Source organism: uncultured Roseibium sp. (assembly GCF_947499295.1).
Classification (GTDB): Bacteria; Pseudomonadota; Alphaproteobacteria; order Rhizobiales; family Stappiaceae; genus Roseibium.
The window spans coordinates 55,661-169,229 of the sequence record NZ_CANMNP010000014.1; the positions used below are offsets into that span (position 1 = coordinate 55,661).

Genomic DNA, 113,569 nt, shown 5'->3' on the forward strand with positions numbered 1-113,569 from the left:
AGCAGGGCGGGCCTGACGGGTCTGGATGTCGTAATCGCGTGTTGCGATCAGATGGGCCAGAAAGACTGAATTCGGGTAATAGCGTCCATTGAAAACGTCATGATCACGCTCAAGATCCGGCTTGGGCGGCTCCGGCAGATATGAGGCAAAGCTCTTGCCCTGGCGCTCGCTTTCCGTCTCTCCCATTGAGGGACGTTTGCGCCTCACATTGGCACGTCCTGCCGATGCAACCGGGTTCACTCGCACGTATCAACGCCTCTTTGTTTCAAATTGGCACAGCCAGTGCCTTCCTGTCTGAGACCTCGCAATCACCATGCCAATATAGGAAGGCGTTAACCTTTTGTCCGCGGAAAACCGCCAAAATAGGGTCACAAAAGTTAACGAAAGTGTGCGCGACTGGACATTGCGCGGGGAAAACGGGGATATTGCGCGCAACAAGAAATAGAACTTGCCTTTGCAAAACCGGCAAATCCCGTCCCGTTTTCTGAATCTGTCCTGATTTGATCAGGCGTGAGCCATGACCCCGGCTTTGGGACTTGGCAACTCAAAGTCGGAAGCGTCCAGGCGCCCCGTTCTTAGAAGATGCTGTAGGCAGACCGTGATCGACATTGCGTCATCGAGCGCATCATGATGACGTCCGGGCGGGATTGGCAAACCGAAGTACTGTGCAAGTTCTCCGCTCGTCGTCCTGCCGATATCATCCAAGGGCATACCCGCCTTGTTTAAAAGACTTGCCGCGTTCCCAAACCGGTGGGCCGGAATTGGCGGTGCTACGCCTGCGACGTAGCAGCTAACCGCCATCAGAAACATTTCGTCCTTGCCCCAGGACCACAGCGTTGCATCGCCCGCAATTCGGGCCAGGCTCAGATGCGCATCTTCAGGTCTTACTCCTTCGGCATCGATCTGAGCCTGGGTGATACCCGTCAATTCTGTGAAGAACGGATCGGCAACAGTCGGCTTTCCATACCGGTCCGCGGTTTTGATAAATACTCGCTCTGTCTCAAGCACACGGAAGCCCGGCTCAAGAGACAGTTTCACGGCACCAATTTGGGCGACACACGGGTCGGGGTCCAAAGGCCCACACCACATGCGGCCCTTTGCGCCGGGGGCTGTCAGGAACTCGCTGTCAAAGACAATTGTATGCGACATCCGGCCTTCATCGCTTCTTTTCCGGAGAGTGTCTAGCCTAACTGGGCCGGAACAGCGTGGTCACGCAAACTAAATAAAAAGCGCGGCCCGATAAGGCCGCGCTTTAGAGAAATCTTGTTCGTGACTGCCTGGATCAAGCGGTCAGAGCGCCCTGCGCCCTGTCAACCAGAACCTTGAAGGCATCGGGCTGATTGATCGCGAGATCGGACAGAATCTTGCGGTCAACTTCAACACCAGCCTTGTTCAGACCGTCGATAAACCGGCCATAGGTCAGGCCGTGCTGACGGGTTGCCGCATTGATGCGCTGGATCCAGAGCGAACGGAAATTCCGTTTTTTGGCCTTGCGGTCGCGATAAGCGTACTGGCCAGCCTTCTCGACGGCCTGCTTGGCAACACGGATGGTGCTCTTGCGACGGCCGTAATAACCTTTGGCGGCCTTCAGAACTTTTTTATGACGAGCGTGGGCGGTTACGCCCCGTTTGACGCGTGACATTTAGGTGATCTCCTTCGGGGCTGGCGTTATGCGTAGGGCAGGAACTGCTTCACGATCCGTGCATCCTGATCGCTCAACGTGGTGGTGCCACGGGCGTTACGGATGAACTTGTTCGTGCGCTTGATCATGCCATGGCGCTTGCCGGCCTGCGCGGTTTTCACCTTGCCGGTCGCAGTCACTTTAAAGCGCTTTTTGGCGCCTGACTTTGTCTTCAGCTTGGGCATTTTGCATCCTTTCCTTGGTGCGTCCGCTCAAACGGACGCTTCTTTCTTGGTGCATTCAGAGCCGACACGGCATGCCCTTGGTTGTCGATGGAGGCCTGCAAGAGAATGCAGAAAACCAGTCCACGACGAGCCGGACGACTCTGGACCGGGCGCTTATATGGGAGGATCCGCGGAAATGCAACCGGAAACGGGCGTTTCCCGACGCCCTAAAAAGCCCGCACCCGTCGCACTAGCCTGGCGCAACGGGCGTCAAGTGTTCTGATCTTCAAAAGCTGGATAATCTAAGTCCCGGTTCGAAGTCTCTTCTCAAGACCTATACAGCGCGTTTCGCTTCGACCTTGGCCGCTTCCAGCCTGTCGGCAAATGCGTCGGCTGCCGCAATTGCCGTACCCTGCACATGAACGAATTCAACATTTTCTATGCCAAGGAAGTTCAACAGGAACTCCAGATATGGCTGCACGAAGTTTGCCGCGGAAAAAGGCTCGCCCGCCAGGTATCCTTCAGCACCATAGGTACAGACAACAACCGCGCGACGCGTTTTGACCAACCCCTTGAAACCGCCTTCTCCAATGGAAAATGTATGACCGATGCGCGAAATCTGATCGACCCAGGCCTTGAGAGCGGCTGGAATTGAGAAATTGTAGATCGGGACCGCAAGCAAAAGCGTATCTGATGCCTGAATTTCTGCGATCAGGCTGTCCGACAAGGCCGTTGCAGCTTGCAGTTCAAGAGGAAGACCATCCTGTGGGGCATAGAATCCTTCAATGGTTTTCTGGGCGATGAACGGAATAGAACCGTCAGAAACATTTCGGGTAATGACGCTGCATCCCGGATGCTGCGCTCTGAATTCAGCTTCAAAGGCATCTGCCACGGCTGCAGAATGCGACCCTTCCCGGCGGGAACTTGAATTGATGCGAAGCAACTGTGTCATGAACTGACCTCCTTGGTGAATGGCAAGTCGGATTTAATTTCATGCGCCAGTTCAAAAAATACGTCGAAACGCATCGAAGTCGTGCGTAAACTGCACGAATGGAACTTTCAACACTCAAGACAGCACTCCTCGTACGCGACCTTGGCAGCTTTGCTGCCGTTGCCAGACTTCTGGATCTCGACGCTTCAAGCGTGTCGCGCGTCATCGCGCAGCTGGAGCAGGATGTCGGATTTCGGATGTTCCAGCGAAGCACCCGCAGTCTTGCACCAACAAGCGAAGGGGAACTCTATCTGAACCGCATTGCTCCGCTGTTGGAAGAGCTTGAAGCAGCCGGAGACGAAGCCCGAACAACGGCTGTTTCTCCGCGGGGAACCTTGCGCATGACAGTCAGCATTTCCTTTGCTCAGGAATGCTTGCTCCCTGTGCTTCCCGAATTCAAGGACAGGTATCCGGAAATTGACATTGAGCTTCTGGCCTCGGACGCAAACCTCGATCTAAGGGCAGATGGAATTGACCTTGCCGTCCGGTTCGGTTCCATGCCGAAAGGAGACTGGATTGTCAGCAAACTGATGACAACGCGTTACCGGGCAGTTGCTTCGCCGGAGTACATCGAAAGAACGGGCCCAGTCCATCACCCGAACGACCTGTCGGAGCGGGAGTGTATCCGGTTCGCCATTCCGGGCTTTCGAACCTATTGGCAATTTCGGGAGCAAGACGGTGTGGAGGCCTTCGCCGTCCCGATCGGTGGCGCGACCGTCATATCTAACGCCTTGTCGATCAGGTCGGCGGCACGTCTCGGCATGGGCATCGCCCTCATGCCGATCATGCTGATCAGCCGGGACCTGCAAAAAGGCACCCTGATTGACCTTTTTCCGGACTATGCCTGCGCCGCTGCATCCTTTGAAACAGCCGCCTGGCTCGTTTACCCGAGCAGATCTTATCTGCCACAGAAAGTCAGGGTGATGATCGATTTTCTGAAAGAGCATTACGGGCGGCCAGCAGTCTGACCGCCCTGATACCGTGTCAGGCGTTCACATCGACCACAACACGACCCTTCACCTGCCCCTTGAGAATATGGGCTCCCAATTTGGGTAAATCCTCCAGTGTCGCGGGCTGGATCATTGCCTCGAGCTTATCCATGGGCAGGTCCTTGGCCAGCCTCTCCCAGGCCTTCAGACGTGCGTCATAGGGCTTCATCACGCTGTCGATGCCTAGAAGATTGACACCGCGGAGCAGGAAGGGAACGACGGTTGCCGGCAATGCAGCACCACCGGCCAGACCAACCGCAGCAACGGACGCACCGTATTTCATCTGACCCAGAACCCTTGCAAGCATCGAACCGCCAACCGCATCGATGCAGCCGGCCCAGGTTTCCGATTCCAGAGGACGTTTGACGGTCTCAGCGACATCGTCTCGAGGCACAATGCGGCTGGCACCGAGCGATTTCAGATAGTCCCAGGTGCTTTCGCGCCCTGTAACAGCGGCGACTTCGTAGCCGAGATTGGCCAAAATGGCCGTCGCGACAGATCCAACACCACCTGCGGCTCCCGTCACCAGAACAGGACCGTTTTCAGGCTTCAGGCCATGCTCTTCCAATGCCATCACCGCCAGCATGGCGGTGAAACCGGCTGTTCCGATCGCCATGGCATTCCGGGTGCTCAAACCTTCCGGTAAAGGCACCAGCCATTCGCCCTTCACGCAGGCCTTTTGCGCGTATCCGCCCCACCACGCTTCGCCGACGCGCCAACCGGTCAGCACAACCTTGTCGCCCGGCTTGTACCAATCGTCGTTGGACTCCTCGACCGTGCCTGCGAAATCAATGCCCGGAACATGCGGGTAGTTTCTGACCAGTCCGCCGCCCGGTCCCACGCACAAACCGTCCTTATAGTTCAGGGTCGAATAATCCACCGCAACGGTCACATCGCCAGCAGGCAATTGTGTCAGATCAATTTCCTGAACGGAGGCATTGGTCTTGCCGTCTTCATCCTTGTCGACAATTAGGGCTTTGAACGTCATTTCATCTGGTCCTGTTAAACTGTTGTTTCGGCAATTAACCTGGCCTGCTTGCGCAGGACAAATTTCTGGATCTTACCGGTCGCGGTCTTGGGCAGCTCGGTGAAGACAATCTTCTTGGGTCGCTTGAAGCCGGCCATGTTCTCACGGCAAAAGGCAATCAGGCTTTCCTCCGTTTCCGCGCTGCCATCCCTCAGCTCGACAAAGGCGCAAGGAACCTCGCCCCAGGTTTCATCGGGCAAGGCAACGACGGCGGCCAGCACCACGTCCGGATGCCTGTGCAACACGCCCTCGACTTCGACGGAGGAAATATTCTCTCCGCCTGAGATTATCACATCCTTCAACCTGTCCCGGATCTGGATATAGCCGTTTTGGTGGCGAATGGCAGCATCGCCGGAGTTGAACCGGCCACCGGAAAACCCATCGGCTGTTGCCTCCGGGTTCTTGTAGTAGCCTTTCATTACCGTGTTGCTTCTGATGACAATCTCGCCTTGCGTTTCCCCATCCCAGGGAACAGGCGCTCCGGTGTCGCGGTTGATCACGTCAATCTCTTCCGTCATCGGAAAACCGACACCCTGCCACGATTGCCGCTCAGCCTGTACGTCCGCAGACAATTCGTCCCATTCCTCGCGCCACAAACATTGAGCAACATGTCCATAGGTCTCTGTCAGGCCATAGACTTGCATCACTTCCAGGCCCAACTGCCTTACGCCGGCAAGAACAGATGCTGGAGGCGGTGCACCCGCGGTCATGACCTTGACCTTGTGGCTGATGGCCCTTCGTTGACCTTCTGGCGTGTTTAATAGCATGGAGAGCACAATCGGCGCTCCGCCGAGATGCGTGATCCGGTGTTCGGCAATCAGCCTGAAAACCGCCTCGCCGGTTATCTGGCGGATACAGACAATCGTCCCGGCCATCAGTGTCATGGTCCAGGCGTGACACCAGCCGTTGCAGTGAAACATCGGCACAGAATAAAGATAGACAGGATGGCGCGGCAATTCCCACGCCTGGGGCGTGCCCATGCACATGAGGTATGCGCCGCGATGATGATAGACAACACCTTTGGGTCGCCCTGAGGTTCCCGACGTATAATTGAGGGCAAGTGCGTCCCATTCGTCGTTGGGCCCTTGCCACCGAAAATTCGGATCACCTTCCCGCACCAGCTGGTCATAGGTCAACGACCCGATGCAAGCCCCGCCGGGGCCGTAAGCGTCAACGATATTGACGGCCGGAACGATAGCTTCGTTGAGTTCGAATGCTTTTGTGACGACATCAGAAAAAGCCGTATCGACAAAGACCAGCTTCGCGTCGCTGTGATCCAGGATGTAAGCGACCGTTTCGGGTTCAAGCCTCGTATTGATCGTGTTCAGCACCGCACCTGTCAAAGGCACGGCATAGTGCAGTTCGAACATTTCCGGGGTGTTCGCTGCCATGACGGAAACCGTGTCTCCCGGCCTGATTCCCAACGCGACCAGTTGGGCCGCGACCCTGCAGACACGGTCCTTGACTTCGGACCATGAGTATCGGCGCTCGTTGTAAATGATGGCGGTTCGCTCAGGGAAGATCGCCGCCGTCCTTTCGAGAAAGGAAAGCGGTGACAAGGGCACGTAGTTGGCTGCTTGCCTGGAGAAGGCGTTGTAGTGCTCCTTCATCTCAGGGCTCCTGGTGAATAAACGGCTTTTCCCAGACTGTGGCGGTTCTCATACCGTGCGGGGTGTCGACCTGTACCTTGGTTCCATCATCCCAATGCGTCATGCGCACCATGCCGAGCGCGACATTGGTCCGGTAATCCGGGGAATAGGCTGCCGAGCTCACCGTGCCGACCTGGCGGCCGCCTGCAATTATCGGCCAGAGTTCATCGCACGGCGGCACTGGATCACCGTCAATGGCTACGCTGCGGATTTGTCGGACGGGCCCTTCCACGGCAACCCGCAGCAGCGCATCCCTGCCGATGCAGCCGATTGCGTCCTTTGTCTGGCAGAACCGCCCCAACCCGCATTCATGGGGCGTGTTGTTTCGGGTCATGTCATTGCCATAGGACAGCAACTGGCCTTCGATCCGCTCAATCAGGTTCGGGCAACCAGCACGGACATCCATGTCTTCACCGGCCTCCATCAAGGCGTCCCAGACAGGTTCGCCGAGATCGAACCCTTCAACATAGAGTTCAAAGCCCCCCTGTTTTGAGTAGCCTGACCGGGCCAGAACCAGCCTCTGGCCCTCAAACTCGACATAGTCATAGTGAAAGAAACGAATGGAGCGGATCCGCTCTCCAAAGACACGCGCCACCAGGTCTTCGGCTTTCGGCCCCTGGATCGCAAGCGGAGCGACATCCGGTTCATCGACATCGACCTCCAGCCGGAAAGCATGAGCGAGGCCCTTTATCCAGAACAGAAGATCGCTATCCGCCACTGACACCCAAAACTTGTCTTCGGCAAGTTTCGTCGTCACCGGGTCATTCAGCATGCCACCGGTTTCATCGACCATCGGCGTGTAGTAGCACCGCTCTTCAGTCATGCCGGACAGATCGCGCGGCGTCAGCATCTGAGCCAAACGTGCTGCGTCAGGCCCCCAAAGTTCCACCTGCCGCTCGCATGAAACATCCCAAAGCTGAACTTTGGATTTCAGGTGACGATAGTCCGCTTCCACACTCTCAAACACCGTCGGCAAGAGCATATGGTTATAGACCGTGTATCCCTTGACACCGGCGGCCTGAACGCGGCGTGAAAACGGCGTCTTTCGGGTACGGCGGGAAACTGAAAGCGCGGGGACCTGCATTTCGATCTCCTTTATGCAGCCTGTTCGGCAGCCGGACCTGACCAGTCGATTTGGCAAATCTCAGCGCTGCGGCCGTCGAAATCCCAAACCCGACCATAGGCCCGCACGCGGCCCTGCGTTGCCGTGGCAACAGTGATATCCCGGCCCATCCAGTATTCCGTGTTGGAAATAACGATGTCTTCATCAGGATTTGCACCCGGCACCGGCACGACTTCACCTTTGATGGCCTTGCCCACGACCAAACGGCGCGTCTTGCCCTCATTTGTGTAAGACACCGGCGCGCGCTCTGCTCCGAGAAACTCACTCACGAGCACCTTGAACAATCCGGTCGTCCCCCGGGCCTGGCCGGAGAAAATCTTTACAAGACCTTCAAAGGCCGTATCACTCGCGCGTTCATCAATGAAAACCGCGGCCTTCCAGTTACCACGCGCCATCAGTCCGGGAATTTCAATCAGCAGCCCGATGTTCAGACCGGACAGATCTTCACCCTGATAGTGCCCTTCGTCGATGCGAATACCACCCCAGGTCTGACAGTACCCCTCGGTCGGCGGATGCTTTCCGAGCGACACCACGCACGGACAGAAAACCGTGCAGTTGCAGTTCAAGATCAATTCACCGCGAATGGCCCATCCGGACATCAGTTTCTCCCTAGACTGATTGCGTTGTTACGAGGGGCAGGAGGACCACAGTCAGTCCCGCCAGAATTAGAAAAACACCAAGCGGCACGCTGACCCAGGAACCGATCTGCGGCAGTTTCTCCAGCGTCATCAGCACCATCGCAAGACCCATGAAGGCAAGGTTCATCGTGCCAGCGACAAACGCCAGCAGCATCAAGGCCCAGCAACATCCAAGGCAGACAGCCCCCAGCCTCAGGCCAAGCCAAAGGGCTCCTGATACGCCTGGTCTCCAATGGCCCATGAAAAACGTCAGCGGACTTTGGCAGGCTTTAAGGCACGCCTCCTTGAGCGGGCTGAACTGATAAACGCCCGCCAGGATCAAGAGGCCACCATTGAAAAGAACCGAAGTCACCTGGCCAAAGGGATTGAGAAGACCAGCACTTGCCAGCCGCACTTGTACCAGGGCCGCCAAAACTGAAAATCCCAGCCAGACTGTTAGATAACCGCCAGCTAGAGCTGCAAAAGACCATGTGCCGGCAGCATCAGTATGGGTCAGATCGGAATAGGTACGAAGGGCCGGGAAAGCAGTCGGCGCCATCATCGCAAGTGCCATCAACGACCACATCACCACGGCCGAGCCGAGTCCGGCGTCAGCTGCAGATTGCGAACAAAGCGACAGCAATAATTCCGCAGCCGAGCCTTGCCAACTCAAAGCCGGATCAACGGCAGCCTGCATGGCGAACAGAACACTCCAGGCCAGCAGAATGCTCGCAAAAAACGTAAGCCATATTGCCTTGTGGCCGGGCAAAAGTCGGTCGATAGCCTTCACCCTGTCCTCCCAGACTTGATTGCGCTTACGCTGCTCCTCGTGAATTGAAAAGTCAAACTTTTAATTGTCTGACATTTGTTTTTTCCGTTTGACCCTCGAGTCAGAGGCCATTAGGTTGATCGCGATGAAATTGAACTGCATGGCGGGAGGGCTCATTGGCGATTGAATTTAATACGATTCAGAAGGAAGGACTCTCGGTCCAGATCGCCAATGCCATCCGAAATGCTATTCTCGAAGGACGCCTCGCCGGAGAGGAACGCCTCCCCAGCGAAGCTGAATTGTCGGAGCGCTTCGGCGTCTCACGCTCGACAGTTCGCGAAGCGCTGAAAAGGCTGGCCGCCCAAAACCTGATCCGCAGTGAACGCGGTTCTTCCGGCGGTGCTTTCGTCAACCGCATGACCTGGGACGAAGCCAAGGCCAATCTCGTGACGACCACACGCCTGCTGATCGGCATGAACGAAATTCCGTTTGAAGATGCGATTGAATCCCGGTTCGCGCTGGAAATGGCGGCGCTGCCGATGGCGGCCCTAAATCGAACCGAAGAACAGCTTGAGGCGCTCGAAACAGAGATTGCCCGCCAACGGAATCCAGAGACAAGCGACGAAGACTTCTGCGCTTCTGATGTCAGCTTTCACTCAGTTGTCGCCGATGCCACTGACAGCCCATTGCTCGCGTTTCAACTATCTTCGGCTTTTGAAGCCATGCAGCCGCTTATGAACATGCTGGTCTATCGACTGCGCGACCGCCAGCGCATCGCCGAAATTCATGAAGCGATGCTCGCCGCACTGAAAGCCGGCGACAGTGACGTGGCGTCGGCTCAGCTCGAATCTTTGTCTGCCTATACCCGCGAACTTGCCGCTCAGCGTCGCAAGCCAATCGGCAACTGACTGACGGCTTCAGACAATTCCACCACCTGCACCGGTCGCTTCCGGCCGTATCTCAGCGACCTTGTTCCGGTACCCGGAGGCGCGGTAGGCCGAAACCGGGTCGATAACCCCCCCATTTTCAAACCGAGCCATGGCAAGAATGGGTTCAACATCAGTTCGGAAGGCCCGCTTCAGCGTCGCTGAGGCCATCAGGGCATCGTTGTCCTGCTGATAATCACGCAGCGCCAGTCTGTCGACGAGCAGTGCCTGCGCATAGGCACGTTGAACTTCCATCGCGCTCACCATGAGGCTTTCGATCGGGTCGGTCACGTTGTGCGACTGGTCAAGCATATGCGCAGGATCGAAACCTTCGACACTGTGCGTCTCCGCATCGACCAGCTCGTTGAAGACCAGAAACAACCGATAAGGATCGATCGAACCGGTATCCAGATCGTCATCACCATATTTGCTGTCGTTGAAGTGGAACCCGCCCAGTTTGCCGAATTGTACAAGACGCGCGACGATCATCTCGATGTTGACGTTCGGCGCATGATGTCCGAGATCAACGAGGCAAAAGGCCTTGTCTCCAAGCTCCTTTGCAATGAGGTAATTGGTGCCCCAGTCCTGCACGACAGTCGAATAGAAAGCAGGTTCGAAAATCTTGTGCTCCGTGAAAAGTCGCCAGTTTTCGGGCAACTCCGCGTAAATTGCTTTCGCTGAGTCCAGATATCTCTCGAACTGCCGGACAAAGTGGGTCTGACCCGGGAAATTGGACCCGTCTCCAACCCAGATCGTCAGCGCCGCTGAGCCTATGGCTGTGCCGATCTCGATGCACTCCAGATTATGATCAATCGCCTGCTGCCGCGTCGCGGCGTCGGTATGCGTCAGAGACCCGTATTTATAGGAATGCGTTTGCCCCGGCTGGTCCTGAAAGGTGTTGGAATTCATCGCATCGAACCCAAGACGGAGCGAAGCCGCCTTCGCTTTCAGATCTGCCGGATCCGCCTTGTCCCAGGGAATGTGAAGAGAAACCGAGGGCGTCGCGCGGGTCAGCTGCTGGATAACCGCGCAATCCTCAAGCTTGTCGAATATGTGCCGGGGCTCACCTTTGCCGGGGAAACGCGCAAATCGTGTACCGCCAGTGCCAACCCCCCAGGAAGGGATGGCGACACCGTAATCGGAAACCCTGGCTATGATACTGTCAATCGCAATGCCGCGACGGTCCAGCTGTTCACCCAGAGTTTCATAGTCGCGTTTCAAGGCGGTCAAACCCGCTTCGTTTTCCTGCACGATCACTGATTTGTCGATCATCATCTTGAAGATCCTTTCCTGACCCATCTCGCCAATTCGTGACCAAGCGGTCCGGCGTGCTCGAAAGGGGTGAAACACTTTCTGAACGTGGGTTCAACCTTGAGGACTTCGCCCAGCTCGAAACCGTGAGCAGTGCGACATCCGGGTTAGATGCTAGCGCGTAAATGCCTGCACATTCCCGGCATCGACATTGATGATGTTGCCGGTCGATTTTGACGAAACGTCGGAAGCAAAGAAATAGCTCGCTTCAGCGATATCTTCCGGCAGAACGGATCGCTTCAGCAGGGATCGCTGACGATAGTGTTCTTCCAGCTCGGATGTGTCTTTGCCATAGGCTTCCGCCCGTTCCTTCAGCCAGTTTCCGGACCAGATCTTGGACCCGCGAAGCACTGCATCCGGGTTGACCACATTGACGCGGATACCTTCAGGCGCTCCTTCAAGTGCCAAACACCTGGCAAGATGCAGCTCTGACGCCTTCGCCGTACAATAGGCGCTGGCGCCCGGTGAAGCCGCCAGTCCGTTTTTCGATCCGATGAAAACGATGGAACCGCCAAGCCCTTGTGTCTTGAGCACCTGGAATGCCGCGCGCGACACAAGGAAATAGCCGGTCGACAGGATGGAATGGTTCCGGTTCCAGAGTTCCAGTGTCGTTTCCTCTATCGGTGCGGAAGAGGCAATGCCAGCGTTCGACACAAGGATGTCGACGCCGCCGAATTCCATCGCGGCACGCGAGAAACTTTCCGCAACCGCGTCTTCACTCGTGACGTCCATCGCGACAGCCCGGACGACATCCTTTGAGTAGCGCCCGCTCAGATTTGACGCGGCTGCCGCAAGGGCGTCCGCGTCGATATCGGCAAGGACGACACAGGCGCCTTCGCGCAAAAACCGCTCTGCGGTTGCCGACCCGATACCGCCAGCTCCGCCGGTCACCAGCGCGACCCGTCCCGCCAGGCTTTTCGGCTTTGGCATACGTTGCAGCTTCGCCTCTTCGAGCAACCAGTACTCAATGTCGAAGGCTTCCTGCTCCGGCAGTCCGCAATAGGTCGAAACGCTGGAAGCACCTCGCATGACGTTTATGGCATTGGTGTAGAATTCACCTGAAATTCGAGCGGTTGCCTTGTCCTTGGCAAAGGTGATCATTCCGACACCCGGCACCAGATAAACGACGGCGTTCGGATCCCGAAGCGCCGGACTGTTGTCATGTTTACAACGCGCATAGTAGGCAGCGTATTCGTCACGATAGGTTTCCACCGCCTGACCCAGACCGGAGAGTGTTGCCTGAATGTCTGGATCGGCTGGATCGAAATCGACAACGAGCGGCCTGATTTTCGTGCGCAGGAAATGGTCCGGGCAACTGGTCCCCAGCGCTGCCAGGGCTTCCATGTCATTGGAGTTGACGAATTCCAGGACTGCATCGCTGTCATCGAAATGTCCGACCATATGCTGATTGCCGGAGACCATGCCCCGAATTGCCGGCATGAGCCGGGCGGCAATACTCCGCCTCTCGACCGGTGACAGAGCAGTGCACCTGACACCCCCGAAGGCATCCTTGCCCGCAATTTTATCCTCGAACCAGCCTATGGCCTTGTTGATGATTTCCAACGTTGTTTCGTAGCACTCCTTGGCGGTGTCCGCCCAGGTAAACAATCCATGGCTTTCAAGCACAACGCCCCGCGCCTGCGGGTTCGCCTCGCAATATTTTTCGAGCCACAGTCCCAACTCGTATCCAGGTCGTTTCCAGGGCAGCCAACCGATATCGTCTCCAAAAATGTCCCGCGTAATTTGCTTGCTGTCAGCCGCCGCTGCGATTGCGATGACCGCATCCGGGTGCATGTGATCAACGTGCGGTTTTGGAACATAGGCATGAAGGGGCGTGTCGATAGATGCCGCACGCGGGTTGAGGTTGAATGTGCAGTGCGGCAAGTAGCCGACCATCTCATCTTCAAACTCAACTCCGCGATAGAGGCTCTTCAATGCGCGCAGCTTTTCCATGTAAAGCGTCGCAAAACCGTCCATCTTGATGGTGCCGACGTCACCTCCCGAGCCTTTCACCCAGAGGACCTCAACCTCATCGCCTGCAAGTGGATCCTTTTGAAGAACTTTCGCGGAGGTGTTGCCGCCACCATAGTTGGTAATGCGCTTGTCTGATCCAAGAAGATTGGAACGGTAAAGAAGAAGTTCAGGCTCGCTCATGCCCGACGCCCTTTGATCGTCCCACAGATTTTCCAGCCGGGACCCGGCGGCCGAATTCAACATGGTGTCCTCCCAGAATGCGCCTGACAGCGGTCGTTTGTTTGGCTAGACACTCGCTTGATCAGAATTGAATGTCAATCAAAAACAATCATCTTCAATCATATTGCACTGCAAAATGATCATTATTGATCTTTTTTGATTGACAGTGACTGATAATGATGAAAACGTTTGATTAACGGGAGGACTACATGCACGAGAAAGAACGCCACAGGATCATCTTGTCCGCTGTCCAGGATCGGCCTGTTGTCACGGTCCAGGAATTGGTGGCGTTGACGGATTCCTCCGAAGCAACCATTCGCCGCGACATTGCTCAGCTGCATGTGCAAAAGAAACTGCGCCGTGTGCGTGGCGGTGCGGAATCCATCCACCCACCACAGTTTGTCGGCTTGGCGGGACGGCCCTTCAGCGTCAATGAAACGATCAATATCGCGCAAAAACGCGCAATCGCTCAAAAAGCGGTTGAACTCTGCGAAGACGGCGACGCGATCATCATCAATGGCGGCACCACAACGTTCCAGATGGTCCATCCTCTGGCGACAAAGCGGATGCAGGTGTTCACCAACTCCTTCCCGATCGCCGAACATCTCCTCAAGAACTCCAAGAACACGATCATGCTGTCCGGAGGCGTGATCTACCGGGAGCAAAACATCATCTTGAGCCCCTTCGACAATGACGTGACGCGGAATTTCTATGCAAAGCGGATGTTCATGGGCGCGCAGGGCCTCGGCCCTCTCGGTCTGATGGAAGCCGATCCGCTTCTTATCCAGGCAGAACAGAAACTGATCGGTCAGGCGGACGAGTTGGTCGTGCTTGTGGATTCGTCGAAATTCAGCGCGCGGTCCAGCCTGATCCTGTGTGCCCTGGAAAGGATCTCAACCGTGATCACGGACGACGGCATTCCGGACAACGCGGCCAAAATGCTGGAACAGGCCGACATCAATCTGATCGTGGCATCGGTAAACGCCACACAGAGCAAGGCGACCTCAAGCGGGTAGCCGGCATTCTGCCGGAACGCTCAACGGCCCGGCAGTTCATATAGGGAGGAAGCAATGAAACTCTTCAAGTCACTACTGGCTGCAACAGCGGTTGCTGCCGTTTGCATCGCCGCTCCAGCGCAAGCCGAAGACAAGCGTATTGCGCTGGTTGTCAAGGCACTCGGGATCGGCTTCTTTGAAGCCGCCGCAAAAGGCGCGGAAGAAGCCGCCAAGGAACTGGGCGATGTGGAAATCATCTATACCGGCCCGACAGACACGACGGCGGAAGGTCAGATCGAAGTGATCAATGCCTTGATCGCGCAGAAGGTTGATGCCATCGCGATTTCCGCAAACGACCAGGATGCTCTGGTTCCAGCGCTCAAAAAGGCAATGGACCGCGGCATTACGGTGATTTCCTGGGATTCAGGCGTTGCTCCCGAAGGCCGTCAGTTGCATCTCAATCCGTCGTCAAATCCACTGATCGGTAACATGATCATCAAGCTGGCAGCTGATCATCTGCCTGACGGCGGCGATGTCGCGGTCCTTTCCGCATCTGCCACTGCGACGAACCAGAACATCTGGATCGAGGAGATGAACAAGGTCAAGGGCAACTACCCCGGCATCAATGTGGTCGCGACGGTTTATGGTGACGATCTGGCGGACAAGTCTTACCGCGAAGCCCAGGGCCTTATGCAGACTTATCCCGACCTCAAGGCGATCATCGCACCGACCTCTGTCGGTATCGTCGCCGCCGCCCAGGCCGTTTCGGACGCTGAAAAAGCCGGACAGATCAATGTCACCGGCCTCGGGTTACCCTCTGAGATGGCCGGGCATATCGAGTCAGGCGCATCCAAGTCATTCGCCATCTGGAACCCGATCGATCTCGGCTATTCAGCAACTATGCTGGCCTACAACCTTGCTACCGGCAAGGCTGAAGCTGCACCCGGCGCTGAAATTGAGATGGGCCGCATGGGCAAACTTGAGCTGAACGACAACAACGAAGGCGCAATGGCCGACCCGTTCGTTTACGACAGCTCCAACATCAACGACTTCAAAGATATTTTCTAAGCCCGCTGCTTAGATCCATCTTAGGATGTCTCAGGCCCGGTGCCTTGCACCGGGTCTCATGAACCAACAAGAACAACTGGCTCCGGGATATGATTATGCTTGCGAACACGCAGGGCATTGAAGACGCACATCCTCAGTCCGCCAAGGGATCCAAACCGGCTTTGTCTCTGACGGGCATCTCAAAGTCCTTTCCCGGGGTCAAGGCACTGTCTGAGGTTGCCCTGGAGCTTTATCCTGGCGAAGTCACAGCACTTGTCGGCGAAAACGGGGCCGGCAAATCCACCATCGTCAAGATTTTGACCGGCATCTATCAACCCGATGAGGGTGAAATCGTCATTGACGAAAACCGGGTCACTTTTCCGACTGCTCAAGATGCCGGAAAAGCCGGAGTGACCGCAATTCATCAGGAAACGGTTTTGTTTGACGACCTGTCGGTCGCGGAGAATATCTTCATAGGGCACGCTCCAAAGACCCGCCTCGGCTTGATCAACCGCGGCGAAATGCTCAACCAGGCACAAAACCTTCTGAACAGAATTGGCGCGTCGATCGATCCGCATGTCACATTGCGGGAACTCGGCATCGCCAACAAGCATCTGGTGGCAATCGCCCGCGCACTCTCGATAGATGCCAGTATCGTAATCATGGACGAGCCCACGGCATCTCTCTCGCACAAGGAAATCGAAGAGACTTACGAGCTCGTTGAACGGCTGAAAGCTGAAGGAAAAGCCATTCTCTTCATCAGTCACAAGTTCGATGAAATCTTTCGGATCGCAGATCGTTACACAGTCTTCAGGGACGGACAGATGGTCGGTGCCGGGCGCATCAAGGATGTATCCGAGCGCGAACTGGTCAAACTCATGGTCGGACGGTCGGTCGATCAGGTGTTCCCGAAACGCGCACCAGAACTCGGCAAGGAAGTGCTCAAGGTGGTCGGATATTCGCATCCGACCGAATTTGAGGATATTGGCTTTACCCTGCGATCCGGTGAAATTCTCGGATTCTATGGCCTTGTCGGCGCAGGCCGCAGTGAGTTCATGCAGGCCCTTTTCGGTGTGACCCGGCCCTCGAAGGGTGCCATTCGCATCGACGATCAAGTCGCTGTCATTCGAGATCCGAATGAAGCTATCGGTCATGGCATCGTCTATGTCCCGGAAGATCGGGGCAAGCAGGGTGCGGTCAAGGGGTTGCCCATTTTCCAGAACATTTCCCTGCCGTCTCTCAAGGAGACTTCCAGAAACGGTTTTCTGAGGCTGGTGGAGGAATTCAGGCTCGCACGCGATTACACCAAGCGCCTGGACTTGCGTGCCGCAGCACTCGACCAGGACATTGGAGAATTGTCAGGCGGCAATCAGCAGAAAGTTGTCATCGCCAAGTGGCTGGCAACGAAACCACGGGTCATCATCCTGGACGAACCAACAAAGGGCATAGACATCGGCTCCAAGGCTGCCGTTCACGAGTTCATGGCGGAACTGGCGGCAGAAGGCCTTGCGGTGATCATGGTGTCATCAGAGATTCCCGAAATCCTAGGGATGTCCGATCGCGTGATCGTCATGAGGGAGGGCCGAATCGCAGCAGAGTTTGAAGGTCCGGACCTGACCCCGGAACATCTCGTGCGTGCAGCTGCCGGCATTGTGGAGGCGCGCCCATGATCCACTCTCTGATCAAGTCCCGCGAAACGGTTTTGGCGATGGCCATCCTTGTCCTTGTCGGCGCCATCGCCTCGCGTTTCCCGGCTTTTGTCGCTCCCGCAAATCTTGTCAATGTTTTCAACGACACGGCTCCGCTGATCATTCTCGCGCTCGGTCAGATGGTTGTGATCCTCACCCGGTGTATCGACCTGTCGGTTGCTGCCAATCTGGCCCTCACCGGGATGGTGGTCGCGATGCTCAACACCCTTCTGCCAGATCTCCCCGTCCCTTTGATCATGGTGATTGCCATCGGACTGGGGTCCGTCATGGGTCTCTTCAATGGCCTCCTTGTGTGGAAACTCGACATACCGCCGATCGTTGTCACGCTCGGTACAATGACCATCTATCGCGGCATCATTTTTGTCATCTCCGGTGGCGAGTGGATCAACGCGCATGAAATGAGCGACGCCTTCAAGGCCTTTCCGCGGGATGTCGTCTTCGGCTTGCCCGTGCTCTCCTGGATCGCAATCCTGGTGTTGATCGGCTTCATCGTCCTGATCGGGCGCACAGCGCTCGGGCGGGCCTTCTTCGCTGTGGGCGGCAATCCACACGCTGCTGTTTATACCGGCATCAATGTGGGGCTGACCCAATGCGCAGCCTACATCATATCCGGTGCTCTGGCCGGTCTCACCGGCTACCTTTGGGTAGCCCGGTACGCGGTTGCCTATGTCGACATTGCGGGCGGATTCGAACTTGAAGTCGTGGCCGCCTGCGTCATCGGCGGGATTTCGATTGCGGGCGGTATAGGGTCGGTTGGCGGCGCGCTCCTGGGGGCACTTTTTCTCGGCATCGTCAAGAACGCCCTACCAGTCGTCAATATCTCACCGTTTTGGCAACTCGCCATTTCGGGCAGCGCCATCATCATCGCCGTTGCCTTCAACGCAACGTCCAACCGGACCAAAGGCCGGGTGATCCTGAAAAAAGCGGAACATGCAACATGAGCCTTGCGACACACCAGGCCTCGACCGGACGGCAGATCCCGGATCGATTGAAGACCCCGTTGCGCAGGTTTCTGGCAAGCTGGGAGCTGCTGTTGCTTTGCGTTGCCGTGGCTGTTTTCATCCTGAACAGCTTCGCCTCTCCTTATTTCCTGGATCCGTGGAATCTTTCCGACGCGACCTACAATTTCACTGAAAAGGCGATGATCGCCTTCGCCATGGCGTTGCTGATCATCTCAGGAGAGATCGACCTCTCGGTCGCCTCGATCATCGCGCTAGCGTCAACGGCGATGGGGTTCGCTCTACAACTCGGTGCGGAAACCCCGCTTCTGATCCTAACAGGGCTTGGTGTCGGTCTCCTGTGCGGGGCTTTCAATGGCTTTCTCGTCACGGGCCTGGGTTTGCCCTCCATAGTGGTCACAATCGGCACGATGAGCCTCTTTCGAGGCATTTCCTATATCGTCCTGGGAGACAAGGCCTACACCGGCTATCCTTCTGAATTCGGCTTTTTTGGTCAGGGTTATGTCTGGTGGGTCATTACCTTCGAGCTCGTCTTGTTTGCAGTTACAGCTGTCATTTTTGCCATACTCCTTCACAGAACCAATTTCGGACGGGCGGTTTTCGCGATCGGCAACAATCCGGTTGGTGCGCTCTTTTCCGGTATTCGCGTAACCCGCGTAAAGTTTGCGCTGTTTTTGCTCACCGGCCTCATGTCGGGCGTCGCAGCCATTTGCCTGACATCGCGCCTGGGTGCGACCCGGCCCTCGATCGCATTCGGCTGGGAACTTGAAGTGGTCACCATGGTCGTTCTTGGCGGTGTCAGCATCTTGGGCGGTTCAGGATCCATTCCAGGTGTCGCAATCGCTGCCTTCGTGATGGGAATGGTGACCTTCGGCTTTGGTCTCTTGAACGTTCCGGGCATCGTGATGTCGATTTTCATCGGCCTTCTGCTGATTGCGGTCATCGCGTTGCCAAGAATAGTTCGCCAGATTCTCGCCAGACGGAAAGCCTGATCCCATGGAAAAAGTCGCTTTCAAGATGATGCTCAATCCCGGTATGGAAGACGAATACAAAAAGCGGCATGACGAGATCTGGCCGGAGTTGGTCACCCTGTTGAAAGATGCCGGTATCCGGGACTATTCCATTCATCTGGACCCGGACACCAACATCCTCTTCGGGGTTTTGTGGCGCGAAGACAATCACACAATGGACGCCCTGCCCGACCACCCGGTGATGCGGAAATGGTGGGCGCATATGGCTGACATCATGGCCAGCGAACCCGACAACAAACCTGTCGTGACAGACCTCACGCCCGTCTTTCACATGGAATGACGGCAAATGGCCACCATCCACCATGTCGGCGTCATCGATATCGGCAAGACCAATGCAAAAGTTGCAGTTGTCGATCTCGAAAATCGCGCGGAAATCGGCGTTTTGACGCGGCCCAACAAGGTTCTCCCGGGGCCGCCCTATCCCCATTATGACATCGATGGGCATTGGGATTTTATCTGCAATGCGCTCAAGAAACTCAATCTCACCCACGGCATTGATGCCCTTTCGGTCACAGCGCATGGTGCAAGTGCGGTCCTACTCGACAAAAATGGTCAGCTGGCAGCTCCAGTGATTGACTACGAGTTTGACGGACCGGACGAGCTTGCGAGCGAATATGACGCCATCCGGCCTGCATTTACCGAAACCGGATCGCCACGTTTGCGCATGGGCCTGAATGTCGGCGCCCAGATTCATTGGCAACTGAGCAACGACTCGACACTGCACGACCGCATTGCCACAGTGCTGACCTATCCTCAGTACTGGACCTACCGATTGACGGGAAAACTAGCCAATGAGGTAACGTCTCTTGGCTGTCATACCGACCTCTGGTGTCCGCAGGTGGCAGGATTTTCAAGCCTCGTCACCAAACTGGGCTTAAGCGCACGGATGGCTCCGGTCAAAAGGGCTGCGGATCTCATGGGGCCACTCTTGCCGGAGGTTGCACGAAAAATCGGAATGCCTGCCGATTTGGAAGTTGCCTGCGGTATTCACGATTCCAACGCCTCACTTTACCCATATCTACTGGAGCGGCACCCTCCATTTTCAGTCATTTCCACCGGCACCTGGGTCATCACGCTCGCCATCGGCGGTGTTGGCGTCACACTCGATCCAAATCGAGACACCTTGATTAACGTGAATGCACATGGTGACCCGGTCCCTTCGGCGCGGTTCATGGGAGGGAGAGAATTCGATCTCGTTATGGGCAAACGCAAAGCATTGTGTACAGCCCAGGACGTTGAGCATGTCCTCGCTCGGCCAATCATGCTCTTTCCTGCCGTAGACCCGCGCTCAGGTCCCTTTCAGGGGAAAACACATTGTTGGAACACCGAGGAAACAAAACTCTCTGACGGAGAGCGCTATGCCGCACTGTCTTTTTACCTCGCTTTGATGACGGCGGAATGCCTGAAAATGACAGGAGCCCGCGGTCCCAGCCTGGTCGAAGGCCCGTTTGCGCGCAATTCGTTCTATCTGGACATGCTGGCGGCAGCGACGGGGCGTTTAGTGGAGACTTCATCAGGCTCCTCTACGGGAACAAGCATCGGCGCTGCACTTCTTCTGGACAAAAAGGCCACCGCACAGGCTTCCAAGTCGGAGCGTTCACACAAGGAAGAAACATCCGATAGCCGTTTGTCTGACTACGCCGGTGAATGGAAAAGCGCAGTCCGAGGCTAAGTGGAGCGACCAAAAGCCGGTTTGGTGACTTACAATCCGCGAAGATCGACATTCACAAATTTGTGACTCAGGGCACAGCAATCGGTTCGCACTTGCCGTAACGTGAGATCATCAGGGGTGCGAGCTTAAGGATTATTGAAAATGCCCGACGTTACCGCTCAACAGGCCCAGCAACTTATCTCCTTCGCAACCCAGCGCCTTGGCCGGGTGGAAGGCAATGGTGAATGCTGGACACTCGTCAACAACGGTTACCAAAGCGTGGGCTTTATCAAGCCCTCAGGCACTTATGTCTGGGGACGTGTCGTTCAACAGCTAAGCCAGGCTCAGCCTGGAGATGTCTTCCAGTTTACCCGATTTGAAGTCACGACAAGGGTCACGAACTCGGACGGCAGCTGGTCTGAAACTGTCATGAGCCGGGGTGCTCCGAGACACACCGCCATCCTGGAGAGTATTGATGCCAATGGACTGGCCTCCTTCCTGGAAAGCAACGTGACCGAAGATCAGGTCGTTGTTCGCAACAATTTTGGCACCAGGACTTACTCCTCTACCGACGACAATGGTGTCAGAACCTCTGTCACTGTCAGCGGAAGTTTCATCATCTATCGTCCGCAAGTCGCCGCCACACCCTGACGTTCGTGGCCTTTCAAGGGACGATCAGCATGTTCGTCCCCACACCAACAAGAGATAGCAGCAATCGCATATGTGCGGGCGCAACAGCGACACAGCCTTCCGTAGGACTATAGTCCGCGCGCGCAATATGGAAAAAGATGGCACTGCCGCGCCCCTTTACGGCGGGAGACATGTTGCAGTCCAGGACAACGACGACATTGTAAAGCCGGTCCTCGCGCCACATTTTTTCATGGCCGGCGTCAAACGGCAGGTCAACGGGCCTGTTGTAGCGTCTATGCGCCGGGTCATCGCACCAGCCGGAGGATGGCGACAAGGAATAGCACGGCAACTCTGTCGGTGGAGGTAAACCCCTGTCGGGACGATAGTAGACATGGAGCAGTTCGTACCGTCCCGCCGGCGTCGCGCCATCACCCTCTTTTTTCCGTGTCACAATGCCCGATCGGCCAAGCGCACACGGAACCGTGATCTGCCCAACACGCAAAATGCCCTTGGTTCGATCACGCGGGCACGCTCGAACTTCGAGCGTATCTGCCATTTTCCGGTGGGCTGTCATTTGATTTCCGTTCCGTTTAGGCTGCAGGACAGAAGAACTTGATAAACCAGCCTTAAACCCCGCGTGAAGAAGAATTGACGACGCATGGCTTGTATGGCGAGAATTTCCCACGCACATAGAGGCAGCAACACGCATGTGTAGTTTGCACAAATCAGCGTGATCAGTTTTGAAGATTTTTGGCGAGGACCTCGACAATGACCGCCCGCACGATTTTGATAGTCGACGACGATAACGAACTCCGCGAAGCGCTGGTGGAACAGCTTTCCCTTTATGATGAGTTCGAGACCATCCAGGCGGATTCAGCCACGTCCGGTATCGGCCTTGCCAAGGATGAGCATGTTGATCTGCTTCTGATGGATGTCGGGCTCCCGGATATTGATGGCCGTGAAGCTGTTAAGCTATTGCGCAAAAACGGCTTCAAGGCGCCAATCATCATGCTTACGGGCCATGACGGGGACAGCGACACGATCCTTGGGCTGGAAGCCGGCGCAAATGACTATGTCACCAAACCATTCAAATTCGCGGTGCTTCTGGCCCGTGTCCGCGCTCATCTGCGCCAGCACGAGCAGAGCGAAGATGCCACGTTCGCTATTGGCCGCTACTCGTTCCGCCCAGCTGCAAAAGTCATGCAGGATGATGCCGGCGGTAAAGTTCGGCTGACCGAGAAAGAAACCTCCATTCTCAAGTTTCTCTATCGCGCAGGTGAAAAGCCGGTGACCAGAGACGTGCTATTGCATGAAGTATGGGGTTACAATTCCGGCGTCACCACACACACGCTTGAGACCCATATTTACCGGCTGAGGCAGAAAATCGAGCGCGATCCGTCCAATGCCGAGCTTCTCGTGACAGAAGCCGGTGGATATAAGCTTGTGCCCTGAGAGCTATTCGGCGTAAATCTTGGGCATGAGCCTTGCCCAAGATATAGCGATTCTCAAACAAATCCCGATGCTGTCGGACTTCGCTGAGGACCAGTTGCGTCTGCTCGCCTTCAGCGCCGAAAGCATGGAGTATGGCAGCGGCCAGCGCTTGTTCGACCAGGACGAGCGTGCCGATGGCGGGCTCGTGATCACAAGCGGCACTGTAAGTCTGCAAATTCGGGGCGAGGATGGCTTCGACGAAGTCGACCGTGTCGGAGAGGGAACGCTGTTGGGCGAAACCGCGTTGCTGGCAGAAAACAAGCGTCCATGCCGGGCCGAGGCGGTTGAAGGCGTCCGCATCATCCGCATCCGCCGAGCGCTTTTCAAACGTATGATCCAGGAATACCCGGAACTCGCCCAACGTCTCTTCAGCCAGCGCGTCAATCAATTCCGCCACACGGTTTCTGTCCTCCGCCCACTCGGCGACAAGATGGCTGAGCTGGAACAGCTCAACGCGGAACGACGTGTGCGGAATGACGAAAAGAACTCGTGATTTAGTACGAGAGCTTTTTGGAATAGATGTTGAAGGGAATGCCGTGAATTGCCGGAGCAGCACGGACGAACTCGAACCCCATTTTTGTTATCAGCTCTAGCTCTGCACTCATGATTGGTGTTGCGTGAATGGCCACGGAGGAATTTCCATCCCGGCGTGCCCGCCAAATGCAAACTTCGAGCAACCTTCTAGTGAATTCATGCGTGTCTAGGCCCGGAGGCACAAACAAGTACCGAATGAGCGGCACTGACAGATCAAAACAGTCCGGTTTATCGTTCCAAGAAAGTATGAAGTGTACTACTGCAACCGGGCCAATTTCTGTTTCAGCAACATAAGCTTCATGCAGAAATTGATAGCTTGATAGGTTACCAACCCAACTTGAAAACGCCACGGGATCAGTGCAATGACTTTCAAGAGCACTGCAAACTGATCTAGCGATTTTGGCAATGGTCGGCTGATCGCCTATTCGACCTGGACGGATTGTCACCCGCACCTGTTTTATTTCCTGGCCAATGCCGAAACGCTCCACGGCTTCAAAGAAGCCGTGGTGTTAGTGTACGAGCAAGACTTTATAGGTCGCGTTGTTATCAAACCCAAGGGCGGCTTTCGCCCATCGATCCTTCAAAGCTGTCGATCTGCTCTGACTTGGCCATGGTCAGACCAATGTCATCCAGGCCGTTGATCAGGCAGTGCTTGCGGAACTGGTCGATCTTGAAGGCAATGTCACCGCTCTCGAGACCCTGAATTTCCTGCTTTTCCAGATCGATGGTCAAAGTGAAGTTGGACCCGCGCTCAGATGCATGCAGCAGGGTTTCCAACTCGTCTTCGGAAACTTCGATCGGCAGAATGCCGTTCTTGAAGCAGTTGTTGTAGAAGATGTCGGCGAAGGATGTTGAAATCACACAGCGGATGCCGAAGTCGAGAAGAGCCCAGGGAGCGTGCTCACGGGACGATCCGCAACCGAAATTATCACCTGCGATCAAGATCTTGGCGTCGCGATAAGCGGCCTTGTTCAGGATGAAATCAACGTTCTCAGAACCATCGTCATTGGTACGCATTTCATGGAACAATGCGGTTCCAAGGCCGGTGCGCTTGATCGTCTTCAGAAATTGCTTCGGAATGATCATGTCCGTGTCGATGTTGATGATTGGCATCGGTGCCGCAACACCGGTCAGGGTTTCGAATTTTTCCATCTTTGTCTCCTGAATGGTCAGGCCGGAAGCATCACCTCAAGCCGCAAGGCTTGTGGTCTGATCAACTCCGAGCATCAGATTGAGGTTCTGGACGGCGGCGCCTGATGCGCCTTTGCCCAAGTTGTCGTAAACGGCAATGATCGCAGCTTGCGCGCGCGCATCATTGGCAAAAACGTGAAGGCGTAACCGGTTGGTGTCGTTGAGCGCTTGCGGATTGAGCTCGTCTGAGCGCTCCAGCGCGTCCAGAGGCGCAACATCGACGAAGCCACCGGAAGCACCGGCATAATGGTCGCTCAAAGCTGCGTGGATTTCCACACCAGTCGGCACCTTGTCGAGTGCTGCCAGGTTTAGCGGCACGACCGTCAGCATACCTGTGTAATAGTTTCCGACCGTTGGCGTGAACAGGGGCGCTCTGTCGATCAGCGCATATTCGGTCATTTCCGGAAGATGCTTGTGATTGAAGCCAAGCCCATAGGGCGCAAGCACATTGGCACTGACACCCAGGCTGTCATATTCGGCGATCATGCCTTTGCCGCCGCCCGAATACCCGGAAATTCCATGGAAATTGACCGCAAAGTCGGACGGAAGCAGATCCGCTGCGACCAAGGGCCGTATGGATGCGATCAGACCTTGAGGCCAGCATCCGGGATTGGCAACACGCATGGAAGCGGCGATGGCGTCGCCTTGTGCCCGGTCCATTTCCGCAAAACCATATGCCCAGCCTTCGGCGACCCGATGAGCGCTCGAGGCATCGATCACACGCGTGGTGTCGTTTTCAATCAGCGTCACGCTTTCCTTTGCCGCCGCATCCGGCAGGCAAAGGATCGCGACATCGGCTTTGTTGAGGAAATCAGCGCGCGCCGCAGGATCCTTCCGGTTTTCTTCCGGAATGGAGAGCAGTTCCAGGTCACCGCGCATGGCTAGGCGCTCACGGATTTGCAGACCCGTTGTACCGACTTCACCATCTATGAATACGCGCGCAACCATCGCCCGATCCTCTCCTTAACTAGCGGTTTCCCGAAAATCGCCCTGCGTCATACACCCAATCGCGCGGCTTGTCACCGTTCCGGCGCACTAGAAGAGCTCAACGAGCCCTTGAGTGATACTCATCATTTGGCCGCATGTCGGTTGCCGCCGCGACGCGGTTGGTCATGTTGAAGAAGGCCGTAACCGAAGCGATGTCCCATATATCCCGATCCGAATAGCCGGCATCCCGCAACCCCTGCCGGTCCCTCTCCAGGATCTCCGCAGGCCGCTCCGTCAGTTTGACCGCAAAATCGAGCATTGCCCTTTGTTTCTCCGATAGATCGGCAACACGGTAATTCATCACCATCAATTCGCCGAGTTCCGGATCTCCCGACAATTCGCGCACAGCACAGCCATGGGCGGTCAGGCAATAAAAACAGTGATTGACGGACGATACCGCAACGGCAATCATCTCTCTATCAAGCTTGGAGAGACCGCTCTCGCTGAGCATGAGGTCGTTATACATGTCCGTGAAGGCGCGCAGTTTGGTTTCGTCAAATGCATAAGCTTTGAGAACATTGGGCACCAGACCCAGCTTCTCCTCGCATAATTCGAAATATGCCTGCGTTTTTTCACTTAATGTTTCAATTGAATCGATTCGCAAGGCCGTGACTTTACTTGACAATTTACCCCTCCCGTCATGAAAACTTTCAGGTCGCCTGAATATGAACTTAAGTCTTAGAAGCAGCGCGCGACAGAGCCAAACCAAAAGATCGCCTAAGGGGATGGAAAATGCCGGACAAACACGACGTCGAGAAACTGAAACTCATCGACGCTGTCCACACCACCTTGAACAAAGAGGACCCTGACCTCGCGGAATTTTCCAACGCGTTTTACGACCGCGCCGCGGCGGAGGATGTGGTTGCCTACTCCAGTGAAGAACTCACTGCCTTCGTCAAGGATGCCTGGCAGGACTTCCAGACCCACGAACTCGGCACGCACCGGGTCAAACTTTCAGATCCCGCCTTCAAGGCGGCCGGCAACAAGGCCAGCGAACTCACCGTCATCGAAATTGTCAATGACAACATGCCGTTTCTGGTCGATTCGGTCATGGATGAGCTGCAGGAAAGCAAGCTCGAGGTTCACCTTGTTCTCCACCCGATCTTCATCGTTGAACGCGACGATGATGGAAAACTTCTTTCCGCGGTTGCCCGCAAAAAACCGGCAAAGCGCAAGGACCGCCAGGAAAGCCTGATCCATATTCATGTTACCCGTATCGATTCCGACAAGGCGCGTCAGGCCCTGAAGGACAGACTTGATGCGGTTCTGAATTCCGTTCGTTCGGTCGTTACCGACTTCAAGCCGATGCAGGAGCGTCTTGCCGAAGCAATCGACACATACAAAACCACGCAGATCCCCGGAAGCAGCGACGAACTCTGGGAAGCCATCCATTTCCTTGAATGGATGGAGAATGACAATTTCATTTTCCTCGGGATGCGCGAATATACGTTCGAGGGTGGCGTCGAGGAAGGCGAGCTTTCGCCCCATGAAGGAACCGGCCTTGGATTGTTGACCGACCCGGATGTGCGGGTTCTGCGGCGCGGCTCTGAATTTGTGCAGATAACTCCGGAGATTCGAGAGTTCTTGAACAAACCGGAGCCGCTTATCATTGCCAAGGCCAATGTGAAGAGCAACGTGCACCGGCGCGTTCACATGGATTATGTCGGCGCCAAACTCTATGACGACGACGGCAATATGATCGGTGAGTTGCGGATTGTCGGCCTCTTCGCGTCAACCGCCTATACCGAGCCCACCAACACAATTCCCTTCCTGCGCCGCAAGGTCGCCAGCGTTCTCGCCCGCGCCGGATATGGCTCGGAAAGCCATTCAGGACGAGCGCTGCGCAACGTTCTGGAAGCTTATCCGCGCGACGAGCTCTTCCAGATCGATCGCGACCTGCTGTTCAGTTTTGCCATTTCGATCCTCCAGCTGGACGAGCGCCCGCGCATCCGCGTCCTGTCACGACCGGACAAATTCGATCGCTATGTCTCGATCCTGGTTTTTGTCCCGCGTGATCGCTACACGACCGAAGTGCGCCTGAATGTCGGCACCTATCTGGCCACTGTCTATGAAGGCCGTGTGTCCGCCTGGTACGTCACTTATCCTGAAGGACCGCTCGCGCGCGTTCATTACATTGTCGGTCGGGACAAGGGCGAGACACCGGAACCACCTCAGGAAGAACTGGAAACTGCAGTCGCCGACATGATCCGGACATGGTCCGACAGTGTCCGTGACGCGCTCAAGCAGGAGTTCGCGCCCGCAAAGGCACGTTCGCTGGCGGACCGCTACGCATTGTCGTTCCACGGCGGCTACAAGGAAGTTTACAACGCGCAGTCCGCGCTGCTCGACATCGTCAAGCTGGAAACACTGACGGATGAGCACAACACGACCATCACCTTTCACAGATTGAAGGGATCCAAGGACAACAGGTTGTCGCTGAAGGTTTATCACAGCGGTTCTCCGATCCCCTTGTCTGCCCGCGTGCCGCTTCTGGAAAACATGGGGTTCCGTGTCATCAACGAGCGAACCTACCGCGTCACGCCCGCCGACCTTGGCATGTCATATCTGCATGAGATGACCCTGGAGGCACAGGCAGGGGAGTCCTTTCAAGTCGGCGACGAACTCCAGTCGCGCCTCGAAAGCATGTTCATGGCAGTCTGGTCCGACCGGGCCGAAAACGACGGCTACAACCGATTGGTCCTGACGGCGGATCTGGCCTGGCGTGACATCGCGGTCATTCGCGCCCTGTCCAAATATCTCAGGCAGGCAGGAGTTCGTTTCTCCGAAGACTATATGTGGGGCACTTTGAACCGGTATCCGGCCATTGCCGGCAAGCTGGTCGAGCTGTTTCACTTGCGGTTCAATCCCGATGTCACTGAAAAGGATCGCACCAACGGCACCAAACGCCTCGAGGACGAGCTGACAAGCAGCCTGGAAGACGTTTCCAGCCTCGATGACGATCGTATCTTGCGCCGTTTCCAGAACGCGATTGAATCGATCCTGCGAACCAATTTCTATCAGCTGGATGAGGCCGGTCTGCCGAAATCCACTTTCGCGTTCAAGGTCGACAGCCGGTCGATCGACGATCTGCCGAAGCCGCGCCCCTACCGTGAAATCTTCGTTTACAGCCCGAGGGTCGAAGGGGTTCATCTGCGTTTCGGCATGGTCGCGCGCGGTGGTCTGCGCTGGTCCGACAGACCTCAGGATTTCCGCACCGAGGTGCTTGGCCTCGTCAAGGCACAGCAAGTGAAAAACGCGGTGATCGTTCCGGTCGGTGCAAAGGGTGGCTTCCTGCCCAAGAGACTGCCTCCTATGAGCGATCGTGAAGCCTGGTTCACTGAAGGCACCGAGAGCTACAAGATCTTCATCAATGCGCTTCTGGACGTCACCGACAACCTGGGAGAAGACAGCATTCTGCCGCCGGAACGTGTTCAGCGCTTCGATGGTGACGACCCTTATCTCGTCGTTGCCGCCGACAAGGGCACGGCGACATTTTCCGATACGGCCAACGGCATTTCCGAAGGACGGAATTTCTGGCTTGGCGATGCCTTCGCATCCGGTGGTTCTGCCGGATATGACCACAAGAAAATGGGCATTACTGCCCGCGGCGCCTGGGAGGCTGTCAAACGGCACTTCCGGGAAATGAACAGGGACATTCAGAACGAGCCCTTTACAGCTGCAGGCGTGGGAGACATGTCGGGCGACGTCTTCGGCAACGGAATGCTGCTGTCAAAGGCAACCAAACTTGTGGCCGCATTCGATCACAGGGATATTTTCATTGATCCCGATCCGGACCCGGCCAAGACCTGGGACGAACGCAAGCGTTTGTTCGACATGGGCCGCTCCTCCTGGAAGGACTACAATCAGGACCTGATATCCAAAGGCGGCGGGATCTTCTCGCGTCAGCTGAAATCCATACCTCTGTCACCGGAAATTCAGAAGCTTCTTGACCTTCAGGTTGCCAGCGCAACGCCGCAGGAAGTCATGATGGCCATCCTGAAAATGGAAGTTGACCTGCTCTGGTTCGGCGGGATCGGCACCTATATTCGCGCCACGACGGAGACCGATGCCGATGCCGGCGACCGGGCGAATGATCCGATCCGCATCACAGCACCGGAACTTCGCACCAAGGTGATCGGAGAAGGCGCGAACCTTGGACTGACCCAACTGGCTCGCATCGAATTCAACAAGAAGGGCGGACGCTGTAATTCCGACGCCATCGACAATTCCGCCGGTGTGAACTCCTCCGATATGGAGGTCAATATCAAGATTGCGTTCGGTGCCGCCGTGAAAGCCGGCAAGTTGAACATCGAACAGCGCAATGAACTCCTGGCCGAGATGACCGATGAAGTCGCGGATCTGGTCTTGCGGAACAACTATCTGCAAACCCTCGCGATCTCCATGACCCATCTCCGCGGGATGGAAGATTTCGGTTTCCAGGTCCGCATGATGCGCCAGCTTGAACAGGCCGATCTTCTGGACCGGGTTGTCGAGCAATTGCCTGATGAGGCCACGCTCGATGAAATGCGCAAGGCGGGTCAGCTGCTGACACGTGCCGAGCTAGGTGTGCTCCTGGCTTATGCCAAGCTCACGCTTTACGACGCGCTGCTGGAAAGCACGGTTCCCGACGATTCCTATCTTGCCCGCGAGCTTTTCCGTTATTTCCCGGACCAGATGGCGGAGACCTACAAAGACGAGATCAACGGACACCGTCTGCGCCGCGAGATTATCGCAACCATGCTGGCGAACTCGATGATCAATCGTGGCGGGGCGACCTTTATCACCCGCCTGCGCGACCAGACCGGCGCGACTGCAACGGAAATCGCTCAAGCCTTCGTTGCAGTCCGCAACAGCTACGACCTGACCGACCTCAATACCGAAATCGATGTTCTCGACACCAAGATCGACGGCGATTTGCAGCTTGAGCTTTATTCCGAAGTGCAGTCCCTGCTGTTGGAACGGGTGGTCTGGTTCAAGCGGAACGTTGCCTTTGACAAAGGGTTGTCCGCAGTTGTGAAGCGTTTCCGGACAGGCATCTCCGCCCTTCGCGGTCGCCTCGAGAGCCTGCTGCCAGAAGAGCCGGGTGCAATTTTGAACCAGCGCACAGCTGACTACATCAGTCGGGGCGTACCGGAAGAGCTTGCAAAACGCATAGCCTGGTTGATCGCCGAGCAAGCAATCCCCGACATCGTCATCGTTTCGGAGGAAACCGGCGCTGATCTCGAAACCGCGGCAACCGCCTATTTCCAGGTTGCACATCACTTCCGGATTGGTGCCATGCACGAACGAACCGACGAACTTGATGTGCGCGACTACTATGACGGGCTTGCTCTCGACCGGGCCAGGGCAACGCTCTTCGGCGCGCATCGCGCGCTCGCGATCCAGGCTGTCAGATCTGGCGGATTTGACGGCTGGCTGGAAGCTCACACTGCCGAAGTCGCGCGCACACAAAGGTCCGTGACCGAAATTCTGGACGGTGCGCTCAGTGTCTCCAAATTCTCGGTAGCCGCAAGCCTGCTTGCAGAGATTTGCGGCACGGCGTGACCTGGAAAGCATGCTAGGACTGAAATGGAACTTGGGCCGGCAGGACTGCTGCCGGCCTTCTTCGTACCGGCACAGGATGCTCTGATGACAACAGCTGCTGACACCGGCACCCTGAAAACCGATCGGCGCGCCGTCCTGTCCTGGGCGCTTTTTGACTGGGCCGCCCAACCATTTTTTACACTGGTCACGACCTTCGTCTTTGCTCCTTATTTTGCCGCCTCTCTCGCCTCCACACCTGCAGAGGGGCAGGCGCTATGGGGCTATGCAACAGCCGCTGCCGGTCTTGGTATTGCCCTTTCAGCGCCAGTGCTTGGGTCAATTGCGGATGCAACAGGCCGGAGAAAACGCTGGATCTTATTGTTCTCCATTCCTTTCCTGATCTGCTGCTCGGCGCTTTGGTATGCCGCTCCGGGCGGTGCCCACAGCATTACGATCGCCTTGGTCGCCTTTGCCATCGGCACGCTTTCAATTGAGGTAGCAACCGTATTCAACAACGCCATGATGCCTTCGCTGGTCCCGGCTGCCAAAATCGGGCGACTGTCGAGTTTCGGCTGGGCAATGGGGTATGTCAGCGGTTTGGTAACGCTGGTCATCGCACTCGGTTTTTTTGCAGCGAGCCCGGAAACCGGCCGGACCCTCTTGGGGTTCGAACCGGTTTTCGGTCTTGATGCGGCCACGCGAGAAGGGGACCGTGCTGTCGGTCCGTTCTCGGTTGTCTGGTTCATCGTCTTTGCGATACCGATGTTTCTGTTCGTTCCAGATGCGCCGAAACGGGCAAAAATCGGTGTCGCGGTCCGCAAGGGTCTATCGGATCTTGGCGAAAGTCTCGCTCAAGCCCGTGCCAACAGAAATATCTTTCTGTTCTTGCTCTCCAACATGATTTTCAAGGACGGGCTGGTCGCCTTGTTTGCCTTCGGCGGCATTTATTCAGCGGGGCAGCTCGGCTGGGGATCGATTGAAATCGGGACCTTTGGGATTATTCTGACAATCACGGGCACGCTGGGGCTCCTGCTTGGCGGTCCTATGGATGATCGCTTCGGGGCCAAACTTGTCATTTTGTTTTGCCTGATCGTCTTGATGATCTGCGGTCTTGGGATGATCTCTGTCGACAAGACCACTGTCTTTTTCGTGATCAAGTCAGAGCCTGCACCGGAAGGCGCACTGTTCGCTTCCCTGCCCGAACAGGTCTTCATTGTGCTGGGCGCTATCATCGGTGCCGTTTCCGGTCCGCTTCAGGCATCCTGCCGCAGCCTTTTGATCCGGTTGGCGCCGCATGAACACATGACGCAGTACTTCGGGCTTCTGGCATTGTCCGGCAAGGTCACAAGCTTTCTCGCACCTCTTGCCGTCGGCATCGTGACCGCGATCACCGCCAACCAGGCCACCGGAATGTCAGTTATTCTCGTGTTCTTTTTTGTGGGTCTGGTTCTGCTGACAATGGTCAAAGAAAAACGCGCCGGATGATCTCCGGCGCGTTTTTCTTTGTTGCTGTAATGAGCTTGCCCTAGCCAACCTGGCGGACATTTTCCAGGAAACCCACGACTTCCTGTTTCAGACGATCGGCCTCCTTCTGCAGGACGTCTGCAGAAGCTGAAACCTGCCGCGCCGCATTGCCGGTATCGTCGGCGGACGCGGCGACCTTGACGATGTTCTGTGCAACTTCCTGAGTGCCATTGGAGGCTTCCTGAATGTTGCGGGCGATCTCGTTGGTCGCAAGGCCCTGCTGCTCAACGGAGGATTCAATGCTTGAAGAAATCTCGTTTATCTTCTCGATGGTTTCCGAGATCCCCTTGATGGCTTCAACCGAACCAGCCGTCTCTGTTTGCACAGACTGGATCTGTAGCGAGATTTCTTCCGTTGCCTTGGCTGTCTGGTTGGCCAGTTCCTTGACCTCTGCCGCCACAACCGCAAAACCTTTGCCCGCTTCTCCCGCCCGCGCAGCCTCAATTGTTGCGTTAAGCGCGAGAAGGTTGGTCTGTTCTGCGATGTCGGTGATCAGCTTGACCACTTCGCTGATACGGTTGGCCGCCTGGGCAAGTCCTTCGATCTTCGCGTTGGTCACCTGTGCCTGCTCAACAGCATGTGAAGCAATCTCAGTCGATTGTCCCATTTGTCGGGTGATTTCGCCGACCGACGCCAACAGCTCTTCTGCTGCCGAGGCAACGGTTTCCACGTTGGACGATGCCTCCTCTGAGGCCGCTGCCACGGTGGTACTCTTTTCGCTGGTATCGTCCGCACCGGCCGTCAGAGTGACGGAGGCAGAATTCAGATCCTGCACCTGGCTCATCACTGTTTCGGTCAACTCGGAGATTTGACGGTCAAAATTCTGGGACAGATCGCTGATCCGTTCGGCACGCGCCAACTGTTGACGTTGTGCCTCTTCCTGTTCCGCCGTCAAGGTTTCGGCTTGCTGGGCTTTTTCACGGAAAACTTCCAGGGCCTTGCTGATTTCACCGATTTCGTCGCTGCGCTCAGTACCGTGGATCGGCTCGTCGTATCGACGGTCGATCAGAGCCTGAATGCTGCGCACGGACTGTTCGAGCGGACGGCGCACAATTGCGTTGCCGACCAGATAAATGGATAGCGCAACGACCAGAAGCAGGACGGCTCCGACGGCCAAAATCATGGTCAGAATTTGCGTTGAAGCCGCATTCAGTGTCTCAAGTGGGACACTCACGACAACAGCAAGTTTCGAACCGGTTTCTCCGATCGGAACAGGCACCACGATGCGATGAACATCCGCGCCAAGGGAATTGGAGTATCCCTGATAGTCGAACCGGTTACCGCTCTCAACGGCTGCGAGCAACTGATCCTGGTGCGCCAGATCGGTATCCGAGCGGCCCTCTGACCAGTTCTTGCCGAGCACAGCAGGATCAGGATGCGCGATCCAGACACCATTTTGCGAGAGAAGGTGAACCGACCCCGAGCCAAGCGGTTTCTGCTGAGCAAGAACGTCCGACAGCGGTGTCAGCAGGATGTCGCCTCCGGCAACACCGATCACTTTGTTTTCGTTGAAAATCGGTATGCTGAACGAAACGCCGGTGACCGTCTTGCCGTCTGCTTCCCAGCTGTAAGGCTCGGTCACGTAGTCCTTACCGGAGACATAGGCACCATTGAACCAGAGTTCGGCGGGATCGCTTGTGTCACCAACATCAATTTCCTCAATCGGGCGATAGGCAAGCGTGCCATCTGCCTTGCGGAAGAAATACGGCTGCCATTCACCACCGGCAGCCCATTTTTCGTTGCCTTTGAATTCAGCGTCTTTTCCGTCGAGCTGGTCTCCTGTGACCACACCCCAGGCGCCGGAAAGATCCTTGTTGGTGAAGGCAAGATTTTCGACCACCGAATTCCAGGCTTCACGGTCGACAGCGCCGGCGTTCTTCAAACCACCAAGGGCACTGGCCAAGGCTTGCGCAGATTTCAGCCCCTTCTCAAGGCCACGTTGAACAAACTCTGCCTGTTCACGTGCGACCGTTTCGGCTTCTGTCCGAGCCAGCTTGCCGGTCACATTTGAGGCTTGCCAACCGATGGCTGTGATACCGATAGCCAGGGCGACCGTCATGGCCACAGCGCTGGCACCGATGAGCTTCGTGGTGACCTTCGCTTTCTTAAACACCAATATTCTCCGCGAATCGAAAGGCGGCAGATAAGGTCTGCCGGGATGATCACGAAGTTACAATCCGGGAGTTAACAAGGTCTTCAGAGACTGAAGTAAATCAGAAGACCTTTTGTCAATTTTTACAGGATTTTTATTTAGTTAGACTGCGTAGCACAGTATTAGTGTCGAAAATGTCGCATGCCAGTCATCACCATGGCGAGCCCGGCTGCATCCGCCGCTGCAATGACATCGTCATCGCGCATGGATCCTCCCGGCTGGATAACCGCGGTGGCTCCGGCTTCTGCCGCGGACAGCAGTCCATCGGCAAACGGGAAAAATGCATCGGACGCGACAACGCAACCATTGGTGAGCGGTTCGGAGAGCCCGGCAGCTTCGGTCGCATCAAGCGCCTTTCGCGCTGCGATCCGCGCCGAATCCACCCGGCTCATCTGACCGGCACCGACACCGACAGTTGCGCCATCCCTGGCGTATACGATCGCGTTGGATTTGACATGCTTCGCGACTCTGAATGCGAATTTCAGATCTGCCAGTTCCTGATCGCTCGGAGCGCGTTTGGTGACGACTTTCAGATCGAGATCATCGACCACACCATTGTCACGGGATTGCACCAGCAGACCGCCTGCGACCGACTTGACGTAGAGACCTTCGGCACGCGCATCCGCAAGACCGCCCGTTGTCAGGAGACGCAGGTTCTTTTTGGCCGATATGATCTCACGCGCAGCATCGTCGGCATCCGGAGCGATAATGACTTCGGTGAAGATTTTGACAATTTCTTCCGCCGCGGCGGCATCAAGAACCTTGTTCATTGCGACAATGCCGCCAAAGGCAGAGACAGGATCGCAGCGAAGAGCCTTTTCATAGGCCTCCTTAAGGTCTGCACCCTCTGCAACACCGCACGGATTGGCATGTTTGATGATTGCAACAGCGCTTGTGCGCGCCGGATCAAACTCACTGACCAATTCGAAGGCCGCATCGGTATCGTTGATATTGTTGTAGGAAAGGGTCTTGCCCTGAAGTTGCCGCGCGGTCGCAACGCCCGGACGTTTTTCTCCGGTCTTGTAGAACCCCGCCGTCTGATGCGGGTTCTCGCCATACCTCATGACCTCGGCAAGCGAGCCGCCAACTGCCCGGTGTGCCGGTGTTGCTTCTTCCAGCTGATCAGCCATCCAGTTGGAAACCGCAGCATCGTATGCAGCCGTGCGGGCAAATGCCTTGAGGGCCAGTTTTTTGCGCAAACTTAGCGGCGACTGACCGCCATTCGTGTCCAGTTCGGTAATAACTGTTTCATAATCGGCCGGATCGGTCACGACCGTGACATAGGCATGGTTCTTGGCGGCGGCACGGGTCATTGCGGGACCGCCGATATCAATGTTTTCAATACCGGTTGCATAATCGGCGCCCGAGGCAACCACGTCTTCGAACGGATAGAGGTTACCGCAGAACAGATCAATCCCGCTAATGCCGTGCTCGCCCATGGCTAACTGATGGTCGTTGTCATCGCGAATGGCCAGCAGGCCGCCATGCACCATCGGATGAAGTGTCTTGACCCGGCCATCCATGATTTCCGGAAAACCGGTCACCTCAGATATGTCCAGCACATCCAGACCTGCGTCTTTCAACGCCTTGTAGGACCCGCCTGTGGAAACCAGTTCGACGCCGCGCTCTGCCAACGCCTTTGCGAAATCGACAAGGCCTGACTTGTCGAAGACGGAAAGGAGGGCGCGCTTAACGGAAACCAGTTCAGGAACGGGAACGGCTTTGGACACAATGGCCATGAATATGCCTCGCGATTGGGACAGTCTGGGAAAGTTGCCGTCGCCCTATCACGTCTTCGGTCAAATCGAAAGCTGCTTGCTTGGCTAATGTGCCTATTCTTCCAGTGGAAGTTCACCGACCTCATCGAAATCGCTGGTGCCTCTGCGGCTCAGCTTGGCAGTGGCCGTCTTACGGAATTGCCACCCGACGGAAGGCGGTGCCAACAGCGCACCCGCGACAACAATCTGCTCATTCTTTCGATGACCGTATACATCCGACAGATAAATGCTCTCTTCCAGGACGATTTCACTGCCCGGAGCCTCGAATTCCCAAGCTTCACCGTCCCGGCACACAAGCAGGGCGGCCGACCCTCCCCTGATGAGCGATGTACGCAACGATGGGTGAAGGTGAAACCGGATGGCAAACGCGTGTTCCGGGTCGACATTGCCGATTGCCGAGAATGTGTCCAACCCGTCCAGCACCGTGCCATCCGCAGAAAGACTGACATCGCGTTTGTGCAGAACCCGGAATTCGGCAGCGTACCCGTCATGGGATGCGGAAATCCGGCTGCCGGCCCTGTCGTCCTCCCGCTCTACGGGAACATTCACCGGGCCTGAAAGGATCGGGGCGCCAAGCAGATGGCCGAAGGGCTTTTCGGACAGGAAGCGGCTGGAGGACGTATCCTCGATCGTTGCAGTGGAGTGGGCTGCGGTCGAGCGGCTCACCTTGCGCCATAGGGGATTGGATTTCGGTGAGACGCCGCAATTGACGACGATGCGGTTGGTCGCAGAAGAAAACTCAAGCGAAAGACAACCCGCGTGGGCGTCGCCAGAAACGCTCAAGGCCGGTGCCGGACCGGTATCCAGAAGTACGACCGATGAACCGCCACTGAGCCTTTGATATCCCGAATGAGGAGCGTTGACTGGTGGCGCTCCACGCGCATCGTCATAAGCCAGGATTGTTGCCACCAGATCGCCCGGAGTTGATCCCATGCCATTGAAATGCGCCAACGCGCCATCACCGTGGCGGAAGAAACGCAACAGGGGCATCATCCGGTCGACCGATTGCAGCATGGCCGGAGGCATCTCCAACCCTTGAGCGACAAAAGCCTGCCGAACAGGGAGAAGGTCGGCCAGAATATCGATCAAGGCCCTTGGATTGCGCGATATGTGACCGCCGTCAGGCAGTATCTGCCTGTTCAGCTCATGCTCCAGGCGGCGGATACTCTGACGGGCGAAGCGTCCTTGCCCGGCCATGGAGATGCAGGCCGATGCAATGGCCAGCGCCGCATGAAGCCGTTCAACGCCATCATCGGTCTCATTGATGGTCTGGCGGAGAAATCGAACCTGACGTGCAAGCGACTTGACGAAACTGCGATAGAAATCGTGGTCACCATCCTGCAGGATGAAGGGTGAATGCGCGAGCCATGACAGAATACGGCGAGTCACAACCCGTGCCTCCCAGCCGATCTCATGCCAGCGTCCGCTGTATTTGATCCAATCCTCGACCAGGGCGCGTGCATTTTGCCGGGCAATCTGACTGTCGGCGGCCCGCAGATCCCTTAACCAGCCGAAGCTGTGCAGTTCACGCTGCCAATCTTCATGCACGGCTTTCAGTTCGAAAGGTGATTTGCCCTGAGTTTCCACCAGGTGCCCGGAGAAAAGAAACCGTCCGCCGTAGATATCGGTCGCATTGGTCGCGTCAGCGGTCCGCAAATCCTGGGGCGCAATTAGAAGCCGCGCAGGCACAGACGAAAACGGCTGCATGCGAAACAGCGGTCCGCCATGCATCCATTTCAGGGAGCGTTGCCAAACATGCAGGGCCACAAGACGCCAGATCCGGCTTCTTTCATTGAGGCTTGCGATATTCACCAAACCATCTCCAACACCGATGGTTCACGCGCGACGATGATACTCTCCGATCACAAACTGAAGAAACGGATCGTTAAGGTTAGCATTTCATTTAGGGAATCATTGCAAGTGAACAGTTTATGCCACGTTAAGACCGTCTGAATCTGGCACCGAAAAATCCATCCATTCCCAATGTTTCCGGTGTTTCACCAGCCTCGTAACACGGCAGGCAACGCAAATAGCCCTCAGCGGTGACGCATTTGGTAAGTCCACCGATTTCAACGGCGTCAATTTCGACAACCTCAATTTTCCCGGCTTGCCGCGCAAGGAACGCGCTTACCTGTGCTTCCCCTTCTGCTGGTTCAAGGGAACAGGTGCAATAGACAATCAGCCCACCAGGTTTGACCCAGTCGACCACTCGATCCAACAGCTCGGCTTGAATTTCCGATAACTTTTCAATGTCATAAGGCTTCTTGATCCAGGGAACATCCGGATGCCGCCTGATGGTGCCGGTTGCGCTGCAAGGCGCGTCGAGCAAGACAGCGTCGAATGGCTCAGACGGTTCATAACGTCGAAGGTCCGAGGCAACGGTTGAGACCGACAATCCCAACCTCTGCATATTTTCCGAAAGCCTCTTGAGCCGGCTTTTGGAGATATCGATTGCCGTGACATTGGCTCCCGCAGCTGCAAGCTGCGCTGTCTTGCCCCCAGGTGCCGCACACAGATCAGCAACATTCAAGCCAGCAACATCCCCAAGCAGCCGCACTGGAAGTGCAGCGGCGACATCTTGAACCCACCACGCACCGTCGCCGAACCCTTCCAGGGCCTCAACGGCACCTTTCTTGACAAGACGCACGCTGCCTGCACCGACAGGAACCCCCTCCAGGCGCTGCACCCATTCGGCTGAGTCACCCTTGACGGACAGATCCAGCCCAGCTTCCCTTTGATGTGCACTGGATATCTTGCGCGCCAGGTCTTCGCCATAGGCCTCCTGCCAAGTGGTCCAGAGCCAATCCGGAGTGTTGAGACGTTCGGCGTCAAGTTCGTCTGTGACATCGGCGCGTTCACGCCCAAGGCGGCGCAAGACACCGTTCACCAGCCCTTTGTAGGGCCGAGCCCGGCGATCCAGGCCCGCATGGTCGACCGCCAACGAAACTGCGGCCCTGTCCGGCACATCAAGGAAAAGCATCTGGGCGATGGCAACATGAAGGATGTCGAGAACCCGGCCTGTTTTTTCAGGAATATCCCGGTCCAGTAGCCTGGTCAGAATTTCGACGATCTCGCCCCTGTGTCTCAGGCTCGCTACGACGATGGCACGCACCAGGGACCTGTCGTTGCCGGCAAGCGCACGAAAACCGGAATGGCCTGACTGCGTGTCCAGCTCTCCATCCAGCGGGCGTTTCTTGTGAACCACGTTGCCCAGAATATCAGCGGCGACCTTGCGCGCAGCAAAGCCCGGCTTGTCCGCTGTCTGGCTTCCATCACTGGCAGCAGGTTTACGATTGTTATTCGGCTGTCTCGTCAAGTCATCTTACCATGTTCAGGAAAACCAAGCGCCGCAGGCGGGGGCTCCGGCTGCGGCGCGATATCGCAAGTTTACGGCGCTGAGGGCAGTTGGCAAAGAAGTTTTTAAGAGTTCACGCAGTGCTCAGCCCCAAGGGCCTTTTGGCCTGCGCGGAGAACCTGCCGGTTCGGATCGACCAGATCCGGACCAGGGACCGGATTGCGGAGCCGCGCTACGGCCAAACGACATCCGGCCGCCGGTTCCAAGCCCACCATCGGCAATTTTACGCAATTCGTTGATCCGGTTCTCGGTGTTCGGGTGCGTGGAAAACAAATTATCCATTCGCTCGCCGGACAACGGGTTCATTATAAACATGTGCGCCGTCGCCGGATTTGCTTCCGCATCGGGATTGTGAATCCGTTTCACACCGCCTGCTATCTTGCCAAGTGCAGATGCCAACCACATAGGTTCGCCGCAGATTTCTGCGCCCATTCGGTCAGCTGCATATTCACGCGTCCGCGAAATCGCCATCTGCACGACCATTGCGGCCATCGGAGCAACAATCATCATCAGCAACATGCCGACAATGCCAAGTGGATTGTTCCTGTTGCCGCCAAAAAAGAAAGCAAAATTTGCCAGCATGGAAATGGCGCCGGCGATGGTCGCAGTGATCGTCATGATCAGGGTGTCGTGGTTTTTCACATGGGCCAGTTCATGTGCCATGACGCCAGCAACTTCCTCTGGCGTCAGCATATTCAAAAGTCCAGTGGTTGCGGCAACGGCAGCATTTTGGGGGTTTCGGCCGGTGGCGAATGCGTTCGGCTGTGGGTTGTCGATGATATAAACCTTCGGCATTGGCAGATCCGCATTCTGCGCCAAACGCTGTACCATTCGATAAAAATCGGGTGCTGAACGCTCATCGACCTCTCGCGCATGATGCATGCGCAAGACCATTTTGTCGGCATTCCAATAGCTGAAAAGGTTCATGGCAGCAGCAATAGCCAGGGCAATGATCATGCCTGCCTGGCCGCCGATCATGAAACCGATACCCATGAACAAGGCGGTCATCGCCGCCAAAAGCATTGCTGTGCGAATTTAATTCATCGCCGCCTGTTTCCATTTCCTTGTTCGGTTCGATCCTGGCCCGTCACCGTGCTGTCGTACATCAGTTTCTTTTTCAAGATGGGAACTGCTGCCATTCTTGGCAAGATTGCCCTATAAACACATGACAAAAGCGTAATCCGGATGAACAGGAACCATGACGGACAAACCGGACACAGCGACCGCTGCCTATTCGCAAGCCGACGCCCCTTCCTTGAAGACGGAAATCGAGGCCGTCCCGAGAAAGAGATTTGAGGATCTGCCGCCTGCTGCCCAGCGCGCCCTGATGGAAGCGGAAGCACGACGCAAGAAGATCGATGACAGGCAAGAAGCGATGCCGGAAGAGGTGAACGGCCGCGGAGGATTGGAGCCGACACGCTATGACGATTGGGAGATCAAAGGCCTGACGGTCGACTTCTGATTACTCCCATGTCAGAAACACTTCGCACCATACTTTCGGCGTGGGACGGCAAGGACACCGGCGAGCTGGAGGACCTTTTCGAAGGGGAACGGTCCAATCCGGTTTTTCTCCAGGCTCTGATCGGACTGTGCGAGATCGTGGACTGCCAGCGCGGTGCCACCTGGCTTCTCAAGCACCACTTTGATCTGAAAGGTGCGCCGCTTCCTGAAGACCTCACACGACAACATCTCGGCTCGCTCTCCACAATCACGCATTGGGAAGCGAAGCTGCATATTCTTCAGTATTTCGAGAGGCTCCAGTTGGCGCTGGTGCCCCAGAAAGAACTCGAAAGATTTGTTAAAAGCGGAACGCGCAGCGACAACAAGTTTGTACGGGCATGGGCCTACTATGACCTTGCCGTTCTGGCACTTGCATATCCTGAATTGACCAGCCAAGTCCGTAATATCTTGACGGCTGCCCGCGACATTGAAACTGCCGGATCGGTCAGGGTTCGTATTCGCAAGGCGCTCGAAAAACTGGGTGAATAAGTCAGGCTGCGTCGAGAGCGCGCACTTCAGCAGCAATCGCTTTTGCCAGGCTCGCCTGCGGAGCAGCCTCAAAGTGAACGGCATCAATGTCGCTCACGGAAATCACGCTGGACGTATCAAAAAACCCAACGCCATATTCCTCTGCGATTTGTCGGTAAACGCCTGCGATCAGTTTCGATTGCTCTCCGCCGTGGGCATTTGAATAGATGCCGGCAAATTCCTTTCCAGTGAAGTCACCCAGTGCCGGTGGTGCCATCAACAGCACTTTCGGAGCTCGACCCTCGACATCATCCGTCGCACGGGTCGCAGCGAAGAGGATCCTGCCCATGGCACGTCCAATTGCATCCGCGCTCATGCAGAAACGGTCCTGCAGATCGTTCGTCCCCAGCATGATGGTCATGATGTCGATGGGCATGTGGGTTTTGCGAACGCCGTCCAGATGCGCCAGCCCGTTCTTGTCACCGCGCACAGGGTCTTCGAACACGGTCGTGCGGCCATTTATCCCTTCTTCAACCACGTAATATCGGTGACCCAGCTCTTTTTGCAGCAAACGCGTCCAGCGGATGTCGTGCCCGAAACGGGACTTGTCGGCCGGATTGAATCCCCATGTGAGCGAATCTCCGAAACAAACGACGGTCTTAGGCTGTTCAGTCACGAAAAAGGCTCCCCGGGCTCAATTATTTTCTGGCCAGATCAGAGCAAAACCTTTGCCATTAAACAAGCAATTCTTGTCCGCCAGCCCGGCACGCGAAACAAGTCAAACCACGCGCAGGCCGTCTCAATAGGAACAACGAAAAAAAAGCGATCATGTCGGCTCAATTCATGGCTGAAAATCACAAGACTGCCTGCTTGGTTAATAAGAGCTTTACCATGTGGGCGATAGGGTCATCTCAAAGTTATGCGTAACGACTGCGGATCCTTGATGACTGCCAGCCCAAATGCCTATCAGCGCGGAGCATGCCTGCCGAGCTCCAATCCGTTTCAACGCCTTGCAGAACTGCTGGAAGGCGAGTCACCTGGTCTTGACCCAATCATCATGACCATTGGTGAGCCACAGCATGCAATTCCGGATTTCACCGGCGAAGTCTTGTCCAAGAATCTCGCCGGTTTTCGAAGATATCCGCCGATCAAGGGATCGCCTGAATTCCGTCAGGCCATCGCCGCCTGGCTCGACAAGCGCTATTCGCTTGGTGGCATGGTTGACGCGGAGCACGGTGTCTTGCCGCTGAACGGTTCGCGCGAAGGCCTTTCATTTGGCGCAATCGCGGCACGAGATCAGTTGGACAAGGGTCTCGACCATCCCGCCGTTATTCTGCCCAACCCGTTTTACCAGACTTATGCTGCAGCTGCCCATGTTGCCGACGGGGAAGCCATTTTGCTTGACGCAGTTCCCGGCAACAACTTTCTGCCTGATCTCGACAGCCTGGACACGGAGTTACTCGACAGAACCGTCGCTTTTTATGTTGCCTCGCCGACCAATCCGGAAGGCTTTGTCGCTGACATTGCCTATTGGCAGCGGTTGATCGGGATGGCGCGCAAGCACCGGTTCTACATCTTCGCGGATGAGTGCTATTCAGAAATTTATCGGGAGACACCACCCCCAGGTATTCTGGAAGCCGCCAAGGCCATGGGCACCGATTTTGCAAATATCATTGTGCTGAATTCCCTGTCCAAGCGCTCTAATTTGGCAGGGCTGCGCTGCGGCTTTGCCGCTGGTGATCCCGTTTTTCTGGAAAAATGGTCGAGATTTCGGGGCCTCGCCGCTCCTCAGGTACCTCTGCCTGCGCAAGCAGTGGCTGTCAGAGCCTATCAGGACGAGGCGCATGTCGTTGAGAACCGTCGGCTCTACAACGAAAAATTCAAGGCCGCTGAGCGCCACCTTGGCCCAATCCTTGGAAAGGTCACGCCGGAAGCCGGGTTCTTCTTGTGGCTTGACGTGTCCAGGTGGGGAGATGGTGTCGCTGTCACCCGATCCTTGTGGACCGATATCGGTGTGAAAGTCGTGCCCGGCAGCTATCTCGCCTCCGATCAATCCGACGGCAGCAACCCGGGACGCCACTACATTCGGGTTGGACTGACGGCATCGCTGGAACAGACCGAAATCGCCCTTGAACGATTTGCAAACTGGTTGGGAGACAAGTCATGAGACGGGCCGGTGCAGTTCGCGGAAACGGCCGCCGGACAGCGGCAGACCTGCTGGATACGGAAAGTCCGCTCAAGCGCTTCCTTCGGCGCAATCTCGTGGGCGCGTCTGGCCTTGGCATCATTGCACTCGCAGCCATGCTGGCGGCGAGCCTTGCAACCTGGTCGGTTGCCGATCCAAGCCTGAACCACGCAACCGAAGGTCCCGTACGCAATGCCCTCGGTGCACCGGGCGCCGTCATCTCCGACATCCTGATGCAGACCATCGGCCTGGCAACGGCCGTTTTCCTGGTTCCGCTCGTCCTGTGGGGCTGGCGCTTGATGACAGGTCACACGCTCGGCATCGGCAGAAGGCGGCTCTTGTACTGGTTCATTGGTTCTGGCCTTGCCGCAGGCGCTCTAGCAGCACTTCCGGTGCCTGAAAGCTGGCCGCTCCCCACTGGGCTGGGCGGGTTCCTTGGCGACACCGTCCATAACTTTCCGGCCCTGATCACCGGGAACATGACCAGCGGCGCGGCCACTATTGTCGGCGGCCTTGGCCTTGGCGTTCCGGCCATATTGTTCCTGCTTGCTGCTGCCGGGTGGCTCGGTTCCATAGGTCAGCCAAAGGAACGCGTCGAGCCGACAGCAGCTCCGTCCGGTCACGGCCGCGCTATTGAAGACGAGCTGGGCCTCGATGATGATGAAAGTGAATCCCGCCTTGGTATGATGGCAACAGCCTTTGTCGGGCAAATGGAACATTGGCGCATGTCGGCAGGTGCGCATCTTCGCCGCCTGACAGGCCTCAAACGATCACGGCCTGAGCCGGATGACGAGGACTGGGATGAAGACGAGGACGACATCGATTATGGGCCGGAAGAAGACCATCGGGGTGGCCGTCTGAGTGTCTTCAAACGCGCCCTCAGGGGCCGTTTGATGCCACAGGATGACGACGGTCTCGATGAATTTTACGACCGCGGTCGTGGCGGCGACGATTTCGACCATGACGACGCTTATCAGGAACCGCCCTTCGAAGACGAGGGTGAGAGTTTTGCGCCTGACGATCTCCTGATCGACAAGGGACCCGTTACCGGGCGCCCTGCTGTTCCTGTTGGCATCGCTGCGCCGGAACAGCCACCGGCCCCCTCGCAGCAATCGGGTCAGCATGCGCAAGCAGCAGCTCAGGCGGGACGGGTCATTCCGGCCGCGCCACGTCCGAAACAGAGCAAGCGTGCGATTGATGAAGCACAGCCGTCCTTCCTTGGGGCACCGGAGGAGTACGAGCTGCCGCCGTTGCGCCTGCTTGAAGAACCCAAAGTCGCCGGCAAAGTGCCGGGACTTTCGGCCGATGCTTTGGAACAAAATGCGCGTATCCTTGAAGGTGTCCTGGAAGACTTCGGTGTTCGTGGGGAAATCATCGAGGTTCGCCCCGGTCCGGTCGTCACATTGTATGAGCTGGAACCGGCGCCTGGCATCAAATCGTCCCGCGTGATTGGTCTTGCCGATGACATCGCTCGCTCCATGAGCGCGATCTCGGCGCGTGTAGCCGTCATTCCCGGCAAGAACGCGATCGGTATCGAGCTTCCGAACGCGCGGCGTGAAACCGTTTATCTGCGCGAACTTCTGGCCGCGCAGGACTTCGAAAAGTCCAAGTCGAAACTTGCATTGGCGCTCGGCAAGACAATCAACGGTGAAAGTGTTGTGGCCGATCTGGCGCGCATGCCGCACTTGCTTGTGGCCGGTACGACGGGCTCCGGAAAGTCGGTCTCCATCAACACAATGATCCTGTCGCTGCTCTACCGGCTGACGCCGGACCAGTGCAAAATGATCATGATCGATCCAAAGATGCTGGAGCTGTCCATCTATGACGGCATCCCGCATTTGTTGACGCCGGTTGTCACCGATCCGAACAAAGCCGTTGTTGCTCTGAAGTGGACCGTCCGGGAAATGGAGGACCGCTACAAGAAGATGTCCAAGATGGGCGTCCGGAACATCGACGGCTATAATACCCGCATCAAGCAGGCACTGGAAAAGGGCGAAAGCTTCACGCGAACGGTTCAAACCGGTTTTGACCGTGAAACCGGGCAGCCGATCTACGAGGAAGAGGAACTTCCGCTTGAGGCCATGCCTTATATCGTCGTCGTCGTAGACGAGATGGCCGACCTCATGATGGTCGCGGGCAAAGATATCGAAGGCGCGATCCAACGCCTTGCCCAGATGGCCCGCGCCGCCGGAATCCATCTGATCATGGCGACTCAGCGACCGTCTGTCGACGTCATTACCGGGACGATCAAGGCCAACTTCCCGACCCGGATTTCCTTCCAGGTAACATCCAAGATCGACAGCCGTACGATCCTGGGTGAAATGGGTGCAGAACAGCTGCTTGGCATGGGCGATATGCTGTTCATGGCTGGCGGCGGCCGCATTCAGCGTGTCCATGGCCCGTTTGTTTCCGATGGTGAAGTTGAAGATATTGTGAAACATCTGAAAGTTCAGGGCACGCCACAATACCTGGAGGCTGTTACCGAAGAGGAAGATGCGAGCGACGGTTCTTATGATGGTGGCGGCGGCCTTGCAGGCGGCGGCGAAGGCAACGAGCTCTATGACAAGGCTGTTGCCATTGTGCTGCGGGATAAGAAAGCCTCAACGTCCTATGTCCAGAGACGTCTTTCAATCGGTTACAATCGGGCGGCATCTTTGATTGAACGCATGGAACAAGAAGGCGTGATTAGCGCGGCCAATCATGCCGGAAAACGCGAAATTCTGGTACAAAACGGCGTGGAAGACGAGTTTTGATTGCCAAACGCCAAAGCTTTGCCACACACTGACCCTAGCTACTGGTCCGAGTGTCACGGCACAAACGATTAGGATTGAAAACCATGCTGAACCGTTTCGCCCATCGCTTTGTCAAACCACTGGTCCGCGTGGCCCTGGCAGGCGTTCTCACGGTGACGGCCCTTTTGCCCGCTCAAGCCTTGAGCGAGAAAGAAAAGACAACCCTTGAGGAACTGAACACCTACTTCAATGCCGTGAAGACGATGCATGGAGACTTTATCCAGTTCGGTCCCGATGGCAGCCAGTCCGACGGCAAGTTCTATATGGCGCGACCCGGCAAGGTACGGTTTTACTACAACAAGCCGTCCGTTCTGGACATCGTTGCGGACGGCAAATCGGTCTCTGTTCGTGACCGCAAACTGAACACCCAGGACATCTGGCCACTTGGCCAGACCCCACTACGGTTCCTCTTGTCAGACAGCATCGACCTGCAACGGGACACCAATGTTACCAATGTTTTGGTGGAAGAAGACCTCGTCACCGTAACAATCTTCGACAAGACCAAGTTCAACTCCGGCACATTGACGCTGATTTTCGACGCGGAGGACTTTGCGCTGAAGCAGTGGACGGTCACCGACCAGCAAGGCTACGACACGTCTGTCGCGGTCTATAATGTTGTTTCCAACGGACCGACCAACCCTGACCTCTTCAAGATCGACTATCTGGCCAACGCCCGTCAGAACAAAAACTGACCGCAACGGCGGAAGATGCCTTGGACGAAAAATTGGCAAAATCCGCCGGCTCCTCAGATCAGGCAATCGTCTTTCAGTTACTTGAAACCTATTGCGCTGAAAAGGGACTGCGACTGACAGCCGGTGATCCTTATGGACATGCAGGACTGATCGAAGGGCCCTTGGGAGAAAAACGCTTTTTCAAAGGTTGCCGCTTCGACATTAACAGTTATGGCGCAGCCGAAATTGCAAAAGACAAGGCCTATGCCTGCCGATTCTTGGAGCGGGCGGGACTGGCCACTCCGGCAAGTCTCTTTGTTCCCGCCGAAAGTTTTGGCGCTGGCGCTGAGTTGTCAGTGGATGTCCATCGGTTCGCAGACGCGACCGGCTATCCGGTGTTCGTTAAACCGAACGAGGGTCAGGAAGGCCGCGACGTTGTAAAGGCAGCTACGAGCGGTGAACTGTTGACCGCCCTTCAAGAACTCTCGACACGGCACCCGGCTTTGCTCGTGCAAGAAGCTGTGCCGGGAACAGACTTGCGGGTTCTTGTTCTTGACGGCGAGATCCTGCTTGCGTTTAAGCGTTTCAAACCGGCCGTGACCGGAGACGGCAGCAGGAGCGTGGCGGACCTGATCAACGATCAAACGAAGCTCGACAAGTCCGACCCACGCATCCCGGTCGAATTGGCACAGCAAGGTTTGACATTGGATACGGTTCCGGAAATAGGGCAAACTGCCAGCCTTCTGCCGGTTTGCAATCTGTCATCCGGTGGGACAGCACATCTGATCACCAACAGCCTGACACCTGAACTTGTTTCAACTGCCTTGCGGGCCGCAGAAGCTCTCCACCTGCGCCATGCCGGCATCGATTTGATCGTTCCGGACGAACACAGCGGTGATAAAGCTGCCGTTGTTCTCGAGATCAACGCAGCACCTGGTCTCAGCAATCTCCATCGGCAGGGCCAAGTGGAGGCAGAAGCGGCGACCTCAACCTATCGAAAGGTTTTTGAGGCAATGCTGACGTTCTAAGAAGAAATTCGCCCGCAGCCACCCTCCACTTCTTTATGTGATGACCTATTCCGCAGCGGCTCCACAGCAGGAACATCCGCTGGAGCCATAGTGCTTTTCACGAGACGTTTTCCCGATCCCGGGATTGAAACTGTTTGTCGGATCAAGTGTCTGATAGTGCGAGGCCAAAGCAGGCTTGGCTTCGTACAGATGGCCGACATTGTGCTCGGCCGGATACTCCGCACCACGTTTGTCGAGAAGTTCAAGCATGCGTTTCTTCAACGCAGATGGGTCGCACCCCTTTTTGACCACATAGTCCTGATGAAGAACATGACAGAGGAAGTGGCCGTAGTAGAGTTTGGCTTCCAATTGGTCCTCAATCTCCGCAGGCAAGGTCTCGTACCAGTCCGGATCATTCCGCCGAAGGGCAATATCAAGCGCCAGAATGTCTTCGCAGTCTTTCGGATGCACCGCACCGTAGCGGACGGCTGCACCTGCTGCCGCGAACCGGTGCAACATCGCCTTGCCGGCCTCCTTGTCGTCGCACAGGAACCAGCCATGCAAGCCGACGGTCTCATTTAGAATTGCTTCAGTCAGAGCCGCGGTTTCACCTGACACTTTCAGGATCAGATGGTGTTCAAACCGATCACGGTACTGCAGCATTCTTTTGGGCAATGCTTCCGGCGCCAGGCGTGAAAACAGCTGCATCATTCTGTCTGTCAGGTTTTTTGGCAAAAAGGGAAACTTGTTCAACCGGGCATCCATTGCCCCCTTGAGAGCAAAGAAGAAAGGCAACCTGTCGGTTCCAAGCCAGTGGATCATCAACACCGTATCTTTGCCGTAGCGGTGCGCGACATCAAAGCACTCCCGGTGAAGATACTCACCACTGACAGGCAGTTCAGGCAATTCGGTCAGCAATCGGCGTCGCAGCTCGGAGAGTTCCGCAGTCTCGTTTGTGCCGATGTAAAAGACCTTTTCGCCTGTTTCGATGGGAAATGTGTCCAGACGTACGGCGAACACCGCCACTTTGCCCGCAGAACCTGACGCTTCGTAGAGGCCTGACGGGTCGGCGTTGTACCGTGCCGGTGTTGCCGCATCCACATCACGGACACGGCTTCCATAACTTTCGTCGGAGGCACGCCCGGCGTCCGCGTGCACACAAGCTGGGTCAATCTCGCCCGTGTCGAGGTGGCCAAGGATTTCCTCTGGTGTTCGCCCCAGATCGATGCCCAGGTGATTGACGAGCTGCAATTCCCCTGTATCGCTGATCTGCGCGAAAAGTGACAGTTCGGTGTAAACCGGACCACGGCGGACCAGAGCACCGCCGGAATTGTTACAGACACCGCCGATAATCGACGCACCGATACAGGAAGACCCAATCACGGAATGCGGTTGCCGGCCATAAGGCTTGAGCTGTTTCTCAAGATTGAACAGGGTCCCGCCCGGATGACTGATGATCTGTTGCCCATTTTGAAGAATATGCAATTTGTCGAGGCGCAGCGTCGAAATGATCACAACGTCGCGGTTATATTGGCCTTTAGGTGTCGACCCTTCGGTCAAACCGGTATTGGCGGCCTGCATGATGACGATGCAATCAGCAGCGACAGCCACCTGAAGCACCGACCACATTTCAACCAGCGTTCCGGGAACAACGACGGCAATCGCCTCGCCTTCTCCCGACCTGAAACCTTTCCGGTAACGTTCGGTCTTTTGGGGCTCTGTCAGACAATGGCGGTTGCCGACAATCTTTTTCAGTTTCTGGATCAGATCATCTTTGCTCATGTCGAGCCTCATCGAGGTAAGGAAGTGGGCCCAGTCACCGGGCCCGCTTCATTGTCAGTATGCGACTGATGGCAGCCACGTCGCGAGCGCAGGCCACATGAAGACCAGAGCCAGGCCGAAGAGCTGCAACAGCACGAAGGGTATGATGCCTTTATAGATGTCGGTCAGCTTGATCCCCTCCGGGCAGACTCCTTTAAGGTAGAAGAGAGAGAATCCGACCGGCGGTGTCAGGAACGAAGTCTGCAATGTGACCGCCACCAGGATCACGAACCAGACGAGAGCAGGCTCATCCATCGCACCGAATCCTGGAATATCCAGACCCAGTCCATTGACGATCGGGCGCATGAGCGGCAGCACGATCAATGTGATTTCGATCCAGTCGAGTACAAAACCCAGCAGGAAGACAATGCAGAGAATGAAGATCACGGTGCCGCTTGGGCCGAGACCCGTTGAAGAAACCATGCTTTCAATCAGCTCATCTCCGCCCAGCTCACGCAACACGAAGGAAAACACTGTCGCGCCAAGAAAGATCGCAAAGATATAGGCGGTGGTGTTGAAAGTCGCCTTGAGCACGTTCCAGGTTTTGGTGAAAGTCAGCTTGCGGTAGGCAAGTGCAAGAAGGGTCGCCCCGATCGCCCCGATGCCTGACGCTTCGGTTGGTGTGCAAATACCGGCGAAAATTGAACCGAGCACGGCAAAGATCAGCGCCAACGGCGGGATAAGGGCGACAAAGATATCCTTGATCGCCGCCCAGTCGGGTGAACGCGCGCCGTCAGGAGCTGGAGCAGCCTTCGGATTGAGCAGCGCAAGGCCGAAAATATAGAGCAGGTAGATCGCTCCGAGCAGCATTCCCGGAATTGCAGCCGCCATGAAGAGGTCCCCAACCGAAAGCGCCATCTGGTCCGCCATGATGACAAGCATGATCGAAGGCGGGATCAGAATACCCAGCGTGCCGGACGCGGCAACAACACCGGTTGAGAGGGTCTTTGAATAGCGATGCTGCATCATGGCCGGAAGGGACAGAACGCCGAGAAGAACCACCGAAGCGCCGACGATACCAGTTGATGCCGCGAGGATAATGCCGATCAGCGTGACGGTGATGGCGAGCCCTCCGCGCACGGTTCCGAAGAGGCGGGTCATCGACGTCATCAACCGTTCGGCTACACCACTTTCGTCTAGCATAAGGCCCATGAAAATAAACATCGGCAGCGCCACCAGAACCGCATTCGACATGACCGCGTAAACACGGTTCACGACGGCACCGAGGGTCAGGTAATCAAGACCGGTGAAAGTGTCCTCAAGACCGGTCCAGGCCATGTTGCCCATGTCGAACTGATAGGCGAGGCCGCAAAAAATCATGCCGGTTCCGGCCAGGGTCCACGCAATCGGAAATCCGGTGAACAACAACCCGACAAAGCTCATGAACATGGCTATGACGAGCATTTCTTCCGTTGTTTCAACCAGCGTCGACAAACCGGCCGTGATAAGGGTGAAAATACCGATCAGCACCAAAAGGCGCGTGAAACCGCCACCTTGCCGCTCGCTTGGGTCGGCAACGAAAATGGCGTGAACGTCGTGCAAAAGGCGCGCGGTGGCGGCAATACCCAGAAGCACGAAACTGATGGGAATGATGGCCTTGAACGCCCAGCGGTAAGCGAGGCCGGTGGCCGAGGACGACCGTTCGTTGACACGGTAACTTTCAACGAAATAATCGAACCCCTGATCGATCATCAGCCAAATGAAGGGTGCAAGCAGAAACAGGATTCCCAGAATTTCTACGACGCGTTGTGCACGCCGTGACAACTGCATATGCAGCAGGTCAACTCGAACGTGACTGTCGGTCGTCAGCGCATAAGAGACGCCGACCATGGTCACGAGACCGTAGAAGTGCCATTGCAGTTCGTCGAGCTTTGGAAAATTCAGATTGAAGGCATAACGCAGGACGACCTGGGTGACGATGGCTGCAATCAGGGCAAGGTTCGCCAACATGACGACGTGGCCGGTTACTTTCACAAAATTGTCGATCGCCACGGCAAGACCAAAACGATCCTGATCCTCGTGCTCCGTTACCGCCTCGTAGGTCTCGGCGAGATCGCCCTGGTAATTGACATTCGTGCTCATCGCACCTCTCCTCCTCAAGTCAGCCGCAGCTCACCCGTGGGCGCTCCTCGTTGCGCCAGAAACTCGATTGGCTAAAAACACTGTGGCCGCGCCCGGCAAGCCGGGCACGGCAAATGCCGGATCAGAAGCGCGGCAAGAACGCGTTCTTTTCCCAAAGGTCGTAGTTCGACCGGAACTGGCTGAGGTCGGCATAAACTTCAGCGAAGTACTCGTTGTTGGCACTTTCTTCAGCCGCAACCTCTTCCCAGGTATCCCGGAAAGTCTGCAGCATCTCCGGGCTCCACTTGCGGATTTCAACGCCGTTTTCTTCTACGTTGCGCTTCAGAGCGTCGAACTGCAGGGCTTCACCTTCAGCAAAGCTGTCGGCCATGGACGCCTTGCAGGCTTCTGCCAGAATGTGCTGGTGCTGTTCAGAGGCCTCGTTCCAGACATCCTTGTTGATGAGAAGCTCAAAAACAGTGGCCTGCTGATGCCAGCCTGGAAAGTAATTGTACTTGGCCACCTTGTGGAAGCCGAGGCGCTGGTCGATGGCTGGCATGGAGAACTCGGTCGCGTCGATTGCACCCTTCTCAAGTGCCGGGAAAATTTCACCACCAGGCAGGAGCGACGTGGCAACTCCAAGTTTCTCCATCACCTTGCCGCCAAGACCGAAGAAACGCATCTTCAGGCCCTTGAGATCCTCGGTGGAATTGATTTCCTTCGAAAACCAGCCGGATGTTTCCGGAGCGATGACGGCGCACGGCAGAACCTTCACGTTGTAACCGGCTTCGTCATACATGCGCTGATAAAGATCCAGGCCGTTGCCGTAATAGATCCAGGCCATGTATTCGCCTGCTTCAGGACCGAACGGAATGGCCGAAAAGAGCGGCGCAGCCGGGATCTTCCCAGCCCAATATCCGGCTGTGGTGTAGCCAGCGTTGATTTTACCGGAGGACACCGCGTCCAGAATTTCAAATGCCGGCACCAGTTTGCCAGGCTCGTAGACTTTCATGCGCAGCGTTCCACCGGACATGATTTCAACCTCTTCGGCAACGCGCGGGATCGGCGTGCCGAGGCTCGGAAGCTCGGTCGAAAACGCTACCGGTACTTTCAGCAGCAGTTTGTCGGCGGCAATGGCGGGCTGGGCAGCAAGGCCGGCGGCTAGAATAAGGCCGGTCAAAAATTTGGTCATCGTAACTCCTCCACAAGACCGAGACAGCGACATTCAAGCAGCTGCCCCGCAACTAAGACACAGAGGTAAATAAAATTATCCACTTAATCAGTCAACAATTTTATTTACCTCTTATCATGCATCGTGCCAATCCATTCTCAGATTGAACCCATAAGAAACTGAATCTTGTTGGGTTTTTTGGCTCTATCAGGAAAAACACTTGCTATTGAGGTAAACCAATATTACCTCTGCTAACGGAGGTGCCGCATGAATGATCTCAACAGTCTGTTCGAGCCGATAGCTGCGGAGTCAGTGGTTGACCTGGTAGCGAACCAGATCGAAAACCTGATCGTCCAGGGCATCCTTCCTGAAGGCGCTCGATTGCCGTCAGAACGGGAATTGTCGGAAAAATTCGACGTTTCGCGTCCCAAGGTTCGCGATGCACTCAAGCGGCTGGAGGAACTTGGACTGCTTCATGTCCGTCACGGTGAGGGCACTTTCGTCGCTCAGCTCTCCGGACAGGCCATGACACCCGCGCTCATCGATCTTTATGCTCGGCACGGCATGGCGTTTTACGACTATCTTGAATATCGCAAAGAGCAGGAGGCCTTTGCCACGCGCCTGGCGGCTGAGCGCAGCACTCCCTCTGACAAGGCGGCAGTCGCCGAGATCATCGAAGAGTTGAAACAAGCCCATGAAGCGGGTGACCTGGACACTTCGGAACAGGCGGATGTTCGCCTGCATACCGCGATCGTGAATGCCAGCCACAATGCCATGCTGATCCACATGATGCGGTCCATCTATGATCTCACTCAGCGCGGCGTCTTTTACAATCGCCGCTATCTACGCACTGTCGACGGCTCCGGCGACCTGCTTTTGCAACAACATATTCGCATTGCAGATGCCGTGATGTCTGGAGACCCGGGTGAAGCTGAGGCCGCCGCGCGTGATCACCTCGATTTCGTCGAAATGTCCTTCCGCATCGGCGAAGAGCGCGAGCGCCGCGAAGCCTTCGCCAAAAAGCGCAAGCTGGCATTGGAGACCACTGCGGCATCACCTGCACAGGCAAATAGCAGGCCATCCAAATAGGCGGCGCCAATGAAAAAGGCGGACACAGGATGTCCGCCTTCTCGTGATTTTTGCAAGGTCATTCAGGGCCTTAAGACGAAAAGCCGAGGCTCTTCTGTTTCGACCTCGCCTCAGGCAGCTGCCACTCTGGCAAGGAAGTCGTCGACAACGACTTTCAGCCGGCTTGCATGGTCGGCCACCTCATTTGAGGCCGCTTCCACCTGTCCTGCCGACTGAGCTGCCTCAGCAACAGCATTCATGACGCCGGAGATACTGCTCGCAACACCCTGAGTTCCCTCAGCCGCTTCGCGCACATTCTGGGAGATCATGGAAGTCGAAGCGTCCTGCTCCTCTACGGCAGCAGCAATGGCCGAGGTGGTCTCGTCCGCCTGCTCCATCGTATCCCGGATTTCCTGGATCGCGGTCACACTCTCCGTCGTTGCGCTTTGGATTGCCTCGATTTGCGTCGCGATTTCTTCCGTTGCATTCGAGGTCTGAGTGGCGAGTTCCTTGACCTCTGCGGCGACGACCGCAAAGCCTTTACCTGACTCGCCAGCCCTTGCGGCCTCGATGGTCGCATTGAGCGCCAGCAGATTGGTCTGCTCAGCGATTGCGCGGATCAAAGTTACAACTTCACCGATCCGGCTGGCGGCTTCCGCCAGTTCAGAGACTTTGCTGGTCGTGGTCCGGGCACTTGCCGAAGCACCGGTAACGATCTCTGTAGCCCGGGCAACCTGCTCGCCGATTTCTGCAATTGAACCGGCAAGTTGCTCGGTCGCAGCGGCAACCGATCCGACATTTTCAGAGGCTGCAGCAGAGCTGCTTTCCGCCTCGGAGGCCTGAGCCGTCGTCTCGCTTGAGATCTGGCTCAGGACCTGCGCAGTTGACTGCATCTGCTCCATATTACCGGTGACAGTGCTGAGCACGGTTTCGATTTCATTGCGGAAATCCGTAATCAGATGTTCGATGGTATTCTGGCGATCCTGTTGCGCATCCTGTTCGGACCTTGCCACAGCTTCCAGATTGTTGCGTTCGACGGCATTCTCCTTGAAGATCTCCATCGCCTGCGCCAGGTCGCCGATTTCATCGCGGCGGGCAGTTCCGGCAACCTCGACGTCTAGTTGACCGTCTGCGAGAGCGCGCGTGGTATCGACGAGCCCCAGTAGCGGCCGAACCATGCCCCGATCGACAACAAAGACACCGATTGCGCCGGCGATGACGAGGCTTGCCAGTCCAACAGCAATCAGGGCCATGGAACCATTTTCAAACAGTTTGTTGATGCGAGTGGCCGCAACATCGACAGCTGCGATTTCCATTTCGATGAGGGACGCAACGGAACGTCCAATACGCTCCACTGCATAGAACATCTCGTTGACTTGAGCATTCGATTCCGCTGTGCTCTTCAACTCTTCCAGATGGTCTCTCAATAATCCGTTTTCTGGATCGCCATAGGCGAGCAGTTCGGTCAACTGGGCTTTGATTTCCTCAGAGTTCAGGCCTTCAAAGCCGTCGCGCATGTGCTTGGCGTCTGCCGTGACCTTTTCCTGAATGGGAACCAGCATTGCCGGGTCGTCGGTCAAACCACCTTGAACCAGAGTTGCTACAAACTTGTTGGCAAAGGCCTGTGCTTCCAGCGTACTTTTCAGCTGACCTACCTGATTGTTCAGGAGATCGGAAATGATGGCAGAGTTTTCCTCAACCGCTGTCTCGGTGTCTATGGTCAGGGTGAAGAGCTGATCGTCAATCTGCATGATAAGCGCATCGTCGATGGCTTTCTGCAGTCCGATAGCTTCATTCAACGTGGCCTTTTGCTGACCGATGCTGAGGGAATTCGTGCCGCGTTTCTCCAGCGTCGTCGCAGCCAGGGTCCGAAGTTGATCGAGTTCGTCGTCAGCGCCGGTGCTCAAATCCAAAGCGCTCAGTTCGCCCTGATATTGATCGATCTTCGCCTTGGTTGCGATGATCTTGTCCTCAAACAAGGTCATCAATGCCTTGTCGTCGACAAACGCAACTGTTTCGGCAAGGCCGACAAGCAGGTTCACTTCAGCACGGAGTTCCAGATAAAGTCTCAGCTTGCCCATTTCGTCATTTGCAAGGCTGTTGACCAGGGATTTGCTTTGTTCTGCGGCATCTTCACCGCCCAGAACCACAGTGAAATAAGCATCGTCCACAATGGGTGTGATCGCATTATGGACACCGTCATAGGCTTTGAAAAGAGCCGCCATGCGGGCGTCTTTTGCTTCTCTTGCCGCGATCTTTTCCTTGGTCGCGAGGTCCAGAACACCCAAAGTCTGCTGGAAGGTCTGGCTTTGGGAAAACAGTTCGTCGACGATTGTCCGGTTGGCGTCGGATTTTACGAACTTCGCCTCGATGCCTTCAATGACCGATACAGACTTTTCGAGTGCCTGAAAGGACACTTCCTGGGACTGAAGCGTGACGCTGTTGGCGACGGCAGCGGCCGCCGTGGCGACTTCCGTACTTGTCAGCGCAAGTTGAGCAGCATTTTCAATGGAAGGGAGGCGCTGTTCGGAAAGTTCCGCAAAGCCGCTCTCCACCCTTTGAAACGAGAACAGACCGATCCCGATTGCGGTTGCCGTCAAGAGAACAAGCCCGGCAAATGCGGTAAAAAGCTTCCCGCGAATTCTTAAATTAAAGATCGACTTTTCATTCGACCGACTAAAACTCAATCCCCGAAACCCAAGCATGGCACCCACAGTCCCCAAAAAACACGCATCTGTCGTCACGCCCGAAACCGGAACGACACGTTAAATCCGCTGGCCTGAGCATGTCAGACCAGCGGATGTGTTTGCTTAGCTGGCAGGCTTGTCGATAGGTGCGAAGCTGCCGTCTTTCTGGATCGTTGTCAGGAACACATCATCCATGCCCTGGTTGTCATCGGCGCCGAATGTGAGCGTTACACCGCCCATGTCGAATGCACCTGTGGACCAGAAAGCATCAAGGAAACCTTCACGGGTGACGTCTTTGCCGGCTTTCTCAAGACCCATGACAGCCAAACGACCGACAATGTAGCCTTCAAGCGAAACAAAACCCGGCTCGGCGGAGGCATCCTTTGCCTTCAGAGCAGCCTGGTACTCTTTCACCAGCGGCACTGTCACATCCCACGGGAACGGAACAACCTGGGAAATGATGACACCTTCACCGGCATCGCCCAGCTCTGCGGAAAGAGCCTTGGAACCCACGAACGAAATATTGACGAATTCAGCGTCGAGCTTGACTTTCTTGGCCAGCTTGATGAATTCGGCAATCGGCTTGTACGCGCCGACCATGACAACCGCCTGCGGCTTGGCCTTGCGGATCTCCAGAAGCGCAGATTTCACGGCTGTCGTGTTGCGCTGGTATGTGCCCTCGGCAACAAGTTCCAGGCCACGCTTTTCCAGCGCTGCCTGCACGCCGGCAAGACCAACACGGCCAAAACCATCGTCCTGATAGAGGATCGCGATCTTGTCGAGGCCAAGCGCACCATTGAGATGCTCGATCCAGGCTTCTGTTTCAGCGCCGTAGGTAGCGCGCACATTTACAATGTTGCCATGCGCCGGATCACGCAGGAAGCCAGCTCCGGTGAACGGACCCACAAACGGAACCTTGGCAGCTGTGGCAATCGGCTGTGTCGCCTTGGAAGTTGGTGTACCGACCGGACCGATCAGGCTGAACACCTTGTTGTCGTTGATCAGCTTGTCGACAGCTGCAATCGAACGATCCGGCTCATAGCCGTCATCCATGCTGACAAGCTCAATCATACGGCCATGAACACCACCGGCTGCATTTGCCTCGGCAAAAGCGGCTTCGATGCCAAGTTTCATTCCGGTACCCAGCGCACCGGCCGGTCCTTCAAGAGCGGCCGCCTGGCCGAACAGAATTTTGGCGTCACTGACACCGTCTTCCGCATTCGCGGAACCAAATGCAAACATACAAGTTGCAGCCATAGCCGCAGCAAAAGACTTCCTGGATTTCGACAACATGTGTTACCCCCTAGAGTAAATAGCGTATTGCGACGCTAATTCCTTAGTCTAAGGCAAAATTCTTAAGTGACCGTTTCGCTGTTTTATGTTTTTATTGTCATAAATACCCATGAAGCAATTTTAAGTTCACGCAGTAGAGCTAATAGAATATTTGGAATGTACTGGGCGCTATAATATAAGTTGCTAAATTTAATCGAGACAGCTCGAAGGACCCGTTTCGCATGTACCGTTGTGAGCGGACCTTAAAGCGCTGAAACAGTGGCCACAACCTTCTAGCTATCTGCCGGCTAGTATCGTCCATTTCCTTAAAATCCAGCACTTCAGCTCAGGTGCAAACTCCGATCTGAGAACAAATCTCTACCCTCCGCCACTCTCCCGGTGCATAAACCCACCTCGGAGGACTTCTGCACATGCATATCTTGATAATCGGCGCTGCCGGCATGATCGGCCGGAAACTTGTGGCCCGGTTCGCAGCTGAGCCGGGTTGTTTTGGTTTTTAGGTCGATCGGCTGACGCTTGCCGATGTCGTTGAGCCTTTGGCACCTGAAACGCTGAAAGATCTCACAACCACAAGAACGCTCAGTCTGGCAGATCCGGGTGCAGCCGAAAGCCTGATCTCCGGCCGGGAGGGAACAGAAAGACCGGATGTGATCATTCACCTCGCGGCCATCGTCTCCGGAGAGGCTGAAGCTGAATTCGAAAAAGGATACAGGATCAACCTGGACGGCAGCCGCTTTCTTTTTGAGGCGATCCGCAAGGAAGGTCTGCGTCGGCCCTATTGCCCGAGACTGGTTTTCGCATCGTCACTCGCCGTATTCGGTGAACCTTTCCCGGAAAAAATCGACGACGAATTTCATCTGACACCACTCACCAGTTACGGCACACAAAAGGCGATTACCGAACTTCTGGTTTCCGACTATACGCGCAAAGGGATTTTTGACGGTATTGGACTGCGGCTGCCAACCATATGTGTGCGCCCCGGCAAACCGAACAAAGCCGCCTCCGGCTTTTTCTCCAATATTATCCGCGAGCCACTGGCAGGTCAGGAGGCCGTCTTGCCCGTTGAGGACAGCGTTCGGCATTGGTTCGCAAGCCCGCGCGCCGCCGTCGATTTTTTTGTGCACGCCGTTCGCCTTGATACCGAGACAGTTGGCCTTCACCGTAACTTGACTATGCCTGGTCTCTCCGCTCGTGTTGGCGACCAGATCGACGCCTTGAGGCGTGTGGCTGGCGACAAGGCCGTAAAGCTTATCCGCCGGGAGCCCGACGCGGGGATCGCAAGCATTGTCTCCGGGTGGCCACGGGACTTTGTGCCAAAACGCGCACTTGAATTGGGATTTAAGGCCGAGATGCGCTTTGACGAAATCATTCACATCCACATTGAAGACGAATTGGAAGGCAAGTTGACATGAACGCTAACAGGTTTGATGCAGATGGCCGGATCGCGCTCGTCACCGGTGGTGGCAGTGGTGTCGGCAAGGCGGTGGCGCGTGGCCTGGCATCTGCCGGATGGCGGGTTGTCGTTGCCGGACGCCGTATGGGCGTCCTGGAAGAAACAGCAGCTGCGTTGACTTCAGAAACCAGTGGCGACGTAACGCCCCTGTCCGCCGACATTGGTGACCCGTCGGCAGTAAAGGCCCTGTTTGAAGCGATCCGCACACGGTTTGGCCGCCTTGACCTTCTCGTCAACAATGCTGGAATTTCAAATTCTGCGGTCCCGCTTGAGGACATCTCCTTTGAGGAATGGAACAATGTGGTCAGTGCCAATTTGACCGGCGCGTTCCTGTGTACGCAGGAAGCTTTCCGATTGATGAAGGCGCAGGAACCTCAAGGAGGGCGAATTATTAACAATGGATCGATTTCGGCGTCGACACCGCGCCCGTTCTCCGCGCCCTACACGGCAACCAAACACGCCATCACCGGACTGACCAAATCGTCCGCCTTGGACGGGCGTCCGTTCGACATTGCATGCGGTCAGATAGATATCGGCAACGCGGCCAGCGAGATGACCTCAAAAATGGGTGGCGGCGTGCCTCAGGCCAACGGCGAGATTGCCCCGGAACCGACAATCAATCCTCAACATATTGCGGATGCCGTTGTCTATATGGCCGGACTGCCGCTCGATGCGAATGTGCTGAGCCTGACTGTCATGGCAACAAAGATGCCATTTGTCGGACGCGGCTGAGCACGCTCAAGCACCAGGTTGGAGATACCGATGCGCGCAATCACATACGACCGGTTCGGTTCTGCTGAAGACGTTTTGTGCCTGGAGACCTTGCCGGACCCGGCACCTTCGGTTGGCGAGGTACTGGTCCGGGTGCACATTTCCGGCGTTAATCCGTCTGACGTGAAAGCCCGGGCCGGATCGCGTCCAGGCGTCACCAAACCGCCATTTGCCAAAATAATTCCGCATAGCGACGGCGCTGGTATCATTGAAGCGGTTGGTGAAGGCGTCGACCCATCAAGGGTGGGTGAGCGTGTCTGGATATGGAACGGCCAATGGCAGCGAGCATTCGGCACTGCGGCAGAATTGATTTCGCTGCCTGAAGAGCAGGCAGTCACGTTACCCGACAACATTTCCTTTGAAGTTGGTGCAGCACTCGGCATTCCGGGCCTCACGGCGGTTCAGGCAGTGCTTGGCGGTGGGCCGGTCTCGGACCGAACTGTACTTGTCAGCGGTGGCGCAGGAACGGTGGGGCATCTGGCAATCCAGGTTGCCGCTGCGTCCGGGGCCCGGGTTCTTGCAACGGCAAGAGGTGAGGACGATCTGGCCGCGGCCCGGCAAGCAGGTGCAGAGCATGTGTTCGACTACGGCGATGCAAGGCTTGCAGACCAGATCTTGGAAGCAACAGGCGGCGCTCCGGTGGATCGCATTGTCGAAGTGGAATTCGGCCAGAATGCTGAAACAAACACCCGTATCATCGCTGAACGCGGCACTATTGCCGCCTATGGGTCAGCAAAGGACATGACCCCGGCCTTGCCGTTTTATCCGTTGATGTTCAAAGCCGTGACGCTCGACCTCCTGCTGATTTACATCCTGTCAAAGAGACAGCGGGAGACGGCAACACAACAAATGACCAGTCTGCTTGAGCGGGGCGCTCTCAAATTCCGGACTTCTGAAACACTGGACCTTTCCGACTGTGCCAAAGCCCATGATATGGTCGCGTCAGGGCAGCGTTCCGGATCCGTGTTGCTGAAGATCTGAGGACCATCGGCATCAGGCATGCTCGCCTTTTGGCCGACTGGAAGTCCTGCGCCGGGAACGGCATGATCGGAAGCGTCTATTGAAACAAGGTCGGATCGATGAAAGAGATTGTTATCGTAAGCGCAGCCCGAACGGCGGTCGGGAGTTTTGGCGGCTCGCTCAAGGACACGCCGCCGATCGACCTTGCCACCAAGGTTGCCGAAGCTGCCATTGAGCGTGCCGGGATTGAAGCGGGATCCGTGGACCAGGCATTTCTTGGCAACGTGATCCACACAGAGCCCCGCGACATGTATATCGCCAGGGTTGCGTCCCGTCAGGCAGGTGTGCCGGATCATGCACCCGCGCTGACCATGAATCGCCTCTGCGGCAGCGGTCTCCAGTCCATTGTCTCTTCTGTGCAAGCCATCACCCTCGGTGATGGTGACGTCACACTCGCAGGTGGCGCAGAGAGCATGAGCCGGGCCGGGTATTCGTTGTCGGGCGCACGTTTTGGCCAACGCATGGGAGACGCCCAGATCGTCGACATGATGACCGGTGCCCTGCACGATCCGTTCGGCATAGGTCACATGGGTGTAACGGCAGAAAATGTTGCCGAGAAATATGGCATAGATCGTGCTCGCCAGGATGCATTTGCTCTTGAAAGCCACCGCAGAGCCAGTGAAGCCATTAAGGAAGGCCGGTTCAAGGATCAGATCGTTCCGCTCAGCGTCGGACGACGCGGCCGGGAAACGGTGTTCGACACCGATGAACACGTTCGTCACGACGCCAAGCCGGAGGACATGGCCAAGCTTCGCCCGGTGTTCAAGAAAGATGGCTTGGTCACGGCTGGAAACGCATCAGGCCTCAATGACGGCGCTGCCGCGCTTATCTTGATGTCTGCGGAAAAAGCCAGGGAGCGTGGTGTGGTTCCACTTGTACGCATTCGCTCGTATGGCGTTGCAGGTGTCGATCCGGCCATCATGGGTATCGGCCCGGTACCAGCGATGCAGATTGCCATGACGCGGGCCGGCGTCGGCCCGGACGATCTTGCAGTCGTTGAATCAAATGAGGCGTTTGCAGCACAAGCATGTGCCGTCAACGATCAGCTGGGGCTGCCGTCGGAAAAGGTGAATCCGAACGGAGGCGCTGTCGCGCTCGGTCATCCAATCGGTGCAACGGGCGCGATCATCATGACCAAGTTGATCTATGAATTGCGTCGGCGCGAGGAAAGCCTTGGAGCCGCCACCATGTGCATTGGGGGGGGGGCAGGGAATTGCGGTGATCGTGGAAAATCTGATGTAGGCTGATCTGCCTTCATCTTTTCACACTCTAACATTCGGCGGCAGCGACCGGACTTGCCGCCGAACAACCGCGAGCTCAACAAGTCAGTAGTCGCCGAGCTTCATTTCGCTCGAGTAGGTCTCACCTTCAACGTCCTTGGTGACCGCCTGACCGCAGATGGTGGCACCGCGCGTCGCGTCATAGGTGAGCGACGGGGACCCTTGGAGTTCCCAACCCTTGTTCAAAGCCTGGGTAACCCGGTGACAGAACTCGCTGTCGTCGACGCCGGTGATGAACCGATACAGTTTCATGGAAATTCTCTTCGATCATGTGCAACTGATTGCTTTCCCCGCATGTAGCCCGCCGGAAGGTCATCGTCCACCCGGTACATGCGGAGAAGTAATTTTTATCAGAAGCTTGACTGGATCCTATTCGAGACAATACCGGCTGGTAAACTCAGGCCGTCGCACCCCTGTGCCGGATGGCGCAGCCAAGGCTGCCGGCCAGAACACCGACCAGAACTGCGACCGCAAGGTCGAAATAACCAATTTCAGAAGCATGGAAACCGGCGAAAACAACTGTTTCAAAAACACCGACAAGCCCGCCCATCGCTGCGGCAACCAGCCAGTTCCGTGTCATCATCCCAAGCGCAAGGCCCAGGATACCGGGCAGGCTGAGTATGTTGCCCCCAATGGTTCCGAGTAGATCGAGAATGCCAAGCATACTTAAGCCTTTTCTTTCTCTGAGCAGTTGAGAGCGCCAAACGTTGGCGTTGGCGCTCAAAGCGTTTTACTTGGACAGTTTGCCGACATAGGACTGGATCGCCGCGACATCGTCAGTCTTTGGAGACAACGGCGCATTTTCAGCCTGAATCTCATCGACGATGCGCTTGTATTCCTCCAGATGTCCCGGTGGCAGTGCGTGTGCAATGCCCTGGTGACAGTCGATGCAGGTCATATTCTCATCGATGGCCCGCTGGTGTTCGGCTGCCGCCCGGTTTTCCTGGATTGTGAAGTCCATATATTCAAACGAATGGCAATTGCGGCACTCCCGGCTGTCGGAAGCTTTCATTTTCCGCCAGACCTGCGAGGCCATTTCAAGCCGATGAGCTTCGTACTTTTCCGGCGTGCTGATTGTGCCCATGATCTCGTGATAGACGTCTTTCACGGCAATGATCTTGGCCTTGACCTTGTGCTGCCATTCGTGCGGAACGTGGCAATCCGAACAGATCGCACGTACACCGGAATGATTGTTGTAGTGGATGGTTTCGCGATATTCGCCAAGATTGGTTTCCATCGTGTGGCAGGAAACACAGAACTCCTCAGTGTTTGTCAGCTCCATGCTCCAGTTGAATGCACCCCAGAACAGGACCCCGCCGAGAAACCCGGCTATGACGATGAACCCAACGCTGAAGGCCGAAACCGGGCTCCAGAATCCGTTCCATAGCCTGCCAATCAGGCCACGCTTCGGTTTGTCGTTCGGATCTTTCATGATCTCTTGTCTCCCGTTCCCTTGTCAGCGCGACGTGTTGGATGATTGAAAGTCATTGCCGACAAGCTCAGGCGCATTGGCCTGCGGAACGTGGCACTGGTTGCAGAACCAGCGTGTTCCGGCAACGGTATCCAGCTGGTTGCCTTCCCGATCGAGATAGTGGGTCATGGACAAGGTTGGGGCTCCGCGCTCACCGGCAACCGTCCAGTCGTGACAGCTGAGGCACTGGTTGGTGCGCTTGTCCATCTGGTACTGGGAGATGGAATGCGGGATCAAAGGTGGCTGCTGGCGATAGTTGCGCGGCATGCGCCCTTCGATCTGTTTGTGAACGCCGTCGACGGCCCGGGTATCTTCCAACTCGGCACCCCGCAAACTCTGGACACTGCCAGACGACTGGGCGATCGCGAAGCCAGCCAGGACTGTCGTGATCGCGATGGCGGAAATTCCCAAAAGGACCGGCATTTTCATGTCTATTCTCCGATGCTCCGTTCAAGCGGCCTGTTCAGTTGCCGCATCCACCGCCGTGGAGACGGTTTTTTTGGCTCGATTGTCATAGCGGTGGGTAAAGGCGAAAACGTCGACCGAACAGACGTCAATGCAGCGTCCGCAATTGGTACAATCCGGTGACAAAATCAGGGGCGTTTCTCCGTCCTTGCCCTTCAGGGCCGGGGAAATCACATGGTTCTCGGGGCAGACTGCATAGCAATCCATGCAGTCATCGCAATCAACACGGTTCACGGCGCTGACACGCAAGACGCTCTTTGTTCCAACGAGGCTGTAGAATGCGCCGACAGGGCAGATATGGCTGCACCAGCCGCGCCGAGACACCACGAGGTCAAAGAGGAAAATTGCAACGACAAGCGCCCAGACGAACCCCATCCCGAATATCAGCCCGCGATGCAGCATGGTGATGGGGTTGATCAGCTCCCAGGCGACCGTGCCGGTTATCGCACTGACCAAAAGCACGGTTCCAAGGATCCAGAAGCGGGTCATGCGCTTTGGCTGCCAGCCTTTCTGCAAGCCGAGACGCTCATGCAGCCAATGGGCAGCATCGGTTATCGGATTGATCGGACAGACCCAGGAACAATAGACCCTGCCGCCGATCACAGCGTAGACTGCCAGAACAATGACGGCCCCGATGAGAGCGGTCACTTCAGGCAAATGCCCGGCTACAATGCTCTGTGCCAGAACAAGCGGATCAGTCAACGGCAACACTTCGAAGGTGCGGGATCCGGCAAGCGTGCCAACAACCCACCAAATGCCGAACCAAGGCCCAAGCAGAAAGAGCAACAGAAAAAATGCCTGTGACAGGCGTCGCAACAACAGGAAACGATGGGCGTTGATCCAGCCTTTGTGCTGAATGGCTTCCAGGCCGACAGGCAGTCTGGTCTTGGCACTCATTGACCGCCTCCCGGAAGTTTGAAGGCCGGTTCGAATGCGGGCACTTCAGAACCAACACCGGGCATTTCCGGCATTCTGTCTGGCAGATCGATAATGCCTTCAACAACGGGCGCACCTTTGCGCTCTTTCTCTTCCCAGCCCTTGAGATAATGCTCGGCAGAAGAGCCGCGAGCCAGGCGTGTTGGCAGAACCTTGATAGCGGCATCCGGCAGGACGCAGCTCCTTTCGCAAACGCCGCACCCCGTGCAATGGTCGGCATGCACGGTCGGCGAGAATATCGCGTGATGACCTGAACGGGTGTTGTGGGAAGGCTCCAGTGTGATCGCTTCGTCAATCACCGGGCAGACGCGATAACAGACATCGCAACGAAGCCCCAGAAAGTTGAGACAGTTCTCCTGATCGACAAGCACGGCCGTTCCCATGCGCGCGTCGTCGATGTTTTTCAGACCAGGATCAAGGGCTCCGGTCGGACACGCTTCGACACACGGAATGTCGTCGCACATTTCGCAAGGAACTGTCCGTGCGGTGAAATAAGGCGTGCCTGTGGCCGGTCCATCTTCACCGAGTTCAGCAAGCTTCAACGTGTCATAAGGGCAGTCGCGAACACACAGACCACAGCGGATACAGGCCGACAGAAAATCAGATTCAGGCAGGGCTCCAGGTGGCCGAAGCGCTTCAGCCGGCAAGGCACGCGCATCGCGCGCCAGATAGGCAAGCAGTGTGCCCGCCACCGCGCACCCGCCCGCCATCCGCGCCGTATCCATGAGGAAACGGCGTCGGTCGACAGATCTCGGTTTTCCGGTGGCGGACATTGCTAGCTACCTTGGCTTCGGTCAGGCGCGCTCGACTTTGCAAGCGCACTTCTTGAAGTCGGTTTCCTTGGACAATGGGCAGGTTGCGTCGAGTGTCAGCTTGTTGATGAGCTGTCCCTCGTCGAACCAGGGCACAAACACCAGGCCTTTCGGCGGCTTGTTCCGGCCTCGCGTTTCCACCCGGCTGAGCATCTCGCCCCGGCGCGTGGAGATCAGGATTTCCTGGCCGCGGCGCAGATCACGTGCCCTTGCATCATCAGGATGCATGTAGACGACTGCTGAAGGATAAGCCCTGTGAAGTTCCGGCACGCGGCGGGTCATCGACCCTGAATGCCAGTGCTCGAGCACACGGCCCGTACACAGCCAGAGATCGAACTCTTCGTCCGGGCTCTCGGCAGCTTCTTCATAAGGCGCGAAGATGATATTCGCCCTGCCGTCAGGTTTGCCGTAGAACTCGACACCTTTGCCTTCTGTCACGTAAGGGTCGTACCCCTCGCGGAAGCGGTAAAGTGTCTCCTTGCCGTCAACGACCGGCCAACGCAAACCGCGTGCCTGGTGATAAACGTCGAACGGTGCCAGATCGTGCGCATGACCCCGGCCAAACTCGGCATATTCTTCAAACAGGCCCTTCTGAACGTAGAAACCGAAATCCTTGGACTCGTCGTTCTCGAAACCTTCAGCCGTTTCGGACAATGGGAACTTGTTCACCACGCCGTTGGCAAACAGCACTTCGTAAAGTGTCTTGCCAGCCAGTTCGGGTTTCTTGGCGACCAGCTCCTCACCCCAGGCTTCCTCAACTGTGAAGCGCTTGGAGAACTCGATGATCTGCCAGACATCCGACTTGGCTTCGCCTGGAGGGCTGACCTGTTGACGCCAGAATTGCGTGCGGCGCTCGGCGTTGCCGTAGGCACCTTCCTTTTCCACCCACATGGCCGTGGGCAGGATGAGGTCGGCAGCCAGGGCCGTGACAGTCGGATAGGGATCTGAAACGACAATGAAGTTTTCGGGGTTTCTGTAACCCGGAAGCCCTTCCTCATTCATGTTGGGTGCCGCCTGCATGTTGTTGGTGCACTGGACCCAATAGGCGTTGAGATCGCCGTCCTTCAGCTTGCGATGCTGCAGAACAGCGTGGAAGCCGGGCTTCGGCGGAATGGTTCCGGCGGGAATGTTCCAGGCGGTTTCACAAATTTCGCGGTGCTTGTCGTTGGCCACAACCATGTCGGCAGGCAGCCGGTGCGCGAAAGTACCAACCTCACGCGCCGTACCGCAGGCCGAGGGCTGCCCGGTCAGCGAGAAGGGTGAGTTGCCCGGCTCTGAAATCTTGCCCGTCAGAAGGTGGACATTGTACATCAGGCCGTTGACCCAGGACCCTCTGGTGTGCTGGTTGAAGCCCATTGTCCAGAGGGACATGACCTTCCGGTTCGGATCGGCATATTGTTGTGCCATGCGCTCCAGCTGCTCAGCCGGAACTCCGGACAACTCCGACACTTTGTCGACTGTATATTCGGCAACGGACGCGGCATACTCATCGAAACTCATGTCCGAAAGCTTGCCGGAATTTGGATTGGCAGCTTCCTGCTGAAGCGGATTGCTGTCGCGCAATCCATACCCGATATCCGTATCGGTCTTTTTGATGTTGACGTGCGCGTTGACGAAGTCCCAGTTCACCGCGTCGTTCTGGATGATGTAGTTGGCGATGTAGTTCAGGATCGCCAGGTCTGTCTGCGGCGCGAACACCATGCCGTTGTCGGCCAGCTCGAAAGAGCGGTGCTCGAATGTCGACAGGACGTGGACTTCGCAGTCCGGCTTGGTAAGACGCGTATCGGTCAGACGCGACCACAAGATCGGGTGCATCTCGGCCATGTTCGAGCCCCAAAGCACGAACGTGTCGGCGTGCTCTAGGTCGTCATAGCAGCCCATCGGCTCATCGATGCCGAAGGCGCGAATAAATCCGACCACCGCGGACGCCATGCAGTGACGGGCATTTGGGTCGATATTGTTGGATCTAAGGCCTGCTTTCATGAACTTGGCGGCGGCATAGCCTTCCCAGACTGTCCACTGACCGGATCCGAACATACCGACGGAGGTCGGTCCCTTCTTGGCCAGCGCCTCTTTCCATTTTTCCGCCATGATGTCGAAAGCCTGGTCCCAGCTCACCGGCTCGAAGTCGCCATTCTTGTCAAAAACACCGTTCTTCATGCGCAGGAGCGGCGTTGTCAGTCGATCCTTGCCGTACATGATCTTCGACAGGAAATAGCCCTTGATGCAGTTGAGCCCGCGGTTCACAGGCGCATCCGGGTCGCCCTGAGTTGCAACAACCCGGCCTTCCTTTGTGCCCACCAGAACGGAACAACCGGTGCCACAGAAACGGCAAGCGGCCTTGTCCCAGCGGATATCCGGGGAACGGGGCTGCGCCACGACAGATCCGGCGGTAAGCGGAATGCCTGCGGCGGCGGCAGTGCTCGCCGCTGCAGTCGCTTTCAGGAACGTGCGGCGGGATTCCGAGATAGTCATATCAGGTCTCCGGCATTAGGGAGTGGCGCAAGCATCCGGCTGCGACAGGTCCTCGAAGTGGTGGTAGTTGAGCGTGACGGACATCACGCCAGGAATTTGGTGCATGGCCATGATTTGGTCGGAAGCAATGGAGGTCTCGGTGTCTTCAACAACGACCACAAGGCGGCCATTGTCGCTGGCAGCATGAACTTCCGTACCGGGCATCGCCTCGATGCTGGCGCGAGCGGCGTCAACCGCTCCCACGGTCACATGGACCAGGCAGCCGCAGATATTCATGTTTTCTCCCTCGCGCTCAAATCTTGAGCTCTCTTGAATTGGACAGCTTGTGCCGGGCAAGAGTGTGCGCATTCGCCGCACCCAGTGCATTGATTGAGATCAATGACCGGCTCGGCCATGCCGCCAACCGCAAGCTTGAATCGTATGGCTCTCGGCTCACAGACATCTTCGCAGGTACGGCACATAACGCCTTGCAAAGAAAAGCAGTTTTCCTGAATTTCCGCGCGCCAGATCCAGCTTTCAACCTGCCCGGCGACCAGAGCACCAGACGTGCATGCCTCTGCGCAACTATCGCAAAACGTGCATGCACCTAAAGCAAAATCCACGACTGGAAGGCGGTCTTCACCGACGCGAATGATTTTCTCGGGACAGGCCGATACGCAGTCGCCGCACTCTGTACAAAGCCTGGCGAAATCGGAAACCGACCCGGGCGGACGCATGACATTGGCGTCGGCCGCGCGGAATCGCCCCTTTAAAAAATTTCTTCGGCTGGGAGAGGGAGTCGTCAAATTGCCTATCCTTCAGGAATCGGTGGGTTTTCTGATCCTCAAAGGCCTCATTTCGTTTCTGTCGGTCCGGTTTGTTCAGGCAGCACTGACTGTGCCTCAAACATGCTGAAAACACCGGTTTTCATCCGGTTGCTCATTCAACTTGAGGATTACGGTATTGAAAAGCCGGGCTGACTGCCTTGCTAAAAGTCAAGTCGTGCAAATTAATTTTGCAACCGCTGCCCAAAAAATAAGCATCGCAAGCAGTGACCAGCTCACAATGAATGCCTGCAAGGTTAAAATACCAGAGCTCGCCTGCGAACATCGCTTCGGCGACGTAAAATCAAGCGCTTTTACGGTCCCACGCGCTTTTCAGGAGGCTCAAAAGCCTCTGCATCTGATGCTTTTGGCAGCTTTCGTGACTATCAGGTGCGAGCAGCAATACTATCTGCGATGGTGATCACCCTTTTGCCCATTTCGGCATGCAGGCGTTCAACCATCTTGCCGTCGACCTGGATTGCCCCCTTGTCAGCGTTTTCCGGTTTCTCGAACTCTGCATTGATCTTTCGGGCCCAGGCAATTTCGTCCTCGGACGGGCTAAAGGCCTTGTGGCAGGAAGCGATCTGTTTGGGATGGATCAGAGTTTTGCCGTCCATTCCCATGTCGGCTCCTTGCGCACACTCTTCGGCAAATCCTGCTTCATCCTGGAACGCATTGAAGACACCATCCAGAATATCGATGCCACCGGCGCGGGCGGCAGCAACGCAGGTCATCAGCCAGGGCATCATGGCAGCCCGCCCTGGCAGAAGCCGGGCACGCGTTTCCTTTGCCAGATCGTTGGTTCCCATCACAAAGCAGGACAGTCGAACCTGAGCGTCCCTGCCACAGGCGCCAATGGCGCCCGCATTCAACATGGCTTCCGGGGTTTCCATCATTGCCCATAGTTTCAAGTCAGCCGAACCGCCAAGCGCCGAAATCTTGTGAGCGACCCTTTGAAGATCGGCCGGGCTGTTCACCTTTGGCACGAGTACGGCATCCGGATTTGCCTTGACTGCCGCTTCCAGGTCCGCTTCTCCCCAGGGGGTATCAACGCCGTTGACCCTGATGACAACCTCCCTGGATCCATAGCCGCCTGCTGAGACAGCTTCCACGATCTGAGATCGCGCCAGCTCCTTGGCGTCCGGCGCCACCGCATCTTCCAGATCAAGAAGCAGGCAATCCACGTCAAGAGACGTCGCCTTTTCAAGAGCTCTCGCGTTTGACCCCGGCATATAGAGTGCGGAGCGACGGGGACGGAACGGTGCGGTCATCGGTTGGTCTCGACATTCAAATGGGAACGGAATTCCGGTTAATCTAGAGGATCGATTTCTCAATTGAAATCAGCCGAAGGGGGAAGACCAGTCCGGAAAAGTCACGTGGCCTTACCATCGCGATTGCGTTTCTTGAACAGCATGTCCTTTGCCGCGATCACCGCGCCAAGTGTGATCGCGACACAGGCGATGGCAACCGAAAACGTCAAGGCTCCAAAACCAAAAGCGATCAACAGAAGCGTCGAAAGCAATGGGGCGGAATAAGCGGCAGCACCCAACACCTGGATGTCCCCATGCTTGACACCGACATCCCAAGTGAAGAACGCCAAGCCCACCGGCAAGAGTGCAAGTGCTGCAACCGATGCCCATTCCAGGGAACCTTCCGGCCACACAGTTTCCTCAAGAGCGATATGACAAGCGGCCGACAGAAGCGCTGTCATCAGGCAGAACCCGGCAACAGCTTCCGTCGGCACTTTCCCCAGCCGTCGTGACAAGACGGAATAGCTTGACCAGAAAAGGGACGAAGCAACCGCCGCGCCATACCCGAGGGCCGACCCGCCCGAAAAATTCAATCCCTCGCCGCCTGTGATCAGAAGGACGGCTCCCGCAAGACCCAGAAGCGTGCCGACAACATGGTGAAAACGCAGATGCTCCCCGGGCAGGAAGGCAGAAAACACCACGATCAGCAAGGGCCAGGTATAGTTTATAAGATTGGCTTCAACCGGCGGCGCGTTGCGAATGGCGGTAAAATAAAAGAAGTGAAAGCCGAACAGCCCGATGGTCCCAAAGGCCCAGACTTTCAACGGCTGGCGCAGCTTTTCCAACTTGCCGGACACCGCAAGCCAGACAAATGCCAGGGTTCCCGAGATGCCAAAACAAAGGGCATTGAGCAAAAAGGGAGGCACATTGCCGGATCCTGCGCCGAACAAGCCCAGCGTCGCCCACATGAGGACTGCACTCAGTCCAATGAACGTTGCTTTCAGGCGTTTGCTTTCGGTCATCTGTCTTGCCCATGCCAAATCGAGGCCGCGGTGATGACATGAAATTCAAGTCGGCGAAAGTGCCGCGGCGCAAATTGACAAGGTTCTTGATCCCGATGCCCGTTTCAGGACATGTTGTGGCTCAATTCACTGACCTGTCACTTTCGGGGACTTCATGACAACACTGGAAATCAGAGCCCTTGGGCTGAATGATGCCCATCAGCTTGCACCACTCATCGCTGAAAATGCCCAGGCACTGAGACGGGGCGCGCCGCGACGCCCGGATGCGTATTACGCCGAGCGTATTCTCGCTGATAAGACCGCGGAAGCGATTGGAGCATTTGACGGTGAAACGCTGATCGGATTCGCCGTGTTTTTTGATTTGCCCGAACTGATCACAGGATTGCGCATCGGTCAGATGGACGACATTTACGTCCATCCGGATCACCGCAACAAGGGTGTCGGCCGTCGCATGATCGAAACGCTGGTTTCGGAAGGGCAGAACCGCGGCTGGCTGCATTTGCGCTGGATCGTACCGGGCAAGAACACCCCGGCGGTCGCACTTTATGAAAAACTGGCCGAACCGGACCATCGAAAAAGCTATGTGATACCCATCGATCGTGTCGCAGGAGACTGACCGAATACTGACCTGACGGATCAGAATCCGGCCTGGAACAATGGCGGGATCGGCGGCAGCGGTAATAAACCTATCCGCGCGATCCCGCGGTCAATATTGACCTTCAACGGCACTGTCTTGACGCCATCGACGTCGCTGGCCACCGGATCGAGGCTTTTCACCACTTGTTCCACCAGTGCAAGTGTCCGGTCACCGGCGGGTGCAAGCGGTCTGATTGCCTCGATAAGAGCTTCGGCATTCCCGAGCGACAGATCCAGTGTTCCGGAAAGCGTGCCATCCCCGTTGACGACGAAATCACCAACCGCCTTTACCCGGCTATCCCCCAGGCTCACATCGAACACAACAAGCTTGACCGGCAACTCACCCCCGTTGGATTGTACCAACCAGGGAAGGCTCGCTCCTGCCAAGAGAGATGCACCCCCCGGAATTTGCAGATGCGCACGTAAATCGAGTGCGTCCTGCAAGGCTGGCAATGACCGCAACTGAAGGGCATCGACAGACAGGAATCCTTCGAAAAAATCGGCATCACCCTCCGATTGCCGCACATGCAGCTCGGCCTTTTCTGCGGCAAAGCTGCCTGTGGACACCGGATTATTCAAAACCGCTTCCGGCTTTTCAACCACCGCATCGAGCTTGCCGAGCGCGCCGGACCCGAACTTCATGCTGGCCCGCGCTGTTTCCCAGGTCATGTCGCCGGACATGCCTGAAAGCGGCACATCCATTACCGCCGGCGCCCCGGCTTCGAAAATCACGTGCGTCGGATTGTAGATCAAGGCAACGGCATTGAGGCCGCCCAGTTTTGCGGCAGTTCCGGAACGGTCCGCAGAGGTCATTTGCCGGCAAGAGACTTCGTAGCGAAAGGGAAATCCATTGATTTCCAGATCGGCACAAGACACCTCCAGCCCCTGGGCCGCCATTTGGCTCATTTGGGAATTGAGCTGCTCATGCAGGAATGATCTGCCGAAAAACCAGACTGCAGACCAACCAAGCACGACAAGTGCGAGTACGGACATCAGGACAATGTACCGGCGTTTGGTTGGTTTTGAGGGCAGGTTCTCTTTGCTGGACACGTGTTCCCTTACCTTCCTGAAATTCGCTGCAGGTCAGCAGCATTGAATCGGCGGCTACAGATTGTTATCTCCGCACCTGCACAATTAGAAGACAGGGTGATATGAGCGATTTTTGGGTCTTTGGCTACGGGTCCTTGATGTGGAACCCCGGATTTGATCACCTGCGCGCTGAACAAGCGCTCTTGCGGGGGGCCCATCGCGCACTTTGCGTCTATTCCTGGGTTCATCGCGGCACTCAGGAACGACCGGGCCTGGTCTTCGGCCTCGACAATGGCGGCGCTTGCAGAGGTCTCGCCTACCAGGTCTCGGAAGAGACTTGGCCGCAGACCCTTGAATATCTGCGTGCGCGCGAGCAAACCACGATGGTCTACAAGGAGCATTGGCACCATGTGGAGTTAGGCAGTGGTGAAAAGGTCAAGGCGCTGGTCTACATGGTGGACCACGGCCATCCGCAATATGCCGGTGCGCTTCCGCTTGAGGAACAACTCGAAATCGTCGAAGGCGCCATCGGCAAGTCCGGCAAAAACCCGGAATATGTCATTAATACAGCTGCACATCTGGAAGAAATGGGCATTGACGACACGGCTCTCGCCTGGTTGGCCAACAAGTTGAGTGGCACTGGCAAACCCTGAACCGGCAGCTGCAAATCCAGAACCGGGTTCAAACGAAGAAAGGCCGCGCAATTTGCGCGGCCCTTTCTTTTCCCAAGAGCTGATGCTCTTGAAAAGACTTACTGGTGCGGGAACCCTTTTTTGGCAGTGCCGTTCCAGTCGCCGATGAAAGGCAGGATCGTCAGATTGCTATCGGTGTTGCGAGTAGCCTGAACGCGAACCGGAACCGGAGTGTTGCCGTTTGAATCACCAACCGTTTGATCAGGGAAGTCAGCAACAGCGGCGCGGTTTACGTAGCTTTTGGTGTTCAGCTTGCCAGCGTCGCGAAGTGCTTTGGCGTTAGCGATCTGCATTTGCTCGATGGAAACAGGATTGTTGCCGTTCAGGTCGCCAACGGACTGATCCGGAAATTGTGCGAAAGCACCACCGATGAGAGCACCGGAAACAAAGGTAGCTGCAACAACAGTCGACAGGATTTTCTTGGAAGTACGCATTCGAAAGCTCCTAATTTATTTACTCAGTTAAGAAATGATGCCGCCCCGAAACTTCGATACTGCATCTGTTTTGCGTCTTATCAACGCTGCACACCCGATGTAGGAATTGATTTTGAGAAAAAAACCGAAATAACCTCTATGTGAACTGATGTTTACTTAAAAAGATGAATTCACGCTTCTGTGTTTACATGTTTACCTAAGTAAATCTTAGTCTACCTGCACTTTTATCCCGAAAACAAAAAAGAAAGGCCACGCGTCGAGCGTGGCCCTTTCTTTTAGTCGGAAGGTGTTTCTGTCGTGGATTACTGACGCGGGAAACCTTCTTTGCCGCTTCCGTTCCAGTCGCCGATGAAAGGCAGGATCAGCAGGTTGCTGTCGGTCTTACGCGTTGCCTGTGCACGAACCGGAACCGGAGTGTTGCCGTTTGAATCACCAACCGTCTGATCCGGGAAGTCAGCGACTGCAGCACGGTTGACGAAACTCTTGGTGCTCAGCTTGCCTGAAGACCGCAGTGCTTTTTCATTGGCGATGCGCATCTGCTGGATAGAAACAGGGTTGTTGCCATTCAGATCACCAACGGACTGATCGGGAAACTGTGCGAAAGCACCACCGATGAGAGCACCGGAAACGAAAGTAGCTGCAACAACAGTTGACAGTGTTTTCTTGATAGTACGCATTTTAAAGCTCCGTGTTTGTTTACTCGATTAAGATTTGATGCCGCCCCGAAACTTCGATACTGCATCTTGCTAGCGCCTCTTGAACGCTGCAAACCTCATGTGGGGATTGATTTCGAGAAAAAAACACGAGTAACCGTCATGTGAAGACGTGTTTACTTATGAATACATAAATCACGCTGCCGTGTATGCCGCGTTACTTAGTGACATTAAATATAAATGGAACTAATACTGAAACGTCAAAATTGAGACGTGTGCGTGCAAAAACCGCAGGAAGAACAGGTCTTGCAGCGCCCTCTCGGCTTCGTGAGGACGCCGAAACTCGATCAGGTCGGTGCACTAGGTTTGCGGTGTCGCAATGGTTTCCAGGACCGGAGAAGGCTTTGGAACCCGCCTTGCTTCGTCAATGAGGCGATTGCTTGCAGTCTCGATTTCGCGAACCATGCGCTCGTGAAAGACGTCTGCCGGCAGTCCAGGCTGGATTGGCGGAAGAATGTCAACGACAACGGTACCTGGATAAACCTTCCAGGAAGAGCGCGGCCAATAGAGCCCGGCATTGTGAGCGATCGGCACGACAGGGCACTGCAGATCCTTATAGAGATGAGCAATGCCGTACTTGTATTTCGGCTCAGCGCCGGCCGGCCGGCGGGTTCCTTCGGGAAAGATCAGGATCTGACGCTTTTCGGCGATGGCTTCCTTGGCTGCTTCCATCATCGCCGCTAGCGCTTCGGAGCGTTTTCCCCGGTTGATGGGGATTTGTTTGAATTTGGCCGTGTACCAACCGAAGATCGGGATCCAGCGCAACTCACGTTTCAAAATAAAAGTTGGGCTGGAGAACAGCGGTATCAGTGACACGGTCTCCCAGGCAGACTGGTGTTTCATGGCGGCTATAAAGCCGCCATCTGGCAGGTTTTCGCGGCCGCGGACCTCAACCTTCAAGCCAACGGTGATGCGCATCAGAAGCAGCAGAGCCCTGGACCAGACCGGGACGACCCACCAGCCCCATTTGCGCGGCAGCAGCATAACGGGAGAAAACAGGATCATCAGAACGAAGGTGACCGAATAGAACAGAACCTGAAAAAGGCTGGAGCGCAGTAAAACCATGGAACCCGTGAATGCTGGATTGAGCGGGAGCCGCTCCGGCTATGAGCTGATCGGTTTCAGCTCACACCCCTCACGGTAATCCGCAGTCGGGCGAGGATATACTTCACATATTCGCGCATGAGAAGCCGGATCGTTGCCGGCTCCCTGTACCAGTCATTCAGATTGAGGCCTTTTGAGAACACCGGATAGGCAATCAGGTCCACTTTCGGCAGTGCACCGGAGAGTTCGACTTCAGCTCGTGGCAAGTGATAGGCGCTGGTCACGACCAGCAAGGAAGAGAAGCCGTTCTTCCGGACCCAGTTGGCCGTTTCCACGGCATTGCCGGCCGTGTTCAGCGCAACTCTATCGAGTTCAACGCTGTTTTTTTCCAGAGGCATGTCTGAGGCCGTCACCGCGGCAAGCTGTTCTCGTGTGGTGCCGGGATGCACGCCCGAAATCAGCAATCTCTTTGCCCGCCCCTCTTCCAGAAGACGGATAGCTTCATTGACCCGGGCCTGACCGCCCGTGAGCACCACAATGGCATCGGCGTTGGCACTGCTGGGGACTTTCGCGCCGGCCACCTGATGGGCAAATACAAGAAACTGCCCGAGTGCCGCGCCGAGGAATGCAGTCAAGACGGCAACCAGCGCAAACCTCAGACCGAAACGCTTCTTGCGCCTTGGCTTTGTGCCGGCTTGCCCGGACTTCAAACCTCTTGAGGCAGGTCTCGATTCGTCCGTTGACGTGCTCACATGCGCATCCGAGACGATGGGGACACCGTCTTCCAGACCAGGCTCTATGACTGTGTTGGCATGTGACATGGCGGGACTATGATAAGTGATTCGGCCAATTTCGCGGCATTTGCTCCGAAAAATCAATCCACTTTTGCAAGATGGGCCTTCACCGCAAGGCCGGATGTCAATGCAGTGAGGATCGCAACCAGGAAAACCACGCCGAAGACACCGAAATACCCCGGCAAGCTGACAGACACGGAGCCGACCAAAGCGGAGAGCTGATCGGAACTTGCCTGGCCGGAACCCTGCCGCGTCAACATATCGAGCAACAGGAAACTCATGATAGCGGCCACACCTCCCGAAATGCCGCCCTTAAGGCCTAAAAGCAGAAAGTGGCGCTGGAATTCACGCGCGATGAAACTGTCTTCTGCACCGACAAAATGCAGGACCGAAACAACGTCCTTGTTGCCGGCCATGGCTGATTGTGTCGCAAAAACCACACTGAGCACCATGGATCCGAGAACGAGGATCATAATTGCAAATCCTCCGGCAACCACGGCGCCCGCCATTGCAGACAGGCGAGACGTCCAGACCGAATGATCGTCAAGGCTTGCGCCGACGACATTTTGCGAAACGGCGGAAGACAGTTGCTCGAGATTGAGCTGGTCGGGATCGGCCACGGTTATCTGAATCAAGCGGGGTACCGGCAGTCCGTCCAACTGCAGACCTTCGCCAAGCCAGGGTTCGAGCAGCGCTTTGGTTTCGGCGTCCGACATGGCGCGAACCGATCCGATTCCCGGAAATTCCTGCGCAAGGGCAACGGCCTTGTCTATCTCCCGCAGCATATCGACGCCTTCGGTCGGGCGGATCTGGATTGTGATTTCACGAACAAGGTCGTTCTGCCAGGCGTCAGCCGCATCCCAGACAATCGACACTCCGCCGACCGTCAGACACGCCAGAAAACTCATGATAGCCACCACCAGCGTAAGTGCCCGTCCCGCAACGGATTGCGGTGGCACGATTGCGGCAGCCGGCCTCAATCTGGAGTCTTCGCTCTGTTCAGGCTTTTTCGGCTTTGACACAACTTTGCGCTTGATGCGCTTTGATCTCTTGGGACGCGCTGTCTTACGGGCCGGCTTGACCTCGGCGTCGGCGCTTTGCTGATTATCGGTGTCGTCGGACTGGGCCATTCTGCCGCCTAATCAAAGATTGAAAGGCGCCCGTCGGCAAGCACCATGCGTCGGGCGTCCACCTGTTCCAGCAATGCGATATCGTGAGTCGCGATGATGACAGATGTACCCAGTTTGTTTAATTCGATGAACAGGCGCAACAGGCGGCGGGCAAGCGGCGGATCAACGTTGCCTGTGGGTTCGTCAGCCAACAGGACCTCGGGCCGGGTGATCAAAGCGCGTGCGATCGCCGCGCGCTGTTTTTCACCGCCTGACAGGACTGGTGGCAAGGCATGCATCCGGTCGCCAAGTCCGACCCACTTCAAGAGATCAATGACGTCCGACCGGTATTCGCTTTCATCCTTGCCGATCACGCGGAGCGGCAACGCTACATTTTCATAAGTCGTCAGGTGATCCAGCAGGCGAAAGTCCTGAAACACGACACCGATCTTGCGTCGCAGCCGCGGAAGTTCCTGTTTGTCGATCACACTCAAGTCCCGATCGAAAACCTTTATCAGGCCTCTGGTCGGGCGCAAGGACATGAATAGGAGCCTGATCAAGCTTGTCTTGCCGGCACCGGAAGGTCCCGTCAGGAACTGAAACGACTGCGGCTCAATCTGAAATGTCAGATCCTGCAGTATTTCTGGTCCCATGCCATATCTTAGTCCGACATTTTCGAACCGGATCACAAAGTTGACTCCTATCGAGGGCTCAAGCGCTGCGTTGAATTTACCTTGCGGCCGCCAATCTCACCATGCCGTACACGGCATCATGGAGCCCTCTACATGTGGCTATCCACCAACAATTCAACGTAACTGTTCCCAACCCGCTCTAAAGCCTGGCCGTTAACGTTCCATTAATCATATAAAGGTCCATTAGGTAACTGAAAGCCCGTCATCGGATTTGCTGGCCCTTGTCCCATATTTCGTGCCGGATTCCGACTTTGTCGGTTACGTAAACGAAACGCGCAAGCAAGCCATGACGAAAGGTCTTCGCGCATGAAGATCAAATGTCCGGACTGCAGTACGTCCTATGAAATAAAGTCAGAAGCGCTCGGCACTGACGGCCGAAGTGTCAAATGTGCCAAATGCGGAAACCGCTGGTTTGCCAAACCAGAGGAAGAAGAAGAGGGTAACGTCGACTTCGAGGCTGCCAACGGCACGACCGGCACCACAGGTGTCAGCGTCAACAGCAGCCCGACCGAAGACAAGGACGAAGCCGACTGGGCAAAGGACGCTGAGGAAGACGCACCGTCCGAGGACAGCAGCGAAGAAGAAGCCCTGTCTGAGCCCGACATCGAAGATGAAGAAGAAACGGACAATTTTCCCGAACCTGTCTCCGATCCCAGTGGCGGGTCTGATGAGGATCGATTTGCCGCAGACCTGAACGAGGACAGCAGCGACCAGGACCCTTCAGCAAACGCGGATATCGAAAGCTCCGCGAAGCGGCCGAAAATCATCGTCAATCCCAACAAGTTTCGCCGCGATCACCTGGGTGCGCTGTTCAACCTGCTTGCCCGAATGAATTTCCGGCGCATTGGTGGCGTTTCACTCTTTGCGGCGGCTGTCGCGGTCTGCGCAACCTTTGTTCTGATGCGAGACAGCATCGTCAAACAATCGCCGGATCTGGCAAGCCTGTTTCAGGTCATCGGATTTGACGTCAATCTGCGTGGACTTGAATTCCGCAACCTCAGAACCTTTACCGAAGTTGAGGACGGCAAGCGCGTTCTTGTTGTGGAAGGGTCAATCCGGAACCTCCTGAATGAAAACAACAACGTTCCCGCAGTTCGGCTCTCCATCCGCAGTCCGGACCTTCAAGAAGTTTATGCATGGACCGTTGAACCACGCACACGCGCATTAAATGGGCTGGACGAAACCCGTTTCAGGACGATATTAGCCGATCCGCCGGAGGGCGCATCGGATATTCAGATCCGGTTTGTTGATCGCGGCAAACGACAGATAGTACTTGAGTGACCATGACCGCAAATATTCACACGTTGTTTGACGAAGACGCCATTTCCACGAGAGTTGCCGCGCTCGCGGAGGAAATAGCTGAAGGAAAACCGGAAAAACTGCTCGTCGTAGCCGTTCTGAAAGGCAGCTTCATTTTTGCTGCCGACCTGGTACGGGCCATGCACCGCGCCGGACTGGAGCCAGAGATGGAGTTCATTCATCTCTCATCTTACGGAGCGGGAACCGAAGGTTCGGAACACATCCGGATTTTGCGCGATGTTGAAAGTGACGTTGACGGCCGCGATATAATTCTGGTGGATGATATACTGGAATCCGGCCGCACTCTGGCTTTCGCCCGTGAGCGGTTGAAGAACCGGGGTGCACGCACCGTGAAGATCGTTGCTTTGCTTGACAAGCCCGAGCGCCGTAAAGCTGCCATATCTGCCGACTATGTCGGTTTTGCCTGTCCTGATAAGTTTGTCGTCGGATATGGTATGGATATGGGCCACGCCTGGCGGCAGTTGCCTTATATTGGATACGTTGCTGCGCCCGGGGAGGCTGCTGCGGACGGCAAAACAGGAGAGTGAGCATGGCTCGCATTCTTCTTACGGAAGACGATGAGGCGGTTCGCAGCTTTGTGAAGCGCGCGCTCGAATTGGACGGGCATACTGTCGAAGCTGCTGAGGACGGTGGCGAAGCGATTGAAGTTCTCACCCGTGAAAGCGGCAAGTACGACCTTTTGCTGTCTGACATCAAGATGCCTGTCATGGACGGCATCGCGCTCGCGTTGCACACAGCACGCGACTATCCGGAAATGCCGATCCTGCTGATGACAGGCTTTGCCGATCAGCGCGAACGTGCGAATGGTCTCGACAGCCTTGTGCACGACATCATCACCAAGCCTTTTTCACTTGCTGACATCCGCAAGGCCGTTCGCAATGCCATAGCAGGCGACGTGCCGCAGGACACCCGCCGTTACGCGTAAATTAGAGTTTGGAGAACGGCGCTTCACCGATTTCTAAATCTGTTTGCGACATCAGCGCGTGGAGCATTGGACATTGTTTTCGCCCTTGTTCACAGTTCGAAACCAGTTCCGTCAGTGCACTTTCCAACTGCCTCAATTCCCCGATTTTTTCCTGAATATTCGTGAGGTGCTTTCGCCCGAGCTGCTCAACGGATTGACAAGCGTCATTTGGTTTTCTGGCGATACTTTTCAGCGCAACAGCGTCGTGAACGGAGAAACCGAGATCCCGGCAACGTTTGATGAACCGAAGCTCCGCTATTTCCGCATCGGTGAACAGCCGCCGCCCGGACGACGTTCTTCCAGCTTTGGAAACAATGCCTTCGCGTTCGTAGTAGCGGATTGTCTCAATTGAAACCCCGCTGAGCCGGGAAGCCTCTCCAATCGCAACCATGTGATCGTTCTCCACTTGCTCCTGTAGTCACTACAGGATGCATGTTCGAGGGCATGATGTCGAATGACGAAACATCGAAAGTTGGCAGAAGCCTGCCGGACCGGTTCATGATCGGTGGGGTGGGACTGCTGGCTTTGCTCAGCGCTTCCTGCTGTGTGCTGCCGATTGGGCTGTCTATTCTCGGAGTAAGCAGCGCGTGGATTATTCTTCTAAGTCCTTTTATCGCTTACCGTCTCGAGCTGCTAACGATTGCCGGGCTCTTGCTGACCTGGAGCTGGTTCCGAATTTGGAAAAAACGAAAATGCACTCTTGAGAAACGTTCCCCCCTTCTCATTTTGATCCTCACGACATGCGCATTTGGACTTGCTTTGAGTTCACCTGTCTGGGAGGCAGAAGCAGCACGTGCGATGTGGGACCTTTGGCGCGGGACGAGATGATAAAGACCTCGGCTCGGATAAGCGACCTAGGTTCACTTTCCGCTCTTCGAGCGGCGTATGGTGTTTTGCCAATGGCAATGACGTTGCTCGGCCCCGGACGCAGGCGGCCCGCCATATTCGGCAAAGTCGCGGCTGCGAGTTTTTTCCGTTTGGAATTTCCGCGTCGCTTTTGCCTTGGTTTTTTCCATCCGCACATCCAAAGGTCAGCCGCCTCAAATTGTGGCGCACGACAAACGCTCTCCTCACAGCGTTTACATGGGGCATCGCCCTCAATGAAAGCCGAACAAACGATCGCCTGATATCATTATTGTGACCGGAGAGACGTCGTGACCACGATTCTAAAAAGCACTCTGACCTGCCCAGAATGCGGACATTCGACTGAGGAAACCATGCCTATCGACGCCTGCCGGTGGTTCCATCAATGCAAGGCATGCAAAAAGATCTTGAAACCGAAGACCGGTGACTGCTGTGTGTACTGCTCCTACGGCACGGTAGCTTGCCCACCCGTACAAGAATCCGGATCATGCTGCCAAAATGACTGAATCAAAGGAGCCCAGGCGATGGGCGTTCATTCACATTAGGGGTCTAAATTTCTAGTCAAAACCCGCTCGCAACAGCCTTTGCTCAATACCTCTTCAGCAGCCGCTCCAGATAATCCAGCTCCAGCTGCGGACGGGACGGATCCGAGAACCGTCGACGAAGCTCTTCCAGAATGCGCCGCGCTCGTTGAACGTCGATCTCATCCGGGATCTGCACCCGGTTGTTGAAGTCAGGCCCTTCGGTCCGGCGTGGTCTGCCGAGCGGATCTTCGTCCATGGGCGAAGGCCCATTTGGAGACCCGGCACCTTCGCCCTGACCCATCATCTGCTCTGTCAGGCCCTGGGCGCCACGTCTGAGAGCGTCAAGCGCGTTACCCTGCTGTCCGAGTGCTTGCTGTCCCTCGCCTTCACCGAGCGACTGTTGGGCATCACCCATGGATTCGCCAGCCTCGCCAAGCTCCTGGCTCTGGCCCATGCCGTTTTGCTGCAACTGTTCCATCAGCTGTTCCAGCTGCTGAGCCAGGTTGCCCTGACCCTGCTGCAGTTGTTCCAGCATCTGCTCAAGCTGCTCGCGGGTCATTTGCTGCTGCTGACCCTGTCCTTGCTGGCCTTGTTGGCCCTGCTGCTGCTCACCGCGGCGCTGGTTCTGCTGATCCTGATTGAACTGGTGCGTTTCATCCATCAGCTGCTGTTGGCGCTGTATCATTTCGCCAAGCTGATTGAGCATTTCCATCATTTCGCTGGACATGTTGTTGGGCATCATTTGCGGCCGTCCGGCCTGCAGATTTTCCAGCATCTGCTGCATCTGAGCCAACAATTCGCGGGCAGCATCGCGCGACCCTGTGCGCGCCAGTTCTTCGATCCGGTTCAGCATCTCGGACAGATCTTGTTGACTGAGCGTTTGCTGATTGCCGTCGAATGGCTGCATGGCCTGCGGGTTCTGGCGCATTTGTTCTGCCAGTGCTTGCATATATTCATTCAGGGCTTCGCGCAGCTGTTGAGTCAGCTTGGCGATTTCTTCATCGCTCGCCCCTTCTTCAAGCGCCTTGCGCAATGCCTCCTGCGCATCCCGCAGTTTGCGTTCCGCCGCTGACAGGTCGCCATCTTCGATCGAAAGCGCGAGATCCCAGAGAAGCGGCAACAACGCTTTCAATTCCTCTTGGGAGTTTGCCTTAAGCATTTCACCATAAGCAAAGCGCATGCCGAGGTAATTGCGTGCTTTGAAGTCGAACAATTGCGGCGCCAGCATCAGTGCGTCAAAGGCGATGATCACCTGATCATGGTTTTGCGCATCAAGTGCCAGGTTCCGGCGCTGTTCCACGATCGCTCTGGCAAGCGGCTTGCCGAATCGGCGTTGCGGCAACGTGATGCGATAGGCCGGCGACAGGCCTTCCTGTCCAGCCTGATCACGCGCCAGCAGAGTCAGGTCGACCTCGGAACCGGCCCAGGGGTGGGAGGTCAGATCCCGAATGGTTTCCGCGGTCTTTGCGGTGCCAGCGCGCGGCGGCAGAGAAAGTGGGAATTGCGGCGCCTCCACTAGAGGACGCGGCACACGATCCCCATGATCCGGGTTCGGCAATGGCGCAATTCGGGCTTCCGCAGCAACCACGCCGTAGTCGTCGTTGACCAGATAAGAAAACTTCAAGGCACCGCTGAGCTGTTCCTCGGGATCGTCTGTCAGGCGAATTTCAGGCGCATCATCCGGGCGTACGGCAAAGACAAAGTTCAGGAACGGCTCTTCACCGGACTTGAGCTCAACAACGCCGGTTGTCTCCAGCGTGAGCGCGCGCTCGACCGGCAGCAGTTTCTGCAGCTCGGGATCCTCTGTCTCGGAAAGTGGCTCGGGCTCGATTGTGGTTGGTTCAACGTCGTCGGCACCAGCAAACGTCATCACCAGATCACGTGCGCCTTGCGTCCTGACAACAAGGACGGAGCCTTCAGGAACGGAAACCGGTGCAGACGGATCGCGCAACTGCGCGCTTTCGCCGGTGAGATAGATCGGAGGTTCACTGGTATATAGCGGCGGTGTAACCCAGGCATCCAGACGGCTTGGCGGCTCAACACTTGTGAACGGGTTCTGGAAAGCGGAAACAAGACGACCTGCATGGTCACCGTGGGCCGTCACAAAGCCAATGAGAACCAGGCTGGCAGCAAGGACACGGATTGCCCAGGGATCTCGTCTGAAGGCCTGTGGGTCAGGCGCCTTTGATTTGATCGCGGCCAGCCGTTCAGCCGTTCGGCGCTGATGAAGGGCCCATATGGCCTGGCTTTCGGAATTCGTCACACCAACCGAAAGGTCATCTTCAAGCGCGGTCAACGGACGGTGGTCTACCCCCGACGCGTTTTCAACCCGATGCAGGGCATCCTCGCGGGAAGGCCAGCGAACGTTCAAAAGATCTCGTGCAGACCAGATGGCAAGTGCGGCAAATCCGACAAGTCCCAGAGGCGACACCCAGGCCGGCAGCAGCATCCAAAGCCCCAGCCAGGAAAGGCCGACAAAGATCCCGACAACGACAAACAGGGGCAGCATCGCGCGCCACAGCCGTTCGACGAAAAGGGCCCATCGGCTCTGTCCGACAAGACGGTTCAGGCGTGCACGTATGACATTCCGCCAGCCGTAAGTTTCCGGAAAGACTGGCCGATCAGACTGCTGATTGCTATCGTTCGGGCTCAAAGGCACCTCCGGTTCATTTCCCGCCAAGTGCCGTTTCATGAGAAATTTCAGCACGCAGGATCTGCCCACACCCTAATAAAGTGAGGCATTGGAGGCCGTCCGGCAACCTGTAGGATCAACTAATTCTCTGCAGATTAAGTCACGAACCCTTGAGCCAGTCGGGCATTCGGTCGAGTCCGATAAGTTCCTCAAAGCTGGTGCGTGGCCTTATGACGGCAAATTGGTCAGCATTTACGAGGACTTCCGGGATAAGCAGACGTGAATTGTAGGTGCTTGATTGCACAGCGCCATATGCGCCGGCTGAATAAACCACCAACATATCCCCAGCCTTCACTTCCGCCATTTCTCGGTTTTGCGCCAGAAAATCGCCGGTTTCACAAACGGGACCAACAATATCCGCCATGATTCGCGGCGCATCGCCGGCTTCCTGATGCACCGGTCGAACCTCGTGGTGGGCCTCATAAAGGGTTGGCCGGATAAGGTCATTCATGGCTCCGTCGACGATCACAAAGGTCTTGTCGGCACCTGCTTTCACGTAAATGACACTGGTCACCATGACGCCTGCATTGCCGGCGATCATACGTCCGGGCTCAAACATCACAGTGCAATCAAGCTCGCGGACGTGTTTCTTTACGACCTCGGCATAGGCGTCGGGATGCGGCGGCGGATTATTATCGGTGACATAGGGAATACCCAGCCCTCCACCAAGATCCACATGATCAATCTTATGGCCTTCAGAGCGTAGATCTGAAATCAGGTCGCCAAGCCTTGCAAAGGCGTTGTCGAAAGGTTCCAACTCGGTGATCTGCGACCCGATATGCATGTCGATGCCGGTCACTTGAATGCCAGGCAATCGCGCGGCCTCAGCATAAACTTCACGGGCACGCTGCCAGGGAATGCCGAACTTGTTCTCCGCCTTGCCGGTCGCGATCTTGGCATGCGTTTTGGCATCCACGTCGGGATTGATGCGCATCGACACCCGTGCGGTCTTGGCCATGGACTGTGCGATCCGCGACAGTTGACGCAGCTCTGGCTCCGACTCGACATTGAAACAAAGAATGTCTTCTTCCAGCGCATAGGCCTGCTCGGCCTCGGTCTTGCCAACTCCGGAAAACACGATTTTTTTGGCTGGCACGCCCGCTGCGCGCGCGCGCCGCAATTCGCCTTCGGACACCACATCCATACCCGCGCCCAGCTCGGCAAGGGTAGCCAGCACCGCCTGGTTCGAATTTGCCTTCATAGCGTAGCACACCAAGGACGGGATATCGTCAAAGGCGGAGGAAAAGACCTGGTAGTGGCGCGTGAGCGTCGCCGTCGAATAGCAGTAAAAGGGCGTCCCGACAGCGTTGGCGATCTCGCTGATCGAAACATCTTCGGCGTAGAGTTCGCCATCTCTGTAATCAAAGTGGTGCAAGGGATGCTCTCATGAGGATTGATAGACCTGCCTTGTTCGGGGCTGCAAACTGCAGTCAAGAAGATCGGAATTGGCGTTACGGCGGAACAACCGCTATTCCTGCTCGAAAATTCCTACTGAATGAGGAAATCCAGGGGAAAGGTCTTGTCGCTTGCCGGAGGTTCGGTCGGCGGCGGAGCCGGGGCATCGGCCGGGTCAACACCGGCATACGTTTGCTGGGCAGCAGCACCCGGCTCATCAAGTGAGCCCTTTCGGCCGCACCCGGCCAGGGTCAAGCTCAGGCAGAGGCCAAGCAGCGCCAGAGTTCCAAACCGGGTAGTCATCACAAAATTGCCCTTTCCGGAATTCGCATTTGGTTCTTCTCCTCGCATGACAGACAGAATTCGGCAAGGCCGCACTGACCTGTCAGGCGAAGATATCGGCCCGTCGACGCGAGAAGTCAGCTCTTGGAAAGTTCCTTGAGCCACCGCCGTGCCTGTTTGCGCACATTGACCGGTGATGTGCCGCCGTAGCTGGTGCGGCTGCGTACCGACTTGTCGACCGAAAGCACGGAAAAAATTTCCTCCGTGATCTTCGGCTCAACTGATTGCATCTCCTCGAGTGGGACTTTGTGCAGCTCGACATTTCTTTCAACCGCCATGGCCACGATCCGCCCGGTCACATGATGGGCCTCCCGGAACGGCAACCCGAGCACACGCACAAGCCAGTCGGCAAGATCGGTTGCAGTGGAGTATCCGGAGCCTGCAGCCTTTTTCATGACTTTGGTGACCGGCTCCAGATCACGCACCATGCCCGTCATGGCTGCCAAAGCCAGCGAGACACTGGCAAGACCGTCGAATGCCTGCTCTTTGTCTTCCTGCATGTCCTTGGAATAGGTCAGCGGCAAGCCTTTCATCATCACCAGAAGGGACTGAAGGGCACCATAGATTCGGCCGGTTTTTGCGCGCACGAGTTCGGCGGCATCCGGATTTTTCTTCTGCGGCATGATCGAAGAGCCGGTCGAGAACTTGTCTGACAGCTTCACGAAACCGAATTGCGCTGAGCACCAGATCACAATCTCTTCAGCAAGACGCGAAAGATGCATCGCGGTCAAAGACGCCGCGGCTAGAGCTTCGATGACAAAATCACGGTCCGAAACAGCATCCAGTGAATTGGAGGCAGGCCGGTCAAAGCCAAGTGCATCCGCCGTCATCTTGCGATCGATCGGAAAAGACGTTCCGGCGAGTGCGGCAGCACCCAGCGGACTTTCATTCATGCGTTTGCGAGCATCGCGCACGCGGCCCCGGTCTCTGGCGAACATCTCGACATAGGCAAGCATGTGGTGACCGAAGGTGACGGGCTGCGCCGACTGCAGATGCGTGAAGCCGGGCATGACATCGGCTGCGTGAAGCTCCGCCTTTTCTGAAAGAACCTGCATCAATTCGCTCAATTGTGCGTCAAGTGTATCGAGCGTGTCCCGAACCCAAAGGCGAAAATCCGTCGCAACCTGATCGTTTCTGGAGCGCGCTGTATGCAAGCGTCCGGCTGCCGGTCCGATCAGCTCGGCAAGGCGAGATTCGATATTCATATGAATATCTTCAAGAGCCCGGGAGAACTTGAATTTACCGCTTTCGATTTCTGACAGGATTGTGTCTAGACCTTGAACGATCTTGTCGGCATCGTCCTGTGTCACGATCTCTTTATCTGCGAGCATGCGCACATGGGCTTTCGAGCCGTCGATGTCTTGCTTATATAGCTTCCGGTCGTAGTCGATGGAGGCGTTTATCTCCTCCATGATGGCGTCCGGTCCTTCAGCGAACCGGCCTCCCCACATGCGATTGCTCATGTCCTGTCCTTTAAGAGGCGCCCCTTGCGAGGTGTGAACGAATGTCGAAGCCAACTGAACCTGCAAAAAACTCACGGCGAGGTCTTGTCCTAGCCGGGCTTGCTGGTGCTGTGGCCGCTGTAGCGGCTCTATACGTGATCGCCGGACCGAATGGCAATATCGCGAGTGCTCAAAGCTGTTCGGTTGCGCTTGAGGCTGCCAAGGCCGCCAAGCCCCACGCCAAGGGAGAAGTCGCCGCTTTCATTCCTGCCAGCCAGCCCCTGGAATTGAAACAGCTCACCTTTATGGGACCGGACAATCAACCTGTCACCCTCGCCGATTTCAAAGACAGGACGGTGCTGCTAAATCTCTGGGCGACATGGTGCGCACCATGCAGAAAGGAAATGCCGGCATTGGACGAACTTCAGGCGGATCTGGGCAGTGACGACTTTGAAGTCGTGGCTGTCAGTCTGGATCGTGGCGGCCCTGACAAACCAAAGGCGTTTCTGGAAGAAATCGGCGTCGGCCATCTTGGATTTTACCAGGACAGTTCCAATGCATTGCTGCAGGACCTTCGCAAGGTGGCCCGCGCCACCGGTCTGCCAACAACTATTCTTGTCGGGCCCGAAGGTTGTGAAATCGGAACAATGTATGGCCCCGCCGAATGGGCATCCGGCGAGGCCAAGTCACTTATCGAAAGTACGATGGTGCGACAAGGCACCTGACTGACGCGGTGCTTGCCGATCTGATCTGATCAAACTGAAATATCGACAGCATTGCCGAGGCCTGGAATCTTCCGGGCCTCACGGCGGTCTGCCTCGTTGGTGACCTGGGCTTCTTCGAGGCGCGCAGCCACCTGACGTTCCTGGTCGTTTTGATCCCGGATCGCATTTGTGGCCAGCTCCGCCCTCACGGAGGCTGCATTGACTGCAGCTGAAGAACTGTCTGTTACGCTCGCCATGATGTTTGCTCCTCTGGCGGGGTGTCGGCGTTAGACGAAGATGTCGACCCGGTTGCCAAGACCATCTTCCGGCTTGCGTGTTTCCGCACGCTTTTCCAGCTGTTCGGCCTGTCGGCTCAGGTTCTCTGTCCGATTTGAACTGAACTCGGCCTGTCTTTGAACCGTTTCGGCAACGGCCTCAGACTGGCGTGCATTCATAGCTTTGGCCTGCTCAGCGACCTTGTCGGTGCGCGGAGTGGCAAGAGAAGGCTGGAAGGCCTGGTTTTGTCCATGTCCTATTGCTTCAGGCATCGTTTTCCCAACTGCTGGATACGATTTCACCAGACAAGTATTACAGGGCAACATGAATTCGAGTGTAAACAGAGGTATTAATCTACAAGACTGCTTATTTTATTACTCAAGGTAAGCATAAAGATTACATAAAACTGTAGCTAAATTCGTACAAGCAAATGATTCAACGTACATTTTCAGACAGGGGATTTGACCATATCATCGCTCGCTCGCGTGACTCATCGGAGCGCACAAGCTTGTTTTGTCCGGTCTGAAGGACGGTCATGTAGAGAGTCGTTAGGGAATTGCCCGGTCAATTCGGGCATCGGTCAGACAGTGACGTCGACCTGGGTTCCAAGTCCTGGTGCGGGTGCCGCCTGAGCAGCCTGAAGATTCTCGGCACCTTCTTGCAGCAAGGCAACCAAATTGGCATCCTGCTGTACCGACATTTTCAGCATCTCCGACTGCAGCGCCTGAGATGTCTGTGCCTGGCTTTGAGCAACAAATGTGCTGGCGATACCGACGCTGTCCATCATTTACTCCTAGAACGACAGACAGACTAACGAACTGCCCTTAAACATGCGTTAACAAAGCCTTACTTCAATCACTCGAGATTTAGGAAGTGGACGGTTTCATGCTGTACAAGGCTTGCCGGCGAACTTTTCCCGAAGCCGTTCGAGGCAGCTGATCAACGAGCCGATAAGATTTTGGCCGCTTGTAGTCCGCAAGATTCTGCTCCGCACGCAAGGCAAGACGATCCATATCAAAAGTGTCGGCATCGCGTGGCACCACAAAGGCTGTAATCAAACTGACCCCATCCCGGACAGGCACAGCCGTTACAGCCACTTCCGAAACCTGAGGATCGGCAGCAAGGACACACTCGACTTCTTCCGGCGCGACTCTATAGCCGAAGGCATTCATCAAGTCGTCCGCTCGGCCCTCGTACCAAAAATAGCCATCTTCGTCGCTGCGCGCACGATCACCGGTCAAGAACCATTCGCCGCGGAAAGCTGCTTCGGTTTCTTCAGGCGCATTCCAGTAGCCAAGCATCAGTCCCGGTTCGGAGGAGTGAATGGCGAGCGAGCCCGGCTCATTTGTTTCAGCAAAGTCCGACGAGTTTGATGTCTCGCTCAAAATCGACACTTTGCGCCCCTGTTGCGGTTTGCCCGGTGAGCCGGGCCTGACCGGCACTGTCGGTCCGCTTGAGAGATAGGTCGAAATCTCACTCATTCCGAGAGCTTCGTAAAGCTCACGGCCGGTTCTGGCTTTCCAATCCTCATAAAGGCTTGCCGGCAGAGCCTCTCCTGCCGTGAGACCGTGCCGCAGGTTGGGAAACGAGCCTCTTGTGATATTGCCGTATTTCAGAATGCGCCGAAAAAGGCTTGGCACCGCGGCAAACATTGATGCATCGCTGCCTTCAATGACACCTGGCCAAATGTCAGGGTCACGCGGTCCATCATAAACAATGCTGGTAGCCCCGTTTGCCCAAGGGTCCATCAATCCTGCGCCCAGTGTATAGGTCCAATTGAAGGCACCGGCATGCAAAAGCCTGTCCGACGATGATATTCCGTACCATCCCCGATACATAGGCCACCGAGCAAAGGCTGCTCGCTGAGCATGCAGCACGCCCTTCGGCATGCCGCTTGTACCAGAAGTGTAGACAAGGAAAGCCGGGTCGTCAGCAGCCGTATCCGCAAATGTCCCGGGTGCATACTGCCTCAGCAAGTAAATTCCTTGAGGTCCGAGCGAGAGAACCGCGGCATTGTCAGGAATTTCAGTCTCGCCGTCATGCACCAGAAGACGCGCGCCACTATCGGACAAAATGGAAGACGTTTCGCGAGCCGTGAGCTGTGCAGACGTTGGAACGGGAACAAATCCGCCTGCGATTGCTCCGAAGAAAATCAGCGGAAAATCGACTGAATGACCAATTCGGAGCAGGATCCGGTCGCCAGGCTTCAAACCGGTATCTTTCAACCCCGCAGCCACAGAAAGCACACTTGAGGTGAGCTTTCCGTAAGTCCACGCCTCGATTAGGGTTCCACCATCATCCACGATTTCCAGCGCTGTCTTGTCCGGCGCCGGCTCCGCGTTTGTCAGGCAATAGCGGGTAAGGTTCATCAGAGCCGCTTAGCGGGTCGGCACCGGTATCTCGCCCCGATAGTCGTAAAAACCACGTTGCGTCTTACGGCCCAACCAACCTGCCTCAACATACTTCACCAAAAGCGGGCAAGGTCTGTATTTGGTGTCTGCGAGGCCCTCATAAAGCACTTGCATGATGGATAGACAGGTGTCGAGGCCAATGAAATCCGCCAGCTGCAATGGCCCCATAGGGTGGTTGGCACCCAAGCGCATCGCCTTATCGATCGATTCAACCGAGCCAACGCCCTCATAAAGCGTATAAATCGCTTCGTTGATCATCGGCAGTAATATGCGGTTGACCATGAAGGCAGGAAAATCCTCGGCGACCGCAATCTGTTTGCCCAGGCGGTCACAGAAGGTCTTCGACGCCTCAAATGTTTCGTCTTCGGTGGCGATACCGCGGACCAGCTCCACCAACTCCATCAGCGGAACCGGATTCATAAAATGAATGCCGATAAAGCGTTCCGGACGATCTGTCGTTGCTGCGAGGCGCGTAATGGAAATAGAAGATGTATTGGTTGCCAGAATGGCTTCCGGTTTCAGGATCGGGCAGAGCTGGGCAAAGATTTTCCGTTTGATCTGCTCGTTTTCCACCGCTGATTCAATCACCAGATCGGCATCGGCAAGAAGATCGAGGTCTTCCACCGCCTTGATCCGGTTCAGTGCGGCATTGCGCTCTTCCTCGGTGATCTGGGATTTGGAAACCTGGCGTGCCAGATTGCCATTGATCGATGCCAGTCCGGACTCAATCCGCTCCATGGAAATGTCGCTCAAACCGACGTCAAAGCCTGCAAGTGAACAGACATGGGCAATGCCGCTGCCCATCTGACCTGAGCCGATCACGCCGACTTTTTTGATTTCGACTACCATGCTGAAAATCCGATCGTTAAGTACATGCCTTCAAAGGCCGGGTTGCGGCTATTTTTGGCAAGTCTTGCGCCGAACAGCAAGAACCCCGGAGTGAAAACCTTCATTCGCCCCGGGGTCCGTGTTCAATTTGCCGCAGGTCTTACTTAACGGCAGCCTCAAGTTCGGGCAGTACATCGAACAGATCCGCGACCAGGCCATAGTCGGCAACCTGGAATATCGGGGCCTCTTCGTCCTTGTTGATAGCAACGATCACCTTGGAGTCTTTCATGCCCGCAAGATGCTGTATTGCACCGGAAATTCCGCACGCAATATAAAGGTCCGGAGCGACGACCTTGCCGGTCTGGCCAACCTGCCAGTCGTTCGGAGCATAGCCTGCATCGACCGCAGCACGCGACGCGCCAACTGCCGCGCCGAGCGCATCGGCAACCGGCATGATGACTTCCTGAAACTTTTCCTCAGATCCAAGCGCGCGGCCACCGGAAATGATGATTTTGGCGGATGTCAGCTCCGGACGATCAGATTTGGAAAGCTCTTCGCCAACAAACTCCGAAAGTCCTGAACCATCGGTGCCGGTGATCGATTCAACGGTTGCCGAACCACCTTCTTCAGCCGCGGCAAAAGTCGATGTTCTAACGGTGATCACCTTTTTGGAATCACCTGACTTGACCGTTTGAATGGCATTTCCGGCGTAGATCGGACGCTCGAACGTCTCTGCGTCGACAACTGCAGTGATATCCGAGATCTGCATCACGTCCAGAAGGGCGGCGACACGCGGCAAAGTGTTTTTGCCGTTGGCAGTTGCAGGTGCAACGATCGCTTCATAGTCGCCTGCAAGACCGACTATCAGGTCTGCAGTCGGCTCAGCCAGCTGGTGCTCGAGCGCATCACTCTCCGCAACCAAGACCTTCGCGGCACCGGTCAGCTTGGCAGCTTCCTCGGCCACGGACTGGACGCCTTTGCCGGCAACCAGAATGTGGACATCCGCACCCAGCGCAACGGCAGCAGTAAGTGCTTTTGCGGTCGCGTCATTCAGTGCGCCACCGGCATGTTCAGCCACAAGAAGTGTTGTCATTGTTTTTTCCTCCTGCGACGGGCCTTAAAGGACACCGGCTTCGTTCTTGAGTTTTTCGACGAGCTCACCAACAGATCCGACTTTGATACCGGCTTCGCGTCCGGCAGGTTCCGTAGTTGTAACCACGGTCAGGCGCGGAGTGACGTCAACGCCATAGTCATCGGGCGACTTCTCATCGATAGGCTTTTTCTTTGCCTTCATGATGTTCGGCAATGACGCATAGCGTGGCTCGTTCAAACGCAGATCGGTCGTCACGATAGCCGGCAGTTTCAGCTTGACCGTCTGCAAACCACCGTCAACTTCGCGTGTCACGTTAACCGTGCCTTCGCCGAGATCGAGTTCGGAGGCAAAGGTTCCCTGGCTCCAGCCCAGAAGGGCCGCAAGCATCTGGCCGGTTTGATTGCAATCGTCATCAATGGCCTGTTTGCCGAGGATCACGAGTCCAGGCTCTTCGGCTTCAACAATACCCTTGAGGATTTTGGCAACTGCCAGAGGCTCTGTCGTTTCGTCGGTTTTAACCAGAATTCCCCGGTCTGCGCCCATTGCCAATCCTGTTCGCAAGGTCTCGGTCGCCTGCTGCGGTCCGACGGATACGACAACGACTTCGCTGGCTTTCCCGGCTTCCTTCAGACGAAGAGCCTCTTCGACAGAAATTTCATCAAACGGGTTCATGGACATCTTGACGTTGGCAAGATCGACGCCCGAACCATCCGCCTTGACGCGGACTTTAACGTTGTAGTCGATGACCCGTTTCACGGGTACGAGGATTTTCATTTGGTCTCAACCTCTTGCTGGGCCGGCTTTCACCGCACCGCATTATGCAGGCCAGTCCGCTCCGTTGACGTAGGGTCACAAACGGCGGAAACAAGCCAATCGTGGCGCATGGCGGGGGACGGTACTGACCAGCGAGGCAGCTGTCAATTGCGCTATTTGGTCTAAACGGGCAAATTGCCGGGCATAGAAAAACACGCGTCGCAATGATGATAGTTCAACGGTGCGAAACAGCAGCGAAATTCGTTCAAAAACACCACTTATCGCCCGCCGGACCCGTTGATGCACGAGGTCGGGACACGGTTGCCGTTCGCGGACACCAGGGGATTTTCATTCAGAAAATCAGATCCCTGAAGATCGGGGTGAAAAGTTATCGGAAATCGGCTCGGCAAATACAGTTGTCCAGGTTCCATTCGCGTCCCGGCATGCGGTTCCACGGATAGATAGATCGAGGCCGCCAAAGGTTGTTTCTCGAATGTACTGCCGGCACCAGTGCCCACTTTTGCTTCGATAAGTTTTGATCGGCGTCAGAATCTCACTCCAATTGCCTTCTTGCCCGACAAAAACCGGCTCACCGCTGACCTTGGTCTCCAGCGCCTCTTGAACGGATTGTGCAAGCAACATCCGTTCGGTTTCCATATGCGCGGCGAGCGACGCGACAGCATCATCCATACGGGATTGCATCCAGAAATTCGTGAAGGCGAACGTACCGGCAACGAGGATCAGCGCTGCGGCAACCTGGACAAGCGACCCCGTCCAGGATGTGAAACCCGGACGTGAAGAACCGACGCCCCGCTTTGCGAACTCCCGATCAATCAGACCTTGAAAACGTTCCATGCTTTCGTCCGGAATTGCCGAAGGCATCGCGTTCTGCAAAAAGAAATCATCCCGAGACACCAGACGAAGCAACTCTTCGCCTTTGGGAGATTGCCGAATGTCAGAAAGCAATTCGGCTCTGTCTTCGTCGCCAACTTCCCGATCGAGGATCTTGCCGATTTTCTCGACGAGGGCGATCTGTTCGCGCTTTTCTTCAAGTGTCACAACACACCTCCGGGCATGCTTTGCATAGCAATCTCTGGTGCGGAATCGTCCGTTTCCAGCCATTCTCGCAATTTTAATCTCGCTCGTGCAAGCCGGCTGGTAACCGTCCCGATTGGGACGCCAAGCTCAGCAGCAACGTCTTTGTAACTCTGGCCTTCAACGGCAATCTTCAAAAGAACTTCTCGATTGTCTTCATCCAATCTGCCGATAAAGTCCCTCACTTTCTGCAATTCAAGGCTACTGGCCGCCGCCTTCGCGCCGTCGTAACTCTCTTCAAAGTCAAGCATTGCCAGATCGAACAACCTGGCCCGGTTCGCAGAATCCCTCACGGAGTTGAAATAGTGATTCTGCAGGATCCGGAACATCCAACTGTCCAGGCGGGTTGCCGGGTCAAACTGGTCCAATGACCGTATTGCGCGCTCACACGTCGTCTGCACCAGATCGTCTGCCTGATCCGGATTTCGGCACAGCCGCAATGCAAAACTCCTCAGCTTGGGGAGCAGACGGATCATCTCCGTCTTCATATTATCTTCTGGCAAGAAGTTCTCCGCAAAACCGCTCTCGAGGTTACAACACGTGATGAAAACTTTTGATCCCGACTTTTTTTGGACATTCTTCGGGAAGAAAGAAGAACACTCACGTGTTATGGAGGAAAAGGCACGGAATCGCTCTCAATATTGTCCGCGCAAGAGAACCGCATAGAAACCTGATCCTATGAAACACACCCGCCAGAAAACATTGCCAGATTGCCTCTCTGCGATGTTCCGCGTGCTTCCGGGCATTGCGGCCTCGATGCTGGTATTCTCTGTCGCCTTTTTCAACCCCCTCTTCGATGTTAAAAACACCGATTCTGCTTTCGCTAAGTCGGGTGACGACAAGAGTAGCCGTAGTGACAAGAGCGATCGTGGCAGCGATCGCAACGACAAGGGCGGCGGCGGCAATAGCGGTGGTGGCGGCAATAGCGGTGGCGGTAAAAGCGACCGCTCAGACGATAGGAGCGAAAGCTCCGGCAATAGTGGGAATTCAGGTTCACAAAATTCTGCCTCACAAAAGCCAGGATCTGGAGGTCTGCTTAATCGCGTGTTTCGTGATGAGCGTTTCAATGGCAACAGCGAACAATCCGGTGGGTCGCTGTCGGAGCGCGAAGAACGCGAAGCGATACAAAACGGTTGGCAGTAGATCCAAGAGGCAGGATCGGCTTTGAAAATTTTGAATGCGGGGCTCCACACGAAGGGGCCTGTCTTTTTTTGCTTGTTACTTTCAGCAGCGGGCTGCAATTCAGGGGCCGTGTCCAATACACCTGACGTGACTACCCCAGCTGTCGGATTGCAGTCGTCCGACCGATCCCTCGCCCAACAGAACCTGCAAGCGGTCCTGGAAAGCTCTTTGTCCGGAAAATCGCAAAGCTGGCAGAATCCGCAAAGCGGCGCGCGCGGATCAGCAACTCCATTGAAGACATGGAAGACGACCGAGGGAACTTATTGCCGCTCGTACAAGGAAAGTATCCGACTGGCATCAGGAGAATCCATCGATCGTGATGGCGTTGCCTGCCGTTCATCGGATGCTGTTTGGCAGTCAACTTAAGGCGAACACCTCACGACAAGGCCTGGTCAAAAAGCTTGACTCCCTTGCGACGAAAAAACAGCACGAGGATGGCGCCGGCTATCAGACCGCCAACATGCGCAATCCAGGCCACCTCGCTCTCGGCCGCTGCCAGCACATTGTAAAACTGATAAAGCACCCAGGCACCGAGCAACCACATTGCAGACAGGCGTAAGGGGATGCGGCCGAGCACAAGGACCCACACCTTGACCCTGGGATGAAGCATCAGATAGGCGGCCACAACTCCGGACACTGCACCTGACGCCCCAATGAGTGGTACCTCGGAGTTGGCGTCCAGAGCCGCGTAGAGAAACCCCGAAAATGCCGCGCAAATCAGGTAGAACAGCAAGTACCGAAAATGACCCATGGCATCTTCGACATTGTCACCGAACACCCATAGGAACAGCATGTTTCCGACGAGGTGCATGATACCACCGTGCAGGAAGGCGTATGTCACGATGGACGTCCATTCCGGTAACAGCTGAAACTGAGGCGCCAGTTCGCGGATATCGAAAAGCACCACTGGGATCAATCCAAGTGAATAGGAAGCAGCAGCTACGGCTTCCTGTGCGCCGGCGCCCTGAAAAAACACGAATATCAGGACGTTAAGAGCAATAAGTGTGAGATTGACATAAGGGATTGGGACATGAATCCGCCGGTTGTGATCATAGACCGGAATGAACATGCCCCGATGCCTTTCGTTATGTGCGTCTTTTTCTATTAGCGATTTTGACCTGGAACCCAGAGAACATCCCGTTCTCCTTTATCGTTCAGGTACCGTGACGCTACGAAAAAATAGTCAGACAGGCGGTTCATATACCTGACCGCCGCGGGATTGATCTGCTCCACGGTCGAGAGTTCGACCATAAGCCGTTCCGCCCGACGCGATACTGTTCGAGCAAGATGAAGATGCGCCGACGCCGGGCTCCCGCCCGGCAGCACGAAGGAACGGAGAGGAGACAGATCCTTGTTCAGCTCGTCAATCGCGTCTTCGAGTGCTTTCACTTGCACATCGCTGATCCGCAAAGGTTCATAACCAAGATCCTGATCTGTCTCAGGAGTTGCCAGATCTGCACCCAGATCGAATAGATCGTTCTGGATACGGCCAAGAACGATATCAACCTCTTGAGCGCTATCTCCGGTATGCAGACGAATCAGGCCAACGACAGCATTGGTTTCATCTACCGTTCCGTATGACTCGATCCGCAAATCATTTTTCGGCCGGCGCTCGCCAGACCCAAGAGCCGTCGTACCGTCGTCACCCGTTTTTGTGTAGATCTTGTTTAAAACAACCATTTTGAATGCCCTTGGATGTTGCTTCTGCGGTCGTTTTCTAGCGACCGGACCCGAAGAAATAGAGCCCACCCATCACCAGGACAATCACCAGGAACTGCAAACCGACACGCCAACGCATCAGCATTTGCGAACGATTGGCGGGACCGTTTCGAAACATGTTCCAAAGTCCGGCAAACAGAACCAGGGCTACGGCCGCCATGCCAACGGGAATGAGTGCATTAATGACACCAGCCATCTTGTTAGTCCTCTTTCAGCGCGATGACCCGGCAACTCCGGACCCCACGTCGCGCACTATTCTTCATTGTCAGCAGCCCGAATGCAGAACCGGTCCAGCAGACCCGTAGGCAACACACGTTTTGCCACCGCCATGACTTTTGTCGGTATGGTGACATGATACCGCGCTTTGGGCCGGTTGGCCTCAACCGCATGAATCAATTTCTTTACCACCGCCTCAGGCGGCAGTTTGAATGGTCCCGGCTCACCTGCTTCCATACGGACCCGGCGTTTCTCGTAGGTGTTACGATGGACGGAGGCCTCGAGACCAGTTTCACCGATCCAAAGATCGAAATTCGCAAGGGCATTTTCCGTGAACCTTGTACCGATTGGCCCCGGCTCTATCAGGCTCACATGAATACCCGTTCCCATTAATTCCTGCCGCAACGTGTCTGTATACGCTTCCAGAGCGAATTTGCTGGCCGTATAAGCACCGCGATACTTCAGTGCGACAAAGCCAAGCACTGAAGAACACTGCACGATCCGACCGCCACCATTTGCGCGCATCGCAGGAATCAAACGCTTTGTCAGATCATGCCAACCTATGAAATTGGCCTCGAACAGCGCCCTCATCGCCTCCGTCGGGATGTCCTCGAGTGCCCCGGGCACAGCGTAGGCACCGTTGTTGAATACGGCATCCAGTTTATGGTCGGTCAGTTGCAGAACACTGTTGGCTGCCGTCTCGATGCTGTTCGGGTCTTCGTAGTCCAGACGCAGGGCTTCAAACCCTTCTTCGGCCAACCGGTCGACATCATCCTGACGCCGAGCTGTGGCGAAGACGCGCCAGTTCCGCCCACGCAGGATATGGGCCGACACGGCACCGATACCGGAAGAGCATCCGGTTATTAGGATCGACCGATGCCTCGGGAAACTCTCTGGATAGTCAATCATTCAAATAAAAACCCGGCGCCCAGCAGACCTTACCAGGCAATGTCCTATCAGATTGGCTCACCGGAAAGCAATTTGGGAACAGGTCCCGCAAACCCGGCTGCTTCCTTGATAAACTGTGTCTTGATGCCGGGCATGCGATCCACCAGGCCAAGTCCAAAATCCCGGAACGCCCGCAGAACGTCATTATCGTTGGAAAACAGGCGATTGAGAACGTCAGTCACGACGCCCATCTGGAATGTATCGAATCGGCGCCAACGCTGATAACGCTCAAGAATATCGAGACCACCGGGATCCTGCCCAAGACGGCGCGCATCGACGACCACTTCCGCAAGCGCGGCAACATCCTTGAACCCAAGGTTCAGACCTTGTCCCGCGATCGGGTGTATACCATGCGCAGCGTCCCCGATCAGCGCAAATCGCGGATTGACGAAGTCGCGCGCCAGTTTCAGTCCAAGCGGATAAGCGCGCCGCGGGCCATCAACTTCGAGTGTACCGAGGTGATGTCCGAAACGACGCTCAAGTTCGAGTTCGAATGTAAACTCATCAGATCGCACAAGTCTGTCGGCATCAGAGGTTTTTTCGGTCCAGACAAGCGATGACCTGTTACCGGGAAGCGGAAGGATGGCGAAGGGGCCAGCGGGGAGGAAGTGTTCTTCAGCCCGGCCGTTGTGAGGTCGCTCATGCTTGACGGTGGTGACAATACCCGATTGCCCGTAGTCCCAGTTCACCGTTCGGATACCTGCCAGGTCACGAAGCTTGGAGCGAACGCCATCGGCCGCGACGAGAAGCCGGCTTTTCAAAATGGTGCCGTCCGCCAGCTCAAGTTCGACATGATCCGGATGTGTTCGGAAGGTATCCGCCGTTCCTGGAGCAAAGAATTTCACACCCAGTTTCTTTGCAGCCTTGTAGAGCGCCGGCATCATCACGCCATTGGGCATCATGTGAGCAAAAGGCTCACCTTCTGTCGCTTCACCGTCGAAAGTTAGAAAAACCGGTCGAACCGCATCGCGTAATTTGCTGTCGGTGACGATCATTTCGTTGATTGGTTGCGATTCGGCTTCGATTTTCGGCCAGACGCCAAGTTGCGTCAGCATCCGGGATGCAGCAGCGGCGATTGCCGAGGCACGCGGGTCATTGTGCAACTGATCCATAGGTTTCGGGTCGACAATGGCGCAATTGATGCTCTCGTCGCCTTGCTTGAGTGCTACCGCCAGCGACAGGCCCACATACCCGCCACCCGCGATAACAACATCAAACATATCGGCAGCGCTTATACGTTTCGCCATTCAATTACTCCCCGCCCCGGTTTCCCCTAGGACATCTTGACTTTAACGTCAGGTCCCGTCCAAGACTGGACCTGAAAACTCGCCGAGGCCACTTTCAGGCCCACCTTTTCGGCACATTATGTAACAAGGATCGCGCCGATGAACACGGCCATTGACAACCTTTTGCAAATTCTCGACCTAGAAGCGCTCGAACGCAATCTGTTCCGTGGTCGCAGCCCTCAGGTCGGTTGGCAACGGGTTTTTGGCGGTCAGGTTATCGGCCAGGCTTTGGTCGCCGCATCACGAACTGTTGTCGAAGACCGGCATGTACATTCCCTGCATGGATATTTTCTGCGTCCTGGTGACCCGGAAGTCCCCATAATTTACGAAGTCGACAGAATTCGGGACGGCGGCAGTTTCACCACACGGCGTGTAGTTGCCATTCAGCACGGCGAAGCAATCTTTTCAATGGCAGCTTCCTTTCAGGTCCGCGAAGAGGGATTGGATCACCAAAGCGATATGCCGGACGTGCCAACGCCGGACGCCTTGCCGAGTGAGCAGGAACTCAAAGAGAAGTTCCTGTCTCTGGCACCTGAGAACATTCGCCGTTACTGGGAGCGGGAGCGTCCAATCGAGATGCGGCCGGTCGACATGACCCACTATTTCAGCAAGAAACCGCTGCCGCCGCAGCAATATGTCTGGGTTCGCGCCACCGGGCAGCTGCCGGATGATGAACGCATTCATCAGTGTGTTCTTGCCTACGCGTCCGACATGACCCTGTTGGACACATCCCTCTTTCCCCACGGCACTTCCGTCTTCAGCCCCAAAATTCAGGCGGCAAGCCTCGACCATGCCATGTGGTTCCATCGTCCTTTTCGCGCAGATGATTGGCTGCTTTATGCCACTGACAGCACTTCCTCGTCCGGTTCGCGAGGCATGAACCGCGGTTCTCTCTATACAAAAGAGGGTGTGTTAATTGCTTCAACGGCGCAGGAAGGTCTGATCAGGCTCCGCAATAAAGATTAAAGCTGTTGCCGCACCAATCACCGGATGGGGCTTGTGAAGCCTGACACTGAAAGCGGGTTATCGCTCAAAGCCTGGTGATCGGGGGTATCCGGAAGCAGCGCACCTGAAAAAGCCTCGAACATCTTGCGCACGAAACCCTCGGGCAGGTCTTTGGTAATAAAGACCATTCGGGTTCTATGGTCTTCATCCGGCCAGGCTTCGAGCGTTGCCGGCGGGTGAAAGACATGCTGAACACCATGGATAACAACCGGTCTTCCGTGATCTTCCGCTAGCTGGACGATGCCTTTGACGCGCAGGAGCTTCGGTCCATGAGCAGACCGCAGTAAATCCAGAAACATTTCAAGAGCTGAGGCCGGTACAGGCCGGTCGGTTGCCAACGTAAATGCACGGATGGATTCGCTGTGCCGGTTTACATCATGTGCATGGTCACGGCCGTGGCTATGGTCATGATGCGCATGGTCGTGATGATGGTGGTGATGCCCAGTGCCTTCGTATGCTTCCGCATTCAACCAGGCCGCCACATCCGGTATCTTGCTGTCCGGGTCGTAAAGGCCTGCATTGAACAAAGTGCCCGGTGTCGCGTCGCCTGATTGTGTATCCAGGCGCTTGGCGCCAGGGTTCAGCATTTCGATTTGCTGTAAAAGCTTTCCGAATTCCGCCCGTTCCGCCTCCGATTCGATCATGTCTGTCTTTGTAAAGACCAGGCGGTCCGCGACAGCGGCCTGTTTTCGGGCTTCTTCGTGGTTTTCAAGGGTCGACAGCCCGTTCACAGCGTCAATGAGCGTGATGACGCTGTCCAACCGATAACGCATGACCAGATAGGGATGAAGCATCACGGTGTGCAGGATCGGCGCGGGATCGGCAAGACCCGTGGTTTCGATCACCACTCGGCGCAGGCGCTCCGTACGGCCATTGTCGAGATGACGCAGCAGGTTCTCCAGTGTTGAAACCAGATCGCCTCGGATCGTGCAGCACAGGCAGCCGGACGAAAGTTCGACAATTCCCTCTCCAGCCTGGTCGACAAACAGGTGATCGAGACCGATCTCGCCAAATTCATTGATGATAACCGCAGTATCGGCCATGGCCGGATCGTTTAAAATCCGGTTCAGCAAGGTGGTCTTTCCCGAACCCAGGAAGCCGGTCAGGACAGAAAGCGGAATAGGGGGCTTGGGCCCTCTTTGAACAGGTCGGTCTATTGCTTCTTTGGCAGAAGTCATGAGGTCGAAATCTCCTGATCGTGCAACTGCCAGGCAGGCCGCAGTTCATGCGGCACCGCTAGCATTCTTTTCAGGAGTAGGTCAAAGGTGTTTGGACGTTTGCCTCCACGCGGCCAGGTTTAGCCGGCGTTCAGGACCGGTTCCTCGGTTTCAGCCGCTTCGGCTTCCTTGTCCGCGATGTCATCACCTGCTGAGAGATCCATTGGGGTCAGGTCCTGAACGAGATCCTCGTCATCGAACTCCGCATGATCTTGCTCATCCGCATCGACAACAGTCCGCACCGCTTCCGCCGCCTTGCGTAAGGTTGCGATGACTTCCTCAACCGAAACACCTTCTTCCAACTGGTTGGCGGAAAGTTCAGCGAGGCTGGCAAGCGCCTTGATTGTGGCGGTGGATCTCGGTTCAATCATCATGCGATCACTCGCTTCTTTGTTTCGGCATGTTCTATGCCCGGATGACCTGACGTGTCATGGCCTCCCTCGAGCAGGAATACACCGGCCCAAGAGAATGCTTACTACACTGTTAAGGAGTAGCGTAAATAAAGGGTTAACCGGGTTTTCCGTATTTCTTCACAAAGGCTTAGTTCTACGACTGGCCAAGCAGCTATTGCCTGCGCGGGCTGGGAGCCGGTACTGGAACCGAAAAATCAAGGCCTTTCCGAAAGATTGACCCTGGTGCGGCTGGAGATGAATCGCCACCGGCGACTTGCTCTGTTTGCGGGATTGCGCCCACGGCACTTGCTTCCGCAGTCTGCTGCAACTTTGCACGGATTTGCATTTCGGCACGGCGCATCGGATTGGCGACAGGCGTTGGAACGTCCTCCGCAGGCGCCAAGACCTCAAGCGCCGATGTTGTTGCACCTGCCGCTGGTTGTCCGCTCGGATTGCCCAGGCTTACTTGCAGAGGTTTGTAAGCAAGACGACGCGGACCAAGGGTTCGATCAAGGATCTTTGCCCAGTCAGGCTTGCCGTTCGATTTGGTGTAACCGCTCGCATCGACGTTTTTTTCTTTGGTCTTGTCTGCCTTGAAGAAAAGGAAACCACCCCGCTTTTCGCTCTGCATGTCGAAGCGGGCCATATATCCGTTCGGGCCCGGGCTCTTGTTTCGCCGGCAATACCCGTTTGCAGGCGGATTTCCGGAAGACCCGGTCAGGCTGCTGACATTCTGGCCACCCCGTTTGCGAAATCCATTGTCGAAAAGCTGCCGGGCGAATGCTGTCCGCTCAAGGCCGGAACCAGCCCCCAGAATGATTGCAATCAGTGTCCGGCCCTTTCGGGAGACGCTTGCAGCAACGTTGTAACCCGAATTGCAGATGTAGCCAGTCTTCATGCCGTTTGCTCCGGGAACTCGCAGCAGAAACTCCCGATTGGCCGAACGGAGCGTCTTCTTGCCGAAGCGAATACCAGGATATTTGTAGAAATCCCGCGATTCCGGGAAGTCCCTTCGAAGCGCCATTGCCAGAATGGCCATGTCCCGCGCTGTTGTCACCTGTCCGTTGTCCGGCAGACCGTGAGGATTGGTGAAACGGGTGTTGGTCATGCCAAGACGCCTGGCTTCGGCATTCATGGCCGCAATAAAGGCGGCTTCCGAACCCGAAATTGCCTCGCCCAGCGCAACGGCAACATCGTTTGCCGACTTGATAAGAATAATCTTGAGCGCGGTATCAACGGTGAAACGCGTTCCAACCTTGAAACCCATCTTGCTGGGAGGCTCAGAAAGAGAATTCTTCGACTGGACCACCGCGGAGTTCAGCGTCGCACGGCCTTCGCGGATCGCCTTGAAGGTCACATACGCCGTCATCATTTTCGTCAGGGAAGCTGGGTACCACTTGCGCGTCGCGTTTTTCTGGTCGACCACCGCACCCGATTTCGCATCGACGAGAATGAACGCACCGATGTCGGCCTTGGCATCGCCGGGAACCAGGCAGAAAAACAATACGGCAAACGTTACGACCGCGGATGTCAGGCGGCCGGCCAGGCTTGCAATCACGGGAATCCCTCGCATGTCATCCTGTAAAACAGGGAAACGCACAAACTGCAATCTCAGTCTAAGGTACATAGCCTAACGACTGTTGAACTCTAAAAAACCGGAACATGTCCGTTAGGGCAACCCCTTCCTTGCCACCGTCCCGCGCCAAAACTTTTGTCAGTTGCCGTTTTTTTAGGCATCTCCCTCTGCAAAATCGCCCTAACCTTTGAAACAATTGGGCGTTTGCCCTTCGCAGTCCATCACGGCAAGAGCCCAACAACTTTGGCCCGGGTCTTGCTAAGATTACCAAGGGCATCTTGCCTATTGCTTCCCGGAGGAAGCTGGGAACAAGGTGGCGATCGGACGTCGGACAACAATAAACCGGGAAGCCTGGGAGGCACGCAACTTCATGTATGATGCTGGCATAGCATCACAATCGGCTGCGTCCACGCGCGCAATGCAGCGCGTGAATGGCCGTGCGCGCGCCGGTTTCCGCGTTTCTGGCGGCTCGACCCGCCTCGCCGACCTCTATCAAAGCGGCTCCGCGAAGATCAGATTGCCAAAAGTCTATGATGAACCGACAACAGCTGTCCTCATCAACACCGCCGGCGGCTTGACCGGAGGGGATCGGCTGTCTCTTGAATTCGCTCTTGATGACGGCGCACACGCGATTGTGACCAGTCAGGCGGCCGAACGCGCCTACCGCAGCCAGACGGGTACGGCAAAAGTAGCCGCGAAGTTTCAAGTCGGTGCACGTGCAACACTCGAATGGCTGCCGCAGGAAACAATCCTCTTTGACGCATCGAACCTGAGCCGCACGATCGAAGCCGAGCTGGCGGAAGAGGCAAGTTTGCTCATGCTTGAATCGGTCATTCTCGGGCGCAAGGCCATGGGCGAAAAGGTCAGGTCCGTGTTCTTCAGGGACAGCTGGCGCATTCGGCGGGGTGGAAGACTGGTTTTCGCCGATGAGGTGCGCCTGGAAGGTGATCCGTATGATTTTCTGTCCGGACCGGCAACGGCTTCTGGCAATCTCTGTGTTGCGACCCTTTTGGACTGTTCACCACAAGCAGAAGACCGCCTGAGCCTTGCAAGGTCTTTACTTGATGCCCTGCCAGCGGACCGCGTCCGGGCGGCCGCCAGCGCATGGAACGGCCAGCTGATCGCACGGTTGACGGCTGCAGACGGACAGGACCTTCGCACCGCACTGATGAGTTTTTTGACCGGATACCGCTCGGCATCGCTGCCGCGGGTCTGGCATTGTTGACAATAAGGAGCCTTCTTCATGAACCTGACGCCCCGCGAAAAAGACAAGTTGCTGATCTCCATGGCAGCCATGGTCGCGCGCCGCCGTCTGGAGCGTGGCGTGAAACTGAACCATCCGGAAGCGATAGCGCTCATCACCGATTTCGTCGTTGAAGGGGCGCGGGATGGCCGCTCTGTTGCCGACCTGATGGCGGCAGGGGCCACGGTACTGACCCGCGAGCAGGTCATGGAAGGCATCCCCGAGATGATCCATGATGTCCAGGTGGAAGCCACCTTTCCCGACGGCACCAAACTGGTCACCGTTCACGAACCGATCCGCTGACCTGACTTGAGGACAAAGACATGATCCCCGGAGAACTTTTTCCCGCCGAGGGCGAGATAGAACTCAATGCCGGTCTGGAGACCGCAACACTGGACGTTGCCAATACTGGCGACCGCCCTGTTCAGGTTGGCAGCCACTATCATTTCTTCGAAACGAATGAAGGCCTTTCATTCGATCGCGAAAAGGCACGTGGTATGCGCCTCGATATTCCGGCCGGCACAGCTGTGCGCTTTGAGCCGGGTCAGACAAGGACGGTCACGCTGGTTGCCTACCGGGGTGCAAGGACCGTTTACGGCTTCAATCAGAAGGTCATGGGCGAGCTTTAGCGCCAGGAGACAAGCATGTTTCGGTTGTTATGTGGATTGATCCTCTCGGCGGTGTTTGTCTCACCCGCGCTGACCGAAGAAAAGGTCGATTGCAACAATGCCATGACCCAGATGGAAATGACCTCTTGCGCCAATTTGGATTGGCAAAAGGCAGATGCGGAACTGAACCCGGCCTACAAAGCAGCGATGGCGAAAATGCGCGAAACCGATGGGTTTCTGCCCGAGGGACAGAAAGGTGCGGTCGAAGCGCTTCGCAAGGCCCAGCGTGCTTGGATCCCGTACCGGGACAACGCGTGCGAGGCCTACGGATTTCAGGCAAGAGGCGGGACCATGGAACCAATGCTGGTATATGGCTGCCGCGCAAAGCTGACCGCGCAACGCACCAAGGAGCTTGAAGAGTTGACGGGAGGACTGGGCAATTGACCCGTAATTCGCGCTTCATCTTCCTGATACTCGGCATCGTTTGCGTGTCCTCGATCAACGCTCCTGCTGCACAGGCGCAAGAAACCATCGATTGCGGGTATCCGCTTAACAACAGCGAGCGAACTTATTGCGCGGACAAGGCGTTGAAAGATGCAGAGGCAAAAATGGCATCTGCATACGTCAAACTCCACGCGAAAGTGGTCGAAATGGATGACGCACTCCCGGAACATCTGAAAGGCAGCCCGGCAGCGCTGGAGGAAGCACAGGCGGCATGGTCGGACTATTCCGACAAGGACTGCAAGGCTTACGCCTTTCCGTTTATGGGCGGGACGCGCGGGCAGGAACTCTACCGGAACTGCAAGATCGTTCTCACGATGACACGCACGGAAGATCTGACTGCAACACTCGATGACTACGGCAATTAAACGAAACGATTTCTGATCGCTGATTGGAGACATTATGGCTTACAAGATGCCCCGCGCCGCATATGCGGACATGTTCGGACCTACTACCGGCGACAGGCTTCGCCTTGCCGACACGGATCTGGTGATCGAGGTCGAAAAAGACTTCACTACCTATGGCGAAGAGGTGAAATTCGGTGGTGGCAAGGTCATTCGCGATGGCATGGGCCAATCACAGGCGCCACGCAGTGCCGGAGCTGTCGACACCGTAATCACAAACGTCCTGATTGTTGATCACTGGGGTATTGTCAAGGCGGATGTCGGCCTGAAAGACGGACGGATCATCGGCATCGGCAAGGCCGGCAATCCGGATGTACAGCCCGGTGTCGACATTGTCGTCGGCCCCGGCACGGAAGCCATCGCCGGTGAAGGCAGGATCCTGACAGCCGGAGCGCTCGACGTCCATATTCACTTCATCTGCCCGCAACAGATTGATGAAGCGCTGATGTCCGGCGTAACAACCATGCTTGGTGGCGGGACCGGGCCGGCAACAGGCACAAATGCCACAACATGCACACCTGGCCCATGGCATATCACCCGCATGCTGCAATCGGCCGACAGCTTTCCGATGAACCTGGCATTTGCCGGGAAAGGCAATGCGTCACTACCGGCAGCGCTTGAGGAACAGATTTTGGCGGGAGCCTCGGCGCTGAAACTGCACGAGGACTGGGGCACGACTCCGGCAGCCATCGATACCTGCCTTTCAGTTGCTGATGAATACGACGTCCAGGTGATGATCCACACCGACACCTTGAACGAAAGTGGCTTTGTTGAAAACACGACAGCCGCCTTCAAGAACCGGACCATTCACGCCTTTCATACAGAAGGTGCCGGCGGCGGCCACGCGCCCGACATCATAAAGGTCTGCGGCGAAACAAATGTTCTGCCTTCTTCCACCAACCCGACGCGGCCTTACACGGTCAACACGCTGGAAGAACATCTCGACATGTTGATGGTCTGCCACCATCTCGACAATTCCATTCCGGAAGATGTTGCCTTTGCAGAAAGCAGAATTCGAAAGGAAACGATCGCCGCCGAAGACATCCTTCACGATATGGGTGCGTTTTCGATCATCGCTTCCGACAGCCAGGCTATGGGACGGGTCGGCGAGGTGATTATCCGCACGCTCCAGACAGCTCACAAGATGAAGGTACAACGTGGGCGTCTTTCAGATGAGACCGGCGAAAACGACAATTTCCGGGTCAAACGTTACATGTCCAAGATCACGATCAACCCGGCAATTGCTCACGGTCTTGATGAGCATATCGGCTCTGTCGAAGTCGGCAAACTCGCCGATCTTGTCTTGTGGGATCCGAAGTTCTTCGGCGTAAAGCCTGACATGGTATTGAAACTCGGCACCATCGCTGCGGCCCCCATGGGCGATCCGAACGCATCGATCCCGACACCTCAACCGGTTCATTACCGGCCAATGTTCGGCGCCTTCGGCAAAGCCATGACCGAAAGCCGTGTAACCTTCGTCTCTCAGGCTGCCTATGAGACTGGCGTCAAGGACAAGGCCGAGCTCTCAAGCCTGGTTTTGCCGGTCAAGAACACCAGAGGTGGCATATCGAAGAAATCCATGGTGCTCAACGATGCGACGCCGGAAGTCGAGGTGCATCCGGAAACCTACGAGGTGCGCGCGGATGGTGAGCTGCTCACCTGTGAGCCGGCGGACGTCCTGCCGATGGCTCAGCGGTATTTCCTGTTCTAGTTTCAAATCGGCATTCGTCATGAAACTCCTGCCAACGACACGACCCCGGATCTTTGAAGATTATCCAACCCTTGCGATTGCTCTGAAGAACTGGCAGCACGAGACCTACCGACTGGAGGATCTGACGTATGAGGCCGGTGAGGAGGTCTTTCTCAACCTTGATGACGAGGAACCGACAGTGCTGAGCGAAAGCAAAGCACGGGAACTCAATCGTGAGGCCGAGGAGGAACTCGCCAATCTGAAGGACCCCTTTGAAGATGACATTCCCTTGTCATCCCCATTGACCACGTTGATTGTGGATCAAAGCGCGCCATCGTTTGAGGATTTCACAAAGCAGATTGGAAAGGCATGCTCCTTGCTGGCAAAAGAGTTGGATTGGTCGGAATTTGCGATCATCTCTGATTGCCGGAGATCCATACTGTCGCAGGAAAACGATCATCCGCCTGTTCAAGCTGCGCAGGAAAAACTGGCGGGGTTCGGCCTCACCGCAGAAACACCGAACGGCCTGGTCGTCGACAGGCAGGGACTTGAGGCAATCGTTGGAGATCTCTTCTGGATTGCGCGTTGCAATGCATCCGCACCCTATACTCTTGTCTCCGCCAAGGGGTCCTCAACGGTTGCGACGCTTTGCAAATACGGAAATTTTCATTTCGACTTCTATACAGAAGAAGCAGAAAGAGCGTTTGAAAAGGCTGTCCCACCCTCAGGCTTGTCAATTGTAGCCGATGGCATGTGCTATGAGCGTTTTACAAGTGACGGATCAATATCAGGCAGAGCGCTGGACCTCTGAGGAGCCTCAAATGCCCTGTCGTCGACCCTCAAGAAGCGGATGGGCGAACAGCACCGAGTTCGGGAGTTGAAACAAGAATGTACAAAGTCATCGGTTTTCCGCGCACCCGTGCCATGCGGGTCATGTGGCTGCTGGAAGAGCTGGGCGAACCATACGAGATTGATCCGGCACTTCCGCAGTCTGAACCTGTACGAGAAGTCAATATCAGCGGCAAAGTACCGGTCTTGATCGATGGCGAAGCCACCATCACGGACTCAATTGCGATCTGCACCTATCTGGCAGACAAGCATGGACAGTTCACATTTCCCGCAGGCTCTCTAGAGCGCGCCAGACAGGATGGTTTCACGCAATTCGCTGTCGACGTTTTGGAAGGCGCTCTTTGGACAGCAGCAAAGAACTCCTTCATCTTGCCTGAGGATATTCGGGTGCCGCAGATCAAGCCCGTCTGCAAGTTCGAATTCAAGCAAGGCTTGAAAACCTTTGAGAAGATGCTGGCCGGCGGGCCATATGTCATGGGTGAGACATTCACAATCGCCGATATCATTATTGGGCATTGTTCCGGCTGGGCCATATCAGCCAATTTCGAACTGCCGATGGAGGGGCCGGTCTTCGACTATTTCAAGCTCTTGCGGGCCCGGCCGGGTTTCAAGGCTATGAAACAAAAGGTAGACGCCGCACAATGATCAGGATCGCCCAAATTCATCCTCACGGAAACTGGCAGGGCAGGGCCACCGATCAGGTAACGCTCGACAGAGAAGACCGGCATCGCCGTCGGGCCGTTCTGACATGCGACCATGGACTGACTGTGCTCCTGGACGAGCCGACGGCCATTCACCTTCGTCACGGTGACGGACTGGAACTCGAAGATGGCCGCTTCGTCGAGGTCTTGGCCGAACCCGAAGACCTGGTGGAAATTGAGGCGGCGAACGCCGCGCATCTTGTCAAGATCGCATGGCACCTCGGCAACCGTCACCTGCCGACCCAACTCCTGGACGATCGTGTCAGGATCCGGCGGGATCATGTGATCGAAGACATGGTTTTGAAGCTTGGTGGCAAGCTGACCCCCGTTGCGGCACCTTTTGATCCGGAAGGCGGGGCCTACGGCCATGGGCAAACCCACAGCCATGATCACGGGCCCGGTCATGAGCACCACCATCACGCCCACAAACACGCACATGACTGAAGCCGTTACGCTTCCTGCGCTCTATCGCCTACTGGCCTTCCTTTCTCCGAGCTTTCCGGTCGGTGCGTTTACCTACAGTCACGGTCTTGAACAGGTGATTGAAGACGGAACGGTCAAAACTGCAGAGGATCTATTGAGCTGGCTTGAGGATGTCTTGCGCCATGGTGCCGGGCGTAGCGACGCAATACTGCTGAAGAAAAGCTATGAGGCGGCCCTGATGGGCGATGACAGCACTCTGACTGAACTGCAGGACCTCGCTCTCGCATTGCAGCCTTCCAAGGAGCGCCATCTGGAAACCAGCGCACAAGGTACGGCGTTCTTGGTGGCCGTACGACAGAGTTGGCGCCCTGACGGCAGGTCGCCGGCCGCCGACCTTTTCAATCAGCGGGCCGAAGACTCAAACCAAAGCTGGCCTTATCCGGTTGCGCTTGGTCTCGCCGCCGCCGCTCACGAGATCCCTGACGAAGCGGCTCTGGTGGCGTATCTTCATGCTTTTGCGGGCAATATTGTCTCGGCAGCCATACGCGCGGTGCCACTCGGTCAAAGCAACGGACAATCCGTCCTGGCATCACTCGAGCCGACAGTTTTCGCGGTCGCGGCAATGGCCAACTCAGCGAGCCTGGAAGACATCGGGTCCTCCACGTTTCTGGCAGATATCGCCTCTATGGCCCATGAAACCCAATATTCGAGGTTGTTTCGTTCATGACATCCCAAAATGGCCCTCTTCGCGTGGGTATCGGCGGCCCGGTCGGTGCTGGCAAGACCACGCTGACCGACCGCCTTTGCAAGGCCATGCGCGATGACTTTTCAGTCGCTGTCATCACCAATGACATTTACACAAGCGAAGATGCCGAAGCGCTGATGCGCAGCCAGGCTCTGACCAGCGACCGCATTCGCGGGGTGGAAACCGGCGGGTGCCCGCACACGGCAATCCGGGAAGATGCCTCAATCAATCTGGCTGCCGTCCACGACCTGAACCGGTCGATCCCGGATCTCGATCTGATCCTGATCGAATCGGGTGGCGACAATCTCGCAGCTACGTTTTCGCCGGAGCTGGCAGATCTGACGCTTTATGTCATCGACGTCGCTGCAGGTGAGGAAATTCCTCGCAAGGGCGGGCCGGGAATCACCCGCTCGGATCTGTTGATCATCAACAAGACCGACCTGGCGCCGCATGTCGGCGCTGATCTTGGCGTTATGGACCGAGATGCGGCCAAAATGCGCAAACAGCGCCCGTTTGTATTTGCAAACATGAAAGCAGGC

114 protein-coding genes and 1 pseudogene (2 of these 115 cut by a window edge) are annotated in these 113,569 nt (G+C 56.0%); 47 read left to right on the top strand and 68 right to left on the bottom strand.

Annotated elements, in window-relative coordinates:
* From Q0835_RS20070 to Q0835_RS20090, 5 genes are all read right to left on the bottom strand, one after another.
* On the bottom strand, positions 1–246 hold the 5' portion of the coding sequence (locus Q0835_RS20070) for a hypothetical protein (RefSeq protein ID WP_298963928.1). The gene continues 90 nt to the left of window position 1, outside the view; only the first 246 of its 336 coding nucleotides appear in the window; the start codon lies at positions 244–246; its stop codon lies off the left edge, out of view.
* Between the two features lie 258 nt (positions 247–504).
* A complete protein-coding gene (locus Q0835_RS20075) occupies positions 505–1,149 on the bottom strand; it encodes an exonuclease (RefSeq protein ID WP_298963929.1) in 645 nt (214 codons plus the stop codon).
* Positions 1,150–1,282: 133 nt separating this feature from the next.
* Complete coding sequence (gene rplT, locus Q0835_RS20080; RefSeq protein WP_298817005.1) at positions 1,283–1,642, bottom strand: 50S ribosomal protein L20; 360 nt, start codon at positions 1,640–1,642, stop codon at positions 1,283–1,285.
* Between the two features lie 26 nt (positions 1,643–1,668).
* Positions 1,669–1,866 (bottom strand): 50S ribosomal protein L35, encoded by a 198-nt coding sequence (gene rpmI / locus Q0835_RS20085; RefSeq protein ID WP_145345317.1) that lies wholly within the window; start codon positions 1,864–1,866, stop codon positions 1,669–1,671.
* Positions 1,867–2,179: 313 nt separating this feature from the next.
* The gene (locus tag Q0835_RS20090) at positions 2,180–2,797 is read right to left on the bottom strand and encodes an NAD(P)H-dependent oxidoreductase (protein ID WP_298816996.1); all 618 of its coding nucleotides are present in this window, start codon (positions 2,795–2,797) and stop codon (positions 2,180–2,182) included.
* A 98-nt stretch (positions 2,798–2,895) separates the two neighbouring features.
* Between Q0835_RS20090 and Q0835_RS20095 the strand changes: the two genes are divergently transcribed.
* Positions 2,896–3,804 carry a LysR family transcriptional regulator gene (locus tag Q0835_RS20095; protein ID WP_298816994.1) on the top strand — a complete coding sequence of 303 codons (909 nt, stop codon included), beginning with the start codon at positions 2,896–2,898 and terminating at the stop codon, positions 3,802–3,804.
* Positions 3,805–3,820: 16 nt separating this feature from the next.
* Here Q0835_RS20095 and acuI read toward each other — a convergent pair whose 3' ends face one another.
* From acuI to Q0835_RS20120, 5 genes are read right to left on the bottom strand one after another with little or no spacing between them, the layout of a single operon-like run.
* Complete coding sequence (gene acuI, locus Q0835_RS20100) at positions 3,821–4,813, bottom strand: acryloyl-CoA reductase (protein WP_298816991.1); 993 nt, start codon at positions 4,811–4,813, stop codon at positions 3,821–3,823.
* A 14-nt stretch (positions 4,814–4,827) separates the two neighbouring features.
* Positions 4,828–6,462 (bottom strand): acyl-CoA synthetase, encoded by a 1,635-nt coding sequence (locus Q0835_RS20105; protein WP_298816989.1) that lies wholly within the window; start codon positions 6,460–6,462, stop codon positions 4,828–4,830.
* A gap of 1 nt (position 6,463) precedes the next feature.
* The gene (locus Q0835_RS20110) at positions 6,464–7,585 is read right to left on the bottom strand and encodes a dimethylsulfoniopropionate demethylase (RefSeq protein ID WP_298816986.1); all 1,122 of its coding nucleotides are present in this window, start codon (positions 7,583–7,585) and stop codon (positions 6,464–6,466) included.
* An 11-nt stretch (positions 7,586–7,596) separates the two neighbouring features.
* Positions 7,597–8,223, bottom strand: coding sequence for a DUF1326 domain-containing protein (locus Q0835_RS20115; protein WP_298963930.1), 627 nt, complete (start codon positions 8,221–8,223; stop codon positions 7,597–7,599).
* Positions 8,224–8,233: 10 nt separating this feature from the next.
* Positions 8,234–9,031 (bottom strand): DUF2182 domain-containing protein, encoded by a 798-nt coding sequence (locus Q0835_RS20120; protein ID WP_298963931.1) that lies wholly within the window; start codon positions 9,029–9,031, stop codon positions 8,234–8,236.
* Between the two features lie 155 nt (positions 9,032–9,186).
* On the opposite strand from Q0835_RS20120, the gene Q0835_RS20125 reads away from it, so the two are divergent.
* Positions 9,187–9,918, top strand: a complete 732-nt coding sequence (locus tag Q0835_RS20125; RefSeq protein ID WP_298963932.1) for a GntR family transcriptional regulator — start codon at positions 9,187–9,189, stop codon at positions 9,916–9,918.
* Positions 9,919–9,927: 9 nt separating this feature from the next.
* On the opposite strand, the gene rhaI is transcribed toward Q0835_RS20125, so the two are convergent.
* Complete coding sequence (gene rhaI, locus Q0835_RS20130) at positions 9,928–11,211, bottom strand: L-rhamnose catabolism isomerase (RefSeq protein WP_298963933.1); 1,284 nt, start codon at positions 11,209–11,211, stop codon at positions 9,928–9,930.
* A 150-nt stretch (positions 11,212–11,361) separates the two neighbouring features.
* A complete protein-coding gene (locus tag Q0835_RS20135; RefSeq protein WP_298963934.1) occupies positions 11,362–13,464 on the bottom strand; it encodes a bifunctional rhamnulose-1-phosphate aldolase/short-chain dehydrogenase in 2,103 nt (700 codons plus the stop codon).
* Between the two features lie 185 nt (positions 13,465–13,649).
* On the opposite strand from Q0835_RS20135, the gene Q0835_RS20140 reads away from it, so the two are divergent.
* The 8 genes from Q0835_RS20140 (at position 13,650) to Q0835_RS20175 (ending at position 21,483) form a co-directional block, all read left to right on the top strand.
* A complete protein-coding gene (locus Q0835_RS20140; protein ID WP_298816973.1) occupies positions 13,650–14,456 on the top strand; it encodes a DeoR/GlpR family DNA-binding transcription regulator in 807 nt (268 codons plus the stop codon).
* Between the two features lie 54 nt (positions 14,457–14,510).
* The gene (gene rhaS / locus Q0835_RS20145) at positions 14,511–15,503 is read left to right on the top strand and encodes a rhamnose ABC transporter substrate-binding protein (RefSeq protein ID WP_298816971.1); all 993 of its coding nucleotides are present in this window, start codon (positions 14,511–14,513) and stop codon (positions 15,501–15,503) included.
* Positions 15,504–15,598: 95 nt separating this feature from the next.
* A complete protein-coding gene (locus tag Q0835_RS20150; protein WP_298963935.1) occupies positions 15,599–17,152 on the top strand; it encodes a sugar ABC transporter ATP-binding protein in 1,554 nt (517 codons plus the stop codon).
* Positions 17,149–18,132, top strand: coding sequence for an ABC transporter permease (locus Q0835_RS20155; RefSeq protein ID WP_298963936.1), 984 nt, complete (start codon positions 17,149–17,151; stop codon positions 18,130–18,132). The genes Q0835_RS20150 and Q0835_RS20155 overlap by 4 nt, the downstream gene beginning before the upstream one ends.
* The gene (locus Q0835_RS20160) at positions 18,129–19,142 is read left to right on the top strand and encodes an ABC transporter permease (RefSeq protein WP_298963937.1); all 1,014 of its coding nucleotides are present in this window, start codon (positions 18,129–18,131) and stop codon (positions 19,140–19,142) included. The genes Q0835_RS20155 and Q0835_RS20160 overlap by 4 nt, the downstream gene beginning before the upstream one ends.
* Positions 19,143–19,146: 4 nt before the next feature.
* Positions 19,147–19,461, top strand: a complete 315-nt coding sequence (gene rhaM / locus Q0835_RS20165; protein ID WP_298963939.1) for an L-rhamnose mutarotase — start codon at positions 19,147–19,149, stop codon at positions 19,459–19,461.
* A gap of 6 nt (positions 19,462–19,467) precedes the next feature.
* Entirely contained in the window at positions 19,468–20,853 is a 1,386-nt protein-coding gene (locus Q0835_RS20170) for an FGGY-family carbohydrate kinase (RefSeq protein WP_298963940.1), read from the top strand.
* A 141-nt stretch (positions 20,854–20,994) separates the two neighbouring features.
* Positions 20,995–21,483 carry a hypothetical protein gene (locus tag Q0835_RS20175; RefSeq protein ID WP_298816958.1) on the top strand — a complete coding sequence of 163 codons (489 nt, stop codon included), beginning with the start codon at positions 20,995–20,997 and terminating at the stop codon, positions 21,481–21,483.
* A gap of 13 nt (positions 21,484–21,496) precedes the next feature.
* Here the strand turns inward: Q0835_RS20175 and Q0835_RS20180 are convergent, their stop codons facing one another.
* The gene (locus Q0835_RS20180; protein WP_298963941.1) at positions 21,497–22,036 is read right to left on the bottom strand and encodes a L,D-transpeptidase family protein; all 540 of its coding nucleotides are present in this window, start codon (positions 22,034–22,036) and stop codon (positions 21,497–21,499) included.
* Between the two features lie 194 nt (positions 22,037–22,230).
* Between Q0835_RS20180 and Q0835_RS20185 the strand changes: the two genes are divergently transcribed.
* Positions 22,231–22,914 carry a response regulator transcription factor gene (locus tag Q0835_RS20185; RefSeq protein WP_152499314.1) on the top strand — a complete coding sequence of 228 codons (684 nt, stop codon included), beginning with the start codon at positions 22,231–22,233 and terminating at the stop codon, positions 22,912–22,914.
* A 25-nt stretch (positions 22,915–22,939) separates the two neighbouring features.
* On the top strand, positions 22,940–23,446 hold the full coding sequence (locus Q0835_RS20190; protein WP_298817075.1) for a cyclic nucleotide-binding domain-containing protein: 507 nt from the start codon (positions 22,940–22,942) through the stop codon (positions 23,444–23,446).
* Between the two features lies 1 nt (position 23,447).
* On the opposite strand, the gene Q0835_RS20195 is transcribed toward Q0835_RS20190, so the two are convergent.
* From Q0835_RS20195 to Q0835_RS20210, 4 genes are all read right to left on the bottom strand, one after another.
* Positions 23,448–23,975, bottom strand: a complete 528-nt coding sequence (locus Q0835_RS20195) for a hypothetical protein (RefSeq protein ID WP_298963942.1) — start codon at positions 23,973–23,975, stop codon at positions 23,448–23,450.
* A gap of 58 nt (positions 23,976–24,033) precedes the next feature.
* On the bottom strand, positions 24,034–24,639 hold the full coding sequence (leuD, locus tag Q0835_RS20200; RefSeq protein ID WP_298816950.1) for a 3-isopropylmalate dehydratase small subunit: 606 nt from the start codon (positions 24,637–24,639) through the stop codon (positions 24,034–24,036).
* Between the two features lie 36 nt (positions 24,640–24,675).
* Positions 24,676–25,626, bottom strand: coding sequence for an N-acetyl-gamma-glutamyl-phosphate reductase (gene argC, locus Q0835_RS20205; RefSeq protein ID WP_298963943.1), 951 nt, complete (start codon positions 25,624–25,626; stop codon positions 24,676–24,678).
* Positions 25,627–25,723: 97 nt separating this feature from the next.
* Positions 25,724–26,290 carry a peroxidase-related enzyme gene (locus Q0835_RS20210; RefSeq protein WP_298816946.1) on the bottom strand — a complete coding sequence of 189 codons (567 nt, stop codon included), beginning with the start codon at positions 26,288–26,290 and terminating at the stop codon, positions 25,724–25,726.
* Between the two features lie 107 nt (positions 26,291–26,397).
* Between Q0835_RS20210 and Q0835_RS20215 the strand changes: the two genes are divergently transcribed.
* Positions 26,398–31,209, top strand: coding sequence for an NAD-glutamate dehydrogenase (locus tag Q0835_RS20215; protein WP_298963944.1), 4,812 nt, complete (start codon positions 26,398–26,400; stop codon positions 31,207–31,209).
* A 24-nt stretch (positions 31,210–31,233) separates the two neighbouring features.
* Positions 31,234–32,673 carry an MFS transporter gene (locus Q0835_RS20220; RefSeq protein ID WP_366142379.1) on the top strand — a complete coding sequence of 480 codons (1,440 nt, stop codon included), beginning with the start codon at positions 31,234–31,236 and terminating at the stop codon, positions 32,671–32,673.
* A 40-nt stretch (positions 32,674–32,713) separates the two neighbouring features.
* On the opposite strand, the gene Q0835_RS20225 is transcribed toward Q0835_RS20220, so the two are convergent.
* The 5 genes from Q0835_RS20225 to htpX all read right to left on the bottom strand — a co-directional run bounded on the left by Q0835_RS20225 (position 32,714) and on the right by htpX (position 41,020).
* Positions 32,714–34,825 (bottom strand): methyl-accepting chemotaxis protein, encoded by a 2,112-nt coding sequence (locus Q0835_RS20225; RefSeq protein WP_298816941.1) that lies wholly within the window; start codon positions 34,823–34,825, stop codon positions 32,714–32,716.
* 161 nt (positions 34,826–34,986) lie between these two features.
* The gene (purH, locus tag Q0835_RS20230) at positions 34,987–36,603 is read right to left on the bottom strand and encodes a bifunctional phosphoribosylaminoimidazolecarboxamide formyltransferase/IMP cyclohydrolase (RefSeq protein WP_298963945.1); all 1,617 of its coding nucleotides are present in this window, start codon (positions 36,601–36,603) and stop codon (positions 34,987–34,989) included.
* Positions 36,604–36,696: 93 nt separating this feature from the next.
* The gene (locus Q0835_RS20235; RefSeq protein WP_363324490.1) at positions 36,697–38,454 is read right to left on the bottom strand and encodes a heparinase II/III family protein; all 1,758 of its coding nucleotides are present in this window, start codon (positions 38,452–38,454) and stop codon (positions 36,697–36,699) included.
* A 127-nt stretch (positions 38,455–38,581) separates the two neighbouring features.
* Entirely contained in the window at positions 38,582–39,958 is a 1,377-nt protein-coding gene (locus Q0835_RS20240) for a transcription antitermination factor NusB (RefSeq protein ID WP_298963946.1), read from the bottom strand.
* 123 nt (positions 39,959–40,081) lie between these two features.
* Complete coding sequence (gene htpX, locus Q0835_RS20245; protein ID WP_298963947.1) at positions 40,082–41,020, bottom strand: zinc metalloprotease HtpX; 939 nt, start codon at positions 41,018–41,020, stop codon at positions 40,082–40,084.
* Between the two features lie 175 nt (positions 41,021–41,195).
* Between htpX and Q0835_RS20250 the strand changes: the two genes are divergently transcribed.
* Together Q0835_RS20250 and Q0835_RS20255 are read left to right on the top strand one after the other, a co-directional pair.
* On the top strand, positions 41,196–41,459 hold the full coding sequence (locus tag Q0835_RS20250; RefSeq protein WP_298963949.1) for a DUF1674 domain-containing protein: 264 nt from the start codon (positions 41,196–41,198) through the stop codon (positions 41,457–41,459).
* Positions 41,460–41,467: 8 nt separating this feature from the next.
* Positions 41,468–41,986: a hypothetical protein gene (locus Q0835_RS20255; protein ID WP_298963950.1), complete on the top strand. Its 519-nt coding sequence runs from the start codon at positions 41,468–41,470 to the stop codon at positions 41,984–41,986.
* 1 nt (position 41,987) lies between these two features.
* Here Q0835_RS20255 and Q0835_RS20260 read toward each other — a convergent pair whose 3' ends face one another.
* The gene (locus Q0835_RS20260) at positions 41,988–42,641 is read right to left on the bottom strand and encodes an SGNH/GDSL hydrolase family protein (RefSeq protein WP_298963951.1); all 654 of its coding nucleotides are present in this window, start codon (positions 42,639–42,641) and stop codon (positions 41,988–41,990) included.
* A gap of 267 nt (positions 42,642–42,908) precedes the next feature.
* Between Q0835_RS20260 and Q0835_RS20265 the strand changes: the two genes are divergently transcribed.
* The 4 genes from Q0835_RS20265 (at position 42,909) to Q0835_RS20280 (ending at position 48,641) form a co-directional block, all read left to right on the top strand.
* Positions 42,909–44,132 (top strand): aminotransferase class I/II-fold pyridoxal phosphate-dependent enzyme, encoded by a 1,224-nt coding sequence (locus tag Q0835_RS20265; protein WP_298963952.1) that lies wholly within the window; start codon positions 42,909–42,911, stop codon positions 44,130–44,132.
* The gene (locus tag Q0835_RS20270; RefSeq protein WP_298963953.1) at positions 44,129–46,903 is read left to right on the top strand and encodes a DNA translocase FtsK; all 2,775 of its coding nucleotides are present in this window, start codon (positions 44,129–44,131) and stop codon (positions 46,901–46,903) included. Before Q0835_RS20265 ends, Q0835_RS20270 begins: the two co-directional genes overlap by 4 nt.
* 83 nt (positions 46,904–46,986) lie before the next feature.
* Positions 46,987–47,634: an outer-membrane lipoprotein carrier protein LolA gene (locus tag Q0835_RS20275; RefSeq protein WP_298816923.1), complete on the top strand. Its 648-nt coding sequence runs from the start codon at positions 46,987–46,989 to the stop codon at positions 47,632–47,634.
* Between the two features lie 20 nt (positions 47,635–47,654).
* On the top strand, positions 47,655–48,641 hold the full coding sequence (locus tag Q0835_RS20280) for an ATP-grasp domain-containing protein (protein ID WP_298963954.1): 987 nt from the start codon (positions 47,655–47,657) through the stop codon (positions 48,639–48,641).
* 45 nt (positions 48,642–48,686) lie between these two features.
* Here Q0835_RS20280 and dld read toward each other — a convergent pair whose 3' ends face one another.
* The 3 genes from dld to Q0835_RS20295 all read right to left on the bottom strand — a co-directional run bounded on the left by dld (position 48,687) and on the right by Q0835_RS20295 (position 53,694).
* Entirely contained in the window at positions 48,687–50,402 is a 1,716-nt protein-coding gene (dld, locus tag Q0835_RS20285; RefSeq protein ID WP_298963955.1) for a D-lactate dehydrogenase, read from the bottom strand.
* A gap of 54 nt (positions 50,403–50,456) precedes the next feature.
* Positions 50,457–52,523, bottom strand: a complete 2,067-nt coding sequence (locus Q0835_RS20290) for a TRAP transporter large permease subunit (protein ID WP_298963956.1) — start codon at positions 52,521–52,523, stop codon at positions 50,457–50,459.
* A 121-nt stretch (positions 52,524–52,644) separates the two neighbouring features.
* Positions 52,645–53,694 (bottom strand): TRAP transporter substrate-binding protein, encoded by a 1,050-nt coding sequence (locus Q0835_RS20295; protein ID WP_298816914.1) that lies wholly within the window; start codon positions 53,692–53,694, stop codon positions 52,645–52,647.
* Between the two features lie 246 nt (positions 53,695–53,940).
* Between Q0835_RS20295 and Q0835_RS20300 the strand changes: the two genes are divergently transcribed.
* Entirely contained in the window at positions 53,941–54,762 is an 822-nt protein-coding gene (locus Q0835_RS20300; RefSeq protein ID WP_298963958.1) for a FadR/GntR family transcriptional regulator, read from the top strand.
* 110 nt (positions 54,763–54,872) lie between these two features.
* Here Q0835_RS20300 and Q0835_RS20305 read toward each other — a convergent pair whose 3' ends face one another.
* Positions 54,873–57,341 (bottom strand): methyl-accepting chemotaxis protein, encoded by a 2,469-nt coding sequence (locus Q0835_RS20305; protein WP_298816910.1) that lies wholly within the window; start codon positions 57,339–57,341, stop codon positions 54,873–54,875.
* Between the two features lie 210 nt (positions 57,342–57,551).
* On the bottom strand, positions 57,552–58,670 hold the full coding sequence (locus tag Q0835_RS20310; protein WP_298963959.1) for an ABC transporter substrate-binding protein: 1,119 nt from the start codon (positions 58,668–58,670) through the stop codon (positions 57,552–57,554).
* A gap of 461 nt (positions 58,671–59,131) precedes the next feature.
* Between Q0835_RS20310 and denD the strand changes: the two are divergent.
* The 4 genes and pseudogenes from denD (at position 59,132) to bktB (ending at position 63,212) form a co-directional block, all read left to right on the top strand.
* Positions 59,132–60,133 (top strand): annotated as a pseudogene (denD, locus tag Q0835_RS20315) (D-erythronate dehydrogenase).
* Positions 60,130–60,906 (top strand): SDR family oxidoreductase, encoded by a 777-nt coding sequence (locus Q0835_RS20320; protein ID WP_298963960.1) that lies wholly within the window; start codon positions 60,130–60,132, stop codon positions 60,904–60,906. The pseudogene denD and the gene Q0835_RS20320 overlap by 4 nt, the downstream one beginning before the upstream one ends.
* A gap of 30 nt (positions 60,907–60,936) precedes the next feature.
* Positions 60,937–61,926, top strand: a complete 990-nt coding sequence (locus Q0835_RS20325; RefSeq protein WP_298963961.1) for an NADPH:quinone reductase — start codon at positions 60,937–60,939, stop codon at positions 61,924–61,926.
* Positions 61,927–62,024: 98 nt separating this feature from the next.
* Positions 62,025–63,212, top strand: a complete 1,188-nt coding sequence (gene bktB, locus Q0835_RS20330; protein ID WP_298963963.1) for a beta-ketothiolase BktB — start codon at positions 62,025–62,027, stop codon at positions 63,210–63,212.
* A 78-nt stretch (positions 63,213–63,290) separates the two neighbouring features.
* Here the strand turns inward: bktB and Q0835_RS20335 are convergent, their stop codons facing one another.
* From Q0835_RS20335 to Q0835_RS20380, 11 genes are all read right to left on the bottom strand, one after another.
* Positions 63,291–63,497: a DUF1737 domain-containing protein gene (locus Q0835_RS20335; protein ID WP_298963964.1), complete on the bottom strand. Its 207-nt coding sequence runs from the start codon at positions 63,495–63,497 to the stop codon at positions 63,291–63,293.
* Positions 63,498–63,642: 145 nt separating this feature from the next.
* Positions 63,643–63,909 carry a hypothetical protein gene (locus Q0835_RS20340; protein ID WP_298963965.1) on the bottom strand — a complete coding sequence of 89 codons (267 nt, stop codon included), beginning with the start codon at positions 63,907–63,909 and terminating at the stop codon, positions 63,643–63,645.
* Between the two features lie 66 nt (positions 63,910–63,975).
* Complete coding sequence (locus tag Q0835_RS20345; RefSeq protein ID WP_298816894.1) at positions 63,976–64,677, bottom strand: NapC/NirT family cytochrome c; 702 nt, start codon at positions 64,675–64,677, stop codon at positions 63,976–63,978.
* Positions 64,678–64,701: 24 nt separating this feature from the next.
* Positions 64,702–65,145, bottom strand: coding sequence for a nitrate reductase cytochrome c-type subunit (locus Q0835_RS20350; RefSeq protein ID WP_298816892.1), 444 nt, complete (start codon positions 65,143–65,145; stop codon positions 64,702–64,704).
* A 21-nt stretch (positions 65,146–65,166) separates the two neighbouring features.
* On the bottom strand, positions 65,167–66,078 hold the full coding sequence (napH, locus tag Q0835_RS20355) for a quinol dehydrogenase ferredoxin subunit NapH (RefSeq protein ID WP_298963966.1): 912 nt from the start codon (positions 66,076–66,078) through the stop codon (positions 65,167–65,169).
* On the bottom strand, positions 66,075–66,890 hold the full coding sequence (napG, locus tag Q0835_RS20360) for a ferredoxin-type protein NapG (protein ID WP_298963967.1): 816 nt from the start codon (positions 66,888–66,890) through the stop codon (positions 66,075–66,077). Before napG ends, napH begins: the two co-directional genes overlap by 4 nt.
* Positions 66,891–66,911: 21 nt before the next feature.
* Positions 66,912–69,404: a nitrate reductase catalytic subunit NapA gene (gene napA, locus Q0835_RS20365; RefSeq protein WP_298963968.1), complete on the bottom strand. Its 2,493-nt coding sequence runs from the start codon at positions 69,402–69,404 to the stop codon at positions 66,912–66,914.
* Positions 69,405–69,419: 15 nt separating this feature from the next.
* Positions 69,420–69,680: a chaperone NapD gene (locus tag Q0835_RS20370; protein WP_298816884.1), complete on the bottom strand. Its 261-nt coding sequence runs from the start codon at positions 69,678–69,680 to the stop codon at positions 69,420–69,422.
* Positions 69,677–70,189 carry a ferredoxin-type protein NapF gene (gene napF / locus Q0835_RS30385; protein WP_366142382.1) on the bottom strand — a complete coding sequence of 171 codons (513 nt, stop codon included), beginning with the start codon at positions 70,187–70,189 and terminating at the stop codon, positions 69,677–69,679. The genes Q0835_RS20370 and napF overlap by 4 nt, the downstream gene beginning before the upstream one ends.
* Before the next feature lie 404 nt (positions 70,190–70,593).
* Entirely contained in the window at positions 70,594–71,478 is an 885-nt protein-coding gene (locus tag Q0835_RS20375; RefSeq protein ID WP_298963969.1) for a CoA ester lyase, read from the bottom strand.
* Positions 71,479–71,579: 101 nt separating this feature from the next.
* On the bottom strand, positions 71,580–72,479 hold the full coding sequence (locus Q0835_RS20380; protein ID WP_298963970.1) for an EamA family transporter: 900 nt from the start codon (positions 72,477–72,479) through the stop codon (positions 71,580–71,582).
* Between the two features lie 154 nt (positions 72,480–72,633).
* Between Q0835_RS20380 and Q0835_RS20385 the strand changes: the two genes are divergently transcribed.
* The gene (locus Q0835_RS20385; RefSeq protein WP_298816878.1) at positions 72,634–73,095 is read left to right on the top strand and encodes a GNAT family N-acetyltransferase; all 462 of its coding nucleotides are present in this window, start codon (positions 72,634–72,636) and stop codon (positions 73,093–73,095) included.
* A 20-nt stretch (positions 73,096–73,115) separates the two neighbouring features.
* On the opposite strand, the gene Q0835_RS20390 is transcribed toward Q0835_RS20385, so the two are convergent.
* Complete coding sequence (locus Q0835_RS20390; RefSeq protein WP_298963971.1) at positions 73,116–74,165, bottom strand: DUF2125 domain-containing protein; 1,050 nt, start codon at positions 74,163–74,165, stop codon at positions 73,116–73,118.
* A 101-nt stretch (positions 74,166–74,266) separates the two neighbouring features.
* Between Q0835_RS20390 and Q0835_RS20395 the strand changes: the two genes are divergently transcribed.
* On the top strand, positions 74,267–74,797 hold the full coding sequence (locus tag Q0835_RS20395; protein ID WP_298816873.1) for a gamma-glutamylcyclotransferase: 531 nt from the start codon (positions 74,267–74,269) through the stop codon (positions 74,795–74,797).
* Between the two features lie 98 nt (positions 74,798–74,895).
* Here the strand turns inward: Q0835_RS20395 and Q0835_RS20400 are convergent, their stop codons facing one another.
* The 6 genes from Q0835_RS20400 to ftsE all read right to left on the bottom strand — a co-directional run bounded on the left by Q0835_RS20400 (position 74,896) and on the right by ftsE (position 79,619).
* A complete protein-coding gene (locus Q0835_RS20400) occupies positions 74,896–75,270 on the bottom strand; it encodes a hypothetical protein (RefSeq protein ID WP_298816871.1) in 375 nt (124 codons plus the stop codon).
* Positions 75,271–75,572: 302 nt separating this feature from the next.
* Complete coding sequence (locus tag Q0835_RS20405; RefSeq protein WP_298816869.1) at positions 75,573–75,947, bottom strand: hypothetical protein; 375 nt, start codon at positions 75,945–75,947, stop codon at positions 75,573–75,575.
* 336 nt (positions 75,948–76,283) lie between these two features.
* A complete protein-coding gene (locus tag Q0835_RS20410) occupies positions 76,284–77,048 on the bottom strand; it encodes a 1-acyl-sn-glycerol-3-phosphate acyltransferase (RefSeq protein WP_298963972.1) in 765 nt (254 codons plus the stop codon).
* Between the two features lie 56 nt (positions 77,049–77,104).
* Entirely contained in the window at positions 77,105–77,848 is a 744-nt protein-coding gene (locus Q0835_RS20415) for a YdcF family protein (protein ID WP_298963973.1), read from the bottom strand.
* A 53-nt stretch (positions 77,849–77,901) separates the two neighbouring features.
* Positions 77,902–78,951 (bottom strand): ABC transporter permease, encoded by a 1,050-nt coding sequence (locus Q0835_RS20420; protein ID WP_298816863.1) that lies wholly within the window; start codon positions 78,949–78,951, stop codon positions 77,902–77,904.
* An 8-nt stretch (positions 78,952–78,959) separates the two neighbouring features.
* Positions 78,960–79,619: a cell division ATP-binding protein FtsE gene (gene ftsE, locus Q0835_RS20425; protein WP_298816861.1), complete on the bottom strand. Its 660-nt coding sequence runs from the start codon at positions 79,617–79,619 to the stop codon at positions 78,960–78,962.
* A gap of 309 nt (positions 79,620–79,928) precedes the next feature.
* On the opposite strand from ftsE, the gene Q0835_RS20430 reads away from it, so the two are divergent.
* The 3 genes from Q0835_RS20430 to Q0835_RS20440 are packed head-to-tail and all read left to right on the top strand — an operon-like array spanning position 79,929 to position 81,867.
* Complete coding sequence (locus Q0835_RS20430; RefSeq protein ID WP_298963974.1) at positions 79,929–80,903, top strand: MJ0042-type zinc finger domain-containing protein; 975 nt, start codon at positions 79,929–79,931, stop codon at positions 80,901–80,903.
* A gap of 2 nt (positions 80,904–80,905) precedes the next feature.
* Positions 80,906–81,469 (top strand): hypoxanthine phosphoribosyltransferase, encoded by a 564-nt coding sequence (hpt, locus tag Q0835_RS20435; protein ID WP_298963975.1) that lies wholly within the window; start codon positions 80,906–80,908, stop codon positions 81,467–81,469.
* Between the two features lie 2 nt (positions 81,470–81,471).
* Positions 81,472–81,867, top strand: coding sequence for a response regulator (locus Q0835_RS20440; protein ID WP_298963976.1), 396 nt, complete (start codon positions 81,472–81,474; stop codon positions 81,865–81,867).
* Position 81,868: 1 nt separating this feature from the next.
* On the opposite strand, the gene Q0835_RS20445 is transcribed toward Q0835_RS20440, so the two are convergent.
* Positions 81,869–82,297 carry a MerR family transcriptional regulator gene (locus Q0835_RS20445; RefSeq protein WP_298963977.1) on the bottom strand — a complete coding sequence of 143 codons (429 nt, stop codon included), beginning with the start codon at positions 82,295–82,297 and terminating at the stop codon, positions 81,869–81,871.
* A 56-nt stretch (positions 82,298–82,353) separates the two neighbouring features.
* Between Q0835_RS20445 and Q0835_RS20450 the strand changes: the two genes are divergently transcribed.
* Positions 82,354–82,734, top strand: a complete 381-nt coding sequence (locus Q0835_RS20450) for a hypothetical protein (RefSeq protein ID WP_298963978.1) — start codon at positions 82,354–82,356, stop codon at positions 82,732–82,734.
* A gap of 326 nt (positions 82,735–83,060) precedes the next feature.
* Positions 83,061–83,276 (top strand): GDCCVxC domain-containing (seleno)protein, encoded by a 216-nt coding sequence (locus tag Q0835_RS20455; RefSeq protein WP_298963979.1) that lies wholly within the window; start codon positions 83,061–83,063, stop codon positions 83,274–83,276.
* An 82-nt stretch (positions 83,277–83,358) separates the two neighbouring features.
* Here Q0835_RS20455 and Q0835_RS20460 read toward each other — a convergent pair whose 3' ends face one another.
* From Q0835_RS20460 to argH, 4 genes are all read right to left on the bottom strand, one after another.
* Positions 83,359–85,947 (bottom strand): TIGR02302 family protein, encoded by a 2,589-nt coding sequence (locus Q0835_RS20460; RefSeq protein ID WP_298963980.1) that lies wholly within the window; start codon positions 85,945–85,947, stop codon positions 83,359–83,361.
* Positions 85,948–86,086: 139 nt separating this feature from the next.
* On the bottom strand, positions 86,087–87,361 hold the full coding sequence (gene lysA / locus Q0835_RS20465; protein WP_298963981.1) for a diaminopimelate decarboxylase: 1,275 nt from the start codon (positions 87,359–87,361) through the stop codon (positions 86,087–86,089).
* 113 nt (positions 87,362–87,474) lie between these two features.
* Positions 87,475–87,684: a lipoprotein gene (locus Q0835_RS20470; RefSeq protein WP_298963982.1), complete on the bottom strand. Its 210-nt coding sequence runs from the start codon at positions 87,682–87,684 to the stop codon at positions 87,475–87,477.
* Between the two features lie 116 nt (positions 87,685–87,800).
* Positions 87,801–89,186: an argininosuccinate lyase gene (argH, locus tag Q0835_RS20475; RefSeq protein WP_298816838.1), complete on the bottom strand. Its 1,386-nt coding sequence runs from the start codon at positions 89,184–89,186 to the stop codon at positions 87,801–87,803.
* Positions 89,187–89,227: 41 nt separating this feature from the next.
* Between argH and Q0835_RS20480 the strand changes: the two genes are divergently transcribed.
* The gene (locus Q0835_RS20480) at positions 89,228–89,890 is read left to right on the top strand and encodes a TlpA disulfide reductase family protein (protein WP_298816836.1); all 663 of its coding nucleotides are present in this window, start codon (positions 89,228–89,230) and stop codon (positions 89,888–89,890) included.
* A gap of 29 nt (positions 89,891–89,919) precedes the next feature.
* On the opposite strand, the gene Q0835_RS20485 is transcribed toward Q0835_RS20480, so the two are convergent.
* The 9 genes from Q0835_RS20485 to Q0835_RS20525 form a co-directional block, all read right to left on the bottom strand.
* Positions 89,920–90,126, bottom strand: coding sequence for a hypothetical protein (locus tag Q0835_RS20485; protein ID WP_298816833.1), 207 nt, complete (start codon positions 90,124–90,126; stop codon positions 89,920–89,922).
* 30 nt (positions 90,127–90,156) lie between these two features.
* Entirely contained in the window at positions 90,157–90,417 is a 261-nt protein-coding gene (locus Q0835_RS20490; RefSeq protein ID WP_298816831.1) for a hypothetical protein, read from the bottom strand.
* A gap of 308 nt (positions 90,418–90,725) precedes the next feature.
* Positions 90,726–90,929, bottom strand: a complete 204-nt coding sequence (locus tag Q0835_RS20495; protein ID WP_298963983.1) for a hypothetical protein — start codon at positions 90,927–90,929, stop codon at positions 90,726–90,728.
* 82 nt (positions 90,930–91,011) lie between these two features.
* Entirely contained in the window at positions 91,012–92,514 is a 1,503-nt protein-coding gene (locus Q0835_RS20500) for an AMP-binding protein (RefSeq protein WP_298963984.1), read from the bottom strand.
* 9 nt (positions 92,515–92,523) lie between these two features.
* On the bottom strand, positions 92,524–93,405 hold the full coding sequence (locus tag Q0835_RS20505) for a 3-hydroxybutyryl-CoA dehydrogenase (RefSeq protein WP_298816823.1): 882 nt from the start codon (positions 93,403–93,405) through the stop codon (positions 92,524–92,526).
* A gap of 139 nt (positions 93,406–93,544) precedes the next feature.
* Complete coding sequence (locus Q0835_RS20510; RefSeq protein ID WP_298816821.1) at positions 93,545–94,477, bottom strand: electron transfer flavoprotein subunit alpha/FixB family protein; 933 nt, start codon at positions 94,475–94,477, stop codon at positions 93,545–93,547.
* 24 nt (positions 94,478–94,501) lie between these two features.
* Entirely contained in the window at positions 94,502–95,251 is a 750-nt protein-coding gene (locus tag Q0835_RS20515) for an electron transfer flavoprotein subunit beta/FixA family protein (RefSeq protein ID WP_298816817.1), read from the bottom strand.
* 339 nt (positions 95,252–95,590) lie between these two features.
* Positions 95,591–96,289, bottom strand: coding sequence for a hypothetical protein (locus Q0835_RS20520; RefSeq protein WP_298963985.1), 699 nt, complete (start codon positions 96,287–96,289; stop codon positions 95,591–95,593).
* The gene (locus Q0835_RS20525; RefSeq protein ID WP_298816809.1) at positions 96,286–96,801 is read right to left on the bottom strand and encodes an RNA polymerase sigma factor; all 516 of its coding nucleotides are present in this window, start codon (positions 96,799–96,801) and stop codon (positions 96,286–96,288) included. The genes Q0835_RS20520 and Q0835_RS20525 overlap by 4 nt, the downstream gene beginning before the upstream one ends.
* 202 nt (positions 96,802–97,003) lie before the next feature.
* On the opposite strand from Q0835_RS20525, the gene Q0835_RS20530 reads away from it, so the two are divergent.
* Positions 97,004–97,468 carry a hypothetical protein gene (locus Q0835_RS20530; protein WP_298816807.1) on the top strand — a complete coding sequence of 155 codons (465 nt, stop codon included), beginning with the start codon at positions 97,004–97,006 and terminating at the stop codon, positions 97,466–97,468.
* 126 nt (positions 97,469–97,594) lie between these two features.
* Positions 97,595–97,873: an RT0821/Lpp0805 family surface protein gene (locus Q0835_RS30390; RefSeq protein WP_366142387.1), complete on the top strand. Its 279-nt coding sequence runs from the start codon at positions 97,595–97,597 to the stop codon at positions 97,871–97,873.
* A gap of 10 nt (positions 97,874–97,883) precedes the next feature.
* On the opposite strand, the gene Q0835_RS20535 is transcribed toward Q0835_RS30390, so the two are convergent.
* Genes Q0835_RS20535 through Q0835_RS20555 form a run of 5 tightly spaced genes read right to left on the bottom strand, consistent with a single transcriptional unit; the run spans position 97,884 to position 101,637 of the window.
* Complete coding sequence (locus tag Q0835_RS20535) at positions 97,884–98,576, bottom strand: rhomboid family intramembrane serine protease (RefSeq protein ID WP_298816804.1); 693 nt, start codon at positions 98,574–98,576, stop codon at positions 97,884–97,886.
* A 35-nt stretch (positions 98,577–98,611) separates the two neighbouring features.
* On the bottom strand, positions 98,612–99,187 hold the full coding sequence (locus Q0835_RS20540) for a cob(I)yrinic acid a,c-diamide adenosyltransferase (protein WP_298816801.1): 576 nt from the start codon (positions 99,185–99,187) through the stop codon (positions 98,612–98,614).
* Positions 99,188–99,224: 37 nt separating this feature from the next.
* Positions 99,225–99,422 carry a twin transmembrane helix small protein gene (locus Q0835_RS20545; RefSeq protein ID WP_298816799.1) on the bottom strand — a complete coding sequence of 66 codons (198 nt, stop codon included), beginning with the start codon at positions 99,420–99,422 and terminating at the stop codon, positions 99,225–99,227.
* 56 nt (positions 99,423–99,478) lie between these two features.
* A complete protein-coding gene (locus Q0835_RS20550; RefSeq protein ID WP_298816797.1) occupies positions 99,479–100,351 on the bottom strand; it encodes an SDR family oxidoreductase in 873 nt (290 codons plus the stop codon).
* Positions 100,352–100,398: 47 nt separating this feature from the next.
* The gene (locus Q0835_RS20555; protein ID WP_298963986.1) at positions 100,399–101,637 is read right to left on the bottom strand and encodes a ubiquinone biosynthesis hydroxylase; all 1,239 of its coding nucleotides are present in this window, start codon (positions 101,635–101,637) and stop codon (positions 100,399–100,401) included.
* 138 nt (positions 101,638–101,775) lie between these two features.
* On the opposite strand from Q0835_RS20555, the gene tesB reads away from it, so the two are divergent.
* Entirely contained in the window at positions 101,776–102,642 is an 867-nt protein-coding gene (tesB, locus tag Q0835_RS20560; RefSeq protein ID WP_298963988.1) for an acyl-CoA thioesterase II, read from the top strand.
* Positions 102,643–102,659: 17 nt separating this feature from the next.
* Here the strand turns inward: tesB and Q0835_RS20565 are convergent, their stop codons facing one another.
* The 3 genes from Q0835_RS20565 to Q0835_RS20575 form a co-directional block, all read right to left on the bottom strand.
* On the bottom strand, positions 102,660–103,859 hold the full coding sequence (locus Q0835_RS20565; protein ID WP_298963989.1) for a GTP-binding protein: 1,200 nt from the start codon (positions 103,857–103,859) through the stop codon (positions 102,660–102,662).
* A gap of 119 nt (positions 103,860–103,978) precedes the next feature.
* A complete protein-coding gene (locus Q0835_RS20570; RefSeq protein ID WP_298816789.1) occupies positions 103,979–104,272 on the bottom strand; it encodes a hypothetical protein in 294 nt (97 codons plus the stop codon).
* Positions 104,273–104,462: 190 nt separating this feature from the next.
* Positions 104,463–105,863: a D-alanyl-D-alanine carboxypeptidase family protein gene (locus tag Q0835_RS20575; RefSeq protein WP_298963990.1), complete on the bottom strand. Its 1,401-nt coding sequence runs from the start codon at positions 105,861–105,863 to the stop codon at positions 104,463–104,465.
* 316 nt (positions 105,864–106,179) lie between these two features.
* On the opposite strand from Q0835_RS20575, the gene Q0835_RS20580 reads away from it, so the two are divergent.
* From Q0835_RS20580 to ureG, 11 genes are all read left to right on the top strand, one after another.
* The gene (locus tag Q0835_RS20580; protein ID WP_298963991.1) at positions 106,180–107,091 is read left to right on the top strand and encodes an urease accessory protein UreD; all 912 of its coding nucleotides are present in this window, start codon (positions 106,180–106,182) and stop codon (positions 107,089–107,091) included.
* A gap of 18 nt (positions 107,092–107,109) precedes the next feature.
* Positions 107,110–107,412, top strand: coding sequence for an urease subunit gamma (locus Q0835_RS20585; RefSeq protein ID WP_298963993.1), 303 nt, complete (start codon positions 107,110–107,112; stop codon positions 107,410–107,412).
* Between the two features lie 20 nt (positions 107,413–107,432).
* On the top strand, positions 107,433–107,738 hold the full coding sequence (locus tag Q0835_RS20590; protein WP_298816780.1) for an urease subunit beta: 306 nt from the start codon (positions 107,433–107,435) through the stop codon (positions 107,736–107,738).
* Between the two features lie 15 nt (positions 107,739–107,753).
* Positions 107,754–108,161, top strand: coding sequence for a lysozyme inhibitor LprI family protein (locus Q0835_RS20595; protein ID WP_298963994.1), 408 nt, complete (start codon positions 107,754–107,756; stop codon positions 108,159–108,161).
* Entirely contained in the window at positions 108,158–108,586 is a 429-nt protein-coding gene (locus tag Q0835_RS20600) for a lysozyme inhibitor LprI family protein (protein ID WP_298816776.1), read from the top strand. The genes Q0835_RS20595 and Q0835_RS20600 overlap by 4 nt, the downstream gene beginning before the upstream one ends.
* A gap of 34 nt (positions 108,587–108,620) precedes the next feature.
* A complete protein-coding gene (ureC, locus tag Q0835_RS20605; RefSeq protein WP_298963995.1) occupies positions 108,621–110,333 on the top strand; it encodes an urease subunit alpha in 1,713 nt (570 codons plus the stop codon).
* A gap of 19 nt (positions 110,334–110,352) precedes the next feature.
* Entirely contained in the window at positions 110,353–111,123 is a 771-nt protein-coding gene (locus Q0835_RS20610; RefSeq protein ID WP_298963996.1) for a hypothetical protein, read from the top strand.
* Positions 111,124–111,200: 77 nt separating this feature from the next.
* Positions 111,201–111,806 carry a glutathione S-transferase family protein gene (locus tag Q0835_RS20615; RefSeq protein ID WP_298963997.1) on the top strand — a complete coding sequence of 202 codons (606 nt, stop codon included), beginning with the start codon at positions 111,201–111,203 and terminating at the stop codon, positions 111,804–111,806.
* Positions 111,803–112,306, top strand: a complete 504-nt coding sequence (locus Q0835_RS20620) for an urease accessory protein UreE (protein WP_298963998.1) — start codon at positions 111,803–111,805, stop codon at positions 112,304–112,306. The genes Q0835_RS20615 and Q0835_RS20620 overlap by 4 nt, the downstream gene beginning before the upstream one ends.
* Positions 112,230–113,012 carry an urease accessory protein UreF gene (locus Q0835_RS20625; RefSeq protein WP_366142384.1) on the top strand — a complete coding sequence of 261 codons (783 nt, stop codon included), beginning with the start codon at positions 112,230–112,232 and terminating at the stop codon, positions 113,010–113,012. The genes Q0835_RS20620 and Q0835_RS20625 overlap by 77 nt, the downstream gene beginning before the upstream one ends.
* Positions 113,009–113,569 carry the 5' portion of an urease accessory protein UreG gene (ureG, locus tag Q0835_RS20630; RefSeq protein ID WP_298816766.1) on the top strand. It continues 57 nt past the right edge of the window, so the window shows 561 of its 618 coding nt (coding positions 1–561); the start codon lies at positions 113,009–113,011; its stop codon lies off the right edge, out of view. Before Q0835_RS20625 ends, ureG begins: the two co-directional genes overlap by 4 nt.

What these genes read in the sequence shown, in the direction of transcription:
- Q0835_RS20075 (WP_298963929.1), bottom strand. Translation starts at nt 1,149, where the DNA reads ATGTCGCATACAATTGTCTTTGACAGCGAGTTCCTGACAGCCCCCGGC.
- rplT (WP_298817005.1), bottom strand. Translation starts at nt 1,642, where the DNA reads ATGTCACGCGTCAAACGGGGCGTAACCGCCCACGCTCGTCATAAAAAA.
- rpmI (WP_145345317.1), bottom strand. Translation starts at nt 1,866, where the DNA reads ATGCCCAAGCTGAAGACAAAGTCAGGCGCCAAAAAGCGCTTTAAAGTG.
- Q0835_RS20090 (WP_298816996.1), bottom strand. Translation starts at nt 2,797, where the DNA reads ATGACACAGTTGCTTCGCATCAATTCAAGTTCCCGCCGGGAAGGGTCG.
- Q0835_RS20095 (WP_298816994.1), top strand. Translation starts at nt 2,896, where the DNA reads ATGGAACTTTCAACACTCAAGACAGCACTCCTCGTACGCGACCTTGGC.
- acuI (WP_298816991.1), bottom strand. Translation starts at nt 4,813, where the DNA reads ATGACGTTCAAAGCCCTAATTGTCGACAAGGATGAAGACGGCAAGACC.
- Q0835_RS20105 (WP_298816989.1), bottom strand. Translation starts at nt 6,462, where the DNA reads ATGAAGGAGCACTACAACGCCTTCTCCAGGCAAGCAGCCAACTACGTG.
- Q0835_RS20110 (WP_298816986.1), bottom strand. Translation starts at nt 7,585, where the DNA reads ATGCAGGTCCCCGCGCTTTCAGTTTCCCGCCGTACCCGAAAGACGCCG.
- Q0835_RS20115 (WP_298963930.1), bottom strand. Translation starts at nt 8,223, where the DNA reads ATGTCCGGATGGGCCATTCGCGGTGAATTGATCTTGAACTGCAACTGC.
- rhaI (WP_298963933.1), bottom strand. Translation starts at nt 11,211, where the DNA reads ATGATGATCGACAAATCAGTGATCGTGCAGGAAAACGAAGCGGGTTTG.
- Q0835_RS20135 (WP_298963934.1), bottom strand. Translation starts at nt 13,464, where the DNA reads ATGTTGAATTCGGCCGCCGGGTCCCGGCTGGAAAATCTGTGGGACGAT.
- Q0835_RS20140 (WP_298816973.1), top strand. Translation starts at nt 13,650, where the DNA reads ATGCACGAGAAAGAACGCCACAGGATCATCTTGTCCGCTGTCCAGGAT.
- rhaS (WP_298816971.1), top strand. Translation starts at nt 14,511, where the DNA reads ATGAAACTCTTCAAGTCACTACTGGCTGCAACAGCGGTTGCTGCCGTT.
- Q0835_RS20150 (WP_298963935.1), top strand. Translation starts at nt 15,599, where the DNA reads ATGCTTGCGAACACGCAGGGCATTGAAGACGCACATCCTCAGTCCGCC.
- Q0835_RS20155 (WP_298963936.1), top strand. Translation starts at nt 17,149, where the DNA reads ATGATCCACTCTCTGATCAAGTCCCGCGAAACGGTTTTGGCGATGGCC.
- Q0835_RS20160 (WP_298963937.1), top strand. Translation starts at nt 18,129, where the DNA reads ATGAGCCTTGCGACACACCAGGCCTCGACCGGACGGCAGATCCCGGAT.
- rhaM (WP_298963939.1), top strand. Translation starts at nt 19,147, where the DNA reads ATGGAAAAAGTCGCTTTCAAGATGATGCTCAATCCCGGTATGGAAGAC.
- Q0835_RS20170 (WP_298963940.1), top strand. Translation starts at nt 19,468, where the DNA reads ATGGCCACCATCCACCATGTCGGCGTCATCGATATCGGCAAGACCAAT.
- Q0835_RS20175 (WP_298816958.1), top strand. Translation starts at nt 20,995, where the DNA reads ATGCCCGACGTTACCGCTCAACAGGCCCAGCAACTTATCTCCTTCGCA.
- Q0835_RS20180 (WP_298963941.1), bottom strand. Translation starts at nt 22,036, where the DNA reads ATGACAGCCCACCGGAAAATGGCAGATACGCTCGAAGTTCGAGCGTGC.
- Q0835_RS20185 (WP_152499314.1), top strand. Translation starts at nt 22,231, where the DNA reads ATGACCGCCCGCACGATTTTGATAGTCGACGACGATAACGAACTCCGC.
- Q0835_RS20190 (WP_298817075.1), top strand. Translation starts at nt 22,940, where the DNA reads ATGAGCCTTGCCCAAGATATAGCGATTCTCAAACAAATCCCGATGCTG.
- leuD (WP_298816950.1), bottom strand. Translation starts at nt 24,639, where the DNA reads ATGGAAAAATTCGAAACCCTGACCGGTGTTGCGGCACCGATGCCAATC.
- argC (WP_298963943.1), bottom strand. Translation starts at nt 25,626, where the DNA reads ATGGTTGCGCGCGTATTCATAGATGGTGAAGTCGGTACAACGGGTCTG.
- Q0835_RS20215 (WP_298963944.1), top strand. Translation starts at nt 26,398, where the DNA reads ATGCCGGACAAACACGACGTCGAGAAACTGAAACTCATCGACGCTGTC.
- Q0835_RS20220 (WP_366142379.1), top strand. Translation starts at nt 31,234, where the DNA reads ATGGAACTTGGGCCGGCAGGACTGCTGCCGGCCTTCTTCGTACCGGCA.
- purH (WP_298963945.1), bottom strand. Translation starts at nt 36,603, where the DNA reads ATGGCCATTGTGTCCAAAGCCGTTCCCGTTCCTGAACTGGTTTCCGTT.
- htpX (WP_298963947.1), bottom strand. Translation starts at nt 41,020, where the DNA reads ATGCTTTTGGCGGCGATGACCGCCTTGTTCATGGGTATCGGTTTCATG.
- Q0835_RS20250 (WP_298963949.1), top strand. Translation starts at nt 41,196, where the DNA reads ATGACGGACAAACCGGACACAGCGACCGCTGCCTATTCGCAAGCCGAC.
- Q0835_RS20255 (WP_298963950.1), top strand. Translation starts at nt 41,468, where the DNA reads ATGTCAGAAACACTTCGCACCATACTTTCGGCGTGGGACGGCAAGGAC.
- Q0835_RS20265 (WP_298963952.1), top strand. Translation starts at nt 42,909, where the DNA reads ATGACTGCCAGCCCAAATGCCTATCAGCGCGGAGCATGCCTGCCGAGC.
- Q0835_RS20270 (WP_298963953.1), top strand. Translation starts at nt 44,129, where the DNA reads ATGAGACGGGCCGGTGCAGTTCGCGGAAACGGCCGCCGGACAGCGGCA.
- Q0835_RS20275 (WP_298816923.1), top strand. Translation starts at nt 46,987, where the DNA reads ATGCTGAACCGTTTCGCCCATCGCTTTGTCAAACCACTGGTCCGCGTG.
- dld (WP_298963955.1), bottom strand. Translation starts at nt 50,402, where the DNA reads ATGAGCAAAGATGATCTGATCCAGAAACTGAAAAAGATTGTCGGCAAC.
- Q0835_RS20290 (WP_298963956.1), bottom strand. Translation starts at nt 52,523, where the DNA reads ATGAGCACGAATGTCAATTACCAGGGCGATCTCGCCGAGACCTACGAG.
- Q0835_RS20295 (WP_298816914.1), bottom strand. Translation starts at nt 53,694, where the DNA reads ATGACCAAATTTTTGACCGGCCTTATTCTAGCCGCCGGCCTTGCTGCC.
- Q0835_RS20300 (WP_298963958.1), top strand. Translation starts at nt 53,941, where the DNA reads ATGAATGATCTCAACAGTCTGTTCGAGCCGATAGCTGCGGAGTCAGTG.
- Q0835_RS20310 (WP_298963959.1), bottom strand. Translation starts at nt 58,670, where the DNA reads ATGTTTGCATTTGGTTCCGCGAATGCGGAAGACGGTGTCAGTGACGCC.
- Q0835_RS20320 (WP_298963960.1), top strand. Translation starts at nt 60,130, where the DNA reads ATGAACGCTAACAGGTTTGATGCAGATGGCCGGATCGCGCTCGTCACC.
- Q0835_RS20325 (WP_298963961.1), top strand. Translation starts at nt 60,937, where the DNA reads ATGCGCGCAATCACATACGACCGGTTCGGTTCTGCTGAAGACGTTTTG.
- bktB (WP_298963963.1), top strand. Translation starts at nt 62,025, where the DNA reads ATGAAAGAGATTGTTATCGTAAGCGCAGCCCGAACGGCGGTCGGGAGT.
- Q0835_RS20335 (WP_298963964.1), bottom strand. Translation starts at nt 63,497, where the DNA reads ATGAAACTGTATCGGTTCATCACCGGCGTCGACGACAGCGAGTTCTGT.
- Q0835_RS20340 (WP_298963965.1), bottom strand. Translation starts at nt 63,909, where the DNA reads ATGCTTGGCATTCTCGATCTACTCGGAACCATTGGGGGCAACATACTC.
- Q0835_RS20345 (WP_298816894.1), bottom strand. Translation starts at nt 64,677, where the DNA reads ATGAAAGATCCGAACGACAAACCGAAGCGTGGCCTGATTGGCAGGCTA.
- Q0835_RS20350 (WP_298816892.1), bottom strand. Translation starts at nt 65,145, where the DNA reads ATGAAAATGCCGGTCCTTTTGGGAATTTCCGCCATCGCGATCACGACA.
- napH (WP_298963966.1), bottom strand. Translation starts at nt 66,078, where the DNA reads ATGAGTGCCAAGACCAGACTGCCTGTCGGCCTGGAAGCCATTCAGCAC.
- napG (WP_298963967.1), bottom strand. Translation starts at nt 66,890, where the DNA reads ATGTCCGCCACCGGAAAACCGAGATCTGTCGACCGACGCCGTTTCCTC.
- napA (WP_298963968.1), bottom strand. Translation starts at nt 69,404, where the DNA reads ATGACTATCTCGGAATCCCGCCGCACGTTCCTGAAAGCGACTGCAGCG.
- Q0835_RS20370 (WP_298816884.1), bottom strand. Translation starts at nt 69,680, where the DNA reads ATGAATATCTGCGGCTGCCTGGTCCATGTGACCGTGGGAGCGGTTGAC.
- Q0835_RS20375 (WP_298963969.1), bottom strand. Translation starts at nt 71,478, where the DNA reads ATGACCGCACCGTTCCGTCCCCGTCGCTCCGCACTCTATATGCCGGGG.
- Q0835_RS20380 (WP_298963970.1), bottom strand. Translation starts at nt 72,479, where the DNA reads ATGACCGAAAGCAAACGCCTGAAAGCAACGTTCATTGGACTGAGTGCA.
- Q0835_RS20385 (WP_298816878.1), top strand. Translation starts at nt 72,634, where the DNA reads ATGACAACACTGGAAATCAGAGCCCTTGGGCTGAATGATGCCCATCAG.
- Q0835_RS20395 (WP_298816873.1), top strand. Translation starts at nt 74,267, where the DNA reads ATGAGCGATTTTTGGGTCTTTGGCTACGGGTCCTTGATGTGGAACCCC.
- Q0835_RS20400 (WP_298816871.1), bottom strand. Translation starts at nt 75,270, where the DNA reads ATGCGTACTTCCAAGAAAATCCTGTCGACTGTTGTTGCAGCTACCTTT.
- Q0835_RS20405 (WP_298816869.1), bottom strand. Translation starts at nt 75,947, where the DNA reads ATGCGTACTATCAAGAAAACACTGTCAACTGTTGTTGCAGCTACTTTC.
- Q0835_RS20410 (WP_298963972.1), bottom strand. Translation starts at nt 77,048, where the DNA reads ATGGTTTTACTGCGCTCCAGCCTTTTTCAGGTTCTGTTCTATTCGGTC.
- Q0835_RS20415 (WP_298963973.1), bottom strand. Translation starts at nt 77,848, where the DNA reads ATGTCACATGCCAACACAGTCATAGAGCCTGGTCTGGAAGACGGTGTC.
- Q0835_RS20420 (WP_298816863.1), bottom strand. Translation starts at nt 78,951, where the DNA reads ATGGCCCAGTCCGACGACACCGATAATCAGCAAAGCGCCGACGCCGAG.
- Q0835_RS20430 (WP_298963974.1), top strand. Translation starts at nt 79,929, where the DNA reads ATGAAGATCAAATGTCCGGACTGCAGTACGTCCTATGAAATAAAGTCA.
- hpt (WP_298963975.1), top strand. Translation starts at nt 80,906, where the DNA reads ATGACCGCAAATATTCACACGTTGTTTGACGAAGACGCCATTTCCACG.
- Q0835_RS20440 (WP_298963976.1), top strand. Translation starts at nt 81,472, where the DNA reads ATGGCTCGCATTCTTCTTACGGAAGACGATGAGGCGGTTCGCAGCTTT.
- Q0835_RS20445 (WP_298963977.1), bottom strand. Translation starts at nt 82,297, where the DNA reads ATGGTTGCGATTGGAGAGGCTTCCCGGCTCAGCGGGGTTTCAATTGAG.
- Q0835_RS20450 (WP_298963978.1), top strand. Translation starts at nt 82,354, where the DNA reads ATGTCGAATGACGAAACATCGAAAGTTGGCAGAAGCCTGCCGGACCGG.
- Q0835_RS20470 (WP_298963982.1), bottom strand. Translation starts at nt 87,684, where the DNA reads ATGACTACCCGGTTTGGAACTCTGGCGCTGCTTGGCCTCTGCCTGAGC.
- argH (WP_298816838.1), bottom strand. Translation starts at nt 89,186, where the DNA reads ATGAGCAATCGCATGTGGGGAGGCCGGTTCGCTGAAGGACCGGACGCC.
- Q0835_RS20480 (WP_298816836.1), top strand. Translation starts at nt 89,228, where the DNA reads ATGTCGAAGCCAACTGAACCTGCAAAAAACTCACGGCGAGGTCTTGTC.
- Q0835_RS20485 (WP_298816833.1), bottom strand. Translation starts at nt 90,126, where the DNA reads ATGGCGAGCGTAACAGACAGTTCTTCAGCTGCAGTCAATGCAGCCTCC.
- Q0835_RS20490 (WP_298816831.1), bottom strand. Translation starts at nt 90,417, where the DNA reads ATGCCTGAAGCAATAGGACATGGACAAAACCAGGCCTTCCAGCCTTCT.
- Q0835_RS20495 (WP_298963983.1), bottom strand. Translation starts at nt 90,929, where the DNA reads ATGGACAGCGTCGGTATCGCCAGCACATTTGTTGCTCAAAGCCAGGCA.
- Q0835_RS20500 (WP_298963984.1), bottom strand. Translation starts at nt 92,514, where the DNA reads ATGAACCTTACCCGCTATTGCCTGACAAACGCGGAGCCGGCGCCGGAC.
- Q0835_RS20505 (WP_298816823.1), bottom strand. Translation starts at nt 93,405, where the DNA reads ATGGTAGTCGAAATCAAAAAAGTCGGCGTGATCGGCTCAGGTCAGATG.
- Q0835_RS20510 (WP_298816821.1), bottom strand. Translation starts at nt 94,477, where the DNA reads ATGACAACACTTCTTGTGGCTGAACATGCCGGTGGCGCACTGAATGAC.
- Q0835_RS20515 (WP_298816817.1), bottom strand. Translation starts at nt 95,251, where the DNA reads ATGAAAATCCTCGTACCCGTGAAACGGGTCATCGACTACAACGTTAAA.
- Q0835_RS20525 (WP_298816809.1), bottom strand. Translation starts at nt 96,801, where the DNA reads ATGATCCGTCTGCTCCCCAAGCTGAGGAGTTTTGCATTGCGGCTGTGC.
- Q0835_RS20530 (WP_298816807.1), top strand. Translation starts at nt 97,004, where the DNA reads ATGAAACACACCCGCCAGAAAACATTGCCAGATTGCCTCTCTGCGATG.
- Q0835_RS20535 (WP_298816804.1), bottom strand. Translation starts at nt 98,576, where the DNA reads ATGTTCATTCCGGTCTATGATCACAACCGGCGGATTCATGTCCCAATC.
- Q0835_RS20540 (WP_298816801.1), bottom strand. Translation starts at nt 99,187, where the DNA reads ATGGTTGTTTTAAACAAGATCTACACAAAAACGGGTGACGACGGTACG.
- Q0835_RS20545 (WP_298816799.1), bottom strand. Translation starts at nt 99,422, where the DNA reads ATGGCTGGTGTCATTAATGCACTCATTCCCGTTGGCATGGCGGCCGTA.
- Q0835_RS20550 (WP_298816797.1), bottom strand. Translation starts at nt 100,351, where the DNA reads ATGATTGACTATCCAGAGAGTTTCCCGAGGCATCGGTCGATCCTAATA.
- Q0835_RS20555 (WP_298963986.1), bottom strand. Translation starts at nt 101,637, where the DNA reads ATGGCGAAACGTATAAGCGCTGCCGATATGTTTGATGTTGTTATCGCG.
- tesB (WP_298963988.1), top strand. Translation starts at nt 101,776, where the DNA reads ATGAACACGGCCATTGACAACCTTTTGCAAATTCTCGACCTAGAAGCG.
- Q0835_RS20565 (WP_298963989.1), bottom strand. Translation starts at nt 103,859, where the DNA reads ATGACTTCTGCCAAAGAAGCAATAGACCGACCTGTTCAAAGAGGGCCC.
- Q0835_RS20570 (WP_298816789.1), bottom strand. Translation starts at nt 104,272, where the DNA reads ATGATGATTGAACCGAGATCCACCGCCACAATCAAGGCGCTTGCCAGC.
- Q0835_RS20575 (WP_298963990.1), bottom strand. Translation starts at nt 105,863, where the DNA reads ATGCGAGGGATTCCCGTGATTGCAAGCCTGGCCGGCCGCCTGACATCC.
- Q0835_RS20585 (WP_298963993.1), top strand. Translation starts at nt 107,110, where the DNA reads ATGAACCTGACGCCCCGCGAAAAAGACAAGTTGCTGATCTCCATGGCA.
- Q0835_RS20590 (WP_298816780.1), top strand. Translation starts at nt 107,433, where the DNA reads ATGATCCCCGGAGAACTTTTTCCCGCCGAGGGCGAGATAGAACTCAAT.
- Q0835_RS20595 (WP_298963994.1), top strand. Translation starts at nt 107,754, where the DNA reads ATGTTTCGGTTGTTATGTGGATTGATCCTCTCGGCGGTGTTTGTCTCA.
- ureC (WP_298963995.1), top strand. Translation starts at nt 108,621, where the DNA reads ATGGCTTACAAGATGCCCCGCGCCGCATATGCGGACATGTTCGGACCT.
- Q0835_RS20610 (WP_298963996.1), top strand. Translation starts at nt 110,353, where the DNA reads ATGAAACTCCTGCCAACGACACGACCCCGGATCTTTGAAGATTATCCA.
- Q0835_RS20615 (WP_298963997.1), top strand. Translation starts at nt 111,201, where the DNA reads ATGTACAAAGTCATCGGTTTTCCGCGCACCCGTGCCATGCGGGTCATG.
- Q0835_RS20620 (WP_298963998.1), top strand. Translation starts at nt 111,803, where the DNA reads ATGATCAGGATCGCCCAAATTCATCCTCACGGAAACTGGCAGGGCAGG.
- Q0835_RS20625 (WP_366142384.1), top strand. Translation starts at nt 112,230, where the DNA reads ATGGGCAAACCCACAGCCATGATCACGGGCCCGGTCATGAGCACCACC.